Genomic DNA, 115,343 nt, shown 5'->3' with positions numbered 1-115,343 from the left:
GACCACGAGCAGCCGGTCGTCGCCCAGCTCGCGCGTGGCGGCGAGTGCCCCCTGGATCAGGTGGCCGAGGTTGTACAGCTCGTGCCCGCCGGCCAGGTCCGTCCACGGCGCGACCGTCGTGTCGGGGCCCTGGTGGAACGTCGACAGGTATCCGTCGTCGGCCTGGGCGCGCTCGATGAGGGAGACGGCCTCCTCGTAGAAGGCGCGGACGGCCGCGTCTTCGGGCGTCGCGTCGCGGGCCAGCTCGTACGCGGCCGCCTCCAGCGTCTTGTAGACGTCGGTGTCCATGAAGGGGTAGCCGCCGCGGAACGGCTCGCCGGTCTGCTCGGCGATGCGGTGGAAGTTGTCGAGGACGCCGGAGGCCCGTACCTGCTCGACGGCGTGGGGGAGCGTCGCAGTGGTGTTGCGCTGCTGCCACCGGCCCAGCAGGCCGTCGGTGAGCGCTACCCGGGCCGCGCGCTGCTGCGCCCCTGTCCTGGCGTCGTTCCGCATCATCCCCGCCCTTGGCTCGCCGATCTGCGATATGTGATGCGTGATATTCTACTGATCGACGGTGGCGGTGTCGATGGGGTGAATGTAAACGACGCGTTTCGGCTTCTCCTGGCCACTCTCGGCCGCTGGATCCCGCCCGGCCCGCACCGCCTCAGGTACCCTCAGGCGCCATTGACGACGGGGTCCGCATCCCGTGTAATATACTACTAGCGTTGCCTGACCACCCAGGAGTGCAGCATGAGCGCCACAACACCTACCCCGTCGGTCCGCCGTCTACCGCCCGTCGCGAGCCTGCGCGAGCAGGTCCACCGCGCCCTCGTGGCGGCGATCGTCGCCGGCGAGCTCGAACCCGGTGAGCTGGTCTCCGTGCCGACGCTCGCCGCGCGGTTCGACGTGTCGGCCACGCCGGTGCGCGAGGCGGTCCTAGACCTGGAGCGGCGCGGGTTCCTGGAGGCGGTGCGCAACAAGGGGTTCCGCGTCACCCGCGTGAGCGACCAGACGCTGCGGCACGTCGCCGCCGTCCGGCTGGTGATCGAGCCGGTCTGGATGGAACGGCTGGCCAAGTCGTTCCCCGTCGGGCAGCTGGCGGAGTTCCGCGCGCTGGCCGACGAGATCGTCGAGGGCGCCCGCACCGGCGACCTGGTCGCGTACCTGCAGGCGGACCAGACGTTCCACCTGCGGCTCATGGGCCTGCTGGGTAATCCAGTGGCCGGCGAGATCGTCGCCGACCTGCGCGACCGGGCGCGCCTGCTCGGGCTGTCGACGATGGTCGCGAGCGGCACGCTCGCCAGCTCGGCCCAGGAGCACCACGAGCTGCTCGACCTGCTCGCCGCCGGTGACGGCCCGGGCGCCAAGGCGCTCATGGAGCGGCACATCGGGCACTCGCTCGGCACGTGGGCGGGCAAGCCGGAGGACTGACGCCGTCGTTGGTCGAGCTCTGGACCGCCGAAAAGGAACTGATCGAGGGGGTGGATGTGGCAGCGGACGTGGTGATCGTCGGCGCCGGGATAGTCGGCGCGGCCTGTGCGCGAGCCCTCGCCCGGGCGGGCGCGCGGGTGACCGTGCTCGACCGCGGAGCGGCCGCAGCCGCGACCAGCGCTCACGGCGAGGGCAACCTGCTGGTCTCCGACAAGGGCTCCGGGCCCGAGCTGGAGCTCGCCAAGGTGTCGCTGCGCCGGTGGGTAGCGCTCGCTGACGAGCTGGCGGACGAGCTCGGGCCCCGGTTCCCCTCCGTCGAGCACGAGGCCAAGGGCGGCCTGGTCGTCGTCACGTCCGACGACGGCCTGGCCGGGCTGCGCCGGTTCGCGGAGACGCAGCGGGCGTCGGGCGTCGAGGCGGTCGAGGTGACCGCCGGGGAGGTGCGCGAGCTCGAACCCGACCTGGCGCCCGGCGTCGTGGGCGCCGTCCACTACCCGCAGGACGCCCAGGTGCAGCCCGTCGCGGCCGCAGAGGCGCTGCTCGCGTCCGCGCGTCGCGCCGGCGCGGAGGTCCGCACCGGCGTCGAGGTGACCGGCCCGCTGCTCGGGGCCGACGGCGGCCTCGCCGGCGTCGTCACGTCGCACGGGGAGGTAGCTGCGGACGCCGTCGTCGTGGCGGCCGGTCCCTGGTCGGCGGAGGTCGCCGAACGGCTCGGCTCCTGGATCCCCGTGCGACCCCGCCGCGGGATGGTGCTCGTGACCACCCCCATGTCCCAGCGGATCCGGCACAAGGTCTACGACGGCGACTACTTCGCCGCGACGCAGTCGGCGGGCGCCGAGCTGCAGACCTCCGCCGTCATCGAGTCCACCCGCGGCGGGACGGTGCTGATCGGGTCGAGCCGCGAGCAGGTCGGGTTCGACGAACGCTTCCGGGCCGAGGTGCCCGCGGAGATGGCGCGGCGGGCGGTAGCGGTGTTCCCGTTCCTCGCGCGCACCCAGGTTATGCGGTCCTACCTGGGGTTCCGCCCGTACATGCCCGACCACCTGCCGGTGATCGGCCCGGACCCTGTCCGCGCCGGGCTGTGGTTCGCGACGGGTCACGAGGGTGCCGGGGTCGGGCTTGCCCCCGCGACCGGCGACCTGCTCGCCGCGCAGCTGCTCGGGCTCGATCCGCCCGTGGACCCGGGCCCGTACGCCGCCGACCGGCGCACGCTCCTGGAGACCCGATCATGACCTCGTACCGCGTACCCGCCGAGCGCGATCCCGCCCGGCCGGGCGCCGACCGGCCGCTGACCGTCGTCGTGGACGGCGAGCCCGTCACCGGGACGGCCGGTCAGACGATCGCCGGGGTGCTGCTGGGTGCCGGACGGCGCGAGTGGCGCACCACCGCGACGGGCGGCGCACCGCGCGGCGTGTTCTGCGGGATCGGCGTGTGCTTCGACTGCCTCGTCGAGGTCAACGGCCTGCGGGACGTGCGCGCCTGCCTGCGGCGTGCGCAGGACGGCGACGTCGTGACCCGGCAGGGCGGGCCGGGGGAGGCTCCATGAACGCCGCGACGAGGCACGTGGTCGTCGTCGGCGCGGGCCCCGCCGGGCTCGCCGCCGCGCGTGCCGCCGCGACCGCTGGTGCTCGGGTCACGCTGCTCGACGCCGCCGACGGGCTCGGCGGCCAGTACTGGCGCCACCTGCCGGCCGAACGTCCGGCCGGCCGCGAGGGCCTGCTGCACCACCGGTGGGCGACCTTCGGCGAGCTCGACGCCGCCCTGCGGTCGGACCCGGCCGTGACGGTGCTGCCCGCGGCCCAGGTCTGGTCGCTCGAACGGCTCGACGCCGGCATCCGGCTCAACGTCCTGGTCGGGGAGCCCGACGGCGCGGGCCGCGAGGCCCTCGTGCTCGAACCGGACGCCCTGGTGCTCGCCACGGGTGCCCACGACCGCACCCTGCCGTTCCCCGGCTGGCAGCTGCCCGGCGTCTACTCAGCGGGTGCGGCGCAGGCGCTGGCGAAGGGGGAGCGGGTGGCGGTCGGACGGCGCGTCGTCGTCGCCGGGGCCGGGCCCTTCCTGCTGCCCGTCGCGTCGTCGCTGCTGCAGACTGGCGCGGACGTCGTCGGCGTGCACGAGGCGGCCTGGCTCGGGTCCCTCGCCCGCGGCTGGCTGAACCGCCCGTGGGAGCTGGCCGGGGCCGCGGGCAAGGCGGGCGAACTGGCCGGGTACGTCCGGGACCTGGTGCGTCACCGCGTGCCGTGGCGGCCCGGCGAGGCAGTGGTGGGCGCGCACGGCGCCGGACGGGTCGAGGAGGTGACCGTGGCGCGGCTCGACGAGCGCTGGTCACCCGTCGCCGGGACCGAGCGGCGTGTAGTGGCCGACGCGGTCTGCGTCAGCCACGGCTTCACGCCGCGCCTGGAGCTGGCGATCGCCGCCGGGTGCGACCTCACGCCGAGCCGGTTCGTGGTGGTCGACACCGCCCAGGCCACCTCCGTCCCCGGGGTGTGGGCCGCCGGTGAGGTCACGGGCATCGGCGGCGCCGACGCGGCCCTGGCCGAGGGCACGGTGGCCGGGACGGCCGCGGCGGGCGGCGACACCGGCACCGGAGCGGCCCGCGCGGCCGGCCGGGCACGCACCCGGGCGCGCGGCTTCGCGGCGCGTATCGAGGCGGCACACGGCATCCGCGGCGGGTGGACCGGCTGGCTGCGCGACGACACCGTCGTCTGCCGCTGCGAGGAGACCACCTACGGACGCGTGCGCGAGGTGGTCGAGCTGACCGGATCGCGCGAGCCGCGCTCCGTGAAGCTCACCAGTCGTGCCGGGCTCGGCCCGTGCCAGGCGCGGATGTGCGGCCGGACGCTCCAGGAGCTCCTGGCCGGCCCGGAGGCCACTGACGTCACGGCGTCGACCGTGGACCGCCGTCCGTTCGTCGTCCCCGTCCGGCTCGGTGACCTCGCGGCCCTGCCCTCGACCTCCCGACCGACAGCGTCACCACCTGCCTCACCAACAGCATCAGCATCCCAACCCGGAGGAGACCGGACATGAACCAGCGTTTTGACCTCGGCGGCGTGATCGTCGCTACCACCCTCGCCTTCAAGCCGGACGCCTCCGCCCCCGCCGGGCTCGCCGTCGATTACGAGCGGTTCGCCGCGCACTGCGAGTTCCTGATCGACAACGGCTGCCGCGGCGTCGGCCCGAACGGCTCGCTCGGCGAGTACTCGTCCCTCACCGACGACGAGCGCCGCAAGGTCGTGCAGACCGCCGTAGCGACGGTCGGCGACCGGGGGCTCGTCGTCGCCGGCGTGCACGGCGTCGGCTCGCACCAGGCCAAGCACTGGGCAGAGCTCGCCAAGGAGGACGGCGCGGACGCCGTCCTGCTGCTGCCGCCCACCATCTACCGCGCGAACCGGTCCGAGGTGATCGAGCACTACACCCGCGTCAACGAGGTGGGCATCCCGATCATGATCTACAACAACCCGTTCGACACGAAGGTGGACCTGACGCCCGACCTCCTCGCGGAGCTCGCCCAGCTGGAGAACGTGGTCGCCGTCAAGGAGTTCTCGGGCGACGTGCGGCGCGTGCTGGAGATCAAGGAGCTGGCCCCCGACCTCGACGTGATCGCGGGCGCCGACGACCTGCTCTTCGAGTCCCTGGTGGCGGGCGCCACCGGCTGGTTCGCCGGATACCCGAACGCGTTCCCGCGCGAGGCGGTCGAGATCTACACCCTGGTCACCGAGGGCAAGATCGCGGAGGCGCGCGAGCTGTACAGGCACCTCGTGCCTGCGTTCCGCTGGGACTCCCGCACCGAGTTCGTGCAGGCGATCAAGCTCTCGATCGACATGGCCGGGCAGAGCTACGGCGGGCCGACCCGCCCGCCGCGCGGCCCGCTGACGGCAGAACACGAAGCCCAGGTCCGCAAGGACACGGAGTCGGCGCTCACCTACATCGCCTCGCGCTGAGCGCTGGGTATCTGCGCCCTCGAAAAGGTTCGACAGCGCACATGGCCAGTACTCGACGGGGAAGGAGACAGCATGCGTTCGAGCAGGACGATCACCGCCGTGGACTCGCATACCGAGGGGATGCCCACGCGGGTCGTGACCGGGGGTGTCGGGGTCATACCTGGGGACACCATGAACGACCGGCGGCTGTACTTCATGGAGCACCTGGACGACCTGCGGCTGTTCCTCATGAACGAGCCGCGGGGGCACGCCGCGATGAGCGGCGCCATCCTCCAGCCGCCGACCCGGCCCGACTGCGACTGGGGCGTCGTCTACATCGAGGTGTCCGGCTGCCTGCCCATGTGCGGACACGGGACCATCGGCGTGGCGACGGTCCTGGTCGAGATGGGCATGGTCGACGTCGTCGAGCCGGTCACCGAGATCCGGCTCGACACGCCCGCCGGGCTCGTCGTCGCCAAGGTGGCCGTCAGCGACGGCCATGCCGACGCCGTGACCATCGAGAACGTGCCGAGCTTCGTGACGGCGCTCGACCAGGCGATCGAGGTACCCGGCTACGGGACGGTCCCGTACTCGATGGCCTTCGGCGGCAACTTCTACGCGCTCATCGACCTCGACGATCTCGGGCTGCCCTTCGACCGGGCCCGCCAGCAGGACCTGCTCACCGCGGGGCTCGCGATCATGGACGCGATCAACGAGACCGCCATGCCGAAGCACCCCTCGCTCGACGGCGTGGAGGGCTGCCACCACGTCGAGCTGATCGCGCCGGGCTCCGACGCACGGCACTCGCGCCACGCCATGGCGATCTGGCCCGGCTGGTTCGACCGGTCGCCCTGCGGCACCGGGACGTCGGCCCGCATGGCCGAGCTCTGGGCCCGCGGCGAGCTCGCGCTGGACACCGACTTCGTCAACGAGTCGTTCATCGGCAGCCGGTTCGTCGGCCGCCTGGTCGCGGAGACCGACGTCGCGGGCGTGCCCGCCGTCGTACCGACCATCACCGGGCGCGCCTGGGTGACCGGAACCGCCAACTATGTGCTCGACCCCAGCGACCCGTTCCCGACGGGCTTCGTCTTCTGACTCTGCTCGCTGGACCTGCTCGCTGGACCTGCCCGCTCGACCTGCCCGCCCGACCCGATCCGCCACCGCTGAGGAGCCGACCCATGACCGCCACCGCGGCACCCGACCTCGACCGCACCGTCGAGGCCGTCGCCCGCAGGGCCGCCGACGCCTTCGACGAGCTCTCCCGCACGGCGCCCGGCGTCCGCGCCGAGGGCCTGCGGGCCGCGGCCGCAGCCCTTGCCGACCACGCGGACGAGCTGGTCGCCATCGCCCAGGAGGAGACCGGCCTCGCCGAGGCCCGCCTGCGCGGCGAGCTCAAGCGCACCCAGGTGCAGCTGCGCCTGTTCGCGCACGTCGTCACCAACGGCGCCTACCTCGACGTCCGGCTCGACGAGGCAGACCCCGACTTCGTCCTCGGCCCCCGGCCCGACCTGCGCCGCAGCCTCTGGCCCGTCGGCCCCGTGCTGAACTTCGCGGCGAGCAACTTCCCGTTCGCGTTCTCCGTCGCCGGCGGGGACACCGCGGCGGCGCTCGCGGCGGGCTGCCCCGTGATCGTCAAGGCGCATCCCGGGCATCCGCTGCTGTCCGAGCGGGTGGCGGAGCTGGTCTCGGCCGCGCTGGCCGAGGCAGGGCTGCCCGAGGCGACGCTGCAGCTGGTCACCTCGCAGGACGCGGGGATCGCGCTCGTCGGGCACCCCGCGGTGCGGGCTGCCGCGTTCACCGGGTCGCAGCGCGTGGGGCAGCTGCTGGCCACCCGGGCCGCCGGGCGGCCCGACCCGATCCCGTTCTTCGGCGAGCTGGGCAGCGTCAACCCGGTGCTCGTCTCGCCGGAGGCGGTTCGCGAGCGGGCGGGTGACCTGCTCGCGGGGTACGTGGCGAGCGTGTCCGGTTCGGCAGGTCAGCTCTGCACCAAGCCCGGCTTCCTCCTCGTCCCCGAGGGCACCGGGTACGACGACGGGGTGGTCACCGCCGCGGCGCAGGTGCCGGAGCACCGGCTGCTCAACCCGTCCATCGCGGACGGGTACGAGCGGCGGGTCGCGGAGGCGCTGGGGGTGGACGGCGTGCGCGTCGTGCACGACGGCAGGTTCCGACGCGACGCGGACGGCCAGGCCTGGGTGACGCCGACGTTCGTCGCCGTCCCGCTCGACCTGCTGCGGCGGGCCGGGTCCGCGCTCCTCGACGAGGTGTTCGGGCCCTTCTCCGTGATCGTGGAGTATCCGGTGGGTGCTCGCGCGAGCGGTGAGCTGACGGCCGAGCTGGCCGCTGCGGTCGCCGAGCTGTTCCCCGGCAACCTCACGCTGACCCTGCACCTGGGGGAGGGTGAGGTCGCCGGGGAGTGGGCGAGTCTCGTGGCGCGGCTGGCGCGGCACGCCGGCCGGATCCTGCTCGGCGGCTGGCCGACGGGCGTGGCGGTCACTCCGGCGATGCAACACGGCGGCCCGTGGCCGGCGACGACGACCGACGGGACGTCTGTCGGCACGGCGGCGATCGGCCGCTTCCTGCGCGGGGTCGCCTTCCAGGACGCCCCGCAGGAGCTGCTGCCCCCGCCACTGCGCGACGACAACCCGTGGGACGTGCCCCGGACCGTCGCCGCGCGGGGTGAGTCGTCGCTCTGGTGACCGGCCCGCGGGCCTAGAGTCCCGTCATGCGGAGCATCGCCTCGGTGTAGCGCTCGCCGCTGACCTGGATCTTCTCGGCGCCGGCCGCGATCTCGGCCAGGTCCGCGGCGGTGAGCTCGACGTCGGTGGCGCCGATGTTCTCCTCGAGACGGCTCGTCCGGCGGGTCCCGGGGATCGGGACGATCCACGGCTTCTGGGCGAGCAGCCAGGCGAGCGCCACCTGCGCCGTCGTGCAGCCCTTGCGGGCCGCGACAGCGCCGAGCAGCTCGACGAACGCCTGGTTGGCGTCGCGGTTCTCTGCCTTGAAGCGCGGAAGGCCCGTGCGCATGTCGTCGTCCGAGAGCTGGGTGGCGGAGGTCAGCGCGCCCGTGAGGAACCCCCTGCCGAGCGGGCTGAACGGGACGAACCCGATCCCGAGCTCCTCGAGCGCCGGGAGGATCTCGGGCTCGGGGTCGCGGGTCCACAACGAGTACTCGCTCTGCAGCGCCGTGACGGGCTGGACCGCGTGCGCGCGTCGGATCGTGTCGGCCCCCGCCTCCGAGAGCCCGAACCGGCGCACCTTGCCGGCCTCGATCAGCTCGGCGACGGTGCCCGCGACGTCCTCGATCGGGACCTGCGGGTCGACGCGGTGCTGGTAGAAGAGGTCGATCACGTCCGTGCCGAGGCGGCGCAGCGCGGCGTCGGCCACCTCCCGGATGTGCTCGGGACGGCTGTCCGTCCCGACGCTCCGGCCGTCCTCGTCCAGCTTGAAACCGAACTTCGTGGCGATGACCACCTGGTCGCGCACGGGGGCGAGTGCTTCGCCGACCAGCTCCTCGTTGACGAACGGGCCGTACACCTCGGCCGTGTCGAAGAGGGTGATCCCACGGTCGACCGCACCACGCAGGACCGCGATCATCTCCTCGCGGGTGCCCGGGTTGGGACCGTAACCCTGGCTCATGCCCATGCAGCCGAGCCCGATGGCCGAGACCTCGAGGCTGCTCGTCCCGGATCCCAGTGTTCGTGTCTGCATCAGTGACTCCTCGGTCGTGGTGGTGGTGCTGGTGGTCGTCGTCAGCGTGTGCGCTGCCTGATCAGCGCCTCCACGCCGTCGAGGATGCGCTCGAGGCCGAAGGCGTAGTCGAGCCGCTGGTCCTCCACGGCGGTGCCCGCCGGATAGTCGTACGCACCCGCGTCGACGGCTCGGCGCAGGGCGGGGAACCGTTCGGCGTCGACCACGCTGCTGAGCAGGGCGCTGTAGGCGGCGACGGAATCCCCGGAGGTGGCCTCGCCAAGTCCCGCACCGAGGCGTGCGGTGCTGTGCAGGTAGGTGGCCATGAGCAGGACGACGCCGGCCTTCTCGCTCTCGCCGAGCCCGGTGTCGCGCAGCACGCCCAGCGCGCGGTCGGTCCAGGTGAGCTGGCTGGGGGTGGTGGGCGGCCCGCTGATCGGCACATGCACGATCCAGGCGTGGGCGCGGAGCATCGTCCACTGCGCGCGACACCATCGCTCCAGCCCGGTTCGCCAGTCCTCGCACGGCTCGTCCAGCTCGGCCGGCACGGCGGCCACCGAGTCCAGCATGAGCAGCAGGATCTCGTCCTTGCTCCGGACGTGGCGGTAGAGCGACATCGTCGTGAAGCCGAGCCGTTCTGCGATCTTCGCCATCGACACGGCGTCGAGGCCGCCCGCGTCGGCAAGCTCCACCGCTGCCTCGACGATTCGGGCGCGGGTCAGGCCGGGTCGTGACCCTGCGGCGGCGTGGCCGTGCTGCTCCCAGAGCAGGTCGACACCCTGGGGGGTCTTGGCGTCCACGGTCCGCACCTCCTTCCTGTCAAAGGGCTGGCTCACTGGCCAGTGTATGCCATACGCTCCCGTGTATGGCATACACAACGATAGTGATCGGTGGCGGCATCGCAGGCTTGACCTGTGCGCTGGCCCTACACAGGGCCGGCATCGAGGCGACCGTCTACGAGGCTTACGACCGGTCGGCGGACCGAGCGGGTGTCTACCTGACTCTCGCGGTGAACGCGCTCGACGCGCTGCGGGCGGCCGATGTCGACCTCCGTGGGCTCGGGTTCGACACGCCGCGGATCACCATGACCAGCGGCTCCGGCAGAACGCTCGGCGAGCTGCCGTACGGCACGGACGCGGGAACGGGCGCGGGCCCGTCAGGGTCGGGTACCGCTCTCACGAGCCGTACCGTGCGACGTGCTGACCTGTACCGCAGGCTTCGCGAGGAGGCCGTGCGCCGCGGCGTGCGGATCGAGCACGGGAAGCGCCTGGTCGACGCGACGTCGTCCGACGGCGTGGTGGCGGCCTCGTTCGCGGACGGCACCACGGCCCGGGGCGACCTGCTGATCGGTGCCGACGGGTTGCGGTCACGAGCTCGCGAGATCATCGCGCCGGGCACACCCGGTGCGCGGTACAACGGCCTGCTGAACACGGGCGGCTACGCCCGCGGGATCACCGTCGACAGCGAGCCGGGCATGATGAACGCGATCTTCGGCAGGCGGTGCTTCTTCGCCTTCACGCCGCACCCGAACGGCGAGGTGTGGTGGGTGGCGAACCCACCGAGCGCCGTCGAGCCGAGCCCGGCCGAGCTGGCGGCGATCAGCCCGCAGGAGTGGCGCCGTCGGCTGATCGATCTGTTCCGGGACGACCGGGGACCGGCCGCGGACATCGTCCGCGCCACCGAGCAGGTCTTCGCCGGCTGGAACACCTACGACCTCGCGCCGGTGGCGGCCTGGCACAACGACCGGATGATCATCATCGGGGACGCGGCGCACGCCACCGCACCGTCGATCGGGCAGGGGGCGGCGATGGCGATCGAGGACGCGGTGGTGCTGGCGAAGTGCCTGCGTGACCTGCCTGCCGTCGAGTCGGCGTTCGCCGCCTACGAGGGGCTGCGCCGGGAGCGGGTGGAGCGTGTCGTCGAGCAGGGGCGGCGTACCGGCGGCTGGAAGGCTGTCCACCCGGCGGCGTCGGCGCTGCGCGACCTGGTCATGCGGCTCGGGATGAGCCACCTGGCCCGGACGGGAAACGACCCGAGCCGCTGGATCTACGAGCACCACATCGACTGGGACGAGCGGGTCGGGGGCGTGCGGGTCTGACGTCAGGCAGAGACGCCGGCGCGCCGTGCCTGCCGGTACGGGCGGAAGAAGTCGCGCAGCTCCTGCGCGTACAGCTCGGGCTCCTCGAAGGGTGCGAAGTGCCCGCCCCGGTGGGGTTCCGTCACGCGCACCGCGTTGGCGGTGCGCTCGAGCCAGGCCCGCGGCGGGCGGACGACGTCGCCCCGGAACACCGAGAACCCGGACGGCACCTCGACCCGGCGGGTGAGCTGCTCGGCGGGGATGGTCGAGTTCGCGTTGTACATCCGCATGGACGACCCGATGGTGCCCGTGAGCCAGTAGATGGTGATGTTGGTGAGGATCTCGTCCCGGGTGTAGCTGCGCTCGACGCCGCCGTCGCTCCACGACTGCAGCTTCTCGACGATCCAGGCGGCCAGCCCGGCGGGGGAGTCGTTGAGCGCCGCGGCGACGGTCTGGGGCTTGGTGCGATGGATCGCGCCGTAGGCGCCCTCGGTCGCGCTCCACGTCGCGGCCTCGGCGAACCATGCCCGCTCCGCGGCGGTGAGGGTTGCAGGGTCGCCGGCGAAGATCGGCAGGCCCCCGTCCGTGCGGTGCACCGCGGCGACCCGGTCGGGGTGGTCGAGCGCGAGGTATCGGCTCACGTGGCTGCCCAGGTCCCCGCCCGCTGCGCCGAACCGCTCGTAGCCGAGCGTCCGCATGAGCTCGGCCCACAGCCCGGCGACGGCCACGGAGCTCAGCGGTGGCCCGGTCGGCCGGTCCGAGTACCCGAAGCCGGGCATGTCGGGGACGACGACGTCGAACGCGTCGGCTGGGTCGGCGCCGTGCGATCCCGGGTCGGTCAGGAGCGAGACGACCTTGGAGTACCGCCAGAACGAGTCCGGCCAGCCGTGGCAGAGGACCAGGGGAAGCGTCGGACCGGCCGGAGCGACGGCGCGGGCGTGCACGAAGTGGATCCCGTGTCCGCCGACCCGGACGCGGAACCGGGGGAGCCGCGCGAGCGCGGCTTCCTGCGCCAGCCAGTCGAACCCGTCGGCCCAGTACGCGACCAGCTCACGGAGGTAGTCGAGGTCGGTGCCGAGGGACCATCCGGCGTCCTCGGGGGCGTCGGGCCAGCGGGTCGCCCGCAGCCGCGCACGGAGGTCTTCGATGGCCTCGGGGGCCGTCCGCGAGACGAACGGCTCGGGGGCAGCAGGGGTGTCCGGCACGGACCTCACCATACGTGGGCGGCGGTTGTGAGGCGACGGTGACAGGGCTCCCGAGACGACGTCCCACCATGCAGACGCTTGCCCGATAATTGACGGCGCCAGGCCAGACCGTCACCGCTACCGAGGAGATCGGCCGATGAGCCTCATGAGCCACGTGCTGCAACGCCGGCAGAAGCTTCCCGAGCCGCAGACACGGCGGCTCCGGGTCGACCGGAACCTGCGCGTCCCGATGCGGGACGGCGTCGACCTGCTGGCCGACCGCTGGGCACCGCGGGACGGAGGCGACGGCCTGCCCACCGCACTGATCCGCAGCCCGTACGGCCGCTCCGGCCTGTTCGCCGCGCTGCTGGCCCGGCCGCTGGCCGAACGCGGCTACCAGGTGCTCGTCCAGAGCGTCCGCGGCAGCTTCGGCTCCGGCGGCGTCATGGACCCGCTGCGCCAGGAGCGTGAGGACGGCCTGGACACGCTGGACTGGGTGGTCAAGGAACCCTGGTTCGGTGAGGCGCTGGTGCTCATCGGGGCTAGCTACATGGGCATGGTGCAGTGGGCGGTGGCCGACAGCCTTCCGCCGCAGGTCAAGGCGATGATCCCTGTGGTGACGGAGTCGGCGCTGACCCGGGAGTTCCTGCGCGCCGACGGCCGGTCGCTGGAGATGCCGCTCGAATGGGGCGCCATGGTCGCCACCCAGGAGCGGCCTCTCGGACTGCTGCGGATGAACGCCCAGACCAAGAAGACCGCCCGCGCGCTGCGCACCCTGCCGCTGAGCGGGTTCGACGTCGCGGCGACGGGTGCGCGGTCGCAGTACGTCCAGGACGTCCTGGCGCACGACGCCGCCGACCCGCACTGGGACCGCCTCGACCACACCCACCGGGTCGCGGACACGAGCGTTCCGGTCAGCTCGGTCGCCGGCTGGTACGACATCTTCCTGCCGGGTCAGCTGCGGGACTTCAGGATCCTGCAGGACGCCGGCCGGACGGCCCGCCTCACCGTGGGCGCCTGGACCCATACGGAGCCGGTGGCCGCGACGTCCGAGGCCCTTGGCTTCGGCCTGGCGTACGCCCGCGGCGAGGAGCCGGCCGAACGCGCGCCGGTGCGGCTGTTCGTCATGGGTCAGGACGAGTGGCGCGACTTCGAGAGCTGGCCGCCCCCCGGCTACGAGCCGCGGCGGTTCCACCTCCAGGCCGACGGCGGGCTCGCCGCGGGCCTGCCGACGGAGTCCGCCCCCGACGAGTACCGGTACGACCCCGCTGACCCCACCCCCGCGGCCGGGGGCATCAGCATCAGCAGCGGCGGCCGCGTCGAGAACGGCGCCCTGGAGGCCCGGCCGGACGTCCTGACGTACACGACCGAGGTGCTCGAGGAGGACGTCGAGGTCGTCGGCGAGGTGAGCGCGGAGGTCTGGTTCCGCTCCAGCCTCGCCCACGCCGACGTGTTCGTGCGGCTGTGCGACGTCGACCCCGAGGGCCGGTCGTTCAACGTCTGCGACGGCCTGGTCAGCCTGACCAGCGCCGACGACCTGGCGCCGGCCACCGTGACCCTGTGGCCGACGGCGCACCGGTTCAGGCGCGGTCACCGCATCCGCGTGCAGGTCTCCAGCGGCGCCTTCCCGCGCTTCGCCCGCAACACCGGTACGGGCGAACCCCTCGCGTCCGCCACGACGCTCCTGGCCGCGGACCAGGCCGTCCACCACGACCCGGACCACCCCTCGGCGGTGATCCTGCCGGTCCGGTCGGCGCGCTGACCGGCCCCGCTGACTCCTGGTTCAGTCCCGGGGACGCAGGCGGAGCGTCTCGCCGACGGCGTGCGCGCCGGTGACGGTGCCCACGATGCCCTGGCCGTAGCGGTCGTACTTGGCGTGGTACGCGGCGTCGAGATCGGCGTGGACGTCGTCCTCCGGTTCCTCGAAGGTGACGTCCTTCTCGACGCCGCCGGCGTGGACGTGCCCGGTGCCCGAAGCCAGCGCACGCCGGAACCAGCCGTTGTCACGCCCGTACGCGGAGCGGACGTAGACGTGGTCCCCGACCCGCACCGACCAGATGGTGACGTGCGGGCGGCGGCTGCCGTCGGGCCGGTAGGAGGCGATGCGCAGCTCCTCGGCTCCGCCGATACGGGAGAGCTCTTCCTCGGTCCATGCGGTCATGCGCGGTTCCTTCCCGGTCGGCGCCCAGGTGCCCGGGCGGTGCTACGACCTTCCACACTAAGTCGCCGCACCCGCCCGAACCAGGCACTCTCAGTACCCCCGACCGAGAGGGGCTCCGTCAGCGCAGCACGTGCTGGACGCGCCGGACCACGAGCGCAGCCGCGGTCATGCCGAGTGCGGCACCGCCCACGGCGACGACGCTCGCGCCCGCCGGGCGGCCGGCTGCGTCCAGCACGATGCCCATGTGGTCGAACGCCGCGACGTCGTTGATCGCCATGTACCAGGCGATCAGGTAGAGCACCTGGAACACGCGCGGGGTGCGCGTGACCGTGCCGAGCAGCAGCGCGAGCGACGGGATGAACAGCGCACCGGCGACCCAGTGCGCGGCCCGCAGGGCGTCGCCGTCGAGCAGCATGCTCGCCAGCGGTCCGACGGCGGTCCCCGCCGTGAGCGCGACTCCGGCCAGCCACTGCGCGAGCGCCCGGTCCACGCTGCCCGGACAGGCGCCCAAGAGGGTGTCCGTGCCGTGCTCGAGGTGCTGCGTACCCAGCCGCGACCAGACGAGGACCGGCCAGATCCATGCCACCGCCAGCATCGCCGTCCCGGGTCCGGTCCAGGCCACTGCCACGACGTTCAGCCCGGCGGCGACGATCCACCACCATCGGGACAGGTCCGACGTCAGGATCCGCAGCTCCCCGGCGACCATCCGGGCCAGGGCCGGTCGCCGTCCGACTGGAGCGGCCGTCAGCGAACCGACGGTCGGCGAGCCGCTCGCCCGCGGCGCGGCGGACGCGCCCACCGGGAGCTCCGCGGCCGGTCCCGCATCGACCGCGACCCGCGGTGCGCCGGCCGCCCGGGCCACGTCGAACCGGTCGAACCACAGCGCCGGGAGCACCGCGACGAGGACCGCGACCAGGAGCACCCCGAAGCGGCCCGCCACGAGCTCACCGGTCGGCACGAGCCCGCCCCAGTCGAAGACCCGCAGCGGTTCGTCGATGCCGGTCAGGCCCAGGCTGAACCCGCCGGCCGGCGGCAGGCCCTGCTCGATGACCGACGCACGCATCGACTCGACCACGAGCCCGAGACCACCGAACGGCACGCCGCCGCTGCCGATCAGCAGGAACGTCCACACGAAGAACCAGACGATGTTGCCCAGGCCCGCGCGCAGCGGCCGGACCGTCTCGAACAGCACCGCCGCGGCCGACGTCACCGCCAGCACGGGCAGCGTGAACAGCGCGAAGGGCGCCAGCAGCGCCACCGGGTCCACCGTGTACGACTCGCCCCGCGCGATCTGGAGCGCGAGCGCCGTCCCGGCGAGCACGCCCGCCATCGACGCCAGGACCAGGAAGTTGCTGAGGAGCTTGCCCAGGAGATAGGTGGGACGGGACAGCGGGGTCGCGGCGAGCACCTGCCCCACACCGGTGAGCCGGTCGCGCGCGATCGTCCCGCGCACCACGTAGAACCCGCCGAGCATGAGCCACAGCCCGCCCGCCAGCGCCGTCACGGTGCCGACCCAGGCGCCGTCGTACAGGCCGCGGTAGCCCCCGGCGTCCATGATCACCCACGCCGAGTCGGCGGGCGGGATCGCCAGCCACCCCAGCCCGATCGCCGCGGCCAGCGTCACCAGGTAGGCGGGCCGACGGGTGCGCTCGCGGAAGTCCGCAATGGCGATCCCCAGCAGGGCGCTCATCGGACGACGTCCGCGCTCGCGGCGGAGCCGTGCACCACGGCGAGGTACGCGTCCTCGAGGTCCGGGGCGACCAGGACGGCGTCCGCGACCGGCGGGGAGGCGGCGAGCACGCGTACCCGCATCCCGGCGGGAGTGCGTACCTGCTTGCTGATCACGTGGCGCTCGCGGAGCACCCGGAGCGAGTCGGCGGGTACGGTCACCTCCCACACCTGCCCCTGGGCGAGGCGCAGCACGTCGTGCGGGGCGCCGCGCACGAGGAGCCGGCCGCCCGTCATGATCGCGATGTCGGAGGCGACGGACTCGATGTCGGACGCGATGTGGGTGGAGAGCACGACCACCCGGTCCGTGGCGAGGTCGCTCAGCAGGTTGCGCAGCACCACGCGCTGCTCGGGGTCCAGGCCCGCCGACGGCTCGTCGACGACGAGCACCCGCGGATCGGTGAGCAGCGCCTGCGCGATGCCGACCCGGCGGAGCATGCCGCCCGAGTAGGTGCCGAGCGGCCGCTTGCCCGCGCCGGCGAGGTCGAGGATCTCGAGCAGCTCGCTGATCCGGGCGCGTGCGGCACGAGCGCCGACGCCCTTGACCGCTGCCAGGTACGACAGGAACTCCGGGGCGCTCAGGTGCGGGTACACGCCGAAGTCCTGCGGGAGATACCCCAGTCGGCGGCGGAGCGCGTCGGGCCGGCGCACCACGTCGGCGCCGTCGAACAGCACCTGCCCGCTGCTGGGTCTGGTCACCGTGGCGGCGATCCGCATGAGGGACGACTTGCCGGCACCGTTCGGACCGAGCAGTCCGATCAGGCCGTTGCCGAGGCGCAGGGTGACGGCGTCGACGGCGCGCGGGCCGCCGCGGTACTGCTTCATGACGTCCACGAGCTCGAGTACGGATTGCATGTGCTGATGGGACCATCCGCGCTGGTGGGCGGTCATGACCACCAGGGACCGAACTGGAGGTAGGGCTAGCACTACCTCGCGCGCCGGGCCCCTGGCGGCCGCCTAGCATGACGGCGTGCAAGAGACAGGTCCGCGAACGGCGCTGGAGGCCGTCACCTGGCCCCGGCTGCTGTTGAGCCGGTGGCCGTGGCGGTCCCTGGCGTACCTGCTGAGCACTCTGCCGCTCGGCGCCGTCACCGGTGCTCTCCTGACGATCCCTGCGGTACTGCTTGCCACCGGCTCGGCCGCCGGCACGCTCGCCCCGCGCACGGCGGTGGCACTGATCGTGCTCGAGCTGCTGCTCGTGGTCGGGTTCGGGCCCTGGTTCGCGAGGCCGCTGGCGGCGACGGAGCGGCGTCGGCTGGCCTGGGTGGACGGACGCCCGGCGCCGGAGCGACGGCGCCCGATCGACGGCGCGTCCGGGAACCCGGTCCTCGCTCGCTATGCCGACCCGGCGACCTGGCGGGAGGTCGGCTGGCTGCTCGTGCTCGCCACGGCCGCGCCCGCCGTGTCGGCAGCGGCGCTCCTGCTCGGGCTGCTCGTCGGGCTCTACGCGGTCAGCCCGCTCGTGCTGCTGGCGCAGGGCCCGGGCGACGGACCGGTCGCCCTGGGACCCTGGTCGGTCTCCACGGTGGCCGAGTCGGTCCCGTTCGCGGCCGCCGGGATCGCGCTGCTGCCGGTGGTCGGATACGTCTGGACGGTGGTGGCCGGGGGACTGGCCGACGTCGCGCGCCGCCTGCTGGTCGGCGCCGAGAGCGAGATCCGGGCCGAGCTGGTCGAGGTGTCGCGGTCGCGCGCCCGCCTCGCCGACGCGTTCGACGCCGAACGCCGCCGGATCGAGCGGGACCTGCACGACGGCGCCCAGCAGCGCCTCGTCAGCCTGACGCTGCAGCTCGGCCTGGCGCGGCTGGACGTGCCGCCGGACTCGCCCGCCGGGCGGTCCCTCGCCAGCGCCCACGACCAGGCCAAGGAGCTGATGACCGAGCTGCGCGAGCTGATCCAGGGCATCCAGCCGCAGACGCTGACCGATCTGGGCCTGCCGGCCGCGCTCGGCGAGCTCGCCGACCGCTCGCCCGTGCCGGTGCACGTCGACGCCGCGCTCGGCTCCCGCCCCGATCCCAAGGTCGAGTACACCGCCTACTTCGTCGTCTCGGAGGCCCTGGCCAACGTCGCCAAGCACGTGGGCGCGGCGGGCAGCGCGCGGGTGACTGTCCGCGGTGCCGCCGGCACCCTGACGGTCGAGGTGACCGACGACGGCCCGGGGGGAGCTGACCCCGCGCGGGGCAGCGGGCTGGCCGGGCTCGCCGACCGGGTGGCGGTCATGGGCGGGAAGATGCTGCTGTCCAGCCCCTCCGGCGGGCCGACGACGGTGCGCGCCGAGCTGCCGTGCGGTCCGGACGGTGTGCTGTGAACGGCGCGATCAGCGTCGTCGTCGCCGAGGACGGCGTCCTGCTGCGCGCAGGGCTCGTCGGCCTGCTCGAGCGGTTCGGGTTCGAGGTGCGCGCGGCCGTCGAGGACGCCGACGCGCTGCGTGCGGCCGTAGCGGCCCACGATCCCGACCTGGTGATCACCGACATCCGGATGCCTCCGACGCACACGGACGAAGGGCTGCGGGCGGCGGTCGAGCTCCGTGGCGCGCACCCGGGGCTGGCCGTCGTCGTGCTGAGCCAGTACGTGCAGCACTCCTACGCCGCCGACCTCTTCGGCACGGGCGACGGCCGCGGGGTCGGCTACCTCCTCAAGGACCGGGTGGTCGACGTCGAGGAGTTCGTCGGCTCGCTGCGCCGCGTCTGCGCCGGCGGGACAGCCGTGGACCCGCAGGTGGTCGGACAGCTCGTGCGGCGACGGGACGACCCGTTGTCCGCGCTCACGGCGCGCGAACGTGACGTGCTGGGGCTGCTCGCGGAAGGGCACTCGAACGCGTCGATCGCCCGCCGGCTGTTCGTCACCGAGGCCACCGTGGGCAAGCACGTGGGCAACATCTTCGTGAAGCTCCGCCTGCCGCAGACCGACGACACCAACCGCCGGGTCCTGGCCGTGCTCGCGCACCTGGCGGGGCAGAGCGGCTAGCTCGTCAGCCGGCGGGCCGCCTCCAGCAGGGCGCCGGTGCCACGGACGAGCGCCCGCAGGTCCTCGACGTCGAGCAGGGCGAGCAGGTCGGGCGGCAGGTCCTCGTCGTGCGCGACGAGGCGGCGGATCGCCTCGGACCCCTTCTCGGTGCTGGTCACGCGGCGGACGCGTCCGTCGACGGGGTCCTGCGTGCGCACCGTCATGCCGGCGGCCGTGAGCCGGTCCAGGATCCCGGAGACCGTGCCGGCCGAGACACCGAGCGCCTCGGCGAGCCGCTGCGGCGTCGACTCACGGTCGACCTGGACGAGCGCCAGCGCCCGCAGCTGCTGCACGGTCAGGTCCGTCTCCAGCAGCGGGCGCAGCCGCGCGGCGAAGAACTCCTCGCCGAGCAGGCGGTGCAGGTCGGCGAGCTCGGCGACGAGCTGGTCGCGGGTCTGGTCGGTCACGGGGTGACTGTAGTCGGCAACTTCACCCGCTCGGAACGTCCGCCTGAACACCCGCTGAAACGGAGTTGCGAGGCGGGAACCCGGGTCGGATCCTTTGCGTTAGGCAAAATACTGCGCCGGAGGGGTAGTGGGCCCGGCGCGTCCCCAGATCTGGAGGCAGTGTGTTCCGTCTTGCCCGCATGTCCCTCGCGAACCGCGCCCTCGTCGCGCTCGCGACGATCGCCGTCTTCCTCGTCGGCATCTACAGCATGGGGCAGCTCCGGCAGGAACTCATCCCGTCGATGAACGTACCCATGGTGGCGGTCACCGCCGCCGACCCTGGCACGTCGCCGGAGATCGTCGCCGACCGGGTCACCGAACCGATCGAGACGGCCGTACGGACCATCGACGGCGTCACGGGCGTGACCTCCACGGTCTCGACGGGCGTCTCCATGACGACGGTCGAGCTGGAGTACGGCACCGACGTCGACGCCGTCGAGCAGGAGATCACCTCCGCGGTGGACGGCCTCAGAGACCTGCCGGAGGACGTCGAGCCCCAGGTCATGGCAGGCTCCCTCGACGACCTCCCCGTGGTGCAGCTCGCGGTCTCCGGCGACGGTACCGAGCAGGAGCTCACCGACGCCATCGAGTCCGTGCTGGTGCCCGAGCTGTCGGGGATCGCGGAGGTCCGCGACGTCACCGTGACCGGGACCACCGAGCGCCAGGTGGTGATCGAGGCGGACGAGGAGAAGCTCGCCGCGGCCGGGCTCACCTCCGCGCAGCTCTCGTCCCTGCTGCAGGAGAACGGCACGGTCATGCCGGTGGGCGAGGTGACAGCGGACGGCGAGACGAGCAGCGTCCAGGTGGGCACGTCCGTCAGCTCCGTCGAGGAGCTCGAGAAGCTGCCGATCGTTCCCGCCGCGGGCGTCACGGGTACCCCGGGCGGAGCCGCGGGAGCACCCCAGGCCCCCGGCGCCGCTCCGGAGGCCGGGCCGGCCCCCGCCGTCGTGCACCTGGGTGACGTCGCCGAGGTGAGCGTGCAGGACGTGCCACCCACCTCCTTCTCGCGCCTGGACGGCGAGCCGTCGCTCGCCATCGCCCTGACCAAGACGCCGGACGGCAACACGGTGGACGTGTCCCACGCCGTGCACGACGTGCTCGCCGACGCGCGCGAAGAGCTCGACGCCGACGGCGTCAGCACCGCCGTCACGTTCGACCAGGCGCCGTTCATCGAGGAGTCGATAGAGGGCCTGACGACGGAGGGCGGGCTCGGCCTGCTGTTCGCGGTGCTCGTGATCCTGGTGTTCCTGGCCTCCGTGCGCGCCACGCTGGTCTCGGCGATCTCGATCCCGCTGTCGCTGGCGGTGACGTTCGCGGCGATGAACCTGACCGGCTACACCCTGAACATCCTGACGCTCGCGGCGATGACCATCTCGATCGGGCGGATCGTCGACGACTCGATCGTCGTGATCGAGAACGTCAAACGGCACCTGTCCTACGGCGAGGACCGGGTGGACGCCATCGTCACGGCCGTGCGCGAGGTGGGTGCCGCCATCACCGCCTCGACGGTGTGCACGGTGGCGGTCTTCGCCCCGATCGCCCTGGTGGGCGGCATGGCCGGAGAGCTGTTCCAGCCGTTCGCGGTCACCGTGGCGATCGCGATGGGCGCGTCCCTGGTCGTCGCGCTCGTGGTCGTGCCGGTGCTGGCCTACTGGTTCATCAAGGTCCCCGCGTCGGCCGACGGCGGCGTCGCCATGCGCGAGGCGGCCGAGCTCAAGGAGCGCCGCGGCGCCTGGCAGCGCGCGTACGTGCCGTCCCTGTCTGCCGCGCTGCGCCACCCGGCCGTCACGCTGGGCGTCGCGGTGGCGCTCCTGGCCGGGACCGTTGCGCTGGTGCCGCGCATGGAGACCAACTTCATCGGCAACTCGGGCCAGGACACGCTCACGGTCACCCAGGAGTTCGAGCCGGGTACCTCCCTGGCGGCTCAGGACGAGGCAGCCAAGGAGGTCGAGGACGTCCTCGCCGGCGTCGACGACGTCGAGACCGTGCAGACCACCGTCGGGGCCGGGGACGGGATGGCCGCGGCGTTCGGCCAGGGCGGTGGCGCCGGCAGTGCGTCGTTCGCGCTCACGCTCCAGGACGACGCCGACGGCGAGGCCGTGCAGGACGACGTGAGCGAGGCGCTCGACGAGGCGGCCCCGACGGGCGAGGTCACCGTGTCCGCCGGCGACTCCGGGTTCGCCGGCAGCACCGTGGACCTGGTCGTCACCGCTGCCGACGCCGACGGGCTGGCGGACGCCGCGAGCACCGTCGAGGACGCCGTGACGGGCCTGGACGGCGTGGAGGACGTGTCGAACAACCTGGCCGCCGAGCAGTCCACGGTCCAGGTGACCGTCGACCGGGACGCGGCAGCGGAGGCCGGGCTCACCGAGGCCGCGGTCTCCGGGCTGCTGGCCGGTGCGATGAACGAGTCGAGCATCGGGACGGTCGACCTGCGCGGGTCGTCGCTCGACGTCGTGGTGGCCGGCGACCCGCCGGCGACGGCGGCCGAGATCGAGGAGATCGAGGTGCCGACGGCGGCCGGTGTGCTCCCGCTGAGCGACCTCGTGACGGTCGAGCAGGTGTCGGCCCCTGCGTCGGTCACCCGGGTCGACGGCGAGCGCAGCGCCACCGTGTCCGTGACCCCCTCGGGGGACGACCTGGGCGCGCTGTCCCGGACGCTGACCGCCGAGATCGAGGACCTCGACCTGCCGGACGGCGCCGAGGTGAGCGTCGGCGGCCTCGCGGCCGACCAGGCCGACGCGTTCGCGGACCTCGGCCTGGCGCTGATCGCGGCGATCCTCATCGTCTACCTGGTGATGGTGGCGACGTTCCGGAGCATCGGGCAGCCCCTGATCCTGCTGGTCTCGGTGCCGTTCGCGGCGACGGGCGCGCTGGGCGCGCTGCTGCTGACCGGCACGCCGCTCGACGTCGCCGCGCTGATCGGCGTGCTGATGCTGGTGGGCATCGTGGTGTCGAACGCGATAGTGCTGATCGACCTGATCAACCAGTACCGGACCGATGGCCGGCCGCTCGACGAGGCGGTCAAGGAGGGGGCGCGACAGCGGCTGCGGCCCATCGTGATGACCGCCGCCGCGACGATCCTCGCCCTGACCCCGATGGCGTTCGGCCTGACGGGCGGCGGGGCGTTCATCTCGCAGCCGCTGGCACTGGTGGTCATCGGCGGGCTCGTGTCCTCGACCCTGCTGACGCTGTACGTCGTGCCGGTGATCTACACGCTGTTCGAGCGGCGCACGGAGGACCGCGCCCCGAAGCGGGCCGCCAGAGCGGCCCGCCGGGCGGAGAAGGCGCAGGTCAAGGCCCGGCACGCGGCCCGCGTCGCGGAGGAGCTGGCGGCGGGCGCGCGGTAGGCCCGCCGGTCAGCGGATGCGGTCGTAGACCAGCACGAGCGTCCCGTGCTCGCCCGCCGTCTGGCTGACGAGGTCCCACTTCGCGGTGGGCAGGCCGTCGTCGAAGAGCAGCGGCCCGCCGCCGAGGAAGATCGGGAAGACGGTGACGGCCAGCCGGTCCACCTGGTCGGCGGCCAGGAGGTCCTTGATGACGCTCGCGCTGGAGAGCACGAGGATGTCGCCGCCCTCCGTCGCCCTCAGGTCCGCCACCGCCTCGGCGGTCGGCTTGTCGACGACGGTCGTGCGCTCCCACGGCGCCCGGTCGGGATCGAGGGTGGAGGAGAGCACCACCTTGTCGACGTCGACCAGCCAGCGTGCGAAGCCCACGTCGCGCGGGTCGGCGCCCTCCATGTCGATCACGCCGGGCCAGAACCCGAGGAAGCCCTCGGCGTTCACCCGTCCCAGCAGGGCGGTGGTCGCGGACTCCCAGAGGCTGGTCAGGTGGTCACGGGCGACGTCAGTGACCGCGTACGGCATCACCCAGCTCATGTCCAGCGGGTCGGGCCCGGCGTAGCGGCCGTCGAGGGAGATGCTCATGTTGGTGACGACCTTGCGGCCGGCGGTCTGCTCGTTCATCGGATGCTCCTCGTGGTGTCGGTGTCGGTGTCGGTGTCGGTGTCGGTGCTGTTGTCGTTGTCGGTACTGGTACCGGCATTGGTACGGGTCGCGAGGATCGCCGCGAGCTTGTCGAGGCTCTGGCCGAAGCCGATCTCGATGCCCGCGACGAAGTCCGCCGAGTCCACGGTGCTGTCCGTGATGCCGTAGCGGACGTCGAGCTCCGTTCCCGAGCCGTCGCCCGCACCCGCGGGCCGGAGGGCGAGGTCGACGTGCGAGGTGAAGGCGGCGCCGCGGTCGGGCAGCAGGGGAGCGGAGCGGTAGATGAGCCGCTCGGCGGGCCGCGCGACGTCGACCATGCCCTCCGCGCGTCCGACGACCGGGTCCGTGCCGCCGGTGTCCTCGAGGTCGCGGTACTCCAGGACCACCCGACCGCCCGGCCGGGCCTCGAAGACGAGCTCGGAGACGCGGAGGTCGTCGGGCGCCCACCACCGGGCGAGGAGGGATGGCTCCGTCAGGTGGCGCCAGACCTGCTCGGGGCTGCCGGCCAGCGACCGGTGGAACGTGAACGAGCGGTCGTCGGCCCACCCCGGCTGCTGTGCGGCATCGCGCTCCGCGTGGAGGCTCCGGCCGTAGCGGTCGAAGGTCTCGCGCGCGCCGCCGGCCTCCTGCGCGGTGTCGGCGAGCCGGTTGAGCTCGGCGGCCAGGTCGCGCAGCGGGCCGGGCTCCAGGGCGTAGACGCGGCGCTGGCCGCTGCGCTGCGAGGTGACGACGCCGGCGCGTTCGAGCGTCTGCAGGTGCTTGGTCGTCTGCGGCTGGCGCGCGCCGGCGAGCTCGGCGAGCACGCCGACCGGGCGCGGCCGCTCGGCCAGCAGGGTGACGAGCCGCCAGCGCGCCGGGTCGGCGAGCGCGGAGAGGAGTGCGTCCATGACCGCGAGTATTCCTCAGAAGGAATATTCGCGTCAAGGAATATAGAAACTTACCTCCGGCCCGCTACCACGCCCGCTACCACGCCCGGTCCTCGTAGGCCTTGCCGCCGATCACCACCCGGACCCGCTGGGTCTCCCCGTAGTAGCAGGAGAGCTGGACCCGTCCGTTCGCGGGCACCGACACGTTGGAGACCGTCCTGAACGAGGCCCAGGAGCCATCGTAGTCCTGGCAGCCGACGGTGTAGCGGCCCGCGTCGAAGTCCTGCGTGTTGACCATGAAGTACCAGCACTGGCCGGACGTGCAGTCGTCGGTCGGGTTGGGGATCTTGCTGCCACGCGTCACCCAGGCCCTGGGGTTGGGCCGCGGGTCCGCTGCGTCCTGGGCACAGGCCTGCCGCGACTTGCCCGTGGTGTCCGTCACGGTGACGCAGGCCCTCTTTGTCTCGCTGTAGGCCGCGGGCGTCCAGGCGGTGCCGCTCTTCGCCGAGCTCGAGATCGCGCCGGAGACCTGCACGCTGGTCTCGCGCCCGTTGGTGCCGCGCGCGTCCCAGGTGAAGGTGACCCTCCGGTCGCCTCCTGTGGCTTTGATGGTGGGCATGGGCGGTACGCCGTACGGCGTCTGCGCGTTCGAGGAGTCCGACCACTCCGAGCAGGTGTAGTCGTTGCAGGCCCTGGCCTGGAACGTGTAGGAGGTCCCGTTCGTGAGGCCGGTGTAGGTGAGCGACGACCTCGTGCCCGCGTCCCTGACGTTCGCGCCGTTGGCCTGCACCTCGTACCGGCCGCCCGTGCCGCGGAAGGTGTCGATGTCGTTCCAGTCGACGTCGACCTGCCCGTCCGTGGTGTCACCGAAAGCGGCCGTGGGGCGGTTCGGACGGGTCGGCTTGCCGAAGGGCACTATCTCGTTGGACTGCGGACTGACGAGGGAGTCGCCGGCCTTGTTGCGTGCGGTGACGGCGAACCGGTAGCTGGAGGTGGTGCTGAGGTCCTGGACTTCCTGGGTCGTCTTGATGGTGGTGACGGTGCGCACCTTCTTGCCGTCCCGGAACACGTCGAGGTCGTAGGCCTTGACCGCGTCACCGTTGTTCGCCGGAGCTGTCCAGGTCACCGTGATCCGGCCGCCGTCGGCCCAGTCGGAACGGGTGGCCTGCGGCGCGCCGGGCCGCGCCGGGGGAGCGGCGGGGACCTCCGGCGCGGACGGGCCCGACCACTCCGAGGGGTCGGGTGCGTCGTTCTTGGCCTGGACCCGCACCGTGTACGCGGTGCCGTTGTCCAGACCGGTCCAGACCACGGAGCTGGTCCGGACGCAGGTCTTCTGGGTCACGCCGTTGGCCGGGGCCGGGCTGATCTCCAGGTTCACGCAGTCGATGGGGGACCGGTCGGTGTAGGACCGGTTCTGCCAGGAGACCGTGAGCTCGCGGTCGCCGAACTTCAGCGTGGGCGGCGTGGGCCTGTCCGGCTTCTGGTCGGGTCGTGCCTCGCGGGAGGCGGGCGAGGGGTCGGACTCGTCCACCTCGTTGGTGGCCGTCACCCTGAAGGTGTACTTCACGTTGTTCTTCAGTCCGTCGAACGTGCAGGTCGTGGTGGCGCAGGTGTGCTTCTGGCCGTTGCTCGCCGTGACGGTGTAGCGGGTGATCTCGGCGCCGTTGTTGTCGGGCTGGTCCCAGCTCAGCACCACCGTCTCGGACCGCACCTCCTCCACCCGTGGCGCCCTGGGCGCGTCGGGCTTGCCGAGCACGGTCAGCTTGACAATGCCGTCGACCTCGCGGTCGGGGTCCTTCGTGACGTCCTGCACGCGGTAGCGCACCATCATCGTGCCGGTGAAGTCGGCGGAGGGCGTCACGACCAGCTGGTCACCGCTGTACGCTGCGGTGCCGTTGCCGACGTCCACCGTCGGCACACCCGACAGCGTCAGCGGCTTGCCCGGGAAGGGGTTGGTGTCGTTGGCCAGTACCGGGATGGTCGTCCGCCGGCCCTGATGGGCGTCCAGCACCTGGTCGGGCGCCGTCTTGACCAGTGGCCGGGTCGATGGCATCACCTGGACGGTCAGCTCCGCCTGCACCACCGGGTTCTTCCCGTCCGAGAGCGTCATGGGGAGCGCGACGAGCGTGCCCTTGGAGATCGACTCGTCGACCTCCCCGGTCACCGTCGCGCCGGTGACGGACACCTTGATGCCCTCCTTGCTCCTGACGGCGATGGTCAGCGGGTCCTCGTCCGGATCATCGACGTACCGTGACAGGTCGACCGACGCCTGCTCACCGGCCGCCACCTGCAGCACCGGCGTGCCGGTGATCGTCGGGGGCATGTTCTTGGCGGGCTTCACGTCGATCGGCAGCGTCAGCACCGACGTCAGGCCCTCCGGGTCGTCCGGCCCTTCGCCGTCGGTCACCTCGAAGCTGACCGACGCCGGACCCGCGTAGTCCTCGGTCGAGGTGTACACGATCGTGTCCTTGTCCTTGACCACGGACCTGCCCTCCAGGGCCTTGACCGCCTTGTCCTCGGTGATGAGCGGCTCACGTCCGTCGCGGACCACCACGTGCTCGGCGATGTCGATGGTGAGCGGCTCACCGCTCGTGGCCTTCAGGGCGCCCTGGCCCGGCTTGACGTGCGGGCGCATCTGGTTGCCCGGGACCCGCACGAACGCCTTGGCCTCCAGGTCGTCCATGTCGGTCACCGTGTACGTGATGACGCGGGCGTCCTGCGTGAGCTGCACCCGGACGGCGCCGTCGTCGGTCACCGTCACGCCTTCGAGCGCCGGGTCGACCGCGACCTCCAGGTCGGCGGCCACGCCGTCCGGGTCCACGTCGTTGGCCAGCACGTCCACCGTGACGTGGGTCGAGCCCTGCACGTCGTCGGCGGTGACCACGTCGTCGTGCGCGATCGGACGCAGCAGGGGCGCCTTCGGGTCCACGTTCAGGGTGATGGCCCCGCTGGCGCGTGCCTCGTAGGTGTCCTGGACGGCGTAGTAGAAGGAGTAGGCCTGCGGCGTCTCGGGCGTGGTGACCACGACCTGGTCGTCCACCGCCTCGGGCTTCAAATCCTCTGTTCCCTCGAACCCCTTGCTCACCAGGCCGATCCGGTCGCCGTCCGGGTCCGAGTCGTTCTCCAGAGCCCTGACGGCGACCGCGCGACCAGGACGCACCGTCGTCTCGTCGTCCGTCGCCTGGGGTTTCTGGTTGGCGGCCGGGGTCGCGGCGATGCCCACCTGGACGACGCCCTCCGCGGGCGCGCCGCGCGTGTCCAGCACCTGATAGGTGAAGGTGTCCAGGCCGCTGGAGCGCCGTGCCGCCTGGTAGTCGATGAATCCGTCGGCTATCCGCGCCTTGCCCTGGCTCGGCGCTCCCGAGATGGAGCTCAGCGTCACGTGGTCGCCGTCGGGGTCCGTCCCGTCCAGCGCGAGCGGGATGCGCACGATGCCGCCGCTGAGCACACGCGCCGTGATGTCGGGCAGCTGCGGTGCGGAGTTCGCCCGGCCGCCCACCACGTTGATGGTCAGCTGGGCCGAGTCCTTCTGCCCGTTGGCGTCCTCCACCTCGTACACGGCGTAGTGCGTCCCGGCCTTGGGCCCTGCCTTGAACCGCACGGTGTCCTCCGAGACGAACACCTCGCCGGCCGACGCAGGGGGTGACTCCTGCAGCTCGTCGATGAGGGTCAGCGCCAGGCCGTCGGGGTGGGTGTCGTTCTTCAGCACCGGGACGGTCACCACGTCGCCCACGTGCACGGTGGCCACGTCGGGACCCGCCTCCGGGGGCCGCAGCTGGTCCGGGGCCGGGATCGGGACCACGCGCACCTGACCCGTGACCGTGCCCGCGCCGTTGGCGACCGTGTAGGTCACGAGCGCCGGCTCGTCGAGGCGCTTGAGCTCGGACACCTTGAGGATCTGGTGGTTCAGCACCGAGACGCTCACCGGTGCGTCGGACGGTACGTCCACGCCCTGGACCACGAGCACACCGCCCGCGGGATCCGTGTCGTTGGCGAGCACGTCCACGAGGGCAGTGCCTCCGGTCGGCAGCAGCACCTGGTCCGACACGACCACCGGCGGACCGGCCTCCTTGGGCGGATCCACCACATCCACCCGCGCCAGGCCCAGCGTCGAGCTCGGCCCGTCCGAGATCTGGTACATCACGTCGTACGAGCCGGCCTTGTCACTCGCGAACCTGAAGGTCCCCGTCGTCTGGTTCTGGACGATGGTCGCCGGCTCGGGGCCCTCGACGTCGGTCAGCCGCAGCTGGTCCTCGTTGGCGTCGTGGTCGTTCTTCAGCGGGTGCACGGTGATCGGCTCGCCGGTCTGCACGGTCACGTGGTCCTGCACGGCGACGGGTGGCTTGTTGCTCGCCACGACGTCCACGAGCAGCTTGCCCTCGACCGGCACGCCCATCGAGTCCGACACCACCACGTCGACGATCTTGCGGCCGATGCTGGACCCGCCGTCGCGGAACTCGATCGTGCCGTCCGGACGGAACCGCACCTCGTCCCGGGGATCCACCGTGCTGGCGTTCGACAGGAACAGGTCGTCGCCGTCGGGGTCCTTGAAGTACGGCAGCACCTTGATGCTCGCCATCTTCTCCTGACCCACCACGAGCACCGGGTCACCCGGCTGCTCCGGCGGGTTGTTCTCCTCCAGCGGCACCACCCGCACGCTCACCGAGGCGTCAGCCGTGCCGTTCTCGCGGCCGTCGTTCACCTCGTACCTGAACGTCGTGGTCCCGGTGGCGTCGGCAGGCACGTCGGCCTGGAGGGCCGCGCCGTCGAGCACGCGGTCCACCCCGACATCGCCCTTCGGTGTCCCGATGACCGACGCGGTGAGCACGTCGCCGTCCTTGTCCGTGTCGTTGCCCAGCACGTTCAGCACGGTGGTGCGGCCGGGCCGCACCCCGAGGCTGTCGTCCTCCGGCTCGGGCGGGCGGTTCGGCTTGTCCCGTTCGGCCACGAAGTTGTCGACGAGCTCCGGCGTGGACTCCTCTGTCTCGGTCTTCTTGCCCTTGGCGTTGGTGGGCTGCTTGAGCTCCCAGTCGTCCACCAGCTCGAACTGGTCAGCGGCCATCCACAGGGTGCCGCTCATGGCGTCGTTCAGCACGATGACGTCGCGGTTGACGCGATAGACCAGCCGGGAGGAGGGATCCATGCCCGCGAGCACCTCGTCGAAGTCGCTGTCGGTGCCCGCGCAGTTCCGGACGACCTGGCCCGAGCCCCAGGCGCCGAACGTGCACCCGTTGAGCTGGACGGGAGCCGCGGGCGTGCTGGACGCCACGCCGTCGAAATCGCTGCGCAGCGCGTCCCCGCCGTCCAGCGGCTGGCTGACCAGGCCCTTCGTGGTCGCGACGACAACGACGTCGCCGTCCGCGGACGGCTGCTGCAGCATCCCCTGCGCACCGTCCTCCACCTTGACCAGATCGCCGGCCGGCAGCACCAGGTTCCCGGTCGACTGGTCCAGCACGACCGGCTCCTCACCGACGGCGGAGACCTGCACCTCGGCGTCGGCCGCCAGGGGCAGCGGAGACTCATCGACGCTCTGCGCGACGCCTTGCTTGCTGGTCGCGATCGTGTACAGCTGGGAGTCGGCCGGGACAGCGAGGAAGACCGTGCCGTCGTTGCTCACCGTGAGCTGCCCGGCCCTGCCGACCTTGACCGTCGGCTTGAGCCGCTTCTCGTCGAACGAGGCCGAGTCGAACGGGAGCACCCACGCCCGCCCGGTCTTCTTGTCGTAGATGGCGGTGGTCGCACCACCGGTGGCGACCTGCGACCCCGCCGGGAACTTCATGGACCCGTTGAGCACCAGCTGGGCGGGGTTCACGGCGCTCGCGGACGAGCTGGCGGTGCTGTCCAGGAGCACCCGCTGCGCGTCCTGCTCCACGTCGAAGCTTGCCGCGTTCGCGAGCAGGACGCCGTCGAGGGCTCGCGCGTCGTAGTTGAACCGTCCGAGCTTGCCCTCAGCGGTCTGGGTCACCCAGACGCCGGAGTCGTTCAGCTCGACGTCGGCCGTCGCCTCACCCTCGTAGAGGAGCGCGAAGCCGACCAGCCCGGCCGCGAAGAGGGCCACCGCACCGACCGACACAGCAGAACGGCGATTCTCGTACACGCGCGAGACCAGGCTCATGCGTCCTCCACTTGGTCATTCCCACCCCGGAACGCCCGCCCGATCACGACGCCGGCGGAGCGAGGGGAGTCTATCGACGCGACCGGTGACCTGTCGCCGAAAGCCGGGTGACAGTCGCCTTGACCGAAATACGCCCGGGGGGTATATGGTGGCGACATACGGTTACCCCCTAGGGGTAGCGGACGAGCGGAAGGGGACGACAGTGGCGACCAGTGTCAACGAGGCCGGGCACGGGGCGGAGCGTGCCTCATGAATGCCCCCCAGCGGCTCGGCGCCTACGGAGCCGGCCTGGCGGCGCTCTTCGTCGCCGCCTTCGTCGTCGCGGGGGCCGTGGTTCCGCAGGGCACCGTCGCGGCATGGTCCGGGGCGGCGCAGGTGGAGAAGCACGAGGAGCCTGAGATGGACATGAGCGCGACGGCCGAGGCGACGACGCCGGTCAGCGGGCTCGCCCTCGAGCAGGATGGCCTGCTCCTGAGCCCCGTGAGCGCACCCGGCGAGGTCGGCGAGGCGGACATCCTCTCGTTCTCGATCACCTCCGCGGACGGCACGGCAGTGACCGACTTCGAGACCGCGCACGACAAGAAGCTGCACCTCGTCGTCGTGCGCGCGGACGGATCGCAGTTCCGGCACGTCCACCCCACGATGTCGGCGGACGGCGTCTGGTCCATCCCGTGGACCTGGCACGAGGCGGGCACCTACCGCGTGTTCACCGACTTCGTCCCCGGGGCGACCGGCCAGAACCTGGTCCTCAGCCGCACGGTCGACGTCGCAGGGCCCCTCGCGCCCGAACCCGCCACGAAGGTCGCCGCGAGCGACACCGTCGACGGGTACACCGCGACCCTCACGGGAGACCTGAGCGCGAACGGCGGCTCCGTCCTCACCGCAACCGTCACGAAGGACGGCGAGCCGGTCACCACGCTGGAGCCGTACCTCGGCGCCTATGGGCACCTGGTCGCGCTGCGCGACGGCGACCTGGCCTACCTGCACGTGCACCCAGAGGGCGACGAGCCGGCGCCCGGATCGACGTCGGGCCCCGACGTCGAGTTCATGACCGAGGCACCCACCCCCGGCCGGTACCTGCTGTACCTCGACTTCAAGGTCGATGGGGAGGTGCGCACCGCGGAGCTCGTCCTCGACACGGGGGATGCGCCCGCTGCTGATGAACCCACTGACGCACCCGCCGAGGAGCCCACCGACGAGCCCGCCGCCGGGCACGGCGAGTCCGGCCACGACCACTGAGAGGAGCACCATGTCAGACGTCACGGCAACGACGGTCGACCTCGACATCGGCGGTATGACCTGCGCGTCCTGCGCCATGCGGATCGAGAAGAAGCTCAACCGCCTCGACGGCGTGAGCGCCACCGTCAACTACGCGACCGAGAAGGCCAAGGTCACGGCCCCCGCCGGGTACGACATCGGCGCCATCGTCGCCGAGGTCGAGAAGACCGGCTACACGGCGGCCCTCCCGGCGCCGAAGGACGCTCCGGAGCCCGGCGGCGACGCCGTCGGCGCACGGGACCTGGAGCTGGCGTCGCTGCGGGACCGGCTCGTCGCCTCCGTGGTGCTCGCCGTCCCGGTGATCGTGCTCGCCATGGTCCCGGCCTGGCAGTTCACCTACTGGCAGTGGGCGTCGCTGGCGCTCGCGGCACCGGTGATCCTGTGGGGGGCGTGGCCCTTCCACAAGGCCGCGTGGACCAACCTGCGGCACGGTGCGGCGACCATGGACACGCTCGTCTCGCTCGGTGTCCTGTCCGCGTTCCTCTGGTCCCTGTACGCGCTGTTCCTCGGTACGGCGGGGCAGCCGGGGATGACGCACGGCTTCGAGCTGACGATCGCGCCGTCCGACGGCGCGGCCAACATCTACCTCGAGGTCGCCGCGGGCGTCACCATGTTCGTGCTCGCCGGGCGCTACTTCGAGAAGCGGTCCAAGCGGCAGGCCGGCGCGGCGCTGCGGGCGCTGCTGGAGCTCGGCGCGAAGGAGGTCGCCGTGCTGCGCGGCGCCACCGAGACCCGCATCCCGGTCGGGGACCTGGCCGTGGGCGACGAGTTCGTCGTCCGGCCGGGCGAGAAGATCGCCACCGACGGCGTGGTGGTCGCCGGATCCTCCGCCGTCGACGCCTCGATGCTGACCGGCGAGTCCGTGCCCGTCGAGGTGGGGATCGGCGACACGGTCGCCGGAGCCACCGTCAACGCGGGCGGCAGGCTCGTGGTCCGCGCCACGCAGGTGGGCGCAGGCACGCAGCTCGCGCGCATCGCGCGCCTCGTCGAGGACGCGCAGTCCGGCAAGGCAGACGTCCAGCGGCTCGCCGACCGGGTCTCCGGGATCTTCGTCCCGGTGGTCATCGCGATCGCCGTCGCGACCCTCGGCGTCTGGCTCGGCGGCGGGTTCCCCGCCACCGCGGCGCTGACCGCCGCCGTCGCGGTGCTGATCATCGCCTGCCCCTGCGCGCTGGGTCTCGCGACGCCTACCGCGCTGCTCGTCGGCACGGGACGCGGGGCGCAGCTCGGCATCCTGATCAAGGGTCCGGAGGTCCTGGAGTCCACGCGCAAGGTCGACACCGTGGTGCTCGACAAGACGGGCACCGTGACGACCGGCCGCATGACGCTCCTCGACGTCGTCCCGGCCACCGGCACCAGCCGCGTCGAGCTGCTCCGCCTGGCCGGCGCCCTGGAGGACGCCTCCGAGCACCCCGTCGCGCAGGCCGTGGCCAAGGGGGCGGTGCAGGAGGTCGGCGACCTGCCCGCGCCGGAATCGTTCGAGAGCGTCCAGGGCCTGGGCGTGCAGGGCGTCGTCGACGGGCACGCCGTGGTCGTCGGCCGCGAGGCACTGCTCGCCAACTGGTCGCAACACCTGCCGTCGGACCTCGCCGGGGCCAAGGTTCAGGCTGAGGTTGAGGGTAAGACCGTCGTCGCGGTCGGCTGGGACGGTGAGGCGCGCGGCATCCTCGTGGTCGCCGACCAGGTCAGGCCGACCAGCGCGGCAGCCGTCGCGCAGCTCGTCGCGCTGGGCCTCACGCCGGTGCTCCTCACCGGCGACAACCGTGCGGTGGCCGAGCAGGTGGCGGCGGCGGTGGGCATCACGGAGGTCATCGCCGAGGTGCTGCCGCAGGACAAGGCCGACGTCGTGGCCCGGCTGCAGGCCGAGGGCAAGGTCGTCGCGATGGTCGGTGACGGCGTGAACGACGCCCCCGCCCTCGCGCAGGCCGACCTGGGCCTCGCGATGGGCACCGGTACCGACGCGGCGATCGAGGCGGCGGACATCACGCTGGTGCGCGGCGACCTCACCTCGGCGGCCGACGCCATCCGGCTCTCCCGCCGGACCCTCGGCACGATCAAGGCGAACCTGTTCTGGGCCTTCGGGTACAACGTCGCGGCGATCCCGCTGGCCGCGCTCGGTCTGCTCAACCCCATGCTCGCCGGCGCGGCGATGGCGTTCTCCAGCGTCTTCGTCGTCGGCAACAGCCTCCGGCTGCGCTCGTTCCACCCATCACCGACGAAAGGACCCCGCACATGGGACACGACCACTCGCACGACGATCACGCGCAGGCCGGAGGTGGCCACTGCGGAGGCCACGGAGGCTCGGCCGCGATGAGCCACCAGGGCAGCAACCTGCTCGGCCCGTCGGCCGAGGAGCTCGCGGAGTGCCCGGTGATGCGCGGCAGCACCGTCGTCAAGGCCGACGCCGAGGCGAAGGGCCTGTTCCGTGACTACGAGGGCCAGCGGTACTGGTTCTGCTGCGCGGCGTGCGAGGCCCCGTTCGACGCCGACCCCGCCAAGTACGTGACGGCCGCCTGACCGAAGGGCGGTCACGGTTCCGCGGCGCATCTCGTGCGGCGCGCCGCGGAACCGCCATTTCGCCCCGTCCCACCAGGGGCGCTTGACCAGATGGAGATGAGATCATGGGACCCATGACGGAATCAGGATCCCCTGCCGACCCGGTCATGGTCGGAGAGGGTGACGAGCCCACCGCCCACGGCTACATCACCGACAAGGACAGGTACCTCGCACGGCTCAAGCGCATCGAGGGCCAGGCACGCGGGATCCACCGGATGGTCGACGAGGAGCAGTACTGCATCGACATCCTGACCCAGGTGTCCGCCCTCACGAAGGCGCTGGAGAGCGTCGCGCTCGGTCTGCTCGACGACCACCTCAAGCACTGCGTGGTGGACGCCGCCCGGACGGGCGGGCCCGAGGCGGACGCCAAGGTCAAGGAAGCCTCGGACGCGATAGCGCGGCTCGTCCGCTCCTGACGGGCGAACCGTTCCACCGGGTAGTGGGGCTGGTGCGGCTCACCGCGGGCGAACGTCACCGTTTGGTGGAGCCTGTTGAGACCTGTCCTGCCTACGAGTCGACGACTGCCGTTGCGGACGGGGGCTCCGCGGGCGTCTCTCCGGGCACGGACGGCTTGGTGAACCAGCCGGCGTACGTCAGCAGCAGGCCGATCGCTCCCAGGACTGCGAAGAAGGCCCGCGCCAGCAGCGTCGCGGTGGGCGAGAGCATGGTTGCGTCAACGGTTGCCTCGACGGCTGTGGGGTCGGCGATCAGGAGGAAGCCGCGCAGGGCGACGAACCAGCCGAAGGCGGAGATCGTGATCGCGAGCGGCCCGCGCCAGCTGCGGTGACCGCCGATGATGACCAGGCCCGCGCCGAGCATCAGCGCGCCGAGCATGAAGACCAGGACCGGCTGCGAGAACAGGTCGTCGACGAGCCAGATCAGATCCGGCAGACGAATCGCGTAGAGGATCGTGAACGTGGCGACGTAGGGGCCGATGACGCGGGCGAATGCCCGCGTGCGCAGCTGTGCTTCGACCGAGCCTGAGGACGTGGTCGTGGACATGGTGTCTACTCCTTGGTTGGCCGGGGCGCGCGGTGCCGTCGGGTTGCGGGTGTGAAGCCCGCTTGGTGGAGGACGGCGCGCAGGTACTGCTCGACGTCGTCCGGAGTGCTGGTGTCGGGCCGGGTGACCAGGTGCTGCCACACCGCGCCGGTGAGCACGTCCAGGAGGATCCTCGGGTCGGTGTCCGGTGGCAGCTCGCCGTTGTCCCGGGCCTGCTCGAGCACCGCCCTGCGGGCATCGCTTCGCCGGCTGCCGAACTGCATCTCGTAGGCGTCAGCGATCTCGGGGTAGTCGTCGAACGCGCCGTAGAGCCGACGCAGGAGCCCTCGCTGGAGAGGGTCGGCGAGCGCTGCAGCCCAACCGGTCAGCAGATGTTCCAGATCACGGATCTCCGGCGTCGGCGGTGGGTTGCCGTAGGCGGACTCGACAGCGGCGATCAGGAGCTGCGTCTTGTCCGGAAAACGACGGTAGACGGTCGCTCGTGTCACCCCGGCGCGCCGGGCAACCTGCTCGATGCTGGCAGCGCCCGCGCCACGCTCGATCAGCAGCTCCAGTGCCGCGTCGAGGATGGCGGTATCGGCGTCGGCGTTCCGCGGACGGCCGGGCGGACGTGCCTCGATTTCCATGTTCATTACAATACAGTGCTGTTCTGAATTGTAAACGCGCCCTAGCGCGGCGGGTCGTCATTCGCTCCCGTTTCGCTGAACGATGTCGGAACACCGCGTTGGTAGCCTCCGCGGGTGCTCCGACAGTGGTGTGCCACCCTGGTCCTGACGCTGGTCGCCGTCCTGGCCGTGACCGCGTGCGCGTACTACGACCAGGACGCTCCCGTGCGCGGCGAGCCGGCGCCGGACCCTGAGCCCACCGGCGCGCTCTACAGCCGGGTCATGCACGCGGGCGGGGACTCCGCCCCGCGGTCGTCCGTCTCGGTGTACCTGTACGACACCGAGAACGACATCAAGGCCGTGACGGCGACCATGTCGCTCGGGTTCTTCTGCGTGCTCCCCGGGCCGTTCTGCCCGCGGGCGGTGTCCGCCGAGCCCGACGAGCGCGGCCTCTGGTCGCTGCCGGAGGACGAGGTGGGTGACGCCTCCGCCGGGCTGCAGGCCACCGCGACGCTCCACGTGGACGACGCCGTCTTCGGCCCGAGCACCGTGCTCACGCTCCCGGCGTCGGACCCTGCGTCGGGCACTGACGGGCCACGCCGCGTTCCGGACCTCGTGTACTGGGAACCCGAGCTCGCTGTGACCGGCAACGAGACCGGCAAGGAGGGCCTGCTGCAGGTGAGCTGGCCGGCGGCGACAGGCGTGCCAGCGGGTAAGAAGGTCACGTACACCGTGGTGTCCGCCAGCACCGTGGAGGGCACCACGGCCGAGCCGCGCCCGCTCTCCCGGCCGACGTCCGGCACGGCCGCCCGGGTGGACGCGCGGGTATACGCCGACGCGCCCTCCGAGCTGATGGTCGTCGCGCAGACCACCACGAGGATCGACGGCGAGCGGGTCGACGCCATCTATCGCAGCGCCGGCGTCCCCCCGCCCGCCGACCTGACGCCGCCGTCCAGGGGCGCGGAGTGCCTGGCCGAGGACAAGGCCTCAGGGCGGCTCGTGCAGGCCGTGTCGCCGTGCCCGATCACGGACGGCGATGTGGAGTGGGACACCAGCGGCGTCCGGCTCCCCACCGACTGCGTCCCCGAGGCGGCTGGAGCCTCGGTGGGGCCGCCCGACGACGCGTCGAGTCCCGAGCCGAGCGCCCGCTGCGCCGCACCGGAACGCCCACGGGTCTGCGTGGTCCTCCCGGAGCCTCGGGAGGTCAGCCTGGTCGTCCTGCGGACGCCGTTCAGCCCGAGCGAGCTGACCGTGGAGCTGCTCGACGCCGAGCGACGCGCCGTGCGCAGCGGCGCCGTGGACGGAGACGCGTTCGAGGAGGTCTATCCCGTCCGGTTCCAGAGACCGGCGGAGGCCGGCGTGGTCTGCGTCCGGGACGCGTACGGGAGCGTCAGCGGCCTGAGCGAGATCTCTGTCTGGTAGCGGGGCGTCAAGAAACCGTCAACGTCGCGCGGATCGGCCAGCTCCGCCCGTAGGTTCCACTGGTGACTATCGTTCGCCGGGCGACCACCGCTGTGTCGCGGCCCGCAGATGTACTCCGCCTCGCTGTTGTCGTCGGTGCCCTCGGTGTCGTCTTCGGCGACATCGGGACCAGCCCGATCTACACCATCCAGACGATCTTCAACCCCGCCGACCCGCACCCGGTGCCGGCCACGACGGAGAACGTCTACGGCGTCGTCTCGTTGATCTTCTGGTCGGTGATGCTCATCGTCACCGTCACCTACGTGCTCCTCGCGATGCGCGTGGACAACGACGGCGAGGGCGGGATCATGGCCCTGATCACCCTCCTGCGCCGGTGGGCGGCGACCGGGCGGACCCGGGTGACCATGACGCTGGCGGGCCTCGGGCTGTTCGGGGCCGCGCTGTTCCTCGGCGACAGCATGATCACGCCGGCGATCTCGGTGCTGTCCGCGGTGGAGGGCCTCAAGATCATCAACCCTGAGTTCGAGGGCTGGATCGTCCCCGTCACCGCGGTGATCATCGTGATCTTGTTCGCCGCTCAGAAGTTCGGGACCGCGGCGGTCGGGCGGCTGTTCGGGCCGGTGATGATCACGTGGTTCGTCGCGATCGCAGCCCTTGGCGTGTGGGGGATCACGGGCGAGCCCGGGATCCTGCGGGCGCTCTCGCCCACGTACGCGCTGGGCTTCCTCGCCGGGCACTTCGACCTGGCCTTCTTCGCGCTGGCCGCGATCGTGCTGTCGGTGACCGGCGCGGAGGCCCTGTACGCCGACATGGGGCACTTCGGCCGCAGACCGATCTCCGTCGGGTGGATCTTCCTGGTGTTCCCGGCCTGCACGCTGAGCTACCTGGGTCAGGGCGCGCTGATCCTCCAGGACCGGTCGAACATCTCGGCGCCGTTCTTCCTGCTCACGCCTGACTGGGCCCTGATCCCGATGGTCGTCCTCGCGACCGCTGCCACGGTGATCGCCTCCCAGGCCGTCATCACCGGCGCGTTCTCGGTGACCGCCCAGGCCGCGCAGCTCGGCTACCTGCCCCGACTGCGGATCCTGCACACGTCGCAGTCGGCGCACGGCCAGATCTACGTCCCGTGGATCAACTGGCTGCTGATGGTCTCGGTGCTCACCCTCGTCCTCGCGTTCCGGGACTCCGCCTCGCTGGCCTACGCCTTCGGCATGGCGGTCACGGGCACCATCACGATCGCGACGATCCTGTTCTTCTACGTCGCCTGGCGGACCTGGCAGACGCCCAAGTGGTTCCTGGCGACACTGGCGGTGCTGCTGCTGACGGTCGACCTGCTGTTCCTCGCCGCCAACCTGACCAAGCTCGTCCACGGTGCCTGGCTCCCGCTGGCCATCGCGGTCACCGCCTTCACGGTCATGACGACGTGGCAGCGCGGTCGGGCGGTCGTCACGGCGAAGCGGGAGGCCATGGAGGGTTCGCTGCGTGCGTTCGTGGACGGCCTCCAGGACCGTCCTGTCCCCGTGCAGGTCGTCAGCGGCACCGCGATCTTCCTGAACCGCGGGAGCGAGACCGCGCCGCTGGCGCTGCGTTCCAACGTCGAGCACAACCATGTGCGCCACGAGCGCGTGGCGGTGGTGGCCGTGGAGATCGCTATCGTCCCGCGCGTGCCCGACGACGAGCGGGTGACCGTCGAGCACCTCGGCGAGGGCGAGGACGGCATCACGCACCTGACCGTGCGGTTCGGGTACGGCGAGCGGCCGGACGTCCCCGCCGCGCTGGCCCAGCTCGGACCGGAGGACACCGAGGGAGACCTCGACCTCGAGAACGCCACCTACTTCCTGTCCCGGATCGAGCTGCGCCTCGGCGACGAGCCGGGAATGCCCGCCTGGCGTAGGCGCCTGTTCATCGCGACGTCGTACATCACCGCCGACGCCGCCGAGCACTTCGCCCTGCCGCGCGACCGGACGGTGCTGCTGGGGTCGCACGTGGACGTGTGACTGTCGGAACACTTGACGCTGGTACCCCCTAGGGGTATATCTGGTTCCATGAACGAGCCACACCAGCACCCCGACGGGTCCCACGTCGCGACGGGTGCGCCCGCGCCGCACGAGCACGGCTCGGCCGGTCACGAGATGCACGACCAGCATGCCGCCCACGCGATGCACGACGCTCACGCGGGCCATGGTGGTCACGACGCCCACGGTGGTCACGACGCTCACGCAGGTCACGCCGGTCATGGCGGGCACGGCGACCACGTGGGCCAGTTCCGGCGGCTGTTCTGGATCATGCTCGTCCTGGCCGTACCGGTGGTCGCGTTCTCGGACATGTTCGCGATGCTCCTCGGCTACACGCTGCCCGACACGACCCTGGTGAACGCGGTATCGCCGCTGCTGGGCACCGTCATGTATGCGTGGGGCGGGTGGCCGTTCCTCACGGGGGCGGTCGGCGAGCTCCGGTCCCGCAAGCCGGGCATGATGCTGCTGATCGGGCTCGCGATCACCGTCGCGTTCGTCGCCTCCCTCGGCGCCAGCCTCGGCCTGCTCGACCACCAGCTCGACTTCTGGTGGGAGCTCGCGCTCCTGATCGTGATCATGCTGCTCGGCCACTGGATCGAGATGCGCTCGCTCGCGCAGACGACGTCCGCCCTGGACTCCCTGGCAGCGCTGCTGCCCGACGAGGCGGAGCGCGTGGACGGCGACCAGATCGTCAAGGTCTCCCCGGCCGAGCTCGTGGTGGGCGACGTCGTGGTGGTCCGGCCGGGCGGCAGCGTCCCCGCCGACGGCCGCGTCGTCGACGGGCGCGCCGAGATGGACGAGTCCATGGTGACGGGGGAGTCGCGCACCGTCCCGCGCGGTCCGGGCGAGCCCGTGACCGCCGGAACCGTCGCCACGGACTCCGGTCTGCGCGTCGAGGTCACCGCCACCGGCGACGACACGGCGCTCGCGGGTATCCAGCGGCTCGTCACCGAGGCGCAGAGCTCGTCGTCACGCGCGCAGCGCCTGGCCGACGTCGCAGCGGGCTGGCTGTTCTGGTTCGCGCTGGCCGCAGCGGCGGTCACCGCGGTCGTCTGGTCGCTCGCCGGGATGCCCGACGACGCCGTCGTCCGCACCGTCACCGTCCTCGTGATCGCGTGCCCCCACGCGCTCGGTCTCGCCATCCCGCTCGTCGTCTCCATCGCCACCGAACGGGCCGCCCGCGGCGGCGTGCTCGTCAAGGACCGCCTCGCGCTGGAGAGCATGCGCACCGTTGACACGGTGCTGTTCGACAAGACCGGCACCCTCACCAAGGGCGAACCGACGGTCGCCGCCGTCGAGCCCGCCGGTGACATCGACGGCGACACCCTGCTGGCGCTCGCCGCTGCCGCCGAGTCGGACAGCGAGCACCCGCTGGCCAGGGCAGTGGTGCGCGCGGCGCGCGAGCGCGGGCTCGCCGTCCCGCGGGCGTCGGGCTTCGCGTCCTCGCCCGCCGTGGGCGTGACCGCGACGGTCGACGGCCACGAGATCCGGGTCGGCGGCCCGCGACTGCTCGAGGAGAGCGGCCGGGACGAGCTGCACGTCGCGGACTCCTGGCGTGCCGACGGCGCGATCATCCTGCACGTCCTGCGCGACGGCGCCGTCGTCGGCGGCATCAAGCTCGCGGACGAGGTGCGCGCCGAGTCCGCTGACGCCGTCCGTCGGTTGCACGACCTGGGGGTCCAGGTGGTCATGATCACCGGCGACGCCGAGGCGGTCGCGCGGTCCGTGGCCGAGGAGATCGGCGTCGACCGGTACTTCGCGGGTGTGCGCCCCGAGGACAAGTCCGCAAAGGTCCAGCAGCTCCAGGGCGAGGGCCGGAAGGTCGCGATGGTGGGCGACGGCGTCAACGACGCCCCGGCGCTGGCGCAGGCCGACGTCGGCATCGCCATCGGCGCGGGGACCGACGTGGCCATCGCGTCCGCGGGCGTCATCCTCGCGAGCGACGACCCCCGGTCGGTCCTGTCGGTGATCGAGCTGTCCCGGGCCAGCTACCGCAAGATGAAGCAGAACCTCTGGTGGGCGGCCGGGTACAACCTGATCTCGGTGCCGCTCGCCGCCGGTGTCCTGGCGCCGGTCGGTTTCGTGCTGCCGATGTCGGTGGGGGCGGTCCTCATGTCGCTCTCGACGATCGTTGTCGCGCTGAACGCCCAGCTCCTGCGCAGGCTGGATCTCCGGCCGGGCAAGTAGCGCGACGCCCCAGGCCAATATTGCCCATATTCCCTATAAGGGTATTGACCTGGTCTGGGGTGTTCCCTACCCTGGCGGACGGCGCACCGGGCGCCCGTCGGAGTCAAGGGAGACCTCGTGAAGCTGTTCGCTGCGTCCCGTCCTGCTCTTCTTGTGGTGACAGCGGTGTCGGCGGTCGCGCTGGCGGCGAGCGGGCTGGTCCTCGGCGGGTCGGCGAGCGCCGCCCCGGCCCGCGGCCCCGCCACCGCTGACACCACCGACCCGGCCGCCGCCACGGCGTCGAGCTGGCGGGTGAACGGCCCGCGCGGCTCGGCCCTGGACGGCGTCGTGCGTCTCGACGACGACGGCGAGGTGGCGCTGGACGTCGTCGCCGACGGTGACACGGTGCTCTCGGCGACGCGCCTGGGGCTGCGGGGCAGCGACGGGGACCTCACCACCGGCCTGACGTTCGTGGAGCGGCGCGACCGCAGGGTCGCCGACTCGTACACCATGACCACGGGCAAGAGCGTGCGGCGGTCCTACGTCCACACGGAGTCGGTGTTCACGTTCGCGGACGCCGCGGGCGCCCGCCTCGGGATCGCCGTGCGGGTGTCCCGCGACGGCGTCGCCTACCGCTACCTGCTCGACGGCACGGGCGAGCACCGGGTGGACGACGAGTCGGGCGCGTGGGAGCCGGCGTCGGACGGTCCGGCCTGGATGCAGCGCTCGTACGCCGTCAACTACGAGGCCGAGTGGACCACCACGACGGCCGTGGCGGGGAACGGGGGCGGCAGCGTCGGCTTCCCGGTGCTGTTCCAGCAGGGCGACCGGTACGCGCTGGTCACCGAGGCCGACCTGCACGGCGACTACTCGGGCGCGCACCTGACGCACACGGCGGGCACGCTGCGCTACGACGTCGACCTGTTCGAGGGGCGGCCCGTCACCTCGACGGGTGCCCTGTCGACGCCGTGGCGGGTGGCGATCGTCGGTGACCTGCCCGCCGTCGTCGGCTCGAACCTGGTCGACGACCTCGCCACACCCAGCGCCCTGGACCCGGGCACCGACTGGATCAAGCCCGGCCGCTCCAGCTGGAGCTGGCTCACCGACTGGGACAGCCCGCGCGACGAGGCCCGCCAGCGCGACTTCGTCGACCTCGCCGCGCGCAACGGCTGGGAGTACGTGCTGCTCGACGAGGGCTGGAACGCGAGCTGGGTGCCGCGCACCGTCCGCTACGCCCACACCCAGGGTGTCGACGTGATCGCCTGGTTCCACAGCCGCGACCTGCGCACGCAGGAGCAGCGCGACGAGTGGCTGCCGCGCCTGAAGTCGTGGGGCGTCAGCGGCATCAAGGTCGACTTCATGGACTCCGACTCCCAGGAGATCCACCGCTGGTACGACGACGTCGCCCGCGACACCGCGCGGTACGAGCTGATGATCAACTTCCACGGCTCCGCGCTGCCCACGGGCATGCAGCGCACGTGGCCGCACATCATGAGCTACGAGTCGGTGCGCGGCATGGAGAACGGCATCAGCCCGGAGCGCAGCCTGATCGTGCCGTTCACGCGCAACGTCGTGGGGTCGATGGACTTCACGCCGGTGGTCTTCTCGCGCGACAACGACAGGACGTCCAAGGCGCAGCAGGTCGCGATGAGCGTCGCGTACGAGTCGGGCTGGCAGCACATCTCGGACAAGCCCGAGGGCTACGCGGACGAGCCGAACGCCATGCCGTTCCTGCAGAACCTCCCCACGACCTGGGACGAGGTGCGGCTGCTGAGCGGCACGCCCGGCCGGGACGCCGTGCTGGCACGCCGGTCGGGGGACCGCTGGTTCGTGGGCGGCATGCGCGCCGGCTCCGGCGAACCGCTGGCGCTCCCGCTGGAGGGCCTGACCCGCGGCAAGCGGGTGCTGGTCGACCTGCTGACGGACGACGGCGCGAACGGCGCGGCGACCGTGCACACCACTGTCCGCGCCAGGGCGGGGGAGACGCTCCAGGTGCCGACCGCGAACAACGGCGGGTTCGTGGCGGTCGTGTGCGAGGCGACCCGGCACCGCGAGTCCTGCCTGGAGCCCGTCGTGGACCGGCCGGACGCGACGCTCGCGATCGACCCCGTGGAGGCCGACGTCGAGCCGGGCGCCACCGTCGAGATGAGCGCCACGTTCACGGTCGCCGACCGAGACGTCACGAGCGTGCGGCTGACGCCGGAGCTGCCCGCGGGCTGGACCGCGGACCAGGGCACGCAGACGGTCACGCGCCTCGCCGCAGGCGAGAGCGCGGAGGTGACCTGGTCCAGGTGCCCGCCGACGGCGCCGCCGGCACGTTCGAGGTGCCGGTCGCCGTCAGCTACCAGGCGGCTGCCGACGACGGAGGGCGGGACCGCTACGTCGCGGCGAGCCAGGCCACCTACTGGGTCACGCCGCCCGCGCTGACGGGTGACCACTACGTCTCCGACCTCGACTGGCTGGAGGAGTCCAACGGCTACGGCCCGATCGAGCGCGACCGGTCCAACGGCGAGGCCGCGGGCGACGACGGTCGGCCGATCACCATCGCCGGGGTCACCTACGCCAAGGGCGTCGGCATGCACGCCACCGGCTCGCTGACCACGTGGCTCGGCGGCACGTGCACGGCGTTCCGGGCGGTGGTCGGCATCGACGACGAGGTGCTGAACAAGCCGGGCGACACCGGCGTCGGCTCGGTGCGGTTCCGCGTCTACGGCGACGGCGTCCTGCTGACCGAGACGCCGGTGCTGTCCAACGACGACGGCGGCGTCCCGCTCGACGTCGACGTCACCGGCGTGCGCCGCCTGCGCCTGGTGGCCGACGAGGGCACCGACGGCAAGAACTTCGACCACGCCGACTGGGCGGACGCCCGTGTGACGTGCGAGGAGGGCTGACCCGCCGGACCGCATGCCCACTCATCGGCCTGAGTTGCATAGGCTGCGGGTCATGACGACACATCGCTCGGAGACGGGGGCGGCGCCGTGGGTGGCCTGATGGGACTGCTGGACGACATTGCCGCGCTGGCGAAGCTGGCGGCGGCCTCGATCGACGACGTCGGGGCCGCTGCCGGCCGCGCGACGGCCAAGGCGGCGGGCGTCGTCGTGGACGACACCGCCGTGACACCGCAGTACCTGCGCAGCGTCGCGGCGCAGCGCGAGCTGCCGATCGTCTGGAAGATCGCCAAGGGCTCGATCCGCAACAAGCTGATCTTCATCCTCCCCGCAGCGCTGCTGCTGAGCCAGTTCCTGCCGTGGCTGCTGCCGATCATCCTCATGATCGGCGGCACCTACCTGGCCTACGAGGGTGCGGAGAAGATCTGGCACAAGGTCTCCGGCCACCACGACGCCGAGGTCCCAGCCACCGAGGTGAGCCCCGAGGCCGAGAAGAAGATGATCGCCGGCGCCATCCGCACCGACCTCATCCTGTCGGCCGAGATCATGGTGATCGCGCTCGCCGAGGTGGCCGACGAGCCCTTCTGGTCCCGCCTCGCGATCCTCGTGGCGGTGGCGTTCGTCATCACCATCATCGTCTACGGGATCGTCGCGGCCATCGTGAAGATGGACGACGTCGGACTGCGCCTGGCCCAGAACGACTCAGGCTTCTCCAAGACGCTGGGCCGCGGGCTCGTCAAGGCCATGCCGAGAGTGCTCGCCGTGATCTCGGTGGTCGGCACCATCGCCATGCTCTGGGTCGGCGGGCACATCCTGCTCGTCAACCTCGGCGCGGACGGCACCGGCTGGATCCCGGCACCGTACGAGTGGGTGCACCACCTCGAGGTGGCGATCCACGACGGCACCGGCGCGCTCGGTGGCACCCTCGGCTGGCTCTTCAACACGCTGTGCTCGGCGATCGTCGGCCTGATCGTCGGCGCCGCCGTGGTGGCGGTGCTCCACCTCCTGCCCTCACGCAAGAAGGATCAGGAGAAGGAGGAGCCGGTCAGCCACTGACCGGTGCGCCGGCCGGGCCGACCGGCCCGGCCGGCGTCCGCACCGAGCCGAACGCCACGCGCCGGCGCAGCGCGAAGCCCAGGTGCTCGTAGAGCCCTATCGCGTGCGTGTTGCTCGCCGCGGCGTGCATCATGGCGCGCGCGCCGCGCTCGTGGATGTGGTGGACGACGTCCAGCACGAGGCGCGTGGCCAGGCCCTGCCCGCGGTACCGCTCGTCGGTGGCGACCGCACTGATCTCGGTCCAGCCGGCGGGCTGCAGGCGCTCGCCGGCCATGGCCGCGAGGCGTCCGTCGCGCCGGATCCCGACGTACCGGCCCAGCAGGTGGGTGCGCGGCAGGAACGGCCCGGGCTGGGCGCGCGCGACGAGGTCGAGCATCTCGGGGACGTCGGCGGCGCCCAGCAGCACCGCCTCGTCATCGGGACGGCCGTGCAGGCGGTCGGTCTCGACCAGCTGCACGCCCTGGAAGGGCTCGCCGCGTACCCAGCCGGGCGGCAGCGCGACCGACTCGGGCGGCCCGGGGAAGTCGGCGTCGTACCCGACCAGGTCGATCACCGCGTCCCAGACGCCCGGGTCGTCCCAGGTCCGGACGGCGGCGAAGGGCGAGACGTCGGCGGGGTACCGGCGGGCGAGGTCGTTGCCCTCCGCAAGGTGCGCGTGCGCGCCGACGAGGGCGGACCACGCGGGGTTGTCGAGCACCGCGTAGTCGGGTGTCGCGTAGTCGGGTGCCGCGTTGCCGGGCACTGCGTTCTCGGGTGCCGCGTCGATGACGCTCATACGAGGGTTCCGTACGTGAGGTTCACGTCCATCTCCAACGGGCGCCCGGCCGGTCGCATTCCGGCCGGGCCCCCGTCATGGTCGTCACCGCAGCGCCGGCTCCGGGGTGCGTGCGGGTGCCGGTGCCCGGAAGATCGCCACGATATTGACGACCAGGGCCACGACGAGCACCCCGATGACGGGCACGAGGAACTCTGCCGCGAGGGCCGGGCCGGTGCCCAGGAGGTCCCAGCGGCCGACGGCGACGGCCCCGGCGAGCGCGGCCCACAGCGCCGTCTCGAGCGCGGGCAGCCACTCGCCGGCCCGCACGTGGAACCCGCTCGCCATCAGGGTGACGACGGCGAGACCGGCCGCGGCGAGCGGCGTCGTCCACTCGAGGCGCCCGAGCAGCATCGGGAGGACGAGCGCGACGGGCGCGGCGACCTCCGCGATCCCGATCAGCACGGTGAGCGGGCGGGGGACGTCGTCGAACCCGGTCCAGCGGTCGATACCGCGGCCGACGATCTTGGGCAGGCCCGCGAACAGGAAGAACAGTGCGAGGACGGCCTGCGCCGCCCACAGGGTGGTGGTGAGCATGGTGCTCCTTCGGGAGTGGGTTCGGTCCGGTTCGGACGGCGGTAGCCGTCCGGTGCGGGACAGGACGAACGGGCGGGCGGGCGTGTGACGCCGTCACCCGGCGCCGTCACGCGGTCACACAGCAGGGCCGTGGATCGTCGTGTGTGCATGAACGAGATCGAACCCGGTGCGGCCCGGCGCGTCGCCGCCGCCTCGCGCGACGACCGCGCCTACCTGCTCGCCGTCGCGCACCGGATCCTCGCCGACCGCACCGAGGCAGAGGACGTGGTGCAGGACGCGTTCGCCCGCCTCGCGGCGCAGGACGTCGCCCAGATCCGGGATCTACGGGGCTGGCTGGTCGTGGTCGTGCGCCGGCTCGCTCTGGACCGGATCCGTTCGGCGCACGGACGTCTCTCCGCACCCCACGACCTGACGGCGCCGGGCCTCGACCTCGCGGCCGACACGCCCGACCCGGCCGACCGCGTCACCCTCGACGACGAGATCCGCCGTGCCCTGGCGGTGGTGCTCGACCGGCTCACCCCGGGCGAGCGAGCGGCCTTCCTGCTGCACGACGTGTTCGGCATCCCGTTCGAGAGCGTCGCCGAGCTGGTGGGTCGCAGCCCTGCCGCGTGCCGGCAGCTCGCCAGCAGGGCGCGGCGCGCGGTCCGGGACTCCGGTCCCGCGCCGGTCGCCCCGCCCGTCGACCCGGACCTCCAGGACGTCGTGGAGCGGTTCGTCGCCGCGTGCGCCGGGGGAGAACTCGACGCCCTGGCCCGGGTCCTGCACCCTGACGTCTCCGGCTGGGCGACCCTCGGCGGGGAACGGGTCGGGTCCGACACCGGCGTCGCGAGCGTGGCGGCCGGCTCCCTGCGCTACCTCGGCCCGCACTCCGGCTGGAAGCTCGCGCCGCTGGCCCTCGACGACGGCATGGCCGTCGTCGCCACGCGGGACGGCGATCCCGTGGCGCTGATCCGGCTCCTGGTCCTCGGCGGGCTGGTCGCCGAGATCCACACCCTGCTGCTACCCACGGTGCTGCTCCCGCCGCGCTAGCCCCGTCGCGGCGGAGCGCTCGACCGGCGCGCGCGGAGGGTCGCCTCGATCTGCGACTGCACGGCCTCGGTGCGGCCCGCCAGCCGTTCGAGGAGCAGGCGCGCTGCCTCGCGTCCCATCAGCACACCGCTCTGGTCGACGCTGCTCAGCGAGACCAGGGGGTGGCGGGCGATCGGGATGTTGTCGTAGCCGACCACCGACACGTCGCGTTCGTCGAGCCCGGCCTCCGCGATCGCGCTCAGCACGCCGATCGCCAGGGTGTCGTTGCCCGCGAAGATCGCCGTCGGCGGTTCGGGTAGGGCGAGGAGCGCGCGAGTCGCGTCGTGGGCCTCCGACCCGTCGAACATGGTGTGCACCACCGACTGCTCCAGGCCGAGGGCCGCCATGCGCTCGCGGTAGACGGCGGTACGGATGACGTGCGGCTCGTCGCCCGCCTGACCGGCCCACGGCGGCTCGGGCCGCGACGGGTGGATGGTCAGGTGGGTGATCCGCCGGTGGCCCTGCTCGACGAGGTGCGACATGACCTGCTCGGCGCCCGACCTGTCGTCGCCGGTGATCGTGTCGTAGCGGTCGGACCGGTCGTGGCGCCCGATCATCACCACGGGGGTGCGTTCGGCGATCCGTTCGAGCCAGGACGGGTCGACACGCGGCGAGATGGCCACGATGCCGTCGACCTGACGGTCCGCGAGGCTGTTGATCGCCACGTCGCTCTTCTGGTCCCGGCCCAGCGGGGCGATGATCATCTGGTACGGGGTCTCCGCGAGGGCTTCCGTGGCGCCGTCGACGATCATCGTGAGGAAGTCGTTGCCGACCTGCGGGATCTCGAACCCGAGCGTGAAGCTCGCTCCGCGCATGGCGCGCGCGGCGACGCGCGGCCGGTACCCGAGGCGTTCGATCGCCGCCTCCACCTGCGTACGCATCCGGTCGCTGACGCCGTACGCGTTGCGGATCACCTTGGACACCGCTGCCCTGGACACGCCGGCCTCGCGGGCTACGTCCTCGATGGTCGAGGGCCGCGGGCTGCCCGCCCGGGCGCCGTCCGGCCGGGGTTCTGCTGAGGTCACGACTCTGTTCCCGATTCTGTAGATCGGTTGACACTCTACAGGGGCCCTCGCTAGCGTGAAGGCGCTGAAAGGATTCATTCGTGGGGTGTGTAGATCGCTCTACGATCCTTTCGCTCTACAAGGAGGTAGAGAGATGTCCATCAGTCATCACGGTCCCCGCCGTCACGGCGCGGCACTGGCCGCCGCGGCCGTCCCGCTGCTCGCCCTCGCCGGATGTTCCTCGTCCGGCGCGGCCGACGGGACCACCGAGATCACCTTTCTCACGACCAACGACGCGCCGAACCCCGAGGTCGCCGACGCGCTGGTCGAGGCCTTCGAGGCCGAGAACCCCGACGTCTCGGTCACGGTGGAGATCCGCCCTGGTGGTACCGAGGGGGACAACCTGATCAAGACCAGGCTGTCGACGGGCGAGATGGCCGACGTGTTCTTCTACAACTCCGGCTCCCTGCTCCAGGCGCTCAACCCCGACTCGTCGCTCGTCGACCTGAGCGACGAGGAGTGGGTCGGCTCGCTCACCGAGGAGTTCGTCCCCGTCGTGAGCACGGAGAACGGCACCTACGGCGCACCGCTGGGTGCGTCCTTCGCCGGCGGCATCGTCTACAACAAGCCGCTCTACGAGGAGCTCGGGCTGACCGTCCCGACGACCTGGGACGAGTTCATGGCGAACAACGAGAAGATCGCCGCCGAGGGCGACGGCGTCGCGCCGGTCATCCAGACGTACGGCGAGACGTGGACGAGCCAGCTCTTCGTGCTGGGCGACTTCGCGAACGTGCTCGCCGTCGACCCCGAGTGGGCAGAGCAGTACACGGCGCACCAGCGCTCCTACGCCGAGGAGCCGGCGCTCCTGGGGTTCCAGCACCAGCAGGAGGTCGCGGAGGCGGGGTACTTCAACGAGGACTTCGCGTCCGCGACGTTCCCGGACGGCGCTCGGATGGTCGCGGAGGGCGAGGGCGCGCACTACCCGATGCTGTCGAACGTGATCCAGACGGTCATGCAGAACACGCCCGACGGCGTCGACGACCTCGGGTTCTTCGCACTGCCCGCCGAGGAGGCCGAGAACACCCAGGCGACCATCTGGCAGCCGAACGCGCTGTACGTCCCGCGGTCCACCGAGGGCGCCGAGCTCGAGGCGGCCAAGGCGTTCGTCGCGTTCGCCAACAGTGACGCCGGGTGCGAGATCCAGAACGAGATGCTGCCGCCCGCCGGCCCGTACGCGGGCACGTGCGAGGTGCTGGACTCCGCCCCGCCGCTGCTCGCCGACATCCAGGCGTACTTCGACGCGGGGAAGACCGCGAACGCGCTGGAGTTCCTCTCGCCGGTCAAGGGCCCGAACCTGGAGAAGGTGACGGTCGAGGTCGGGTCCGGCATCCGCAGCGCGGAGGACGCCGCGGCGTTCTACGACCAGGACGTCGAGAACCAGGCCAAGCAGCTCGGCCTCGAGGGTTGGTAGGCGAGGGATGGTAGCGGCTGTCACGACCGAGGTCCGGCCCGCCAGGCACCGCCGTCGGACGGCGGGTTCCACCTCGGCCACCCAGCGCAGCATCTACCCGTCGTGGTTCTACCTGCCGGCGGCGGCGCTCTACCTGGTGTTCTTCGCGGTGCCGACGTTCGCGTCGTTCTACTTCAGCCTCACGCGCTGGACCCTGTTCGACACGGAGTTCATCGGCCTGGAGAACTACGTCCAGTTCTTCTCGGAGCCGCAGCTCTCGCAGGGTTTCGTGAACACGCTGGTCTACGGCTTCGTGACGTCGGGCGCCAAGGTGGTGCTCGGGCTCGCGCTGGCCGTGCTGCTCACCTCGCAGCTCGTGGGTCGTGGGTACCTGCGGTCGGTCGTGTTCTTTCCCGTGCTGGTCTCCACCATCGGCGTCGGCATCACGTTCAAGGCGCTGCTCGACCCGTTCGACGGCGTCGTCAACACGATGCTCGCCGCGTTCGGCATCGAGGGGCCCGGGTGGTTCACCGACCCGAGCCAGGCGCTGCTCACGATCGCCGCCGTCGACGTCTGGAAGGGGCTCGGCATCGCGACGCTCATCTACATAGCGGGCATCGTCGCCATCCCGCAGGAGTACTACGAGGCCGCGCGGGTCGACGGCGCCAGCCGCTGGCAGCAGTTCCGCTCGATCACGCTGCCGCTGGTCCAGCCGGCCACGGCAACCGTCATCATCCTGTCGCTCATCGGCGGGCTGCGGTCGTTCGACCTGATCTGGGCGACGACGGGCGGCGGGCCGGGCTTCACCAGCGACGTCATCGGGTCGGTCATCTACAAGCAGTACCAGGCGGGCTTCTACGGGCTGTCCACGGCGGGCAACGTGATCCTCTTCCTGGTCGTGACGGCGGTCATGGTGCCGGTCTCGATGCTGCTGAACCGTAAGGAGGTCGACCGATGAGGCGCACCGGATCCTGGGTGGCAGGCGTTGTCGCCATCCTCGCGTCGGTCGTGGTCTTCCTCGTCCCGTTCGCGTTCATCTTTCTCACGGCGGCCAAGGATGCGTCGGACGCCTCGCGGCTGGAGTTCTCCTGGCCCAAGGACTGGGCGTTCGGCGAGAACCTCGCCGAGGTGCTCGCCACGCGCGACGGGGTGGTCGTGCGGGCCTTCGTGAACAGCACGGTGCTGACCGTCGTCAGCGTGGCGATCATGGTGATCCTCGCCGCGATGGTCGGGTACCTGCTGCAGCGGCGTCGTTCGCGGCTCAACCCGGTCGTGAACTTCTTCGTGCTGGCGGGTCTGATCGTGCCGCCCGCCGTCGTCCCGACGATCTGGGTGCTGCAGCGGCTGGGGCTGTTCAAGACGATGCCCGGCCTCATCCTCATCGAGGCGACGTTCGGGCTGTCGTTCTGCATCCTGCTGTTCCGCGCGTTCGTCGCGACCATCCCGCGCGAGCTCGACGAGGCGGCGATCATCGACGGCGCGGGGCCCCTGCGGCTCTTCTTCTCCGTGATCCTGCCGCTGCTGCGCCCGGTGATCATCACCGTCGTCGTGGTGCAGGCCGTGGCCGTCTTCAACGACTTCACCAACCCCCTGTACTTCCTGCCGGGGGACGAGAACGCCACCGTCCAGCTCACGCTCTACAACTTCCAGAGCCAGATGGTCAGCCAGTTCAACCTGCTGTTCATGGACATCCTGCTGATCACCGTCCCGCCCCTGGTCATGTACATCTTCTTCAACCGCCAGATCGTCGCCGGCATGACGTCCGGCGCGGTCAAGGGCTGAGAGGCTCACCTGTGAACAACGAATCCCCGACCTCGGTCAGCCGACTGCGTGTCGAACGCCGGACCGACGGCGACTTCGCCGACAACCCCACGCCACGTCTGAGCTGGACCGTGGAGTCCGCCGTGCCCGGCTGGTGGCAGGCCGACGCCGAGGTGCGGCTCGACGGCGGACGGGCCGGCGAGCGCGTGGCGCGCCTGGACACAGACGAGTCCCGGTTCGTCGCCTGGCCGTTCGACCCGCTGCTGCCGCACGCCCGGCACACGCTGGAGGTGCGGGTCACGGGCGTCGACGGCGCCGTGTCGCCCTGGAGCGACCCGGTCACCGTGCGCTCGGTCTTCCTGGCCGACGGCGAGTGGGTCGCGCCGTTCGTCGGGCTCGCGGACCCGGCGGAGCCCGCAGTGCCCGGTCTGCTCCGGACCGAGCTCGACCTCGGCGCCGAGATCGCCCACGCCACGCTCTACGCGTCCGCCCACGGCGTCTACCAGGTGGAGATCAACGGGCAGGACGTCGACGACGCTGTCCTGAAGCCGGGCTGGACCGCCTACCAGCACCGCCTCGTCCACGAGGCGACCGACGTCACGGCCCTCCTGCGTCCGGGTGCGAACGCCGTGGGCGTGCGGCTGGCCGGGGGCTGGTGGACCGAGCGGTTCGGGTTCCACGGCGCGGCCAAGCCGTTCTACGGGGAGCAGCCCGCCGTCGCCGTGCAGCTGCATGTCGTGCTGACCGACGGGACCACCCGGGTGCTCACCACCGGACCGGACTGGCGCGGCGCGGCGACCGGGCCCGTCGTGACGAGCGGCATCTACGCGGGCGAGCGGATCGATGCGCGCCGCGCCGTACCGGGCTGGAGCCTGCCCGGCTTCGACGACGCGGCGTGGCCTGCCGTCCAGGTGCACACCCGGCCGGGCGAACCGGGCGCGGTGCCCGAGCCCGCGATCGCCGAGCCCGTACGCCGGGTCGACGAGCTCGCGGTCCAGGACGTCATCACCACGCCGTCCGGGCGGACGGTGCTGGACTTCGGGCAGAACCTCGTGGGCAGGCTCCGCGTGCGGGTCGCGGGGGAGAGCGGCCACGTCGTCACCCTGCGCCACGCCGAGGTGCTGGAGCACGGGGAGCTCGGCGTCCGGCCGCTGCGGGCCGCCGCCGCCACGGACCAGCTGGTGCTCTCCGGCGGCGACGACGTCTTCGAGCCCGAGTTCACCTTCCACGGGTTCCGGTACGCCGAGGTCGACGGCTGGCCGGGCGAGCTGGACCTCCCGGCAGCGCGGGAGGCGGTCACCGCCGTCGTCATCAGCAGCGACATGCGCCGCACGGGCTGGTTCGAGTGCTCGGACGAGCGGGTCAACCGGCTGCACGAGAACGTGGTGTGGGGGATGCGCGGCAACTTCGTCTCGCTGCCGACGGACTGCCCGCAGCGCGACGAGCGCCTCGGCTGGACCGGTGACATCCAGGTCTTCGGCCCGACGGCGAGCTACCTGTTCGACAGCGACGCGTTCCTCGCCTCGTGGCTGCGCGACGTCGCCGTCGAGCAGGCCGCGCGTGACGGCGTCTGCCCGATCGTCGTGCCCATGGTGCTGCCCTTCGGGGCGAAGCCTGCCGCCGCGTGGGGCGACGCCGCGACGGTCGTGCCGACCACCCTGCTGGAACGGTTCGCCGACCGGCGTGCCCTGGCCGAGCAGTACCCGAGCATGCGGTCCTGGGCCGACGCGCTGCTGGCCGTGGCCGGCGAACGCCTGCTGTGGGAGGGCATGTTCCAGTTCGGGGACTGGCTCGACCCGGACGCGCCGCCGGACGACCCGGCGGGCGCGAAGGCCGACCCCGACATCGTCGCGAGCGCCTACCTGGTGCGCTCGCTCCAGCTCGTCACCGCCGCGGCACGCGAGCTCGGCGACTCCGATGCCGCCACGAGGTACGGCGACCTCACGGAGCGCGCCCGGCAGGCATGGGTCCGCGAGTACACGACGCCGGCCGGGCGGGTCGTCTCGGACGCGCAGACCGCGTACGCGCTGGCCATCACGTTCGACCTCGTGGACGAGGCGACACGGGCGGTGATGGGCGACCGGCTCGCCTGGCTGGTACGCCGGGCCGGGTACCGCATCGGCACCGGGTTCGTGGGCACGCCGATCATCCAGGACGCGCTCACATCGACCGGCCATGTCGACGTGGCCGCGCGCCTGCTGCTGCAGACGGGCGTGCCGTCCTGGCTGTACGCCGTGACGATGGGGGCAACGACGATCTGGGAGCGGTGGGACAGCATGCTGCCGGACGGCAGCATCAACCCGGGAGAGATGACGTCGTTCAACCACTACGCCTTCGGCGCCGTCGCCGACTGGCTGCACCGCACGGTCGCCGGGCTGGCCCCGGACACGCACGGCTACCGCAGGCTCCGGGTGGCGCCCGTGCCCATCGCGGGTCTGGACCACGCCCGCACCCGGTTCGAGACCGCCTACGGGCCGGCCGAGGCGGGCTGGGCGGCCCAGGACGGGCAGCTGGTCGTCCACGCGGTCGTGCCGCCGAACACGACTGCAGTGGTGGTGCTGCCCGGCGGGACCGAGACCGAGGTCGGCTCCGGCCACCACGAGTGGACGGTGCCCGACCCGCGTGAGCGCGTGGAGCCGCGGGCCGTCACGCTGGGCTCGACGCTCGGCGAGATCGCCGACGACCCGGAGGCCTACGAGGCGGTGCTGGCCGCCGTCGACGCGCTCGGTGCGGAGTGGGGCGGAACCCTGCGCTCCCTCAAGGAGTGGACCGACCAACGCACCCTGGACGACGAGCTGGTGCGGCTGTCACCGGCCGCGAAGGTACGCCTGCAGGACGCGCTCGACGAGCTCAGCTCCCGGCGGGTGGTGCCGGTGGTGAGGTAGCCGACCGCCCGGGTCAGTCGAGGCAGAACTCGTTGCCCTCGACGTCCTGCATGTTCTGGCAGGACTCGTTCTCCTCGTCGGCCAGCAGGAGCACGCCGCGCGTCGCACCGATCGCCTCCAGGCGCGCGGCGTGGGACTCCAGGACGGCCAGGCGTTCCTCGCCCACGAGGCCCCTGCCGACCTTGACGTCGAGGTGCACCCGGTTCTTGACGACCTTGCCCTCGGGCACGCGCTGGAAGAACAGCCGTGGGCCGGCGCCGGTGGGGTCGCTCGCGGCGAACCACGAGTCCCGCTCCGGCTCGGGCAGCGAGAGGCTGTACTCCTCCCACGTGGCGAACCCGTCCTCCGTCACGTCCGGGGGGACGTATCCAAGGGCCTCGCACCAGAACCGGCCCACGCGCTCGGGGCTGGCACAGTCGAAGGTGATCTGGATGGGCTGCACGGTCGTCATGGGCACACCATAGGACGGCGGCGGGCCACCGATCACACCGACTCCTTGGTGATGCTCCAGCCGCCGTCGACCGGCAGCTCGACGCCGGTGACGTACGACGCCCGGTCGGAGCAGAGATACGTGATGGCATCGGCCACCTCGGACGCCTGGCCCAGGCGTCCGAGGGCGGTCGCGCCCGCCGCGCTGGCCCGGTCCGCCTCGCTCGTGCCGTCCCAGTGGGGCGTGAGGACCGGGCCGGGCAGCACGCTGTTGACGCGCACGGCGGGGGCGTACTCGGCGGCGAGCTGCCGGGCGAGCCCGGTCATCCCCGCCTTCGCCGAGGCGTAGGCGGCCCGGCCCGGCAGGCCGAAGCGGGCGTGCACCGACGAGACCATGACGATCGCGCCCTGGCCCGACGCCGTCAGGTCGGGCAGCAGCGCACGGGTGCCGAGGTAGGCGCCCGTGAGCGAGACCCGGAGCTGGTGCTCCCAGCTGTCCAGCGGGGTGTCCTCGAGCGACGCGATGGTGGTGGCGTACGCGTTGTGCACCAGGATCTGCGGCCGGCCCAGCTCCGCCCGGCAGGTGGTGGCGGCGTCGGCCCAGGCCGCCTCGTCGGCGACGTCCATCACGGACGCCGCGGCGAGGTGGCCGGCGTCGCGCAGCTCGTTCCGGAGGTCGAGCACCGTGGGGGAGACGTCCAGGAGGAGGAGCCGGGCACCCTCCTCGGCGAGCCGGCGCGCGGTCGCGGCGCCGATGCCCCGGGCCGCGCCGGTGACGACGGCGGTGCGGCCCTCCAGGTCGCGCGTCATGGCTGGTCCTCTCGTCGAGCGGTGGTTCACCGGCAGGCTACCTGTGCTGCCTTCCGGCTATTACACCTATTGGAATACATTGACATGGAGGTAATCGTGCTCCTACGCTCCGCTACAAGGTCAGGCCAACGACGGCCGGACCGTGCGGACGACGGACGATGGGGTTCGGACCATGAGCTGGAAGAGCAGCTGGAAGAGCGAGGCCGGAAAGAAGAGGCAGCCGCGACGCGTGCGGTTCGGCAGGTTCACGGCGGCGCTGACGGCGGCCGCCCTCGTGCTCGGCGGCACCATCGGCGGTGCGGTCGGCGCAGCGGCCCCGGCGGGTGCCGCGACGCAGCGCGACGCGGACGCGGCGATGGACGCGTTCGTCGAGACGTTCTGGGACCCGTCCCGGAACTACTTCTTCACCTACAGCGACCGCCAGGTCCACGAGGAGCACGCGCACGGGCCGCAGGACGGCCTGTACACGGACTTCTGGTGGGAGGCGCAGCTCTGGGACCTGGTCATGGACGCCTACGAGCGCACCGGCGACGAGAGGTACCGCCGGATGCTCGACGACGTCTACGACGGTTTCGTCGCGTACTACCCGACCTTCGAGAACGACTTCAACGACGACCAGGGCTGGTGGGCCAAGGGGTGCGTCCGCGCCTACGAGATCACCGGTGAGGACCGCTACCTCGACTGCGCCGAGGACCTGTTCGCCACGATCTGGGCGGACCAGGACGACACCTACGGCGGCGGGATCTGGTGGCGCAAGTCGGTGCGCGACCAGAAGAACGTGGCGACCAACGCGACCGCTGCCTGGACGGCGGCGTGGCTCTACGACGCGACCGGTGACGCCGACTACCTCGCCGCCGCCCAGACCCTCTTCGGCTGGGTGGACACCCACCTGCACGAGGACGGCCACGTCTACGACCACTTCGAGGGCGACCCCGCGCGGCTCGTGAAGTGGGACTTCACCTACAACTTCGGCACCTACATCGGGGCCGCCGCGCAGCTGGCGGCGGTGACCGGTGACGACACTTACCTCGACAAGGCGACGGCCGCCGCCGACTGGTCGACCGAGCACCTGACGAACGGCGGCACCTTCGTCTCGGAGGGGATCAACGACGGTGGCGGGTTCAAGCCGATCCTCGTGCGCACCCTGATGACCCTGGTGAACGAGCACGGCCAGGACCAGTACCTGCCCATGCTCCAGGCGAACGTGACCCAGGCGTGGTCGCACCGTCGTCCGTCCGACGACCTGATGGGCCCGAACTGGTCCGCCCCGACCGGCACCGAGCCGCTGCAGAGCCTGACGGCGGCCGCCGCCGTGTCCGGTCTCCAGGTGGTCACGCCGAACCGGTGGTCGGGTCCCCAGCCGGGCACCGGCATCCACGACGCCGAGAACGGCCGCGCCGTGGGATTCGGCGCGGAGAGCAGCCAGCCGGGCTTCCTCGGCCGCGGCTACCTCGCCGGTTGGAACGCCGACGGACAGGCCGTGACGTTCGACGTCGTCGCGGCCTCCGGCGGGCCGCACCAGCTCAGGTTCCGCTACGCCGCGGCCGCCGGCGACGCCGTACGCCGCGTGCTGGTCGACGGCGTCCCGGTGGCGAACGCGCTGACCTTTGCCGGTACGGGCGCCTGGTCCAGCTGGTCCGAGGTGGTGCTCGACGGCGTCCGCCTCGGGGCGGGCCACAACACCGTGACCGTCGAGTACTCGTCGGCCGCGGGGAGCGCGAACTACCTGAACCTCGACCGGATGACCGTCTCCCGGCAGGTGGAGGCCGAGTCCGGGCGACTGAGCGGCGTCCGCGTCGAGACCAGCCGGCCCGGCTTCACGGGGACGGGTTACGTCGCGGGTCGCGACGCCCGCACGCAGCGGATCGACCTGCTCGTCAGCGTGACCAGGCCCGGTGCCTACGACCTCACCCTGCGGTACGCGGCGGGGGCCGGTGACGCGGCGCGGCACGTTGTGGTCAACGGGTCGCGCGTGGCGAACCAGTCCTTCCCGGCCACGGGTTCGTGGGGCACGTGGGCCACGGTCACCGTGCCGGGGGTCGAGCTGCGCGCCGGCCGCAACACCGTCTCCGTGGTCCTCACCGCTGGGCGGGGCGGCGCCACCCACCTCGACCTCGACCACGCGACGCTGCGGTACACGCTCGGCGACACCAGCCGCACGACGGGAACGGACTCATGACCGGAACATCAGCCCCGCTCGGCGCGCCCGCACCCGACGCCCTGTACGACCCGGACGTCCTCGCCGGCCTGGTCGCGGCAGTGCGCGACCGGCTCGGCGACCGGGTGGCGGACGCCGTCGAGCGCTGCATGGCGGACACGCTGGCCCGGACGATCACCCCGCACCCGGACGGCACGGCCTTCGTGATCACCGGCGACATCCCGGCGATGTGGCTGCGGGACTCCACGACGCAGCTCGCGCCGTTCCTGCACCTCGCGGGCGCCGACCCCCGGCTGGCCGACACGATCGCGGCCGTCTCGCGGCGGCAGCAGGACTCGATCCTGCACGACCCCTACGCCAACGCGTTCAACGACGGCCCGACCGCGGCCGGGCACAGGGACCGCACGGGGCAGCCCGGCACCGGCCAGTCACCGTGGGTGTGGGAGCGCAAGTACGAGATCGACTCCCTCGCCTACCCGGTGCAGCTCGCCCACGACCTGTGGCGGATCACCGGCCGGACCGACCACCTCGCGCGGTTCGGGGAGGTGGCCCGCACCGTCGTCGACCTGTGGCGCACCGAGCAGCGGCACGAGACGTCCCCGTACACGTTCGAGCGGACCGACTGCCCGCCGTCCGACACCCTGGTGCGCGACGGGCGCGGCCCCGAGGTCGCGTTCACGGGGATGACGTGGGCGGGCTTCCGGCCGAGCGACGACGCGTGCCGGTACGGCTACAACGTGCCGGGCAACGCGTTCGCGGTCGTGACGCTCGGCTACCTCGGCACGCTCGCGTCCGAGGTGCTGCACGACGACGTCCTGGCCGACGACGCCGCCGCGCTCCGGGCGGACCTCGAACGCGGCATCCGGGTGCACGGCGTCGTTCCCGGACCGGCGGGCGAGCCGGTGTACGCGTACGAGGTCGACGGGCGCGGGGGAGCGTTCCTGGCCGACGACGGCAACTCGCCGAGCCTGCTGTCCCTGCCGCTGCTGGGCTGGTGCGCCGCCGACGACCCGCTCTACACGGCGACCCGCGCGATGATCCTCAGCGACGCGAACCCGTACTACTACAGCGGTTCGGCGGCGTCCGGGATCGGCAGCCCGCACACGCCGGAGCGGCACGTCTGGCCCATCGCGCTCGCGATCCAGGGGCTCACCAGCACGGACCCGGACGAGCGCCGGGAGCTGCTGGACCTGATCCTGGCGACCGACGCGGGGACGGGCGCGGTCCACGAGTCCTTTCACGTGGACGACCCCGCGACCTTCACGCGCGAGTGGTTCTCCTGGGCGAACGCGATGTTCTGCGAGCTCGCGCTGGAGACCGCCGGGCTGCGCACGTACCGGCGTCCGGCACCGGAAGCCGCCGACGCCCCGGGGAGCGGGGCCGCGCGATGAGCGCCGCCGTCAGCGGCACCCGCCGTCAGCAGACCATCAGCGCGTGGATCTTCCTCGCCGTTCCGGTGGCGCTGTTCGCGGTCTTCCTGCTGCTGCCGGTCGTCATGGCGATCGGCCTGAGCCTCACCGACTACGCGGTGATCGGCGACTTCGAGTGGGTGGGCCTGGCCAACTACGCGCGCATCGTCGACGACCCGATCTTCTGGGTGGCGGTGCGCAACACTGCCTTCTACACCGTCCTGTACGTGCCGGCCGGGGTCCTGGTCGCGCTCGGCACCGCGCTGCTGCTCAACCGCAGCAGCCGCACCTCGCGTGTGTTCCGCACGCTGTTCTACATCCCGGTGGTCTCCTCGACGGTCGCCACGGCGGCCATCTGGTTCTGGCTGCTCAACCCGCAGTACGGCCTGCTCAACGTGGTGCTCGGCTGGTTCGGCATCGACGGACCGGCCTGGCTGTACGAGTCCCGCTGGGCCATGATCGCCATCGTCATGATGAGCGTCTGGGCCGGATTCGGCGCCAACATGATCATCTACCTCGGCGCGCTCCAGGGCGTGCCGGGCGAGCTGGTCGACGCCGCCCGCGTCGACGGCGCCGGGGCGTTCCGCGTCTTCTGGCACGTGACGCTGCCGTCCATCTCGCGGGCCACGTTCCTCATCCTCACGCTGCTGCTGATCGCCGCCTTCCAGGTGTTCGACCAGGCGTACGTGCTCACCAAGGGCGGCCCGGGCAACTCGACGCTGACCCTCGTCTACTACATCTACGACCGCGGGTTCGGCCGCCTGGAGATGGGTTACGCCTCAGCGCTCTCGTTCGTGCTGTTCCTCGTCATCCTCGTGTTCTCGGTCGCCAATGCCCGCGCCACCGGACGGGAGCGGGACCGATGAGCGCCGTCACCACCGAGCCGGCGAACGTGCCGGCCAACGCGCGGGTCGCCGTCCCGCCGGACCTCCAGAAGCGGCCCACGACCACCCGCGCGGTGCTCGGCAGGGTCGTGTGGACGCTCGCGGTGGTGCTGATCAGCCTCACCACGGTCATGCCGCTGGTCTGGACCCTGTCGACGTCGCTCAAGCCGGAGGGCGAGATCCTCTCGTCCTACCTGCAGCTCGCCCCCGAGAACCCCACGCTCGCCAACTACGTGACCCTGTTCACCGACGGACCCTTCGGGCAGTACCTGGCCAACTCGGCGATCATCGCGCTCGGCGGGGTCGCCACCAACCTGTTCTTCGGCGGCCTGGCCGGGTACGCCCTGGCCAAGCTGAGCTTCCGGGGCCGCGGCGTCGTCTTCTCGCTGTTCCTCGGCTCGATGATGGTGCCGGGCATCATCACCATGGTCCCCACCTTCCTGGTGCTGCGCCGGTTCCCCCTGGTCGGCGGGAACGACCTGTTCGGCGAGGGCGGCGCGGGCTTCATCAACAGCTACGGCGCCGTGCTCATCCCGTTCGCCGCCGGACCGTTCGCCGTCTTCTTCATGCGGCAGTTCTTCCAGGCGCTGCCCGACGAGCTCGGCGATGCCGCGCGTATCGACGGCGCGAGCGAGTTCCGCATCTTCTGGAACATCTACCTGCCGCTGGCCAAGGCAGGCCTCGCCGTGCTGGGCGTGCTCACGTTCCAGGCGGGCTGGAACAGCTTCCTGTGGCCGCTGATCGCCCTCAACGACCCGGAGATGCTCACCGTCCAGGTGGGGCTTGCCGGGTACGTCAACGAGTACCAGACGCAGTACGGGCCGCTGCTCGCCGGCACGATCCTGGCGAGCCTGCCGGTCCTCGTCGTCTTCATCTTCGCCCAGCGCTACATCATCGAGAACTTCGCCCACTCGGGGACGAAGTGAGCCACACCTGCAAGCAGGACATCTGCAAAGGAGCAGCGTCATGAAGCGTGCGACACGAATGGCCGGGGCCCTCGCCGCGGCGGCGGTACTGGCCGGAACCCTGAGCGCCTGCGGCAGCGCGTCCGACGGCGGCTCGGGCGGCGGCCCGGAGGAGGTCACCTTCTGGGGCTCCTGGTCAGGGGACCAGGCCAAGCAGCTCCAGCGGCAGGCGGACGCCTTCAACGAGTCCCAGGACGAGTACGAGGTCAAGTACGTGGGCCAGGAGCTCGTCGAGGAGAAGCTGCTCACGGCGCTCGCGTCCGGCAGCGTGCCCGACGTCGTCCTGTGGGACCGCTACAACACCCCGCTGTACGTGCCCAAGAACGCGCTGGCGCCGCTCGACGAGTACATCGAGGCCGACGGCGTCGACACCGCGCAGTTCTACGACCAGGCGATGGGCGAGCTCGTCGTCGACGGCGGCACGTACGGCCTGCCGCTGCTCGTCGACAACCGGTCCCTGTTCTACAACACCGACCTCCTTCAGGAGGCGGGGGTCGAGCCGCCGACCGACTGGGACGGGCTCAAGGCCGCCGCCGAGGCGGCCACCCAGCGCGACGGCGACAAGCTGAGCGTCGCCGGGTTCGCACTGGACGACCCGGGCCTGTTCAACATCTGGCTCAAGCAGGCGGGCGGCCAGATGTTCAGCGACGACGGCGCCACCACCGCGTTCAACAGCCCGGAAGGGCTGGAGGTGCTCGAGTTCTGGCAGAGCCTGCTCGACGCCGGCGTGTACGAGCCCGGCTTCGGCGAGGGCGTCGACTCGTTCGCGGAGGGCAAGCTGGCGATCAAGTACGACGGGCCGTGGGCGCTCACCGCGCTGGACGAGGCCGACGTCAGCTACGGCATCGTGCAGCCGCCGGTGGGCCCGGACGGCGACCAGGGCGCGGGCATGGGCGGGTTCGGCCTGGTCATCCCGGAGGGCGCCGAGAACCCCGACGGGGCCTGGGAGTTCATGAAGTGGTGGACCACCGAGCCGGCCAACGGCGTCGACTTCGCGAAGATCTCCGGCTGGATCCCCGCCACCATCGAGGCGGCGAACGACCCGTACTTCACGCAGGACGACAGGTACCAGGCCTTCATCGAGACCATGGAGTACGCCGAGGTGCGCTCCAACATCCCCGGCGCGTCCGACGTCGAGGGCAAGGCCCTCATCCCCGCGCTCGAGAAGTTCCTCGGCGGTGAGACCGACGCACAGACGGCGCTGGACGAGGCCCAGGAGCTCGGCGACCGCATCCTCGCCGACAACGCGCAGTGACACCACGCGCACTGACACCACGCGCACTGACACCGAACGGGCAGTGACCCAAGGAGCCACATGACGACCCCGAACCCCTGGCCGGACCGCGCCGACCTGGCGCAGCGCAGTCTCGACCACTTCTTCGGCACTGCCGAGCCGCAGCTGCTCGACAACACCTACCCGGTCGGGGACAACTCGACGTTCAACTACTGGTGGCTCGCCCACGTCATCGACGCGCGCCTCGACGCGTTCGAACGCACCGGGGACGAGGCGTGGCTGACGGCGGCGGAGGCGACGAGCGCCAACCTGCGCGCAAGGAACGACGGGTCGTTGTTCAACGACTACTTCGACGACATGCTCTGGTACGCGCTGGCCCTGGAGCGACTGGCGCGTGCCACGGGGCGCCAGGAGCCCCTTGACGACGCCCGCGCCCTCTGGGAGCACGTCGTCGAGCACGGGTGGAACGAGACGCTGGGTGCGAGCGTGGCGTGGCGCAAGCAGCAGCTCTACTACAAGAACACGCCGGCGAACGGTCCGTTCGTGATCCTGTCCGCCCGCCTGCACCAGCACGACCCCGATCCGCGGTACCTGGACCACGGCACCGCGGCGTTCGACTGGATCGCCGCCACGCTGGTGGGGCCCGACGGGTTCGTCGAGGACGGCATCAACCGCGAGGGCGACGGCCGGATCGACACGCAGTGGCGCTTCACCTACAACCAGGGCCTGTACGTCGGGGCGGCGGTAGCGCTCGATGCGGTGGTGCACGAACCGGAGCTCGTCGCCCGGGCGCTGCGCACCGCCACGACGGCGCTGCGCGAGCTCGCGCCCGACGGCGTCGTCGGCAGCGAGGGCGGCGGGGGAGACGAGGGCCTGTTCAAGGGCGTGCTCTACCGGTACCTGGGCACGCTCCTCGGCCGGCTCGGCACGACGTCGCCCGACGCCGCTGCGCTGGTCGAGTTCGTCCGCACCAGCACCGACCGGCTGTGGGAGACGAGCCAGCGGGACGGGTACCTCCTGGCGGGCGGCGACTGGCGCCGTCCGGCCGAGCTGCCGGTGTTCTACTCGACCCAGCTCAGTGCGGTCATGGCGCTCGAGCTGCGCGCGTCGCTCGAGGCGCGGTGATGACCCGCCGCATACGGTGGGCCGTGGCGGAGTCAGCCATGGCGGATTCATTGGTCATACTGATTGGCCACGTCCGATCGGTGAAGGGGCATCCGTGAGCCAGCCGCTCTACCTCGAGGTGTACGAGAAGCTCCGCGACGCCATCCATGCGGGCACCTATGGCGTCGGCGACCGGATGCCCGCGGAGTCGGAGCTGACCAAGCAGCTGGGGGTCAGTGCCATCACGCTCAAGCGGGCGATGGACCTCCTGCGTGCCGACGGCTACATCACCCGACGGCCCCGGCTGGGGACCGTGGTCGTCAGCGAGACCGCCACGAACGCCGTCAGCACCGGGAGCGGGCCCACCCCGCTGATCGGGTGCGTGCTGACCGACTTCGACGACACCTTCGGCACGCGGGTGCTGGCGGGGCTGCTCGACGCGTCGAGCACCGTCGCGAACCTCGTGGTCAAGCGCAGCCTCGGCAACCGCGAGGCGGAGGACGACATGGTCCGGGCCCTGGTGGCCGACGGCGTCCAGGGGCTGATCCTCGAGCCGAGCTCGTCGCAGTACGTGCCCCCTGCGGTGCTGGAGCTGATCACCCAGTCGTTCCCGGTCGCCATCCTGGACCGTGTGTTCGACGGCGTCCCGGTGTCGTCGGTCTGCTCCGACAACGTCTCTGCGGGCCGCCAGGCCGCCGACGTCCTCTTCGCCGCGGGATACGACCACGTCGGCCTGGTGTCGGCGTCGAGCACCGTCTCGACGGTGCAGGACCGGCTCGACGGCGTCGTCGCCGCGCACGCGACCAGGCACGTCCCGTTCGACCCGGCGCACCAGTACCGCCAGGTCCGTTCGACGGTCCCGGGGAGCGGTGTCGCGCCTGACGACGACATCGCCGAGCTCGAGAAGTTCCTCGCCACCAACCCCGGCCTGACGGGTCTGGTCGCCACCGAGTACAACATCGCCGTCCTGCTGCGGGAGGCCGCGCAGCGAGCCGGCCGGACCGTCCCGGGTGACCTCGGCATCGTCTGCTTCGACCACCCGGACGCGTTCTACGACAAGGCGCGCTACCGGTTCACCCACATCCGGCAGGACGAGTCGCGCATGGGCCACGAGGCGGTGGACCTCGTCCTCGCCCAGCTTCGCGAGGTAGGGCAGGTCACCAAGGTCACGCTGCCCACAGAGCTGGTGCCGGGCAGCTCGACGCGCTGAGGGCGCTGCTCTTCCCGTACCACGTCCAGTAGATGGGTGCATTTAACCCTTTCCTCCTATATGTTTGGTATGAATCCAGATGCAACGTTGCGCCTGGGGGAGGAGCTCATCGATGACGATGTCGCGTCGCATCCGCGTTTCCGTGATCCGCCTTGCCCTGATGGGCCTCGCCGTGGCCGTCGGTCTGCAGCCGGTGGTCGCGGTGCAGGCCGCACCACCTCCCGGACAGCCGGCGACCGCCGGCTCGACCGAGGTCGCCCGCGCCCGGGTCGCCACCGAGGTGCTGCTGGACTCCTACGACGAGCAGAAGGCGTGGTTCCCCTCGAGCTGGTGGAACTCCGCCGTCGCCCTGCAGACCATCGGCGACTACATGGAGCGCACCGGGGACCGTAGTTATCTGGACGAGCTGGACCACAGCTTCGAGACCAACAAGGGTCCGTTCCCGGCCGGCGAACGCTCCACCGACGAGATCTACGGCAACTTCACCAGCCGCGCCATCGACGACGCGGGCTGGTGGGCCCTGAACTGGGTGACCGCCTACGACCTGACCGGCGACCAGAAGTACCTCGACATGGCGGGCACGATCGCCGACTTCATGCACGGGTTCTGGGACCCGAGCACGTGCGGCGGCGGGATCTGGTGGAACGAGGAGCGTACCTACAAGAACGCCGTCACCAACGGCCAGTGGATCCGCCTGACGGCTGAGCTGCACAACCGCATCCCCGGCGACACCGCCTGGCTCGAGCGGTCTCAGGAGGCCTGGGACTGGTACGCCGCCAGCGGCCTGATCAACGCCGAGGGCCTGGTCAACGACGGGCTGACCGACGCCTGCGCCAACAACGGCGACACGGTGTGGAGCTACAACCAGGGCCTCGGCATCGGCGCGGCGCTGGAGCTGTACCGGGCGACAGGTGACGCCGAGCTGCTCGCCTCCGCGCGGCACCTGGCCGACGCGGCGCTCGGCTCCGCCGCGCTGACGACGGACGGGGTGCTCACCGAGTCCTGCGATCCGCTCGGTCGCACCTGCGACGACAACCAGAAGCAGTTCAAGGGCATCTTCATGCGCTACCTCACGGAGCTGGCCGACACCACCGGCGATGCGCGCTACGCGGAGTTCGTGGACCGGCAGGCGGAGACGATCTGGGCGAACGACCGCGACTCCGCCGAGCGGCTCGGCCTGCGCTGGTCGGGTGCGGGCACCACGGCTTCGCCGAACGTCTTCGACTGGCGCACCCAGGCCAGTGCGCTCAGCGCGCTGATCGCCGACGTTCCGCAGGGCGCGCCGACGCGGTCGCTGTCGGCGACGATGTCGCCGACGCAGCTGGTGGTGATGCCGAGCCCCGGCGCGACGTCGTCGGCACGGACCGAGGTGGAGGTGGCCGCGACGTCGGAGGGGCGCCGGCCCGTGCGCGCCGACGTGCGGGTGAGCGGTCCGGACGGCTGGACGGTGGATCCGGCCCGGAGCCGCGTCCGGCTGGTCCCGCCGGGTGGCGGCACGCCCGCGCGGGCGAGCATCCCGCTGGACGTCACGGTGCCCGCGAACACCGCGGACGGTAGCTACCCGCTGACCGTGAGGGTCACCGCGAAGCCCGGGCTCAGCTACACCACCCGGGTCACGATCCAGGTGGCGAGCACCATCGACTTCGACGCCGGGTCGACGCAGGAGCTCGCCTGGCTCTGGGACGCGGGCGGCTCCGGGCTGAGCCATGTCGGGAGCCGGTTCGCCGACGGCACCAGCCACTTCGTCTACCGGTTCCCGTTCCCCGCCGAGGCCACGTCGGCCGAGGCGACACTGACCATCGACAACCAGTACGTCGTCCAGGTCGGGCCCGACGGCGAGAGCTGGACCACCGTGCTGACCGAGGACGAGCCGATCAGGGACAGCTCGAACAAGGCCGACCACACCCTCGACCTGACGCCGTATCTGGGCCCGGACAAGGCCGTCTATATCAGGGTGACCGACGCCTTCCCCGAGGACGGCTGGGGCGGCGGGATCTACCACGTCGCGGCGGAGTTCGGTACGTCCTGACCGCTTGACACCTGCTTGATCCTGACGGGTCCGACGACGACGCCGTCCGGCCCGTCAGGCCGCCTGGTGGGCCGGAGGTCCGGTGGGCAGCGGCTTGCTCTGGTCGCTGCTCACCTCGCTGACCTGGCTGGTGACCGGGCTGGTGGTGACAGGGTTGGTGGTGACCGGGCTGGTGACCGGGTTGGTGATCTGGGCGCCGACCTGAGCGCTGCTCGGGTCGCGCTCGACGGGCCGTACGCAGTCGAGAGCCTGCACCAGCATGTCCTGCGTGATGCCGCCGTTGGGGTCGACGCCCTCCTCCAGCGCGGTCATCACCTGGTCCGCAGCGACGCGCACGGGAATGTGGGCCTTGTCGGCGGCCTCCAGCAGGATCTGGGCGGCCTGGTCCTCGTCGACGCGGCGGGCCACGATGACCACGGTCTTCGCCCGTTCGATCATCGTCTCACCCAGGAGGGCCGGGGACACAGGGAGGGCCGGGGGTACGGGCTCGTCCACCTGACCGGAGCGGTCAATCTCGAGGCCGAGACCAAGGTCACCCTCAATGCCGTCGGCAGAGGTGTCTCGATACTGGTTGACGGATGACATGTGAACTCCCAGATCCCCTGCGGACCTGGAGCCACTTCATGACTCCGGATTTCCAGTATAGAGCGCTTCGGACGTTTCGGACAGTCCCTCGTCTAGCGGTATGGCAAGACGGCGGCATTGGCAAGTCGACAGTATTGGCAGGATGGGGGCATGAGCGCATCAGATGTCACCTCAGCCATCTCCGAGGTCGAGGCCCAGGAGACCGAGCTTGTCCTGACCACGTTCACGCACGAGGAGGCCTGGCGCCTGGGTTCCCGGCTCGTCGAGCTGGCGACCGAGCGGGACCTGCCCGTCGTCGTCGACATCCGCAAGGGCACGCAGCAGGTGTTCCACGCGGCGCGGCCCGGCACGACGCCCGACAACGACTCCTGGATCAAGCGCAAGGTACGGGTCGTCTACCGGTTCGGGGCGTCCTCGTACCTGGTGGGCCTGCGGGCCAGGGCGAAGGGGACCGACTTCAACGCCGACCACGGCCTGCTGTTCCAGGAGTACGCCGCGCACGGCGGGGCCTTCCCGGTGCGGATCGCGGGAGTCGGCATCGTCGGCGTCGTCACCGTGTCCGGTCTGGCACAGCAGGACGACCACGCCCTTGTCGTCGAGGCGTTGCGGGAGCTCGCGGCGTCCCAGGTGTGACGTCGGCCGCCGTCTCGGGGTGGCGCGTCACCCCGGGTCACCCCGAGACGGACCACCGCTGGTTGTCGCCGGCATGGCAGTCGTGGACGATGACGGGCGTCGCGTTCTCCGTGCCCGCCCCTGAGACGTCCAGGCACAGACCCGTCGCGACGTTGCGCACTGTGCCGTCGGCCTGCGGTGCCCACTGCTGGTTCGCGCCGCCGTGGCAGGTCCAGACGGTGACGGTGGTGCCGGCCGCTCCGCCGCTCGGGTCGTCCAGGCACATCGATCCGAGGGCGCGCAGCTCCCCGGAGGCGGACGCGGTCCACTGCTGGGCCGCTGTGCCGTTGCAGTCGTAGATCTGCAGGGCGGCGCCGTCGACGGCGGTGCCCCCGGGCACGTCGAGACACCGGCCGGACGCGGTGCCGTGCACCGCGACGACCGTCGGCGCCGGCTCCAGGGGAGGGGTGCTCGGGGTGGGGGAAGGGTCGGGGCTGGTGGAGGCCTCGGACGGGCTCGGCCCGGCCGCGGGCGCCGTCGTGCCGTGGTCAGGGCTCTGCGTCGGTGCGCTTCGCGGATCGGACACGTCGCGCGTCAGCACCCACACCGTGCCGATCACCGCCGCGAGACCCAGCAGGACGGCGAGCGCCCACACGAGTACCGCCACCGGCATGCGCGGACGTGGTGTGACCTGGTCGTACACCCTGACGTTTCCTTTCGTGCCCGACGGCGTCCCCGCCCGCCGGCATGAGCATCGACGAGCCGCACCCTACTGGGTCGCCGACGCTGCCCGACCCGGCACGGTGTTGTCGGCGATTGTAGATTCGACGACCGGAAGCACTGGGGTACGCGTCGTCGGAGGTGAGTGACCGTGCGTTCGTTCGTGGTGACCGGCGGCAGCCAGGGTGTGGGGCGCGCCATCGTGGAGCGGCTCGCCGCGGAGGGACCTGTCGTGGTGCTCGACCTGGCCGCCGCGGCGACCTGGGCGGCCCGGGACGTCACGCTCGTCAGCGGCGACGCCGGGGATCCCGACGTCGCGCGCCGCGCCGCTGAGCTGGCGGAGGCCAGGGCCCCGCTCGCCGGCTGGGTCAACAACGCCGCCGTCTTCCGGGACGCGCCCATCACGGCGCCGCCGTCCGACGTCCTCGCAGCGATCACGGCGAACCTGTCGCTCGCGATCACCGGCTGCCACACCGCCGTCGGGCACTATCTGCGGTACGGGCGGGCGGGGGCGATCGTCAACGTCTCGTCCCACCAGGCGCAGCGTCCTGTGCGCGGCGCCCTGCCGTACGCCACCGCGAAGGGCGCGGTCGAGGCGTTGACGCGCGCTGTCGCCGTCGACCACGGGCCGGACGCGATCCGCACCAACGCCGTCGCCCTCGGGTCCATCGAGACCGCGCGCTACGAGGAGTACCGGCGGGAGCATCCCGAGGTCGACCGGCAGATGGCTGCCCTGCACCCGCTGGGCCGCGTCGGTACGGGCGGCGAGGTCGCCGAGGCCGTGGCGTTCCTGCTCTCCGACCAGGCGGCGTTCGTCAACGGCGCGGTCCTGCCGGTCGACGGCGGACGCGCGGCCCAGGGTGCGGATCCGGAGGCCACCTGAGTCGGTCGCCGACGAGGGCTTGTCCCATAGAACTGTGGATGAAGGTGCTCGTTGGTGTTGATGGCGTCGGATGATGTTCGTATGGAATCCCAAGAGACGACCGAATCCGCGTCGACCGAATCCGCCCTGAGGCACGCATCCGAGCTGTACGCGAGGCTGCTGGAGTACGCGACCAGCCCGCCGTTCGGCGAGCACACCGCCGCCAACGTCCGCCGTGTGATGACGATGGCCGAGCGGGATCATGGCCGTACGTTGTGCGGGCACCATGGCGAGGGTCGCACCCTGGCCCTCGCGGCGGCACAGATCGTCTTCGACGTACCACCGCTGGGGATGCGCCTGATCGACCGCTACGCCGACTGGTCGGCGGAGCTGACCGACCGGGACCGGAGACTGCTGGACGTGTGGCGCACCGGCGGCATCCACGCAGTCTTCGAGATCACGCGGCGCGCGGGTAGCGGGGTGCGGGTGCGCTGCCTCGGCGACGACCTGGAGTACACGCTGCACGTCGACCCGAGAGCCCCGCTGCCACGTGCGGACCTGCGGACCGGGCGGTTCCTGGCCGGGCACGCGCTGCCGGTCGGTGAGCTCTGGATGCTGGTGGGCGCCGTCGACCTGTACGCGCCGGGGGAGCGGACGGCGATGCTCGGCCTGATGGCCGAGCTCGTCCGGGGCGCTCCGGCACTGCCGTTCCGCAATCCCGTGATCGTCGAGCGAGCACGGATGGCCCTCACGGCGCAGCACCAGGAGTTCCTGCACCTGTTCGGCGGGCAGGGCGTGGCCAGGGTGGGCTCCCGGCTCGTCGAGGACCTCGACCAGTTATGGGAGTCGTCGGGCATGTGGCAGACGTGGTGGCCGAGCCACCCGCTGGAGCACGACCTCTGCGAGCTTCGCGAGGCTCTGGACCAGGGGCGGCGCGACGGCGGGACGTGGTACCCCGTGCACCACCCGGTCCACGGGCTCCGTGTGCTCGGGGCCCCCTACGGGATGCTCGCAGACCTGCACGGCTCGACGTCACCGATCAGCCCGGCGGCCGTGCGCCAGGTGTCCGAGGCCCTGGACGCGGGGCACGTCCCCGACTTCGCACTCCGGGACCTCGCGGAACGGCACCCCGTTCGCGCGGGCGAGATCTACCGCGCAGTTCTCGGCCGGCCCGGGTTCACCTGGGCGCAGGAGGGCGCAGCTTGGCTCCGGGATCGCGCCGGCGACGTGCCCGCGCACCCGGCGCTGGTGTGGATGCCGGGCGGTGCGAGGCCTGCTGGGGCCGGGAAACCCGACCGTTCGATCGCGGTGCCGCACCCCTTGGGAGTCACGTTCCCTCCGGTTCCGACACCGTCGGGAATGACACCGTCGGGAATGACATCGTCGGGAATGACACCGTCCGGAATGACACCGTCCGGAATGGCAACCGACGAGTACTGAGGTCAGCGCCCGCTCTCCACCACGACGTCCCGCACCCACGCCCCGCCGTCGGGGCCCTCCGGGCGGAAGCCCACGTTCCGCAGGTACGCGAGCTCACCGGGTCCGGCCTGCGGCACCATGACGCGCCGGAACCCCTTCGCCGCGAAGATCCCGCTGCGCCGGTACACGAACTCGCCGGGAGTGAAGTCGCGGAACCGCTTGGTCACCCAGTCGAGGTCGACGACGCCCGTGCCGTCCCCGGCGTCGCGCACCTCCACCACGCCCACGGTCTCGTCACCGCGCTGCACCAGGAACGCCGAACGCTCCTCACCAGGCCCGGGCAGCGCCACGAACCCCGGTGCGACGCTCGCGATGTCCGCGGCGTGGGTGCGGAGCACGTGCAGGAGGTACGCGTCGTCGGGTGCCACCTCGATCACCTCGTACACCGCGGCGTCGTGGCGCTCGCGGTTCAGGCGCCACAACCAGTAGATGTTGATGAAGCTGATGGCGGCGTTCATGGCGGCGAACGGCCAGATTCCCACTATCGCGTTGTAGGCGGTCGCGACGAGCGAGCCGATGAGGTTGAGCCAGCGGAAGCGGAGCACACGCGCTTGCGTGAGGGAGAGCACGACGAGGATGGAACCGGTCCACCCGGCGATCTCGAGCCAGGGAAACATTCCCTGACCTTACGGCGTGTTCGGAAGCCCTGAGGCTTGTGAGACACCGCCCTTCTCGGGCGTCCAGGTTCAGGCCGCGGGTGCGACCTGAGGGTTGGTTCCTACGTCGTCCAGTCCCTGCCCGCCACGTCCTGATGGGGTGTGGTGGGTGGGCACGGCCCAGGTCCCAGCCACCACCCGGCATGTGAACGCGTGTTCGATCGGTCTGTGTGACCCCGCTCAAATACTCATCGACTCATGACACGAGTTCACCAGGCGTCCTCACCAGGACCAGCCGCGCGAGCTGAGCTCCAGCTCCTCTCGCAGGCGCTCGTTGGCCCCGGCGCGCTCGTCCGCGCGCAGCGGTGCCGTCTCGGTGGGCAGGCCCGCGAGCCGGCACGCCTCGCGCAGCAGCGCGTCGTAGGCGCCTTGGACGGCGAACCAGTGGTGGGCGCGAGCGTAGACGTCGGGGTCCTCCTCGACGCGACGCAGCTCGGCCGCGAGCTCCCCGAGCCGGACCTGCAGGCGCAGCGTCACCAGCGGGTCGGGCGCGCGTGCCGGGCGCGGCAGGAAGTTCCAGGTCATGACGGGTCACCGCTACGTCGTCGTAGGACTGGGGACACGACCAGCGTAGGTCCGCCGGGCGGCTATGGCCATGGGATTGCCCCGGAGGTCTGCCGGTAGCCGGTCAGCGTTCCGGCAGCACGAGCCTCCCGTCGATCCGGACGGGCACGACCGGAGGACCGTCCCGCAGCTCGACCGGTAGTGCGTGCTCGGGGGCCTGCTGCCAGGCGAGCGGCCGCAGGAACCGCCGGATCGCCGTCGCACCGACCGAGGTGTGCAGCGTGTTGGTCGACGGCCACGGCCCGCCGTGGTGCTGTGCCCAGCTGACGGCGACGCCGGTCGGGTAGCCGTCGTACAGGACGCGCCCCGCGCGGGCCGCGAGCGCGGCCCGCGCGGCGGGCAGCTCCTGGTCGGACGCCCCGCCGGTGAGGACGGTCGCGGTCAGCGACCCCTCCACCTGTTCGACGACGGCGACCGCCTCTGCCTCGGAGCCGTACCGCACGACGACGGCGAGAGGACCGAAGCACTCCTCGACGAGCTGCGCGGTGAGCGATCCGGCCGTGACCTCGAGCAGGGCGGGCCGGGTGGCGCCCGGCTCCGCCTCATTCCCTCTGGCCCGGAGCGCCGCGGCGGCGGACCGGGCCGCCACGCCCTTCTCGTATGCGTCTGCCATCCCCGTCGTCAGCGCGGGCAGTGCCGGCGCCCGCTCGATCGCCTCGGCCAGCGCGGACACCACGCGGTCTCCGGCCTCGCCCGCCGGGACGAGCACGAGTCCGGGCTTGGTGCAGAACTGCCCACCACCCTGGAGCACCGAGGTGGCGAGCCCCGCGCCGTAGCCTTCGGCGTCGTGCAGCGCTCCACCTGGCGTGACGAGCACCGGGTTGATGCTGCTGAGCTCCCCGTAGAACGGGATGGGCGTTGGCCGGGCCGCGGCCGCGTCGGCGAGCGCCCGCCCGCCGGCCAGGGATCCCGTGAAGCCGGCGGCCCGGATCGCGGGGTGGGACACGAGCCGGCGTCCGGCGTCGAAGCCGTGCACGACGGCGAACGTGCCCGGCGGTGCGCCGGCTGCCGCGACGGCCGGCTCCGCGAGCCGGGCCACCCGATCCGACGTCGCGGGGTGCCCCGGGTGCGCCTTCACGACGACGGGGTTGCCCGCGGCGAGCGCCGAGGCCGTGTCGCCGCCCAGTACCGAGAACGCGAACGGGAAGTTGCTCGCGGCGTACACGGCGACCGGGCCGAGCGGCACGAGCATGCGGCGCAGGTCGGGGCGAGGCCCCATGGGGGTGGGACCCGCGTGGTCGACGGTCGCCTCGAGGTAGGCGCCCTCGCGGACCACCTCGGCGAAGAAGCGCAGCTGGTACGCCGTCCGGGTGATCTCGCCGCCGAGCCGTCCCGGGCCGAGGGCGGTCTCGCGGTCGGCCTCCGCGACGAGTGCGTCGCGGTCGCCCTCCAGGGCGTCGGCGAGCGCGTCCAGCAGGTGCGCCCGCCGCTCGCGTGGCCAGGCGGCGAGCGCCTGTGCCGCGCCGGATGCGCTGCCCACGACGGCGTCGAGCTCGTCCGGTGTGGTCTCCTGCGCCTCGCCGGTGCGTGTCACATCCATGCCGTCGATCCGTCCTTCCGTACGGGAACCTTGCGCTCCCAGTGCACCCAGTCGTCCTGTGCCAGTGCTGCCTCGTCGATCTCGATGCCCCAGCCGGGCCGGTCGGGCCGCAGCTCCAGGTGCCCGTCCGTGGGGACGTACGGGTCGTGGCACCACGACACGTCGTCGGGCTTGTACTCCAGGATCGAGAAGTTCCACGTGGCCGCCGCGAAGTGCACGTTCGCCGCGGTCGCGAGCGGGCCCAGCGGGTTGTGCGGCGCGACGGGGACGGCGTGCGCCTCGGCCAGGGTGGCGATCTTGCGCATCTGCGTCAGCCCGCCCACGACGCAGATGTCCGGCTGGATGATGTCGGCGCCCTGCACGCTCAGGAGGCCGAGGAACTCGTTCGGCGAGTACAGCGACTCCCCGGTCGCGAGCGGCACCGCCATCTCCGCGCGGATCCGCCCCCACGCCGGGAGGTACTCGGGACGGATCGGCTCCTCGAGGAACATCGGCTCGTTCGGTGCCAGCGCCGCGGCCAGGTCGACCGCCTGCCGCGGCTCCCACAGGCAGCCGTGCGCGTCGAACGCGAACTCCCACTCGTCGGGGTGCGCCTCGCGGATGTCCCCGAACCAGTCGGCGAGCTCCCGCGCGACGATCCCGAACCGCGACGTGTGCAGGTCGCGCCGGTACGGGCTGAGCTTGAAGGCGTCGACGCCGAGGGTCGCGTTCAGCTCGGCGGTGCGGTCGCGCAGCTCGGGGACGTCGGGCGCCGAGTAGAGCCCCGCGTAGACGCGGACCCGGTCCCGCACCCGGCCCCCGAGCAGCTGGTACACGGGCACCCCGGCGGCCTTGGCGGCGATGTCCCACAGCGCGTGGTCCACCGCGGCGATGGCGGCGAGGCCGAGCGCACCCTGCGGGAACCGGGCCGACTGGTGCAGTAGCTGGTTCACGAAGGTGACGCGAGACGCGTCGATCCCCGCGATCTGGTCTGCGATGAACTCGATGATCGCCGGATAGGCGAGATCGGGCCCGTGGTTGTAGATCTCCGCCCAGCCGTCGACGCCGTCGTCGGTCGTGATCCGCAGCAGGACGCGCGGCCGGTCGCCGACCCGCTGCAGGTACGTGGTGAGCTTGTCGATCTTCATGCCGCTGCCTTCCAGCCGTCGAGGATTCGCGCGATCTCTGCGCGGTCAGGGTCGGGCAGCACCGTGCTCGGCGGCCGCACCGACCGGTCGCACAGGCCCAGCTGGTGCATCGCCTCCTTCACCACCGAGACGTTGTCCGCCGACCGGTCCCTCGCGCGCAGCTGCTCGAACCGGCGGATGCGGCGCCACACGGCCGCCGCACGCTCCGTGTCGTCGTTCCGCAGCGCGTCGAGCAGCCCGAACGAGATCTCCGGCGCCACGTTGACCAGGCCCGACGTGAACGCACGCGCACCCGCCTGCCACGCCGACGGTGCATACGACTCCGCCAGGCCCGCGATCCAGAGCAGGTCTGCGTCGGTGTCCTGCACGGTCTCCGCGAAGGCGACCGGGTCCGGTACGGAGTACTTGACCCCTACGACGTTCGGCGCCCGCCGTGCCAGTGCCGCGACGTCCGCGCCACGGATGGCCGGCGAGCTGACATAGGGCAGGACGGCGAGACGCGGCACGGCGCTCGCGACCGCTGCCGTGTACTCGACCCAGCCGGCCCGGGACATGTACGGGAGCACGGGCTGGTGCACCATGACCGCGTGCGCCCCGAGCTCGCCGGCCTGCACGGCCTCGGCCCTCGCCGTCGCGGGATCGAGCCCCACGCCGACGACGACCACCGCACGGTCGCCGACGACGCCGGTGACCGTGCGCGCGACGTCCGCACGTTCCCGCGGGGAGAGCGCGTAGAACTCGCCGGTGTTGCCGTTGGGCGTGATCGCGCCGAGCCCTGAGCCGATGAGCCGGTCGGCGAGCTCGCCGGTCCGCGCGAGGTCGACGCCACCGTCGGGCGCATAGGGGACGACCGGGATGCCGACCACCGTCCCGAGCCGCGCTACGACGTCGGTGTGCCTGGTCATGATTCTCCGTTCTGCAGGGGGCCGACGGCGTCCTGCCTCTCGAGCTGCTCGACCGGCTTGATGCGCACCCAGAAGGCGTAGATCGCCGCGGAGACCAGGCAGCTGATCGCCGCGAGGACGAGGGGCCAGAGGTAGGAGCCGGCGGAGACGGTGAGGGCGAGGCCGATGGCGATGGGGCTCACGAGGTTGCCGACCTGCGACCCGAAGTTCTGGAAGCCGGCCAGGGAGCCGACGCGCTCAGGGCTGGGGGAGACCTCGGCGGGGAGGCTGAGGATCGCGGCGCCGGCGAAGGAGTGCGCGGCGCTCGAGACGGTGAGGACCACCATGAGGAGCGCGTTGCTCTCCACGAACGGGCTGAAGCCGATGCACGCGCTCAGCACGAGGCCCGAGATGATCGGCACCTTGCGCGCCACGTTCGGGGACAGGCCGGACGCGAGCATCCGGTCCGAGACGATCCCGCCCAGCACCGTGGACCCGATGGCGATGACCGCGGGCAGGGCCCCGACCATCCCGAACTCCGCCTCGGTGAACCCGCGCTCGTCGAGCAGGTAGGTGGGGTACCAGGTGAGGAAGAACGCCCCGGCGAGCGACCGGAAGACGTAGCCGAGCATGAGCGCCCACGTCTGGTTGTCGCGCAGGAGCGCGCTCCAGCGCACCGGCTCGGCGGTGGAACGCACCATCTCGGCCTGGTCGGAGCGGATGTGTGCGAGCTCCTCGGCGTTCACGCGCCGGTGCTTGTGCGGGGCGCGGTAGATCGCGAGCCAGCCGACGATCCAGAGGAGCCCTACCGCGCCGATGACGACGAACGTCCACCGCCAGCCGGCGAAGACCGCGATCCACGTGACCAGCGGGATGGAGAGCGCGGAGCCGATCTGCTGGCCCATGTCGAACAGGCTGGAGGCGAAGGCCCGCTCGCGGCGCGGGAACCAGGTGGAGACCACCTTGATGTTCGCGGGCTGCACGGGGGCCTCGCCGATGCCGAGCCCGAGCCGGAAGACGATCAGGCTCGTGACCCCTGTCGCGAACGCGGTGAGCGCGGTCCACAGCGACCACCAGCCGACAGCGATCGGGTAGATGACGCGCGGCCCGAACTTGTCCAGGAGCCAGCCGGACGGCACCTGGAACAGCGCGTACGTCCAGAAGAAGGACGAGAGCAGCACACCCTGCACGGCAGGGCTGATGTGGAAGTCCTCCGCGATGAAGGGCAGTGCGACGCTGAGCGCCGCCCTGTCGAGATAGGCGATGGTGAGCCCGAGTGCGGAGAACGCGACGATCGTCCACCGCATCTGGCTGCGCCGGGCGCGGACTGCGGTGGACGGGGGCTGCTGAGTACCATTGAGCATCGTTGCTCCTTGTTCTTCGGTTGGTTCTTCGATGGGATTGATCGAGTGGTTCATCGAGTGACGTGAGTGCTCCGGTTCGGAGCACCCGTTTCAGAGGTGCGGCCCGGGAACTTGGCGGTGAACGGGCCGTACCTCGCTGTCCTGACCAGCTGGTCGTGGCTATCTGCGGGTCAGGCGGTCCCACCTCCCTGACGCAGGCGGTCGAGGAAGCCGGCGATGTGCCGGCGGGTCAGGTCGGCGGCGCGGTCGGCGTCGGACGCCTCCGCTGCCGCCAGGATCTGCGCGTGCTCCTGCGCCTCGTCACGCCAGCTCGGCTGGCGGGCCCAGGTGGTGACGGCAGCCAGCGCCGCCTGGTCGCGCAGGCTCTCCAGGATGCCGACGAGGATCGGGTTGTCCGCCGCGGCCCACAGCGCCGCGTGGAACGCGCGGTTCGCGAGGCTGCGCTGTGCGGGAGCCGTCGCCTCGTCGGCACGCAGCAGCGCGGCCCGCGCCGCCACGATGTCCGCTCCGCGCAGCACGCTGCGGCGCGTCGCCTCGGGCTCCAGCAGGAGCCTGGTCTCGTAGATGGCCACCGCGTCCGCCTGGGTGAGCTCGCGCACCCGGACCCCGATGTAGGGCCGTACGACGACGAGCCCGCTCATCTCCAGCGTCTTGAGCGCCTCGCGTACCGGCGTCTTCGACATCGCGAGCTCCTGCGCGAGGTCCACCTCGACCAGCGGCTGCCCGGCGGCCAGGCGGCCGCTCAGGATGCCCTCCTTGATGGTGGCGAGAGCGTGCTCCGTGCGCGAGGGCAGGGCGGTCGGAGCAGATGGCGTCGTGGTCACGTCGTACATCATATATGACGTTCGGCGAGGGTCGGAGCGGCGATCGCCGCCCAGGCCGTACGGCGCCTACTCCGACGCGTGCAGCGCCGCCAGGATCCCCTCGCCGTAGCGCTCCAGCTTCGCCTGGCCGACGCCGCTGATCCCGCTCAGCGCGTCCAGGTCCGTCGGCCGCTCGGCGACCACCGCGCGCAGCGTCGCGTCGTGGAACACGACGTAGGCCGGCACGCCCTGCTCCTTGGCGGCAGCTGCCCGCCACGCCCGCAGGCGCTCGAAGACCGGCTGGTCGACGTCCGACAGCGGCGCTGCCTCCGGGCGTGCGCCGCCGGAGCGCGCGGGCTTGCGTGCGCTGCGTGCCGTCGGGGCCGGGTCACGGCGCATCCGCACCTCGCGCTTGCGGCCCAGGACCTCCGCGCTGGCCTCCGTGAGCACGAGCGTGCCGTGGTTCGAGTCCACCTCCAGCAGCCCTTGGGCCAGCAGCTGGCGAGCGACGGACCGCCACTCGCCGTCTGACAGGTCCTCGCCGACACCGAACACCGTGAGGCTGTCGTGCCCCCACTGCGTGATCTTGGGCGTCGACTTCCCGCGCAGGATGTCGACCACGTGCCCCACACCGAAACGCTGGTTGCGCTCGCGGTCCAGGCGAAACACCGCCGACAGCAGCTTCTGCGCCGGAACCGTGCCGTCCCAGGCCTCGGGCGGGTTCTGGCAGGTGTCGCAGGCGCCGCAGCTGCCCGGATGGCTCTGGCCGAAGTAGCGCAGCAGCTGGGCGCGGCGGCACTCGACCGTCTCGCACAGGGCGAGCATCGCGTCGAGGTGCGCCGAGAGCTTGCGGCGGTGCGCGAGGTCACCGTCGGACTCGGCGATCATCTTGCGCTGCTGGACGACGTCGGCCAGGCCGTACGCGAGCCATGCCGTGGACGGCAGGCCGTCGCGTCCGGCACGGCCGGTCTCCTGGTAGTAGCCCTCCACCGACTTGGGCAGGTCGAGGTGGGCGACGAACCGGACGTCGGGCTTGTCGATGCCCATGCCGAACGCGATGGTCGCGACCATGATGACGCCGTCCTCGCGCAGGAACGTCGACTGGTTGGCCGACCGCACGTGCGCGGGCAGGCCCGCGTGGTACGGCAGGGCGCGGATGCCCTGGTCGGTCAGCTGCTGGGCGGTCTTCTCCACCGAGGCGCGGGACAGGCAGTAGACGATCCCGGCATCGCCGGGGTGCTCGGTGCGCAGCAGGTCCAGCAGCTGCTTGCCCGGGTTGTCCTTCGGCGCGACGCGGTAGGTGATGTTGGGGCGGTCGAAGCTCGCGACGAAGTGCCTGGCCTCGGTCAGCCCGAGGCGGGTGGCGATCTCCTCGCGGGTCTGGTGCGTTGCGGTGGCGGTCAGCGCGATGCGGGGGACACCCGGCCAGCGTTCGGCCAGCTCGCTCAGGCGCAGGTAGTCCGGCCGGAAGTCGTGGCCCCACTGGGACACGCAGTGCGCCTCGTCGATCGCGAAGAGGGCGATGGTGCCCTGGTCGAGCAGCCGCGCGGTGGACTCGACACCGAGCCGTTCCGGGGCCAGGTACAGCAGGTCGAGCTCGCCCGAGCGGTAGGCCTGCTCCACCGCGCGGCGCTGGGCCGGGTCCTGCGTGGAGTTGAGGAAGCCCGCCCGGACGCCGAGCGCGTCCAGCGCGTCCACCTGGTCCTGCATGAGCGCGATCAGCGGCGAGATCACGACGCCGGTGCCCCGCCGGACGAGCGCCGGGATCTGGTAGCACAGCGACTTGCCGCCGCCCGTCGGCATGAGCACGAGGGCGTCGCCGCCGCCGGCGACGGTGTCGATGATGTCCTGCTGCTCGCCGCGGAAGGCGTCGTACCCGAAGACGTCACGCAGCACGTCGAGCGCGGTGGCGGTCGGGGTGGGGGCGACGTCCGGAAGGGTCATGGCCGCCAGTGTGCCAGGGACCACCGACACCGGCCGAACGGCCTGTGGACCGGCAGGCCGGGCCGGGCGGGCATGTCAGACCCCGCCCATAAGATCCCGATATGTACACATTCGACGAGGAAGTGGCCGGACTGGGCGATGGCACAGGGGGCGCGCCAGGGCTGGCGGACGCGGTGCGGGTGGCTCTCGCCCCGCTCAGGGTGGCGCAGGTCTTCGACCCCGCGGCCGACTACGTCCTGCGTGGCACCGGGCCGAGCGTCCTGGAGCTGCTGCGCGAGCGGCCGCCGGGTACGAAGATGGTCGCCGAGCCGGACGGCTACCACCCGGCCGAGCTGGCGGACGCCGTCGTCGAGCTGCACCCCGGGTGGACCCGGAGGGGCGCCGAAGCCGCGCGGCTCACGGTCTACAAGGACGCGCCGGTCGGTCTGCTCGCCCGGTTCGGGCAGGTGCTGCACGCGGCCTGGGGCCGGGGGGCGGAGGACGGCGAGCTGTCGTGGCTGCTCACGCTGGCCCACGACGTGGGGCGGGCGACCACCGCCACGGACGCCACCGACGCAGCCGACGTCCGGCTGCGATGGAACCCGGACCTCGTCGAGGAGATCGCCCGGGCCGGCGACGCACCCGGCCGGTCGGCAGCGCACGCCACCCTGACGGCACTGCTGTACGTGGACCGCCACCACTGGGCACGCAGCCGGCACCACATGCTGGAGAGCTCCGCCGGCGACGCATACCTCGCCCGGCACGCCGACGCGCTCGCGGAGGTCACCACCGGATCGGAGTTCCACGTCCGGAGCTATGTGGCGGCCCGGTGCGCGCGCAGCCCCGAAGCGCACACAGACCTGGTCGCCGAGCTGGCCGTCGATGCCGACGCCGGCGTTCGTTCCCAGGCGCTCGCCACGCTGTCCCTGATCGACGGCCCCAGGCAGGTCGACGTGCTGCGGCGGCACCTGCGGACCGCGCCGACGGACCGGCTGCCGGACGCCCTCGCCCGCCTGGGCGACCTCGACCCGGACGGTGGCGTCGTCGCGATCGAGGAGGCCCTGGCCGGCGGCGGCCGCGACACCGGGCCGCTGGACCCCGGCCGGGAACGGCTGCTGCGCCGGGTCGTCTTCCGCGCGCGGGTGCTGCGCTCGGCGGAGCCGGCGGTCCCCGTGCCTCCCGTCACGGCGCCCCAGGACGCGGCGCTCGCGGAGGAGCTGCGCGCCCTGCGCGGGCTGCGGCCGGGAAGCGGGAAGGAGGAGGACCGCGCCTGGCAGGTCGCCGAGAGCAAGCTCGCGCTGCTGCCCGACGTGCGCGCCCTGCGGGACGCGCGGCGCGCCGCCGGAGCGGCCGACGCCGACCGCTGGACCGCCGAGCTGCTCATCACCCGCGCGGACGGCTGGGGCCGGAAGATCGGCGCCGCCCTGACGCCCGAGGGCGCCGAACGCTGGTGGCCGCTGTTCGCCGAACGGCTCGACCTCGCGGACGAGTACCTCGACGGCGGCGACGGGAAGCGGCACCCGGACCACTACGCCGTCGACACGAGGACGATGATCCTGACGATCCTCGAACGGTTCCCCGCGGCCCCCGAGGCGCTGGTCCCGCGCCTCACCTCGTTCGCACTGGGCACGGACCGCCACCGGCTGCCCGCCCGCCGGGTGCTCGGTGACCACCCGGCTGCCCGGGCCGCCGCGCGGGCAGCGCTGTCCGACAGCGACTCGGGCACGCGCTCGTCCGCCGCTGAGTGGCTCGCGGAGCTGGGTGAACCGGGAGCGGTCGCACCGGAGCCCGGCTGGGAGTTCGGGGAGGGGGTGCTGCCCGCGTCTGTCCGTGACCTGCCCGCGTCGACGCTGTGGTGGCTCGACCGGTTCCGGGAGCAGGCGCGCGAGCGGGGTGTCCCGGCGGCCGACGTCGACCGGTGGCTCGGGCTCGCGCGCCCGGTACTGCGCACGGCGCCCGACGGCGGTGGCCCCGTCGTCGGCCGGCTCGGTAGCCCGCTGCTGCTCCCGCCGGACGTGCCCACCCCTGCCACGGTGTTCGAGCCCGACTACCGCAACGAGTACCAGCTCATCGTGACGCTCGACCTGGCGGCGATCCCGCCGGGTGCGACCGACCTGCCGCTGCCACCCGACGGTCAGGTGCTCCTGTTCGCGAACGTCGAGCTGGAGGACGAGCTCCTGGCGGGCGGCGCTGTATACGTCCCGGCGGGGACGCCGGTCGAGGAGCGGGAGACCTCGGTCGACTACGAGGCCTACGGTTACGGCTCGCCCGAGGACCTGGACGAGTCCCTGCGGCGCAGCCCTGATTTTCGCCTGGTCCCCGGTGTGTCCCTGCCGTCCTGCCCGCTCGACGCCGAGACCCGCGCGGCGCACCCTCACGCGGAGACGCTGCAGGCCGTCTGGTCCGAGCAGTCCGACGAGGGCGGCGAATGGCAGCTCGGCGGCCACGCCTACGACTTCGACGGCATGGGCGACCCGGCCTGGGAGTCGGCGGGCGAGGAATGCGGCAAGGAACCTGGCGAGAGGGACTCCCGCCCGGAGGACTGGGTGGTGCTCGCGCAGTGGGTAGGGGTGCCGATGGGGATCCTGTACTGGACCATCAACCGCCGCGACCTCGAGGTGCTGCGCTTCGACCGGGTCGTCGTGCAGATGTACGCGAATCCCTGACCGGTCGGCGGCAGGAAGGTGGCGCCGGACCCACGACATCGAACAGGTGTTCGACTAATATGGTGTCATGTCCGGGCCCGGCGCCACCATCCTGCATGCCGACCTCGACGCGTTCTACGCGTCGGTCGAGCAGCTGCTGGATCCCGCCCTGCGGGGCCGCCCGGTCGCCGTCGGCGGCGGGCCGCGCGGGGGAGTGGTCCTCGCGGCCTCGTACGAGGCCAAGGCGCACGGGGTGCAGGGCGGGATGCCCGGCTGGCGCGCGGCCCGGCTCTGTCCTGACCTCGTGTTCGTCAGAGGTCACTTCGGCGAGTACCAGCGGCTGGGTGACGCGGTGATGGCCGTCCTGGCCGACGTCACGCCGACGGTCGAACGGATCTCCATCGACGAGGCCTTTCTCGACGTGGCCGGCGCGACGCACCTGTTCGGCCCGCCCGCCGCGATCGGCGCGCGGATCCGCGCGCGCGTCCGGACCGAGGTGGGGCTCCCCATCTCGGTCGGCGCCGCGCGGACCAAGCACCTCGCGAAGATCGCCTCCCAGGTGGCCAAGCCGGACGGCCTGGTCGTCGTCGACCCGGGCGCCGAGCGGGCCTTCCTCGACCCCCTGCCGGTGGGCCTGATCTGGGGCGTGGGTCCCGTGAACGAGCAGCGCCTCGCCGACCTGGGCATCCGGACCATCGGTGAGCTGGCGCGTACCCCGTCGTCGGCGGTGGAACACATTCTCGGGCAGGCCGTCGGGCACAAGCTCAGCGCGATGGCGCACGACGAGGACCCCCGCCGCGTCGTCACCAGCCGCCGCGCACGCTCTGTCGGGGCGCAGTCCGCCCTGAGCCGCCGCCGTCCGGAACCCGACGACGTCCGGGCAGTCCTCGCGCACCTGTCCGACCGGGTGTCGCGGCGGCTGCGCGCGAAAGGACGCGCGGGCCGCACCGTGACGGTCGCGGTGCGGTTCGCGGGCATGACCCGGGCGACGCGGTCCCTCACGCTGCCCGTGCCGGTCGCGGCGACGCTCACGCTCACCGAGGTCGCCGAGCGGCTGGCCTGGTCCGCGATCGAGGACGCCGCACCGTGCGAGATCACGCTGCTCGGCGTCTCCGTCTCGAACCTCGCCGACCAGCGGGCGATCCAGCTCGAGCTCGACCTGGAGCCGCCGGACCCGTGGCGGCCGGGTTCCGCGCAGGGGGCGGCCCGGCGGGCCGTCGACGAGTCGATGGACGCGATCCGCACGCGGTTCGGCGGGGATGCTGTCGGCTACCTGCCTGTCGTGCTGCGCCGCGGTGGTGCCGTGCCCGACGAGTTCCGGGAGTTGGCCGAGCACGATCTGTGACCGGGCGGTCGACCCTTGACATATGACGTTCGACCCTTGACGTATGACGTTGTTAGCGCTCACAATCATGTCAAGCCTGACTTACCGGGCAGCCCCACGTCGAGTGTGGATGAGGCAGCCTGGCGCGTCGGAGAATGTCGCGCTCAGTTCTTCGGGTGCGGGCATGCGTCGCGGTGCGCTTTCTTCGGAAGAACCGTTCGGCCCTTGATCAAGGAGGATCATGTCTGCCCTTTCGAGTGCTCAATCGTTTTCTAGCTCTCAGGCATCGCGCCGCTGTCGCGGCCACATCGGCGGTTGACGCGGTCCGCCGTCGCAGTGACAGCACCTGCCGGTGCGACCGTCGCTCCTTTCACACCCCGACCGAACGAGGGGATCGAACAGTGACATTCACGCTTCAGCGGTCGTCAAGACGCGTCCTCGCCTTGGCGTTGAGCCTTCTGTGCATGACGGCATTTCTTTCGCCAGCAGCCCGGGCTGACAACCCGATCGTGCAACACATCTACACCGCCGACCCGTCACCGCTGGTCTACAACGGCCGGGTCTACCTCTACACCGGGCATGACGAGGACGGCTCGACGACTTTCACGATGCGCGACTGGCGGGTGTCGTCCTCGTCGGACATGGTGAACTGGACCGATCACGGCTCGCCGATGAGCCTGGAGACCTTTAGCTGGGCCAGCTCGGATGCCTGGGCGGGACAGGCCGTCCACCGCAACGGGAAGTTCTACTGGTACGTGCCGGTGCGCATGGCCAACGGATCGCAAGCCATCGGAGTCGGGGTCTCCGACAGCCCCACAGGGCCTTTCCGTGACGCGATCGGCAGACCACTGATCCAGAACGCGGAGATCGACCCCAACGTCTTCGTCGACGACGACGGCCAGGCCTACCTCTACTACGGCAACCCGAATCTCTGGTACGTGCGGCTCAACGCCGACATGATCTCGTACTCCGGCAGCCCGACACGGATACCGCTGACCACCGCGGGGTTCGGCACCCGCACGGGAGACGCGAACCGGCCCACCCTGTACGAGGAAGGCCCGTGGGTCTACAAGCGAGGCAGCCTGTACTACAACGTGTTCGCGGCGAAGTGCTGTTCCGAGTTCATCGCCTACTCCACCTCGCCCGGCCCGACCGGACCGTGGACGTATCGCGGCACCATCATGCCCACGCAGGGCAGCAGCTTCACCAACCACGCAGGCGTCATCGACTTCAAGGGTGGCTCGTACTTCTTCTACCACAACGGCGCTCTGCCGGGCGGCGGTGGCTACACCCGGTCGGTCGCGGTGGAGAAGTTCAGCTACAACGCCGACGGCACGATCCCGACGATCAACATGACGGCGGCCGGGGCACCGCAGGCCGGCACGCTCGATCCCTATGTCCGCCAGGAAGCCGAGACCATCGCGTGGGGCAGCGGTATCGAGACCGAACCCTCCAACGAGGGCGGGAGGAACATCGGCTGGATCGAGAACGGCGACCACGTCAAGGTCAAGGGCGTCGCCTTCGGCTCTGGTGCCGGCTCGTTCACCACCAGGGTGGCCTCGGGCACCAGCGGCGGCCGGGTCGAGCTGCACCTGGACAGTCCCACCGGGCCGACGGTCGGGACCTGCACCGTCTCGGGCACCGGAGGCTGGCAGACCTGGAGCACGGTCTCGTGCCCTGTCACCGGTGCGACCGGGACCCACGACCTGTACCTGCGCTTCGCCGGTGGCAGCGGGTACCTGTTCAACATGAACTGGTGGCAGTTCACCAGCGGCCAGCCCGCCGGACAGACAGCCTTCTCGTCCACCGCCGTTGCCCAGCACAGCGGGCACTGCCTGGACGATCCCGACCGGAGCACCGCCGACGGCACCCAGTACCGGCAGCACACCTGCGGCGCCGGTGCGGAACAGCGGTTCGACTTCCGGCCGGTGTCAGAGGTGGCGGACACCTTCTCCCTGGTGAACCAGCACAGCGGCAAGTGCCTCGACGTCGGTGGCGTCTCCACCGCCGACGGTGCGGCGGTCAACCAGTGGACCTGCCACGGCGGCACGAACCAGCAGTTCACGCTGCGGCAGGTCGCCGGAGGCGACTACCAGCTCGTCGCGGTGCACAGCGGCAAGTGCGTGGACGTCAGCGGGATCTCCACCGCTGCCGGAGCGCTGGTCCACCAGTGGACCTGTGACTCCGCCAGTGCCCTGGCCACCAAGAAGAACCAGGTCTGGCGCCTGGCCGGCAAGAGCTGAACTCAACACACAGGGTGCCCTGTGCAAGTGCCCCATCATCGACGAGGGAGTCAACGATGCCTTCCCGAAATACAGTTCGGTTGTCCCGTCGGGCCGCCGCGTTCGTCGCTGCTGCCGCCGTCGCGCTCGTCGGCGTGGCCCTGCCGCTGGCGCCGGCGCCCGCGGCGTCGGCTGCCGATGTGGATCCCACGGCGTGGTACGTGCTGGTCAACCGCAACAGCGGCAAGGCCCTGGACGTGTACAACCGCGCCACGAACGACGGTGCGCGCATCACCCAGTGGTCCCGCAACGACGGCGAGCAGCAGCAGTGGCAGTTCGTCGACTCCGGCAACGGCTACTACCGGCTCAAGTCACGTCTGTCCGGCAAGGTGCTGGACGTCTCCGAACGATCCACCGCCGACGGCGCCCCGATCGTCCAGTGGACCGACAACAACTCCACCAACCAGCAGTTCAGCCTCCAGGACGTAGACGGCCACGTGCAGCTGATCGCCCGCCACAGCGGCAAAGCCGTCGAGGTCCAAGGAGCATCCACTGCCGACGGCGGCAACATCGTCCAGTACGCCGACTGGAACGGCAGCAACCAGCAGTGGCAGCTCGTCAAGGTCGGTGGTGGGCCGAGCACCGGGACCTACACCAACCCCGTCGTCTGGCAGGACTTCGCCGACGGCGACATCATCCGGGTCGGCGACGCCTACTACTACTCCGCCTCCACGATGCACTACTCCCCGGGCGCACCGATCCTGCGCTCGTACGACCTGGTCAACTGGGAGTACGCCGGCCACTCGGTGCCGAACCTGGACTTCGGGTCGAGCAGGTACGACCTCTCCGGCGGCCGGGCCTATGTCAAGGGGATCTGGGCGTCCGCGTTCGGCTACCGGCCCAGCAACCAGACCTACTACTGGATCGGGTGCGTCGAGTTCAACCGCACGTACGTGTACACGGCCACCGCCGTCGACGGCACCTGGACCAAGCGCGCCCAGATCCCCGGGTGCTACTACGACGCCGGGCTGCTCGTCGACGACAACGACAAGATGTACGTCGCCTACGGCAACGGCACGATCCACGTGGCCGAGCTCTCGGCGGACGGCTTCAGCCAGATGCGCAGCCAGCAGGTGTTCACCACGCCGTCGAGCGTGGGCACCCTTGAGGGTGCCCGGTTCTACAAGCGGAACGGCTACTACTACATCTGGCTGACGCGGCCGGCCAACGGGCAGTACGTGCTGCGGTCCACCTCCCCGTTCGGGCCTTACGAGATGCGCCAGGTGCTGCTCGACCTGCCCAGCCCGATCTCGGGCGGCGGCGTGCCGCACCAGGGCGGTCTCGTGCAGACCCAGAACGGCGACTGGCACTACATGGCGTTCGTCGACGCGTACCCCGGCGGCCGGGTGCCTGCCCTCGCCCCGATCAGCTGGACCGCCGACGGCTGGCCCACCGTGCAGACCGTGAACGGCCGCTGGGGTACGACCTACCCCAAGCCGAACATCACGACGTCGCGCACCGTGGCATCGATGATCGGACCCGACACGTTCGCCGGTCCCGCGCTCGGCCCGCGCTGGGAGTGGAACCACAACCCCGACCCGAACAGGTTCACGGTGAGCAACGGGCTGCGGCTGCGCACCGCCACCGTCACGAACGACCTCTACAACGCCCGCAACACGCTCACCCACCGCATCCAGGGCCCGTCGTCGACCGCGACGATCGAGCTCGACCACAGCACCATGCGCGACGGCGACCGGGCCGGGCTCGCGATGCTGCGGGACTCCTCGGCGTGGATCGGGGTCAGGCGCGACAACGGCGTCACCCGGATCTCGATGACAAACGGCCTGTCGATGGACGGCAGCTGGAACACCACAGGCACCGGCACCGAGGCCGCGAGCGCGGCCGTCAGCGGCGGCCGGATCTGGTTGCGGGCCACCGCCGACATCCGGCCCGGCTCCGGACGGCAGGCCACGTTCTCCTACAGCACCGACGGCGTGACGTTCACCCGGCTCGGCCCCGGCTTCACGCTCGGCAACTCGTGGCAGTTCTTCATGGGCTACCGCTTCGGGATCTTCAACTACGCCACCAGCTCCCTCGGCGGCGAGGTCACCGTGCGGCGGTTCGACCTGACCGCCCCGTAGAGCACCACTCACCGCCCACATCACCACTGCACGAAGGAGTGCTCGTGAAAGATCTGTCTCGTCGCCGCCTGCTCTCGTTGCTCGCCGCGACCGCACTGACCACGTCCATGCTCGCCGTCGTGCCGGCGGCCGGTGCCGCTGCTCCGGCCACCACTGAGGTGGCCACTGCTGCGGCCGCTGCTGCGCCCGACCCGACCGTTGAGGAGCCGGCGCCGTTGCCTCCGCTGGGCTGGAACAGCTGGAACACCTTCTACTGCAACATCAACGAGCAGATGGTGCGCGAGACGGCGGACGCCATGGTGAGTTCAGGCATGGCGGCCGCCGGGTACCAGTACGTCGTCGTCGACGACTGCTGGATGCAGGACACCCGTGACGGACAAGGCAACCTGCGTGCCCGGACGGACCGCTTCCCGTCGGGGATGAAGGCGCTGGGCGACTACATCCATGCCCGTGGGCTGAAGTTCGGGATCTACCACGCCCCGCGGGAGAAGACCTGCAACCAGTACTTCGCGAACCTTCCAGGGACGTCGTCGTACGGGAACGAGACCCGGGACGCGAACCTGTTCGCGTCGTGGGGCGTCGACTACGTCAAGCACGACTGGTGCGACCCGCGCGGCACGGCGGCCGAGCAGGCCGCGGTGTTCAAGAAGTTCGGTGACGCGCTGAAGGCCACCGGGCGCCCCATCGTCTACTCGATCAACCCGAACAGCGCCCACTCGAACACCGCCCCGACCTACTCCGGCTGGGGCGAGTTCTCGGACATGTGGCGCACCTCCGAGGACCTGGACGACGCCTGGTCGACGGGCTGCTCGCCGTCGGCCGACTGCTTCGTCGGGATCACGGAAGCCCTCGACATCATCGAGCCGATGCGCGAGTGGACCCGGCCCGGGCGGTACAACGACCCCGACATGCTCATGGTCGGCGTGCGGAACACGCTGACACCCACGGAGAACCGCGCGCACCAGAGCATGTGGGCGATGCTCAGCGCCCCGCTCATCGCGGGCAATGACCTGAGGAACATGAGCGCCGACGTGCGTGCGGTCCTCACCAACCGCGACGTCCTCGCGATCGACCAGGACCCGCTGGTGCGGCAGGCGGACCGGGTGCGTGACGACGGTGACGCCGAGGTCTGGGCCAAGCCGCTCGCCGACGGCTCCGTGGCGGTCGCCCTGCTCAACCGTGGCTCGGGCAGCCGGCAGATCTCGACCACGCTCGGCCAGGTCGGGCTCGGCTCCGGCACGCACTCGTACCGCGAGCTGTGGACCGGCGCCACGGGCACGACCACCGGTCAGCTCACCGCGCAGGTCGCCGGGCACGGCGTCGCGCTGTTCAAGGTGAGCCCTGGTGGCACGCCCCAGCCGCCGACGGGCACGCTGGTCAGCTCCGCATCGGGCCGCTGCCTCGACGTGCCCGGGAGCGCCACGGCGAACGGCACCGGCCTGGCGATCTGGGACTGCCACTCGGGAGCGAACCAGACGTGGACCCCGACGGACGGCACGCTGCGGTCGCTGGGCAAGTGCCTCGACGCCCCGACCAACGCGACGGCGGGTACCCGGGTACAGCTCTGGGACTGCAACGGCGGGAACAACCAGCAGTGGACGTTCCAGGGCGACGGCACGATCCGCGGCGTGCGGTCCGGCCTGTGCCTGGACGTCGACCGCAACCTCACCGCCAACAACACCGCGGTGCTGCTCTGGACGTGCACGGGCGCGGCGAACCAGCTCTGGACGCGCCGGTAGCCGGGTAGCGCTCCCTCCTCCCGGAGAATCCGCGAGTTCTTCGGGAGGAGCCCGTGCTGACAACACAGAAGGCCCCCGACGTGGAGGTCGGGGGCCTTCTGAGTCGCTGTCTCAACGAGTGTCCGGAGGGGGACTTGAACCCCCACGCCCGATAAAGGGCACTAGCACCTCAAGCTAGCGCGTCTGCCATTCCGCCACCCGGACAGGTGGACCGTTCCCGGCGTTTCCGCCTTCTCGGTGCGTGGAAAAACATAGCACGCAGGTCGGGTGGGTTCCGAATCGAAAAGCGTGTGACCTGGGTCGCGTGGGAAGTGGACCGTGCGTGCGAGTACCCGCCACCGGCTGGCAGACTCGCAAAACGTGACTACCCCGCACTGGCCCCTGACCACCGAACGGCTCGAGCTGCGCCCTGTCACCCCCGCGGACGCCGACGCCTTCTACGCGTGGCGCTCGCTGCCTCAGGTGGCGCGCTACATGTTCCAGCCCCCGTGGACGCCCGAGCTCGCCGCACGCAAGCTCGTCGACTGGTCGGGCGCCCCGTTCACCATGTCGGGTGACGTGCTGGTGATGGCGGTGACCCTCCGCGCGAGCCGGGACGTCATCGGCGAGGTGCTCCTGAAGTGGGCGCCCGGCACCGGACAGGCGGAGGTGGGCTACGGGTTCCGCCCGGACGTGGCGGGATCCGGTTATGCCACCGAGTCCGTCCGCGCGGCGCTCGGCCTCGCGTTCGAGGTCTACGGCTTCCACCGGGTCTTCGCGCGCATCGACGAGGAGAACACGCCGTCGGCACGGGTGTGCGAGCGCCTCGGCATGCGGCTGGAGGCCCGCCTGGTGGAGAGCGACATCCGGCCCGACGACGGCGCGTGGGCCACCGAGCTCAATTACGCGATGCTCGCGAGCGAGCACGCGTCCGGAGCGGCCGTGTCGCGCCGGGACCCATAGCCCGGTTCGTGGCCGTATGCTCCGCTCGCGTGCAGGTGTCGCGCCGACGGCCGAGCCAGTTGTCGGCAGATGCGACCTGCCGCTAACGTCCGCTTGGACAATTCGCCCAAAAACAATAGTGGGAGCATGGCGATGACGGTTGACGCGCCGACGGTAGCGCCGACGACAGCGGCGGAGTCGCCGACCACCCCGCAGCCCGTGCCAGGGCAGCCTCTGGCAGGGCCCTCTCCGGCGGGGGCAGGGTTCGGAGCACCCTGGATCCGCTCCACCGGCGACCTGGCGTGGAAGCTGATCGGCATCGGGCTCGCCGTGGCCCTGGTGTTCTACGTGGTGAGCCTGGTCCAGCTCGTGTTCGTCGCGCTGTTCCTCGCCCTGGTCTTCACCTCGGTGCTGCTCCCGCTCGGGGACCTGTACGACCGCGTGATGCCCCGCGGGCTGGCGATGGCCGCTTCCCTGCTGACCGCGGTGCTCGCCGTCGGCGGGCTCGTGACGTACGTGGTCTCCTCCGTCGTGAGCCGCTGGGAGGAGCTGGCCGCGGAGTTCGGCACAGGTCTCACGGACCTCGCGGCGCTGGTCACCGACATCCCGCTCGTAGCGAGCCTTGGCACGCCCGGCCAGTGGCTGAAGGACGGCGGCGCCTGGCTCCAGGACAACGCCGGCTCGTACGCGGGCACCGCCGCCCAGAGCGCCGGGATCATCGGCGAGGGCGCGACCGCCGTCGTGCTCGCGATCTTCTGCACGGTGTTCTTCCTGACCCAGGGCAGCCGCATGTGGCGCTGGGTGCTGTCCCTGGTCCCCGCCGACCGGCACGACCGCTGGGAGAGCGCCGCGGGCGCGGGCTGGACGGCGTTCTCCGGGTTCACGCGCGGCATGTTCTTCGTCGCCCTGGCCGACGGCGTGCTGGCCGGCGTCTTCCTGACGGTCGTGGGCGTGCCGCTGGCGCTCCCGCTGTCCGTGGTGGTGTTCCTCGGGGCGTTCGTGCCCATGATCGGCCCGGTCGCCGCCATCGTCGTCGCCGCGCTCGTCGCCCTCGCTGCGAAGGGCCCCGTGCTGGCGCTCGTCGTGCTCATCGGCATGGTGGTCGTGGCACAGATCGACGCCAACGTCCTGCAGCCGCTGATCACCGGCAAGCAGGTCTCGCTGCACCCCGTGGTGATGGCGCTCGTCGTGGCCGGGGGCTCGGTGCTCGGTGGCCTGCTCGGCGCCGTCGTCGCCGTGCCGCTCACCGCGGTGACGTGGGCGGTGATCAGTACGCTGCGCAAGACTCCGGCGCCGGTCGTGGCGTCGGGCGCGGCGCCCGGCGATGAGGCAGACTGACTCGGTGCCTGACCCCGCACCACCCCGGAAGACCACGCCCCGCGCCACCACCAGCGACCCGGCGTCAGCCGGGAGCGCGCCACCACCCTGGCTGCGCACCTCCGCCGGCTGGTCGTGGCGCCTGATGGTGCTCGTCGCGGGCATCGCCCTGGTCTTCTGGGCAGTCACGCAGGTCCTGATCGTCTTCGTCGCCGTGTTCCTGGCGCTCGTCATCACCGCGGTGCTCAACCCGCTGACCGACCTCTACGACCGGGTGATGCCCCGCCCCCTGGCCACGGCCGCCGCCATCCTGTCCGGCGTGCTGGTCATCGGCGGTCTCCTCACCTACGTCATCGTGTCGGTTGCCGGCCAGTGGGAACGACTCGCGGGGGAGTTCAACACCGGCATCGACCAGATCGTCGACCTGATCGAGAACAACTCGTTCCCGGTCAACGTCGAGGTCGATACGCGCGACCAGTGGATCGATGACGCCGCCAGCTGGATCCAGGAGAACGCCCAGACCCTCGTGGGCACGGCCGCCGAGAGCGCCGGATCGATCGTCGAGGGCGTCGCCGTCCTCGTGCTCGCGATCTTCTGCACCATCTTCTTCCTCGCGTCCGGCGCCACGATGTGGCGCTGGTTCATGTCCCAGGTGCCTGCCCGCACCCGGACCGTCTGGCACGCCGTCGCGGGCGCCGGCTGGTACACGTTCTCCGGCTACACTCGCGGCATCGTGCTCGTCGCGATCACCAACGGCATCCTGGCCGGGATCTTCCTGTCGATCCTCGGGGTGCCCCTCGCGGCGCCCCTGGCCGTGCTGGTCTTCATCGGTACCTTCATCCCGCTCATCGGCGCCCCGCTGGCCATGATCATCGCGGCGGTCGTGGCGCTCGCGGCCGACGGGCTCCTGACGGCGCTCATCGTCACCCTCGGCATCGCGGGCATCGGCCAGCTCGAGGGGCACGTGCTGCAGCCGCTCATCATGGGCAAGCAGGTCTCGTTGCACCCGGTGGTGGTCGCGCTGGGCGTGACCTGCGGGACCGTGGTGGGCGGCATCCTCGGCGCGATCGTCGCCGTCCCGCTCATCGCCGTCGCCTGGTCCGTGTACGGCACGCTCCGCAAGGATCCCGAGGACGGCGCTCCCGATGACGGGGCCGACCTGCCCGGCGACGTCGACCCGCCCCACGAGAAGCCGGTGGACGGCGCCGGCTGAACCGGGCGCGACGGGCGGCGTGACAGGCGGCGTGACGCGCGGCACCTCCGCGCGGACCGGTATGTCGGTGAGCGTCCGTAGGCTGGGGGCATGGTCGATCTCTTCGATGCCGCGACTACCGACACGGCCGGCACCCCGGCCGCTCGGGCGTCGTCACCCCTCGCCGTGCGCATGCGCCCGGCCACCGTCGACGAGATCGCCGGGCAGCAGCACCTGCTGGAGCCAGGGTCCCCGCTGCGCCGGCTCATCGAACCCGCGGCGGGCGGCCGTGCGGCGCCGTCGTCCGTGATCCTGTGGGGTCCGCCCGGTACCGGAAAGACCACGCTCGCCTACCTCGTCGCCACCGTGTCCGGGCGCCGCTTCGTCGAGCTGAGCGCCGTCACCGCGGGCGTCAAGGACGTACGCCAGGTGGTGGAGGACGCCCGGCGCCGCCTCGCCACGGGCGGCGACGAGACCGTGCTGTTCGTCGACGAGGTGCACCGCTTCTCCAAGTCGCAGCAGGACGCCCTGCTGCCCAGCGTCGAGAACCGGTGGGTCACGCTCGTCGCCGCGACCACAGAGAACCCCAGCTTCTCCGTGAACTCGCCCCTGCTGTCCCGCTCGCTGCTGCTCACGCTCCGTCCCCTGGAGACCGAGCACGTCCGTGAGCTGATCCTGCGCGCCGTGACCGACGAACGTGGCCTCGGCGGGTCGGTCGAGCTCGACGACGAAGCGACCGATCACCTCCTGCGGCTCTCCGGCGGCGACGCCCGCAAGGCGCTCACCATCCTGGAGGCCGCGGCGGGCGCCGTGCTGTCGGACGACGTCCAGGCGACCGGGGACGGCGGCGACACCGTGCCGCGCATCGGCCTGCCCGACGTCGAGCGCGCCGTCGACGTCGCCGCCGTCCGCTACGACCGCGACGGCGACCAGCACTACGACGTCATCTCCGCCTTCATCAAGTCCATCCGCGGATCCGACGTCGACGCCGCCCTGCACTACCTCGCCCGCATGGTCGCCGCAGGGGAGGACCCACGCTTCATCGCCCGGCGCCTGGTCATCTCCGCCGCAGAGGACGTCGGCATGGCGGACCCCTCCGCCCTGCAGACCGCCGTCGCCGCCGCGCAGGCGGTACAGCTCATCGGGATGCCAGAGGGGCAGCTCGTCCTGGCCGAGGCCGTCGTGCACCTCGCCACCGCACCGAAGTCGAACGCCGCCTACGCGGGCATCAACGCGGCACTCGCGGACGTACGCGCCGGGCGGATCGGCACCGTACCGCCGCACCTGCGCGACGCGCACTACTCGGGCGCGAAGCAGATGGGGCACGGCGACGGCTACCGCTACGCGCACGACTGGCCGCACGGCGTCGCGCCGCAGCAGTACCTGCCCGACGTCCTGGCCGGCTCGCGCTACTACGACCCGAGCGACCGCGGCTACGAGCGGCAGGTGTCGGAGCGGCTGGAGCGCATCAGGGGGATCCTCGGCAGCGAGGGGAAGTGACCGGCCCCACGGCAGGCTGATCTCCTCACGTGCGTTACGATGTACAGGTTGCCCATGGCGACTCCCTGGGACCTCGGCCCCGCGAACGGGATGGTCGGATCACTGATCCAGCCGCCCGTTCCATCGGCTGGTCCCGCACCCGGTGTGGTCCTCCCTTCGCGGGAGAGCTGTGCGCGGGTGTGACCTTCATTCACTACAGGACAGGAATTCACAGTGACTTCTGTGACCCGTGCGCGCCGTCAGGTGCGCCTGAGCCGCAAGCTGGGCCTCGCGCTCACGCCCAAGGCCGTCAAGCACTTCGAGAAGCGCCCCTACCCGCCCGGTGAGCACGGCCGCGCCCGTCGCCGCACCGAGTCGGACTACGCGGTGCGTCTCCGCGAGAAGCAGCGTCTGCGTGCGCAGTACATGCTCCGCGAGAAGCAGCTGCTCAAGGTGTACGAGAACGCCCGCAAGCAGGCCGGCCTGACCGGTGAGGTCATGGTCGAGGACCTCGAGACCCGTCTGGACGCCGTCGTGCTGCGTGCCGGCTTCGGCCGCACGATCCTGCAGGCGCGTCAGCACGTGACGCACCGCCACATCCTCGTGGACGGCAAGATCGTGGACCGTCCCTCGTTCCGCGTGAAGCCGGGCCAGACCATCCAGGTCAAGCCGAAGAGCCAGGCCACCGTGCCGTTCCAGGTCGCAGCCGCCGGCGCGCACCGCGACGTGCTGCCGGCCCTGCCGGGTTACCTGGACGTGCAGCTCGAGAAGCTGTCGGCCACGATGACCCGCAAGCCGAAGCGTGTCGAGGTCCCCGTGACCTGCGACGTGCAGATGGTCGTCGAGTTCTACGCTCGCTGATCCGGCCTGCACAGCAGTAGTGCAGCAAGTACAGGACGCCCCGTCCGCGCTTCGGCGCAGACGGGGCGTCTTGTTGTCTTTCTCGCGGCTTGTCTTTCTCGCGGCGCGCTGACGTCGCGGGGCGCGGGCGGCGGCGTCCGGGATAGGGTGACAAACGGTTCCGGCAGACAGCTCAGGCAGAGCGTCCGGCCGGGTACCGGCTGACCTCCAGCGGACCTTCAGGTAGGAGTTTGCGCATGACCTTCGGCGACCTCGGAGACGTGGCGGGACTGATCGCGGCCATCGCGTTCGTGCTCCTCGTGGGCTTTCTCGCCGTTCCCCTGTGGAAGCTGGGCAAGCTCCTCGACGAGGCGCGCTCCAGCGTCCGTGACGTCACGGAACACTCCGTGCCGATCCTCGACGAGGCAGCGGCCACCGTCGCGTCCGCGAACACCCAGCTCGTCAAGGTCGACACGATCACGACCTCGGCGGCGTCGGTCAGCGAGAACGTGTCCGCGCTGACCGGGCTGTACGCGGCGACGCTCGGCAAGCCGCTCGTCAAGGTCGCCGCGTTCTCCTACGGCGTGCGCCAGGCGTTCGGCCAGGCCAAGGGCCGGTCCGGCAAGCACACCGAGGCCGGAGCATGATCCGCCGGCTGTTCTGGGTGGGTGTCGGGGTGGCCGTCACGGTCGTCGTCATCCGCAAGGGCCGCCAGGTGGTCGCGCGCTACACGCCCGAAGCGGTGAGCGAGCGCGCCGCGGCCGCCGTGGACGAGGCGGGCGTCCGGCTGAACCGGATGGCGCGCGGCTTCCGGTCGGACTTCGCCACGGCGCGCGCCGAGCGCGAGGCCGAGCTCATGGCTTCCCTCCGGGGCGAGCTGCCGGGCCACCAGCGCTAGCCCGTTCCCAGCTCGTCGGCCGTACAGCAGCATTCAGTTTCCGTCCGCGGCACTACCAGCGGCAGAATAGAGTCGCGTCCGGATCCGGACGCGACTCGCGCGTCCCACCCGCGATTCACCGCACTTCCGCACGACCAGTTCCCGTACGACCAATTCCGCACGACCGAGAAGAAGGATCACTGACCTCATGCGCACCGCCGAGATCCGCAAGCGTTGGCTCGACTACTTCGAAGCTCAGGGTCACGCGGTGGTGCCGTCTGCGTCGTTGATCTCGCCGGACCCGTCGACGCTGTTCACGATCGCGGGCATGGTGCCGTTCATCCCGTACATGACGGCGCAGCAGACGCCGCCGTGGAAGCGCGCCACGAGCGTGCAGAAGTGCGTGCGCACCCTCGACATCGAGGACGTAGGCAAGACGACGCGCCACGGCACGTTCTTCCAGATGAACGGCAACTTCTCGTTCGGTGACTACTTCAAGGCCGACGCCATCCGCATGGCCTGGGACTTCCTGACCGGCTCGCTGGACGACGGCAAGCTGGGCATCGACCCCGACAAGCTGTGGGTCACCGTCTACTACGAGGACGACGAGGCCCGCCAGCTCTGGAAGGACATCGTCGGCCTGCCCGACGAGCGCATCCAGGGGCTCGGCAAGAAGGACAACTACTGGTCCACCGGCCAGCCCGGCCCGGCCGGCCCATGCTCGGAGATCTTCTACGACCGCGGCGCCGCCTACGGCCCCGACGGCGGCCCCCTGATCGACGAGGGCGGTGACCGCTTCGTCGAGATCTGGAACCTCGTGTTCATGCAGTACGAGATCGACGAGGTGAGGTCCAAGGAGGAGTTCCGCATCCTCGGGGAGCTCGCCAACAAGAACATCGACACCGGCATGGGTCTCGAGCGTGTTGCCTTCCTGCTGCAGGGCAAGGACAACATGTACGAGATCGACGAGGTCTTCCCCGTCATCGAGGCCGCCCAGAAGCTCAGCGGCAGGATCTACGGCGAGAACCGTGACGACGACGTCCGCATGCGCGTCGTGGCCGACCACGTCCGCTCGGCCCTGATGATCATCGGCGACGGCGTGCGCCCCTCCAACGAGGGCCGCGGCTACGTGCTGCGCCGTCTGCTGCGCCGCTCCGTGCGCGCCATGCGCCTGCTCGGCGTCGACGGCCTCGCCCTGCCCTCGCTGCTGCCCGTCTCCAAGGACGCCATGGCTGCCTCCTACCCGGAGCTCGCAGAGAACTTCGACCAGATCTCCGCCGTGGCCTACGCCGAGGAGGAGGCCTTCCGGCGCACGCTGGCCTCCGGCACCACGATCCTGGACACGGCAGTGGCGAACCTGAAGAAGAGCTCGGGCGGCGAGGGTGGCGTGCTGCCGGGCGAGGCCGCCTTCCAGCTGCACGACACCTACGGCTTCCCGATCGACCTGACCCTCGAGATGGCCGCCGAGCAGGGCGTCCAGGTCGACGAGCAGGCCTTCCGCTCCCTCATGCAGGAGCAGCGCACACGTGCCCGCGCCGACGCGCTGGCCAAGCGCACGGGCGGGGCCGACGTCGCCGCGTACGAGGCCCTGGAGAAGGAGCTGTCGGCCCCGGTCGAGTTCCTCGGATACACGCAGACGGACGCCTCCGTGCGTGTGACCGGCCTGCTGTCCGGCGGCGTGCCCGCCCCTGCCGTCACCGCCCCTGCCGAGGTCGAGGTCATCCTTGACCGCACCCCGTTCTACGCCGAGGCCGGTGGCCAGCTCGCCGACCACGGCACCATCGTGCTCGACGCCGGCGCCACCATCGAGGTCGACGACGTGCAGCGCCCCATCAAGGGCCTGAGCGTGCACCGCGGGCGCCTCATCGAGGGCACCGTGGCGCTGGGCGACCCCGGCACCGCGCAGATCGACACGGAGCGCCGCAAGGCCATCAGCCGTGCCCACTCGGCCACGCACATGATCCACAAGGCGCTGCACGAGCTCGTGGGCCAGGACCGCACGCAGGCCGGTTCCGAGAACGCCCCGAGCCGCATCCGGTTCGACTTCCGCTCGCCGTCGGCCGTGCCGGCCTCGGCGCTGTCGGAGATCGAAGAGCGAGTCAACGTGCGCCTCGCCGACAACCTCGAGGTGACCGACCAGCTCATGCCGATCGCCCAGGCCCGCGAGGCCGGCGCCATGGCGCTGTTCGGCGAGAAGTACGGCGACGTCGTGCGCGTGGTCTCCATCGGTGACGACTGGTCGCGCGAGCTGTGCGCCGGTACGCACGTCAAGCAGACGGGCCAGCTGGGCCGCGTGACGCTGCTGGGCGAGTCGTCCATCGGCTCGGGCGTGCGCCGGGTCGACGCCCTCGTGGGCGACGGTGCGTACGGGTTCCAGGCCAAGGAGCATGCCCTGGTGGGCCAGCTCACGGGGCTGCTCAACACGCGCGCCGAGGAGCTTCCCGACCGCGTGAACTCGCTCGTGTCCCGCCTCAAGGAGGCCGAGAAGGAGCTCGCCGGGCTGCGGCAGGGTCAGCTCCTGGCCACGGCCGGCAAGCTCGCCGCCGAGGCACCTCGGGTGGGCGACGTCCGCGTCATCGCGCACGACGCCGGCGAGGCCCAGGCCGACGACCTGCGCGCCCTCGTGCTCGACGTGCGCGGACGGCTCGGCGAGGCCGAGCCCGTCGTGGCCGCCGCCGGTGGCGTCTCGGGCGGCCGGCCGGTCGTGGTGGTCGTGACCAACGCCGCCGCTCGCGAGGCCGGCTACAAGGCCGGCGACCTGGTCCGCACGGCGGCCCAGACGCTCGGTGGCGGTGGCGGTGGCAAGCCGGACATGGCCCAGGGCGGCGGCACGGACCCGGCCAAGCTGGGCGAGGCGCTGGCGGGTATCGCCGAGAGCGTCCGCCTGGCCGCCGTCGGCGCCTGACGCCTGTGCCTGTCGAGCCCTTGCCTTCGGCGGCCGAGCCTGTCGAGACCTCCGAGCCCGGCCTCCCTCGCGGGGCCCGGCTCGGGGTCGACGTCGGCATGGCCCGGATCGGGCTCGCCGCGAGCGACCCCGACGGCCTCGTCGCCACCCCGGTGGAGACGGTGCCGCGGGTGCTGGCGCCCGGGGGCAAGGGCGGCGGCGGTAAGGGCGGCAGCGGCAAGAGCGCCCGTGGCACCACCGCCGACGTCGCCCGGATCGTCGCCGAGGCGGAGGAACGCTTCGCCGTCGTCGTCTATGTCGGGCTGCCCAGGCATCTGTCGGGCAAGGAGGGCGCCGCGACGGCCGACGCGCGGGCCTTCGCGGCCCGCCTGGTCGTCGCGCTCGCCGCGGCCGGGGAGGCCGCTGAGGTCCGGCTCGTGGACGAACGGATGACCACGGTCTCGGCGCACCAGGCGCTCCACGCGGCCGGTCGAAAGACCAAGCGGCACAGGTCTGTGATCGATCAGGCCGCAGCCGTTATCATTCTGCAATCTGCACTCGACGCGGAGCGGGCGAAGGGGGAGCGCGCCGGCGAGCTCGTCGAGGCGCGGACCGTGCCAGACACGCACGAATGACCACGCACGAATGACCTAGTCGCCCCCCAACGAAGGACAGTGAGTCTCCGGTGACGGATCTCTTCACGGCGCCCCCGCGTAACCAGGAAGACCCCTCGTTCCCTGAACCGAGATCGAGCAGAAGGGCCCAGCGCCGCCGACGGCGGAACCGGCACGGCCGTTCCCTCGTCGTCCTCCTGATCGCCCTCGTCCTGGTCGGCGGGTCCGGCTACGCCGTCTGGCTGAACCTCGGGTCCCTGACCGGCCTGTCCAACCCGCTGGAGTCCAAGGACTTCCCCGGACCCGGCGGCGACCAGGTCGACGTCGAGATCCCCGAGGGTGCCTCCGGCACCGCCATGGGCGAGGTGCTCTACGACGCAGGTGTCGTGGCGAGCGTCGCCGCGTTCACCGCCGCGTTCGAGGCGAACCCGGACTCGGTGCTGATCCGCCCGGGCACCCACACCATGCTCGAGGAGATGCCCGCGAGCGACGCGGTGGCGCTGCTCGTCAAGAACGACACGGTCAACCTGCAGCTCACGATCCCGGAGGGCTACACGGCCGACCAGGTGGTCGAGCGCGCCGTGCAGGTCAGCGGGCTGCCCGCCAAGGACTTCCAGGCAGCGCTGAAGGACCCGGCGGAGATCGGCCTGCCCGAGGAGGCCCGCGGCAAGGTCGAGGGCTGGCTGTACCCGGACACCTACACGCTGGAGCCGGACGACTCGGCCGCGGGGCTGCTCTCGCAGATGGTCGAGCGCACCAAGAGCTTGCTGCAGGAGAAGGGCGTCCCCGCCAGGCAGTGGCAGACGGTGCTGACCAAGGCGTCGCTCGTCGAGCGCGAGGGCCTGCACAGCGACGACAAGCCAAAGATCGCGCGCGCCATCGAGAACCGGCTGGACGACGACACGTTCCTCCAGATCGACGCCGCCGTCGCGTACGGGGCCGGCAAGCCGGGCACCGAGCTGACGCGAGCCGACCTCAACAACGCGAAGAACCGGTACAACACCTACGAGCACACCGGCCTGCCGCCGGGCCCGATCGCCAACCCCGGCGAGGTGTCCGTCGACGCGGTCCTCAACCCGACGCCCGGGGACTGGAAGTTCTGGGTGACGGTCAACCTCGACACCGGCGAGACGAAGTTCGCCGAGGACTTCGAGGAGCACCAGCGAAACGTCCAGGAACTGCGTGAGTGGGAGGCCGCGAACGGGTGAATTCCCAGGTAGCGGGCCTTCTCGAGGGTCCGGTGCGGGGAATTCGGGAGTTGGCCGCGGACGTGCCGATCGGGGTAGCGTTCGCGGCACCCGGGCTGTGATGCGATCGTGACATGCGATCGCGATGTCGCGCGCCCGGGCGTGACCAGGCATGGATCAACACCGATCCAGGCAGCGCAGAGGATGGAGCGAGCGTGACCGAGGCCCTTCCCGGAGTGAGTTATCAGGGGCCACCGCGGCACGCCAGCGGCTCTCGCGGCCGACGAGGGGATCGGGACACGTCCGGAGGCAGGCGCGACAGGGCCGCCGGGGGTGACCGGCGCGGAGGCAGGCGGGACAGGCGGCAGAAGCGGTCCAGGCGACCGCTGGTCGTCGCAGTGGTCGCCGTCCTGCTCGTGGTCGGCGGCCTGGGCGCGTGGACGGTGATGAACGACGGCTACCTCTTCGGTATCCGCACCCCGCTGGCCGCGCCGGACTACGAGGGCGCGGGCGGCGAGGCGGTAGTGGTCGAGGTGCCCCAGGGCAACGGCTATACGATCGGCGCGGAGCTCGCGGCGCAGGACGTGGTCGCCAGCGCCGAGGCGTTCGTGCGGGCGTTCAACGCGAACCCGGACGCCGCGTCGATCCAGCCAGGCACCCGGGAGATGAAGCTGCGGATGAGCGCGGCGTCCGCCGTGGCGCTGCTGGCGCAGAACAACGTGGACCGGACCGGCCTGACCGTCATCGAGGGCAGCACGGTCGCGCAGATCGAGCAGATGATGATCCAGACGGGCTGGCCCGAGGCGGACGTCAAGGCGGCGCTGGCCGACCCGGCGGCCCTGGGCCTGCCCGCAGAGGCGGGCGGGCACCTGGAGGGCTGGCTGGCGGCCAACACCTACGAGGTCAAGCCGGACAGCACGAGCGCGGCGGACGTGCTGGGGCAGATGGTGGCCCTGACCGTGCAGGAGCTGAACGAGCTGAACGTGCCGGCCGACCAGCGCAACGACCTGATCATCAAGGCGTCGCTGGTCGAGCGGGAAGCGCCGGACGACTACCGGGGCCAGGTCGCCCGGGTGATCGAGAACCGGCTTGCGGCGGACGAGGCGCTCGGTCTGGACGCCATCGACTCCTACGGCCGCAAGAAGCCGTCGCACGAGATCACGTCGGCGGAGTTCCAGGACAAGTCGTTCCCCTACGCCTCGCGCGTGGTCAAGGGACTGCCGCCGACCGCCATCGGCGCACCGAGCAAGGCGTCGATCGAAGCGGTCCTGAAGGCGCCCGAGGGGCCATGGCGGTGGTACGTGACGGTGAACCTGGACACGCAGGAGACGAAGTTCACCGACGACTACAACGAGTTCCTGGCCTTCAAGGACGAGTACCAGGTCTGGGCAGCGGAGAACGGGTACTGAGCATGAGCACCACGACCACCCGCCGGGCCGCCGTACTCGGCCACCCCGTCGCGCACTCCCTGTCCCCGGTGCTGCACGGTGCGGCCTACCGGGCCCTGGGCCTGGACGGCTGGCAGTACGGCGTGCACGACGTCACGGAGGGTGCCCTGGAGGGCTTCCTGCGCGACGTCGACGCCGGCTGGGCAGGCCTGAGCCTGACCATGCCGCTCAAGCAGGTGGTGATCCCGCTCCTGGATCACGTGGACCCGCTCGCCGAGGCGGTGGGCGCCGTCAACACGGTGCTGTTCTCCGCGGCCGGGGGATCTGCGGCGGGACGCTCCGGCAGGGGCGCCGTCACCACCACCGGCACGAACACCGACGTCCATGGCATCGTCGCGGCGCTGCGCGAGGGCCTCGGCGCCCGCGGCGTCGCCGACGCGGTGATCCTCGGCGGCGGGGCGACGGCGGCGTCGGCCCTCGCGGCGGTGGCGGAGCTCGGCTGCGTCTCGCCGCGGGTCTTCGTACGCTCCCTCGACCGGATCGGCCCGCTGCGCGCGGCCGTCGCGCGGATGGGCGTGAGCCCGTCATTCGAGGTGTTCGACGAGCGGGCGACGACGTCGGCCCTCGCGGTCGCGGACGCCGTCGTCTCGACGACGCCGAAGTACGCTGCCGACCAGTGGGCGCCACTGCTGACCGGTCTGCTGACCGGCGCAGGGGAGAAGCCCCGCGGCGTGCTCCTCGACGTCGTCTACGACCCCCGCCCCACCGCCCTGCAGTCCGCCTGGGCCGCGCTGGGGGCCGACACCGTGGGCGGCGAGCGCATGCTCCTGCACCAGGCCGCCGAGCAGGTACGCCTGATGACCGGCCGCCCCGCGCCGCTCGCCGCGATGGACGAGGCTCTGCGGAGGGCGCTGGCCTGACGGCCTGTGGACAGCGGGCGCCGCCTGCGTCACGCGCGTGAAACAATCGCGCCATGCTGCGTTGGTTGACATCGGGTGAGTCGCACGGTCCTGCCCTCGTGGGCGTGATGGAGGGTCTGCCCGCCGGGGTGGAGCTGACAACGGAGGACATTCAGAGCGCGCTCGCGCGCCGCCGCCTCGGTTATGGCCGGGGCGCGCGCATGAAGTTCGAGCAGGACGAGGTGCGGGTGCTCGGCGGGCTGCGCCACGGGATCACGCAGGGCGGTCCGCTCGCCATCGAGATCGCCAACACCGAGTGGCCCAAGTGGACCGACGTCATGTCGGCCGACCCGGTGCCGCCGGAGGCGCTCATGGTCGACGCCGGGACGGGCGACGAGCGCGAGGTGGCCCGCAACCGGCCGCTGACGCGCCCGCGCCCGGGCCACGCCGACCTCATCGGCATGCGCAAGTACGGCTTCGAGGACGCCCGCCCGGTGCTGGAGCGTGCGTCGGCCCGCGAGACGGCGGCCCGCGTGGCGCTCGGCGTCGCGGCCGCGAAGTTCCTGGAGCAGGGTCTCGGCATCCGCCTGGTCTCGCACGTGGTTGCCATCGGGGGTGCCGCGGTGCCCGACGACTCCGCGCTGCCGACTCCTGACGACCTCGCCGCGCTCGACGCCGACCCGGTGCGCTGCCTCGACGCCTCCTCCTCGAAGCTCATGGTCGAGGAGATCGACCTGGCCAAGAAGGACGGTGACACGCTCGGCGGCGTCGTCGAGGTGCTCGCCTACGGCGTGCCGTCCGGTCTGGGTACCTACGTGCAGGGCGACCGTCGGCTGGACGCCCGCCTCGCCGCCGCCCTCATGGGGATCCAGGCGATCAAGGGCGTCGAGGTCGGCGACGGCTTCCGCACCGCACGCCGCCGCGGCACCGAGGCCCACGACGAGATCGTGCGCGAGTCCGTGGCCGGGCCGGACGGAGCGACGCCGGGCCGGATCCGCCGCACGACCAACCGCGCGGGCGGCATCGAGGGCGGCATGTCGAACGGTGAGGTCGTGCGCGTCCGTGCGGCGATGAAGCCCATCTCGACGGTGCCGCGTGCGCTGCCGACCGTGGACACCGCCACCGGTGAGCCCGTCACGGCGCACCACCAGCGGTCCGACGTGTGCGCGGTGCCGCCCGCCGCCGTCGTCGCCGAGGCGATGGTCGCGCTCACCCTGGCCGAGGCCGCGGTCGAGAAGTTCGGCGGCGACTCCGTGGCCGAGGTGCGCCGCAACATGGAGTCCTACGTCGCCGCCATCCCGGAGCTGCTGCAGTGAGCGGCCCGGTCGCCGTGATGATCGGCCCGCCCGGCTCCGGCAAGTCCAAGGTCGGGCGCATCCTCGCCGCGGGCCTCGGTGTCACGGTCCGCGACACCGACACGGACATCGAGGCGAGCGCGGGCAAGCCCGTCAGCGAGATCTTCGTGGACGACGGCGAGCCCCGCTTCCGCGAGCTGGAGCGCGCGGCGGTGCTCACCGCCCTCGCGGAGCACGACGGCGTCCTGTCCCTCGGTGGTGGAGCGGTCATGAACCCCGCCACCCAGGAGGCACTCGAGAAGTACACGGCCGACGGCGGGCAGGTCGTCTTCCTGGACGTGCCGCTGGCGATCGCCGCCCAGCGGGTAGGCATGAACCAGGCCCGGCCGCTGCTGCTGGGCAACCCGCGCGCGCAGTGGCAGAAGCTGATGACCGAGCGGCGGCCCACGTACGAGCGGCTCGCGACGCTGACGATCGTCTCGAGCGAACGGCCCGGCGAGCAGGTGGCCGCCGAGATCATCGAGGCGCTGGGCCTTGAGGTCACGGCAGGCGAGCTGATGGACCCCAAGAAGAACGAGGAGAGCACCACGTGAGCACCGAGAGCGTCCCCACGCGGGTCACCGTGCGGGGAGACGCCCCCTACGACGTCGTCATCGGCCGCCACCTGCTGGGTGAGCTGCCCGCGCTGGTCGGCCCGGCCCGCAAGGTGATGGTGGTCCACCCGGCCGCGCTGTCCGCGACCGCCGACGCGATCGCGGAGGACCTGAAGGCCGGCGGGTACGAGGCGTTCGTCGCGGAGGTGCCCGACGCCGAGGAGGCCAAGACGCCTCAGGTCGCGGCGTTCCTGTGGGGGCTGCTGGGCCAGCTGGACTTCACGCGGTCGGACGCGATCATCGGGGTCGGCGGCGGAGCCACCACGGACCTCGCGGGCTTCGTGGCCGCCACCTGGCTGCGCGGGATCCGCGTGGTGCACGTTCCGACCACGCTGCTCGCGATGGTCGACGCCGCGGTGGGCGGCAAGACGGGCATCAACACGTCGGAGGGCAAGAACCTCGTCGGTGCGTTCCACCCGCCGGCGGGCGTGCTGTGCGACCTGGCGGCCCTCGGCTCGCTCGACAAGTGGGACCTGGTCGCGGGCCTTGCGGAGGTCGTCAAGACCGGCTTCATCGCCGACCCGGTCATCCTGGAGCTGGTCGAGGCGCACGTCGACGAGCTGCGGAACTGGGCGGGCACCGAAGCCACCGACGAGACCTGGGCGGTCGTCGCCGAGCTCGTCGAGCGTTCGGTCCGGGTCAAGGCGCAGGTCGTCGGCGAGGACCTCAAGGAGGCGGGCCTGCGGGAGATCCTGAACTACGGGCACACCCTGGGCCACGCGATCGAGCTGGCCGAGCGGTACCAGTGGCGCCACGGCGCCGCGGTGAGTGTCGGCATGGTCTTCGCCGCCGAGCTCGCGCGCATGGCAGGCAAGCTGCCCGACGACGTCGCCGACCGGCACCGCGCCATCCTGTCCTCGCTCGGGCTCCCCGTGCACTACCGGGGCGACCGTTGGGACCAGCTGCTGGCCGCCATGCGGCGCGACAAGAAGACCCGCGGCGACCTGCTGCGGTTCGTGGTGCTGGACGACGTCGCGAAGCCCGTCCGCCTGGAAGGCCCCGACCCGACGCTGCTGGCCGCCGCCTACGCGGAGGTCTCGAAGGAGCCGCCGACGCAGGGACCGGGCACGCCGGTCACGCTGACGCTGGGCTGAGCCCTGCTGGACTGGGCTGAACTGGTTGCGCTGAGCCGGGCCGGGTGTCGGGCTGTACACCGATGGCACGGTGACCTCGGCGGGCGGGTGCCAGGTGGGCTGAAATTCGTTCGGCCTGGACCCGCCTGATCCGCCCAGCCTGAACTGTTCGGCAGAGCCCGCAAACCCGGGCTCCAGCCGAACGAGCGTCAGCCCACCCCGCACCTGCCACCAGGGTGATGATCGGTCGGCCAGGTTCGAGGAGGAGACGCCGCGGGCGGGCTCACTCCCAGAGACCCCGCTCGATCAGGAGGTCCTTGAGCAGGTCCGCGCGGTCCGTCACCAGGCCGTCGACGCCCAGGTCGATCAGCTGGCCCATCTCGTCGCGGTCGTTGATGGTCCAGACGTGCACCTTCTTGCCGAGGGCGTGCGCCACCTCGATGGATGCGGCGTCGACCACCGTGACGGACTTCTCGCGCACGGGGACCTGCAGCGCGTCGACGTCGCGCAGGGAGCGGCGGGCCAGCGGGCGGGTGCGCAGGCGCACGCCGGTGAGGAATCCCCTGATCTCGTTGCGTCCGGCGGACGTGGCCACCGGGCGGGACAGCTTGGCGAGCGTGGCCCGGCGCCGCGCGGCGTCGAAGGAGGTGACGCACACGCGGTCCCAGGACGACGTCTTCTCGACGGCGCGGGCCACTGGGCCCACGCCGGAGGCGTGCTTGACGTCGATGTTCACGCGCAGCTCCGGCCAGCCGCCCAGGACGTCCTCGAGCATCGGCACCGGTTCGACGCCGCCGATGCGGGCCTCGCTGACGTCGGACCACGGCAGCTCGGCCACGAGGCCGGCGCCGTCGGTGGTGCGGTCGAGGGACTCGTCGTGCAGCGCGACCGCTACGCCGTCGGCGGTGCCGTGCGCGTCCGTCTCCACGTACCGGAAGCCGAGGTCGACGGCGGCGCCGAACGCCGCCAGCGAGTTCTCCAGGCCCTCGGTACCGACCGAGGCGTGTGCGAATCCGCGATGGGCGAGGGCTTGGAACGGCCCCTCGAAATAGGTCACTGGCTGTCCCTCGTGTCTCGGTGCTGAGTGGTCGTGCGGATGGTGGTGCAGGTGGTCGTGCGTGCGGTCCTGCGTGCCGGCCTCAGGTCGCGTCCCGGGCGCCGACGACGGCGCCCACCCGGCTGTTCGTCCATTCCAACATGCCGTCGAGGTATGCCTCGCGCGGCCCCCTGGCCGACAGCGTCAGGTCGTGCACCGCGCCGGGGACGACCAGCTCCGTGACGTCGTGTCCCAGGGACGGGACGAGCGTGGCCATCTGCTCGACGTCGAGCACCGTGTCCTGTGCGTCGAGGAGCGGGTTGTCGAGCGCGTCCGGGCCGGAGGAGTCGGACCGTGCCAGCAGCACCGGGCACGCGATCTCCAGCCCTGCGGCGACGCGCGCCTGGCCGCGCCGGACCGCGACGAACCAGCCGACCCGGCTGGGCAGCCCCTGGGGCCGTTTCAGGGTCGTGTCGAACTCCCAGCGCCCGCCGTTGGCGGCCAGGAGATGCTCCGCGTACCGCGAGGGGCTGTCCTTCACGATCGCGGTGGCAGCGAGGCGGCCGACGGTGTCCAGCAGTCGCGTGCCGACGCCGCGCTGGAACTCGGACGCCCAGAGGTCGAGGAACGGCGAGTCGAGCACCAGCACGTCGGGCCCGGCGTCGGTGCCCACGGCGTTGCGGTGCGCATGCGCCCACAGCGCCCCGGTGAGCCCGCCGGTGGAGTGGGCGTGCAGCACGAGCGGCAGGCCCGGCTCCAGTGCGCGCACGGTCCGGGCGGCGGCCGAGATGTCGGTGGCCTGCTCGCGCAGGTCCATCACGAAGTGGGGGATCTGGTCGGGCTGCAGGGACCGCCCGGCCGCGCGCAGGTCGACGGCGTAGAACGCGTAGCCCGCCGCGGCGAAGGCGCGGGCCAGGTGCTCCTGGAAGAAGTAGTCGTTGTAGCCGTGCACGTGGACCACGGCCGCATGCGGCGGGGGAGCGTCGTCCGGGTGCGGGTAGCGCACCAGCGTGGCCGGCCCGAGCGGGGCCTCCTGGAACGGTTCGCCGAGCAGGTGGTCGGTCCGCCAGTCGAGCACTACCTGCTGCGGGTCGGGCAGGGGCGGTACGGGCACGAGGGGGATCCTAGCCCGGCGCGCCGCCGCCGTCGGGTCATGCCGCGCGGTTGCTGCGCACTTACTGCGCGGGCACCGGGGTGACAGGATGTCCGGCATGCGCAATATCGGCCGGACGGTGCAGTCGTCGATCTACCGCGACGGGGTGTTCGGCCGTCGGCCGGTCGTCCCCACCGACCCGGACGCGCTCGCCGGGAGCGCCCGACGCCGGATGACCCGCACCGGCTGGTCCTACGTCGCCGGAGGAGCCGGGGCGCAGCGCACCGTGGACGCGAACCGGGAGGCGTTCGGCAGGTACCGGATCGTGCCCCGCCAGATGGTCGACGTCGGCGAGCGGTCGCTGGCCACCACCCTCCTCGGGCGCGATCTGCCCGCACCCCTGCTGTTCGCGCCCGTGGGGGCGCTGGAACTCGCCGTGCAGCACCAGCTCGGCCGGGGAGGCAGGTGGGCCGCACCCCGCAACGCCGAGCCCGCGCTCGCCCGGGCCGCCCGCGACCTCGGCCTGCCCGTCGTCATCTCCACGCAGGCGTCCACGCCCATGGAGGACACCGCCGCGGCGCTCGGCGACAGCCCGCGCTGGTTCCAGCTCTACTGGTCGTCGGACGACGCCCTGGTCGAGTCCTTCGTCAGCCGGGCCGAGGCCAGCGGCTGCGAGGCGATCGTCGTCACGCTCGACACCCACGTGCTCGGCTGGCGCACGCGCGACCTCGACCTCGGCTACCTCCCGTTCGCCCGCGCCGAGGGCATCGCCCAGTACCTGAGAGACCCCGTGTTCCAGGAGCTGGTCGAGGCCCGCGTCCGCGGTGCGGGTTCCGCCGGCTCGGAGACGACGGCGCCCCGGCCCACCGTCGCCGCCGTCCGCTCCCTGCTGTCCATGGCCCGCCACCACCCAGGACCCACCTGGCGCAACCTCACCCAGCCCTCCGCACGCGCCGCCGTCGAGACCTTCCTCGACGTGTTCTCCCGCTCGACCCTGACCTGGACCGACCTCGCCTGGCTCCGCGAACGCACCACGCTCCCGATCCTCGTCAAGGGCATCCAGCACCCCGACGACGCCCGCGCAGCCCTCGACCACGGCGCGAACGGCATCATCGTGTCCAACCACGGCGGACGGCAGATCGACAACGCCGTCGCCTCGCTCGACGCCCTGGCTCCGGTGGTCGACGCCGTGCGCGCCCACGCGGGCACGGGCGCGGCGACAGGGACATCAGGGGTCCCCGTCCTGTTCGACTCCGGGATCCGCACCGGCGCCGACGTCTTCACCGCACTCGCCCTCGGCGCGGACGCGGTCCTCCTGGGCAGGCCCTGGGTCTACGGGCTCGCCCTCGCGGGAGCCGACGGCGTCCGTGCCGTCACCGAGCACGTCCTGGCCGAGCTCGACCTCACCATGGCGCTCGCGGGCGTATCGGCCACCGGGCAGATCGGGCGGCACAACCTGGCGCTGTGACGTGCGCCGTGACCTGCGGCTCCGGTCCGGCGTCGGTATCAGATCGTGACCGCCTTCGGCACCCGCCGTTCACCGGATCCGGGCAGACTGCCGCCATGACCGACGCCACCCGCGGACCGGAGACACCGGATCCCACCACTGACGCCCCTCCGCCTCCGAGAACGGGCCTGGAGCTGCAGGAGGGTGTGCGGGTCCCGCGCCGTCAGGTGTTCTCGTGGGCGCTGTGGGACTGGGGTACGCAGCCGTTCAACACGGTGATCCTGACGTTCGTGTTCACGGCGCTGTACCTGACCACCGACGCCTTCCTCGACCCTGCCGTAGCGGCACTGGGCGAGGGCGACCCTGCCTACGAACGCGGACTCGCCGAGCTCACCAGCGGCGTGGGCCTGTGGAACACGCTCGCGGGCCTGCTCATCCTGGTGCTCGCCCCCGTGCTCGGACAGCGCGCCGACGCCACCGGCCGCCGCAAGGTGTGGCTGGCCGGAGGTACGGCCGGCATGGTCCTGTGCATGCTCGCGCTGTGGTTCGTCGAGGCCGACCCGGTGTACTTCGTGCTCGGCGCCGCCCTGATCGGCCTGGGTAGCGTGCTCAACGAGATCGCGGGCGTGAACTACAACGCCATGATGGTCTCCGTCGCCACGCCCAGGACCGTCGGCAAGGTGTCAGGCCTCGGCTGGGGGCTCGGTTACGTCGGTGGCATCCTCGTGCTCCTGTTCGTGGTCATCGCCGACAGCGCCGCCTGGTGGGGCATGCCCACCGACAACGGTCTCGCGTTCCGGGTGATCGCCGTCGGCTGCGCCCTCTGGACGCTCGCCTTCGCCTGGCCGGTCCTGGCCTTCGTGCCGGAGCTGCCGCCCACCAAGGGCCGCGCCAAGGTCGGGTTCTTCGCCAGCTACGCGGTCCTGTTCCGCGACGTGCAGGGCCTGTGGCGCACCTCGCGCCGCACGTTCTGGTTCCTCCTGGCCAGCGCCGTGTTCCGGGACGGCCTGAGCGGCGTCTTCGCGTTCGGCGCGATCATCGGCAAGGTGTCGTTCGGCTTCAGCACCAGCGAGGTGATCATCTTCGGTATCGCCGCCAACCTCGTGGCCGGCATCAGCACCGTCATCCTCGGCCGCGCCGACGACCGCTTCGGGCCCCGTTCCGTCATCCTCAGCACGCTCAGCATCATCGTGGTGGCCGGGCTCGCCGTCGTGTTCCTGCGCGACCTCGGCCCCGTCGTCTACTGGGTCGGCGGCCTGATCCTGTCGGCCTGCGTCGGGCCCGCGCAGGCCGCGTCACGGTCCTACCTCGCCCGGGTCACACCAGTGGGCAAGGAGTCGGAGATCTTCGGCCTGTACGCGACCACCGGCCGCGCCGCGTCCTGGATGTCGAGCGCCCTGTGGACCATCACCATCGCCGTCACCGGCGCGACGATCTGGGGCACCCTCGGGATCGTCGCGGTCGTGCTCGTCGGCCTGGTGCTCATGTGGTTCGTGCAGGACGCACCGGTGGCCGGGAGCCGGTCCGAAGCGCGGCCCGGGACGCACACCGGCGCGTGAGGGTGCAGGTGCGTGCGCGGGCGACGCGCACGCACCTGGGAGACCTGCCTGGGAGGACTAGCGAGCGCCCCTGCGCTGCCGGTCGTTCGTCAGCCACTCCCGGAGCCGCTCCAGGTCCGCCTGCGGCCCCACGTGTCGCAGCTTCTCCGGGTTGATCACACCCCGGATACCCGCGACCTGCCCCTCGACCACCTCGAACGCCCAGGTACCGATCAGACCGCCGCCGATGACGTCGTCCGCCACGATGAGCAGGCCAGGCTCCCCACCCACCAGAGCACGCTCGAAGTGGACAGGCGCCCCGCGGCGCATGAAGACCGCCAGGAGACGCGCCACCGTGTCCCGCCCCGAGACCGGCCGGGCGATCGAGAAGCCCGGCGGCACCTTCCCGCCGCCGTCGCCGGTGAACACGACGTCCTCGGCGAGCAGCTCGAGGAATGGGTCCACCGCGCCCTCCTCGCACGCGGCCAGGAACCGCGTGACGAGCTCCTCCGCGCGCACCCGGTCGGCGCGGCCGGACGCTGAACGCGCGGGTGCTGTACGCGCGGGTGCTGTACGCGCGGGTGCTGTACGCGCGGGTGCTGTACGGGCGGCGTCGTCGCGCTCCCGTGCGATCCGCCGCCGGGCACGCGAAGCCAGCTGACGCGCAGCCACCTCGCTCGTGCCGATGACGCCGGCCGCCTCACCGTGCGAGAAGCCCAGCACGTCATGCAGCAGGAACGCCGCACGCTCCGTAGGGGTGAGCCTCTCCAGCAGCAGGAGGAACGCCGTCGAGAGGTCGTCGGCCAGCTCGGCGTGCGCTGCGGCGTCCGGCGGAGCGGAGGCCATGGCGACCGGCAGGTTCGACTGCACAGGACCCACCAGAGGCTCCGGTAGCCACTCACCCACGTAGGACTCACGCCGCACCCGCGCAGAACGCAGCACGTCGATGGCGATCCGCGTCGTCACCGTGGTTACGAACGCGTCCGGGTTACGCACCCCCTCGGCCTGCGACAGACGCAGCAACGCCTCCTGGACCACGTCCTCCGCCTCCGCCACGCTGCCGAGCATCCGGTAGGCCACGCTGAACGCCAGGGGGCGCAGCCGGTCCAGGGCGGCGCCGTCGAGCCGCGTACCGGGCGGCTCTGCGGCGTCCTGCGTGTCGCTGTCTCTTGTAGGGCCGTCCTGGGCGGTCTCCGGGTCCGTCATGAGCACATGCTCTCGCGTCATACCCCCTACGACGAGAGACGAGCGCCAGACGTGACAGCGCCGCCCGACCGGGCTCCACGAGCGTGACACGGGACCTCGCGTAGCCTCACGGACCGCCTCTGTTCCACGGACTGATCGCGCCAGGCACCATGCGATGGGCCGCACCCACCGGACCCCATACTCTGCGCCGATGAGAACAACCGCTCTCCTCGTCCGCCTCGTCCTCGAGTTCGCTCTGTTCGCCGGCGCAGCCTCTGCGGGCTGGACCCTGTCCGACGGCGGATGGCGAATCCTCTTCGTCATCCTCGCTCCGGCCATCGTGATCGCGATCTGGGGCATGTTCCTCTCGCCCAAGGCCCGGGTCACCATCCCGCCGTCTGCCCGCATCACGCTCGAAGCACTCCTCTTCGGCGGCGTCAGCTACCTGCTCTGGCAGGCAGGGGCACCAGCGATCGGGACGGCGCTCGCGGTCGTATGGGTGCTTCACCGCGTGGTGCTGACGCTGACCGCGGGCACGCCGAGCGTCCTGGAGACGGGCGGGACGCCGCGCTGAACGGTGGGGTGGCCGGCACCCTGAGCGGCATGCTGACCGGTGGGGTGCGAGGTGCCTCGCCGGCCACCGCGGCGGGGCCGGTCGTCAGCGTGAGTGCATCGCGTCTATCTCGTCGCGGCGGAACAGGATCAGCCGGTCCAGGACGTCGTCGGGCAACGGACGGTCGGACGTGAACCGGATGGTCCCCTTCGACGTCGAGAAGCCGGTCAGGTCAGTCTCCAGCGCCTCGATGGCGGGAGGGCTGAACGGGTACAGCCCGATGTGCTTCGCCGTTGCCCGGGCCGACACGAGCGGGCTGCCCCGATAGCGCAGCGCGGCCATGCCGTAGCTCATGCCCTCCTCGGCGTCGGGCACGAGCTCCAGCGCCCTCGCCCGCACGCGCTCGACGGCGTCCCGGACGGAGCCGTCGAGGCCCGCGATGTAGTCGGTGAACTCGTCCATGACCACAGCCTCGCCGGAAGGACGGCGGCGCGCGAGGGGCGCCGGGGGTGCGTGGCTGTAGGGGCCTTGGCGGGGGCGGTCGAGGTCTGTCGTGACCTTCAAAGGGTTATCCACAGATTTGAAATCCGCCCGGCAGACCGCACGAATGTTCGAGATAATAGGTGCAGCAAGGGAGTGACGACTAGAGGCGAGCGTCGGGATGGGCGGGGGTGGGCATGGTGGAGCAGACGACGGACAGTGGACCCGCCGCCGGTCTGCCTGCTGCGGTCTCGATCGAGGAGACCCTGGCCCGGATCGAGAACGAGATCGACCACCTCACCGCCCTCACGGACCTTGAGACGCTGACCGGCTGGGACGCGCCGAGCATCAGCCGCCTGGTCGAGGCGCATACCCGTATCCGTCGGCTGACCGGACGCCTGGACGGGGTGCGGTACACCCTGCTGCCCCGGATCGAGAACGAGGGTTCGTGGCGCTCGGGTGGCACGGCCCGCACGTTCACGACCTGGCTGCGTCTGCGTGAAGGGATCTCTGCGTCCACGGCGGGTAAGGACATGAGGATCGCGCGCCGCCTCACGACCGCCCTCCCGGTCACGCGGGAACGGCTGGTCGCCGGGACGCTGGGTGTGGACCACGCGAGGGTGATGACGGAGGTCGCGCCCACCAGCGAGACGCGGACCGACGCGCTGGCCTGGTTGATCGATACTCGCACGGGTCACACCACGACACCGGAACAGTTCGTGCAGACCGTTGCGGTCGACTTCCCCGACCCCGCAGACGACCCCGACGGGACCGCCACCCGCGAGCTGGTCACGCAGGTGCTGGAGGGTGCGGTCGCGGACGGGACCTTGGTCACGGGTGAGGGCCTGGTCCTCCGCGAAGCGAATGTGTTGAACGCGGA

At 71.7% G+C, this 115,343-nt stretch carries 94 protein-coding genes and 1 tRNA gene (1 of these 95 running past the window's edge); 62 read left to right on the top strand and 33 right to left on the bottom strand.

The features are described from left to right. Nucleotides 1-495, bottom strand: the start of a protein-coding gene (locus tag AB0I32_RS12185; protein ID WP_357506187.1) for a beta-L-arabinofuranosidase domain-containing protein. Its footprint begins 1,416 nt before the window's first position; only the first 495 of its 1,911 coding nucleotides appear in the window; it begins with the start codon at nucleotides 493-495; the stop codon falls past the left edge of the window. Between the two features lie 234 nt (nucleotides 496-729). Here AB0I32_RS12185 and AB0I32_RS12180 point away from each other — a divergent pair, with 234 nt between their 5' ends. The 7 genes from AB0I32_RS12180 to AB0I32_RS12150 all read left to right on the top strand — a co-directional run bounded on the left by AB0I32_RS12180 (nucleotide 730) and on the right by AB0I32_RS12150 (nucleotide 8,026). Then, a complete protein-coding gene (locus tag AB0I32_RS12180) occupies nucleotides 730-1,410 on the top strand; it encodes a GntR family transcriptional regulator (RefSeq protein ID WP_357506185.1) in 681 nt (226 codons plus the stop codon). Nucleotides 1,411-1,466: 56 nt separating this feature from the next. Beyond that, the gene (locus tag AB0I32_RS12175) at nucleotides 1,467-2,642 is read left to right on the top strand and encodes an FAD-dependent oxidoreductase (RefSeq protein WP_357506183.1); all 1,176 of its coding nucleotides are present in this window, start codon (nucleotides 1,467-1,469) and stop codon (nucleotides 2,640-2,642) included. Continuing rightward, complete coding sequence (locus tag AB0I32_RS12170; RefSeq protein ID WP_357506181.1) at nucleotides 2,639-2,956, top strand: (2Fe-2S)-binding protein; 318 nt, start codon at nucleotides 2,639-2,641, stop codon at nucleotides 2,954-2,956. The genes AB0I32_RS12175 and AB0I32_RS12170 overlap by 4 nt, the downstream gene beginning before the upstream one ends. Then, on the top strand, nucleotides 2,953-4,437 hold the full coding sequence (locus AB0I32_RS12165) for an NAD(P)/FAD-dependent oxidoreductase (protein ID WP_357506179.1): 1,485 nt from the start codon (nucleotides 2,953-2,955) through the stop codon (nucleotides 4,435-4,437). The genes AB0I32_RS12170 and AB0I32_RS12165 overlap by 4 nt, the downstream gene beginning before the upstream one ends. Next, nucleotides 4,434-5,351: a dihydrodipicolinate synthase family protein gene (locus AB0I32_RS12160; protein ID WP_357506178.1), complete on the top strand. Its 918-nt coding sequence runs from the start codon at nucleotides 4,434-4,436 to the stop codon at nucleotides 5,349-5,351. The genes AB0I32_RS12165 and AB0I32_RS12160 overlap by 4 nt, the downstream gene beginning before the upstream one ends. A gap of 72 nt (nucleotides 5,352-5,423) precedes the next feature. Next, nucleotides 5,424-6,425: a proline racemase family protein gene (locus AB0I32_RS12155; protein ID WP_357506176.1), complete on the top strand. Its 1,002-nt coding sequence runs from the start codon at nucleotides 5,424-5,426 to the stop codon at nucleotides 6,423-6,425. 83 nt (nucleotides 6,426-6,508) lie between these two features. Further along, the gene (locus AB0I32_RS12150; RefSeq protein WP_357506174.1) at nucleotides 6,509-8,026 is read left to right on the top strand and encodes an aldehyde dehydrogenase (NADP(+)); all 1,518 of its coding nucleotides are present in this window, start codon (nucleotides 6,509-6,511) and stop codon (nucleotides 8,024-8,026) included. 13 nt (nucleotides 8,027-8,039) lie between these two features. On the opposite strand, the gene AB0I32_RS12145 is transcribed toward AB0I32_RS12150, so the two are convergent. Together AB0I32_RS12145 and AB0I32_RS12140 are read right to left on the bottom strand one after the other, a co-directional pair. Continuing rightward, the gene (locus AB0I32_RS12145; protein WP_357506172.1) at nucleotides 8,040-9,038 is read right to left on the bottom strand and encodes an aldo/keto reductase; all 999 of its coding nucleotides are present in this window, start codon (nucleotides 9,036-9,038) and stop codon (nucleotides 8,040-8,042) included. A 41-nt stretch (nucleotides 9,039-9,079) separates the two neighbouring features. Beyond that, nucleotides 9,080-9,817, bottom strand: coding sequence for a TetR/AcrR family transcriptional regulator (locus AB0I32_RS12140; protein ID WP_357506170.1), 738 nt, complete (start codon nucleotides 9,815-9,817; stop codon nucleotides 9,080-9,082). Nucleotides 9,818-9,882: 65 nt separating this feature from the next. Between AB0I32_RS12140 and AB0I32_RS12135 the strand changes: the two genes are divergently transcribed. Continuing rightward, complete coding sequence (locus AB0I32_RS12135; RefSeq protein ID WP_357506168.1) at nucleotides 9,883-11,115, top strand: FAD-dependent monooxygenase; 1,233 nt, start codon at nucleotides 9,883-9,885, stop codon at nucleotides 11,113-11,115. Nucleotides 11,116-11,117: 2 nt separating this feature from the next. On the opposite strand, the gene AB0I32_RS12130 is transcribed toward AB0I32_RS12135, so the two are convergent. Then, nucleotides 11,118-12,299: an epoxide hydrolase gene (locus tag AB0I32_RS12130; RefSeq protein WP_357506166.1), complete on the bottom strand. Its 1,182-nt coding sequence runs from the start codon at nucleotides 12,297-12,299 to the stop codon at nucleotides 11,118-11,120. Nucleotides 12,300-12,435: 136 nt separating this feature from the next. Here AB0I32_RS12130 and AB0I32_RS12125 point away from each other — a divergent pair, with 136 nt between their 5' ends. Beyond that, the gene (locus AB0I32_RS12125; RefSeq protein WP_357506164.1) at nucleotides 12,436-14,040 is read left to right on the top strand and encodes a CocE/NonD family hydrolase; all 1,605 of its coding nucleotides are present in this window, start codon (nucleotides 12,436-12,438) and stop codon (nucleotides 14,038-14,040) included. Between the two features lie 21 nt (nucleotides 14,041-14,061). Here the strand turns inward: AB0I32_RS12125 and AB0I32_RS12120 are convergent, their stop codons facing one another. The 3 genes from AB0I32_RS12120 to AB0I32_RS12110 all read right to left on the bottom strand — a co-directional run bounded on the left by AB0I32_RS12120 (nucleotide 14,062) and on the right by AB0I32_RS12110 (nucleotide 17,022). Then, on the bottom strand, nucleotides 14,062-14,439 hold the full coding sequence (locus AB0I32_RS12120) for a DUF2255 family protein (protein WP_357506162.1): 378 nt from the start codon (nucleotides 14,437-14,439) through the stop codon (nucleotides 14,062-14,064). A gap of 118 nt (nucleotides 14,440-14,557) precedes the next feature. Further along, nucleotides 14,558-16,129: a hypothetical protein gene (locus tag AB0I32_RS12115; protein ID WP_357506160.1), complete on the bottom strand. Its 1,572-nt coding sequence runs from the start codon at nucleotides 16,127-16,129 to the stop codon at nucleotides 14,558-14,560. Beyond that, nucleotides 16,126-17,022 carry an ATP-binding cassette domain-containing protein gene (locus tag AB0I32_RS12110; protein WP_357506158.1) on the bottom strand — a complete coding sequence of 299 codons (897 nt, stop codon included), beginning with the start codon at nucleotides 17,020-17,022 and terminating at the stop codon, nucleotides 16,126-16,128. The genes AB0I32_RS12115 and AB0I32_RS12110 overlap by 4 nt, the downstream gene beginning before the upstream one ends. A gap of 115 nt (nucleotides 17,023-17,137) precedes the next feature. On the opposite strand from AB0I32_RS12110, the gene AB0I32_RS12105 reads away from it, so the two are divergent. Together AB0I32_RS12105 and AB0I32_RS12100 are read left to right on the top strand one after the other, a co-directional pair. Continuing rightward, nucleotides 17,138-18,472: a sensor domain-containing protein gene (locus tag AB0I32_RS12105; protein WP_357506156.1), complete on the top strand. Its 1,335-nt coding sequence runs from the start codon at nucleotides 17,138-17,140 to the stop codon at nucleotides 18,470-18,472. Between the two features lie 8 nt (nucleotides 18,473-18,480). Then, on the top strand, nucleotides 18,481-19,131 hold the full coding sequence (locus tag AB0I32_RS12100) for a response regulator transcription factor (RefSeq protein ID WP_357506297.1): 651 nt from the start codon (nucleotides 18,481-18,483) through the stop codon (nucleotides 19,129-19,131). On the opposite strand, the gene AB0I32_RS12095 is transcribed toward AB0I32_RS12100, so the two are convergent. Then, nucleotides 19,128-19,577 carry a MarR family transcriptional regulator gene (locus AB0I32_RS12095; protein ID WP_357506154.1) on the bottom strand — a complete coding sequence of 150 codons (450 nt, stop codon included), beginning with the start codon at nucleotides 19,575-19,577 and terminating at the stop codon, nucleotides 19,128-19,130. The genes AB0I32_RS12100 and AB0I32_RS12095 overlap by 4 nt on opposite strands. A 179-nt stretch (nucleotides 19,578-19,756) precedes the next feature. Here AB0I32_RS12095 and AB0I32_RS12090 point away from each other — a divergent pair, with 179 nt between their 5' ends. Continuing rightward, nucleotides 19,757-22,966: an efflux RND transporter permease subunit gene (locus tag AB0I32_RS12090; protein WP_357506152.1), complete on the top strand. Its 3,210-nt coding sequence runs from the start codon at nucleotides 19,757-19,759 to the stop codon at nucleotides 22,964-22,966. A gap of 9 nt (nucleotides 22,967-22,975) precedes the next feature. On the opposite strand, the gene AB0I32_RS12085 is transcribed toward AB0I32_RS12090, so the two are convergent. The 3 genes from AB0I32_RS12085 to AB0I32_RS12075 all read right to left on the bottom strand — a co-directional run bounded on the left by AB0I32_RS12085 (nucleotide 22,976) and on the right by AB0I32_RS12075 (nucleotide 30,583). Continuing rightward, complete coding sequence (locus AB0I32_RS12085) at nucleotides 22,976-23,581, bottom strand: dihydrofolate reductase family protein (RefSeq protein WP_357506150.1); 606 nt, start codon at nucleotides 23,579-23,581, stop codon at nucleotides 22,976-22,978. Then, entirely contained in the window at nucleotides 23,578-24,489 is a 912-nt protein-coding gene (locus AB0I32_RS12080) for a metalloregulator ArsR/SmtB family transcription factor (protein ID WP_357506148.1), read from the bottom strand. The genes AB0I32_RS12085 and AB0I32_RS12080 overlap by 4 nt, the downstream gene beginning before the upstream one ends. A 76-nt stretch (nucleotides 24,490-24,565) precedes the next feature. Then, complete coding sequence (locus AB0I32_RS12075) at nucleotides 24,566-30,583, bottom strand: Ig-like domain-containing protein (RefSeq protein WP_357506146.1); 6,018 nt, start codon at nucleotides 30,581-30,583, stop codon at nucleotides 24,566-24,568. A gap of 249 nt (nucleotides 30,584-30,832) precedes the next feature. Here AB0I32_RS12075 and AB0I32_RS12070 point away from each other — a divergent pair, with 249 nt between their 5' ends. From AB0I32_RS12070 to AB0I32_RS12055, 4 genes are all read left to right on the top strand, one after another. Then, nucleotides 30,833-31,822 carry a heavy-metal-associated domain-containing protein gene (locus AB0I32_RS12070; RefSeq protein WP_357506144.1) on the top strand — a complete coding sequence of 330 codons (990 nt, stop codon included), beginning with the start codon at nucleotides 30,833-30,835 and terminating at the stop codon, nucleotides 31,820-31,822. 10 nt (nucleotides 31,823-31,832) lie between these two features. Next, nucleotides 31,833-34,175, top strand: a complete 2,343-nt coding sequence (locus AB0I32_RS12065) for a heavy metal translocating P-type ATPase (RefSeq protein ID WP_357506142.1) — start codon at nucleotides 31,833-31,835, stop codon at nucleotides 34,173-34,175. After that, nucleotides 34,172-34,378, top strand: a complete 207-nt coding sequence (locus AB0I32_RS12060) for a YHS domain-containing protein (RefSeq protein ID WP_357506140.1) — start codon at nucleotides 34,172-34,174, stop codon at nucleotides 34,376-34,378. Before AB0I32_RS12065 ends, AB0I32_RS12060 begins: the two co-directional genes overlap by 4 nt. A 146-nt stretch (nucleotides 34,379-34,524) precedes the next feature. Next, nucleotides 34,525-34,833 carry a metal-sensitive transcriptional regulator gene (locus AB0I32_RS12055; RefSeq protein ID WP_357506296.1) on the top strand — a complete coding sequence of 103 codons (309 nt, stop codon included), beginning with the start codon at nucleotides 34,525-34,527 and terminating at the stop codon, nucleotides 34,831-34,833. Nucleotides 34,834-34,924: 91 nt separating this feature from the next. On the opposite strand, the gene AB0I32_RS12050 is transcribed toward AB0I32_RS12055, so the two are convergent. After that, complete coding sequence (locus AB0I32_RS12050) at nucleotides 34,925-35,419, bottom strand: hypothetical protein (RefSeq protein WP_357506138.1); 495 nt, start codon at nucleotides 35,417-35,419, stop codon at nucleotides 34,925-34,927. A gap of 5 nt (nucleotides 35,420-35,424) precedes the next feature. Then, a complete protein-coding gene (locus AB0I32_RS12045) occupies nucleotides 35,425-36,045 on the bottom strand; it encodes a TetR/AcrR family transcriptional regulator (protein ID WP_357506136.1) in 621 nt (206 codons plus the stop codon). Between the two features lie 114 nt (nucleotides 36,046-36,159). Between AB0I32_RS12045 and AB0I32_RS12040 the strand changes: the two genes are divergently transcribed. From AB0I32_RS12040 to AB0I32_RS12015, 6 genes are all read left to right on the top strand, one after another. Next, a complete protein-coding gene (locus AB0I32_RS12040; protein ID WP_357506134.1) occupies nucleotides 36,160-37,446 on the top strand; it encodes a hypothetical protein in 1,287 nt (428 codons plus the stop codon). Nucleotides 37,447-37,508: 62 nt separating this feature from the next. After that, a complete protein-coding gene (locus AB0I32_RS12035; protein WP_357506132.1) occupies nucleotides 37,509-39,443 on the top strand; it encodes a potassium transporter Kup in 1,935 nt (644 codons plus the stop codon). Nucleotides 39,444-39,605: 162 nt separating this feature from the next. After that, entirely contained in the window at nucleotides 39,606-41,648 is a 2,043-nt protein-coding gene (locus AB0I32_RS12030) for a heavy metal translocating P-type ATPase (protein ID WP_357506295.1), read from the top strand. A 117-nt stretch (nucleotides 41,649-41,765) separates the two neighbouring features. After that, nucleotides 41,766-44,054, top strand: a complete 2,289-nt coding sequence (locus AB0I32_RS12025; RefSeq protein ID WP_357506130.1) for a glycoside hydrolase family 97 catalytic domain-containing protein — start codon at nucleotides 41,766-41,768, stop codon at nucleotides 44,052-44,054. Next, entirely contained in the window at nucleotides 43,952-44,518 is a 567-nt protein-coding gene (locus AB0I32_RS12020; protein WP_357506294.1) for an NPCBM/NEW2 domain-containing protein, read from the top strand. The genes AB0I32_RS12025 and AB0I32_RS12020 overlap by 103 nt, the downstream gene beginning before the upstream one ends. A gap of 99 nt (nucleotides 44,519-44,617) precedes the next feature. Beyond that, complete coding sequence (locus AB0I32_RS12015; RefSeq protein ID WP_357506128.1) at nucleotides 44,618-45,571, top strand: DUF808 domain-containing protein; 954 nt, start codon at nucleotides 44,618-44,620, stop codon at nucleotides 45,569-45,571. On the opposite strand, the gene AB0I32_RS12010 is transcribed toward AB0I32_RS12015, so the two are convergent. Continuing rightward, nucleotides 45,561-46,346 carry a GNAT family N-acetyltransferase gene (locus AB0I32_RS12010; RefSeq protein ID WP_357506126.1) on the bottom strand — a complete coding sequence of 262 codons (786 nt, stop codon included), beginning with the start codon at nucleotides 46,344-46,346 and terminating at the stop codon, nucleotides 45,561-45,563. The two genes, AB0I32_RS12015 and AB0I32_RS12010, sit on opposite strands and share 11 nt — an antisense overlap. Nucleotides 46,347-46,430: 84 nt before the next feature. Then, nucleotides 46,431-46,922 carry a DoxX family protein gene (locus AB0I32_RS12005; protein ID WP_357506124.1) on the bottom strand — a complete coding sequence of 164 codons (492 nt, stop codon included), beginning with the start codon at nucleotides 46,920-46,922 and terminating at the stop codon, nucleotides 46,431-46,433. Nucleotides 46,923-47,069: 147 nt separating this feature from the next. Between AB0I32_RS12005 and AB0I32_RS12000 the strand changes: the two genes are divergently transcribed. Further along, entirely contained in the window at nucleotides 47,070-47,951 is an 882-nt protein-coding gene (locus AB0I32_RS12000; protein ID WP_357506122.1) for a sigma-70 family RNA polymerase sigma factor, read from the top strand. Here AB0I32_RS12000 and AB0I32_RS11995 read toward each other — a convergent pair. After that, entirely contained in the window at nucleotides 47,948-49,015 is a 1,068-nt protein-coding gene (locus AB0I32_RS11995; protein WP_357506120.1) for a LacI family DNA-binding transcriptional regulator, read from the bottom strand. The two genes, AB0I32_RS12000 and AB0I32_RS11995, sit on opposite strands and share 4 nt — an antisense overlap. A 133-nt stretch (nucleotides 49,016-49,148) precedes the next feature. Here AB0I32_RS11995 and AB0I32_RS11990 point away from each other — a divergent pair, with 133 nt between their 5' ends. From AB0I32_RS11990 to AB0I32_RS11975, 4 genes are read left to right on the top strand one after another with little or no spacing between them, the layout of a single operon-like run. Continuing rightward, nucleotides 49,149-50,465: an ABC transporter substrate-binding protein gene (locus tag AB0I32_RS11990; RefSeq protein ID WP_357506118.1), complete on the top strand. Its 1,317-nt coding sequence runs from the start codon at nucleotides 49,149-49,151 to the stop codon at nucleotides 50,463-50,465. A 7-nt stretch (nucleotides 50,466-50,472) separates the two neighbouring features. Further along, nucleotides 50,473-51,402 carry a sugar ABC transporter permease gene (locus AB0I32_RS11985; protein WP_357506116.1) on the top strand — a complete coding sequence of 310 codons (930 nt, stop codon included), beginning with the start codon at nucleotides 50,473-50,475 and terminating at the stop codon, nucleotides 51,400-51,402. Continuing rightward, a complete protein-coding gene (locus AB0I32_RS11980) occupies nucleotides 51,399-52,226 on the top strand; it encodes a carbohydrate ABC transporter permease (protein ID WP_357506114.1) in 828 nt (275 codons plus the stop codon). The genes AB0I32_RS11985 and AB0I32_RS11980 overlap by 4 nt, the downstream gene beginning before the upstream one ends. Before the next feature lie 11 nt (nucleotides 52,227-52,237). Next, the gene (locus AB0I32_RS11975) at nucleotides 52,238-55,090 is read left to right on the top strand and encodes a family 78 glycoside hydrolase catalytic domain (RefSeq protein WP_357506112.1); all 2,853 of its coding nucleotides are present in this window, start codon (nucleotides 52,238-52,240) and stop codon (nucleotides 55,088-55,090) included. 13 nt (nucleotides 55,091-55,103) lie between these two features. Here AB0I32_RS11975 and AB0I32_RS11970 read toward each other — a convergent pair whose 3' ends face one another. Both AB0I32_RS11970 and AB0I32_RS11965 read right to left on the bottom strand, forming a co-directional pair. Further along, nucleotides 55,104-55,541, bottom strand: coding sequence for a VOC family protein (locus AB0I32_RS11970; RefSeq protein WP_357506110.1), 438 nt, complete (start codon nucleotides 55,539-55,541; stop codon nucleotides 55,104-55,106). A gap of 32 nt (nucleotides 55,542-55,573) precedes the next feature. Further along, entirely contained in the window at nucleotides 55,574-56,329 is a 756-nt protein-coding gene (locus tag AB0I32_RS11965; RefSeq protein WP_357506108.1) for an SDR family NAD(P)-dependent oxidoreductase, read from the bottom strand. A gap of 172 nt (nucleotides 56,330-56,501) precedes the next feature. On the opposite strand from AB0I32_RS11965, the gene AB0I32_RS11960 reads away from it, so the two are divergent. The 8 genes from AB0I32_RS11960 (at nucleotide 56,502) to AB0I32_RS11925 (ending at nucleotide 67,322) form a co-directional block, all read left to right on the top strand. Then, nucleotides 56,502-58,508, top strand: a complete 2,007-nt coding sequence (locus tag AB0I32_RS11960) for a glycoside hydrolase family 76 protein (protein ID WP_357506106.1) — start codon at nucleotides 56,502-56,504, stop codon at nucleotides 58,506-58,508. Continuing rightward, nucleotides 58,505-59,878, top strand: a complete 1,374-nt coding sequence (locus AB0I32_RS11955; protein WP_357506104.1) for a glycoside hydrolase family 125 protein — start codon at nucleotides 58,505-58,507, stop codon at nucleotides 59,876-59,878. Before AB0I32_RS11960 ends, AB0I32_RS11955 begins: the two co-directional genes overlap by 4 nt. Beyond that, nucleotides 59,875-60,762 (top strand): sugar ABC transporter permease, encoded by an 888-nt coding sequence (locus AB0I32_RS11950; protein WP_357506101.1) that lies wholly within the window; start codon nucleotides 59,875-59,877, stop codon nucleotides 60,760-60,762. The genes AB0I32_RS11955 and AB0I32_RS11950 overlap by 4 nt, the downstream gene beginning before the upstream one ends. Further along, nucleotides 60,759-61,706 (top strand): carbohydrate ABC transporter permease, encoded by a 948-nt coding sequence (locus tag AB0I32_RS11945; RefSeq protein ID WP_357506099.1) that lies wholly within the window; start codon nucleotides 60,759-60,761, stop codon nucleotides 61,704-61,706. The genes AB0I32_RS11950 and AB0I32_RS11945 overlap by 4 nt, the downstream gene beginning before the upstream one ends. A gap of 40 nt (nucleotides 61,707-61,746) precedes the next feature. Then, complete coding sequence (locus tag AB0I32_RS11940; RefSeq protein ID WP_357506098.1) at nucleotides 61,747-63,000, top strand: ABC transporter substrate-binding protein; 1,254 nt, start codon at nucleotides 61,747-61,749, stop codon at nucleotides 62,998-63,000. A gap of 60 nt (nucleotides 63,001-63,060) precedes the next feature. After that, nucleotides 63,061-64,104, top strand: a complete 1,044-nt coding sequence (locus AB0I32_RS11935; RefSeq protein WP_357506096.1) for a glycoside hydrolase family 76 protein — start codon at nucleotides 63,061-63,063, stop codon at nucleotides 64,102-64,104. A gap of 94 nt (nucleotides 64,105-64,198) precedes the next feature. Next, a complete protein-coding gene (locus AB0I32_RS11930; protein ID WP_357506094.1) occupies nucleotides 64,199-65,293 on the top strand; it encodes a GntR family transcriptional regulator in 1,095 nt (364 codons plus the stop codon). Nucleotides 65,294-65,405: 112 nt separating this feature from the next. Further along, on the top strand, nucleotides 65,406-67,322 hold the full coding sequence (locus AB0I32_RS11925; protein ID WP_357506092.1) for a glycoside hydrolase family 76 protein: 1,917 nt from the start codon (nucleotides 65,406-65,408) through the stop codon (nucleotides 67,320-67,322). A 54-nt stretch (nucleotides 67,323-67,376) separates the two neighbouring features. Here the strand turns inward: AB0I32_RS11925 and AB0I32_RS11920 are convergent, their stop codons facing one another. After that, nucleotides 67,377-67,907: an ANTAR domain-containing protein gene (locus AB0I32_RS11920; protein ID WP_357506090.1), complete on the bottom strand. Its 531-nt coding sequence runs from the start codon at nucleotides 67,905-67,907 to the stop codon at nucleotides 67,377-67,379. A 150-nt stretch (nucleotides 67,908-68,057) separates the two neighbouring features. Between AB0I32_RS11920 and AB0I32_RS11915 the strand changes: the two genes are divergently transcribed. Further along, nucleotides 68,058-68,540: a heme-degrading domain-containing protein gene (locus AB0I32_RS11915; protein WP_357506088.1), complete on the top strand. Its 483-nt coding sequence runs from the start codon at nucleotides 68,058-68,060 to the stop codon at nucleotides 68,538-68,540. A 37-nt stretch (nucleotides 68,541-68,577) separates the two neighbouring features. On the opposite strand, the gene AB0I32_RS11910 is transcribed toward AB0I32_RS11915, so the two are convergent. Continuing rightward, nucleotides 68,578-69,222: an RICIN domain-containing protein gene (locus AB0I32_RS11910; protein ID WP_357506086.1), complete on the bottom strand. Its 645-nt coding sequence runs from the start codon at nucleotides 69,220-69,222 to the stop codon at nucleotides 68,578-68,580. A 168-nt stretch (nucleotides 69,223-69,390) separates the two neighbouring features. Here AB0I32_RS11910 and AB0I32_RS11905 point away from each other — a divergent pair, with 168 nt between their 5' ends. Beyond that, nucleotides 69,391-70,122 carry an SDR family oxidoreductase gene (locus AB0I32_RS11905; protein WP_357506084.1) on the top strand — a complete coding sequence of 244 codons (732 nt, stop codon included), beginning with the start codon at nucleotides 69,391-69,393 and terminating at the stop codon, nucleotides 70,120-70,122. A gap of 81 nt (nucleotides 70,123-70,203) precedes the next feature. Beyond that, nucleotides 70,204-71,541 carry a hypothetical protein gene (locus AB0I32_RS11900; protein ID WP_357506082.1) on the top strand — a complete coding sequence of 446 codons (1,338 nt, stop codon included), beginning with the start codon at nucleotides 70,204-70,206 and terminating at the stop codon, nucleotides 71,539-71,541. Nucleotides 71,542-71,543: 2 nt separating this feature from the next. Here the strand turns inward: AB0I32_RS11900 and AB0I32_RS11895 are convergent, their stop codons facing one another. The 8 genes from AB0I32_RS11895 to recQ form a co-directional block, all read right to left on the bottom strand. After that, nucleotides 71,544-72,197 carry a hypothetical protein gene (locus AB0I32_RS11895; RefSeq protein ID WP_357506080.1) on the bottom strand — a complete coding sequence of 218 codons (654 nt, stop codon included), beginning with the start codon at nucleotides 72,195-72,197 and terminating at the stop codon, nucleotides 71,544-71,546. Nucleotides 72,198-72,458: 261 nt separating this feature from the next. Further along, on the bottom strand, nucleotides 72,459-72,761 hold the full coding sequence (locus AB0I32_RS11890) for a hypothetical protein (protein WP_357506078.1): 303 nt from the start codon (nucleotides 72,759-72,761) through the stop codon (nucleotides 72,459-72,461). Nucleotides 72,762-72,864: 103 nt separating this feature from the next. After that, nucleotides 72,865-74,340 carry an aldehyde dehydrogenase family protein gene (locus AB0I32_RS11885; RefSeq protein WP_357506076.1) on the bottom strand — a complete coding sequence of 492 codons (1,476 nt, stop codon included), beginning with the start codon at nucleotides 74,338-74,340 and terminating at the stop codon, nucleotides 72,865-72,867. Next, entirely contained in the window at nucleotides 74,331-75,467 is a 1,137-nt protein-coding gene (locus AB0I32_RS11880) for a mandelate racemase/muconate lactonizing enzyme family protein (protein ID WP_357506074.1), read from the bottom strand. Before AB0I32_RS11880 ends, AB0I32_RS11885 begins: the two co-directional genes overlap by 10 nt. Then, on the bottom strand, nucleotides 75,464-76,372 hold the full coding sequence (locus AB0I32_RS11875; RefSeq protein WP_357506072.1) for a dihydrodipicolinate synthase family protein: 909 nt from the start codon (nucleotides 76,370-76,372) through the stop codon (nucleotides 75,464-75,466). Before AB0I32_RS11875 ends, AB0I32_RS11880 begins: the two co-directional genes overlap by 4 nt. Continuing rightward, nucleotides 76,369-77,715, bottom strand: a complete 1,347-nt coding sequence (locus AB0I32_RS11870; protein ID WP_357506070.1) for an MFS transporter — start codon at nucleotides 77,713-77,715, stop codon at nucleotides 76,369-76,371. Before AB0I32_RS11870 ends, AB0I32_RS11875 begins: the two co-directional genes overlap by 4 nt. 170 nt (nucleotides 77,716-77,885) lie before the next feature. Further along, a complete protein-coding gene (locus AB0I32_RS11865) occupies nucleotides 77,886-78,548 on the bottom strand; it encodes a GntR family transcriptional regulator (protein WP_357506068.1) in 663 nt (220 codons plus the stop codon). A 57-nt stretch (nucleotides 78,549-78,605) separates the two neighbouring features. Continuing rightward, entirely contained in the window at nucleotides 78,606-80,462 is a 1,857-nt protein-coding gene (gene recQ / locus AB0I32_RS11860; RefSeq protein ID WP_357506066.1) for a DNA helicase RecQ, read from the bottom strand. A gap of 101 nt (nucleotides 80,463-80,563) precedes the next feature. Between recQ and AB0I32_RS11855 the strand changes: the two genes are divergently transcribed. The 5 genes from AB0I32_RS11855 (at nucleotide 80,564) to AB0I32_RS11835 (ending at nucleotide 90,512) form a co-directional block, all read left to right on the top strand. After that, nucleotides 80,564-83,107 (top strand): hypothetical protein, encoded by a 2,544-nt coding sequence (locus AB0I32_RS11855; RefSeq protein WP_357506064.1) that lies wholly within the window; start codon nucleotides 80,564-80,566, stop codon nucleotides 83,105-83,107. Nucleotides 83,108-83,174: 67 nt separating this feature from the next. Further along, entirely contained in the window at nucleotides 83,175-84,431 is a 1,257-nt protein-coding gene (gene dinB, locus AB0I32_RS11850; protein WP_357506062.1) for a DNA polymerase IV, read from the top strand. 488 nt (nucleotides 84,432-84,919) lie between these two features. Beyond that, entirely contained in the window at nucleotides 84,920-86,653 is a 1,734-nt protein-coding gene (locus tag AB0I32_RS11845; RefSeq protein WP_357506060.1) for an RICIN domain-containing protein, read from the top strand. A 56-nt stretch (nucleotides 86,654-86,709) separates the two neighbouring features. After that, on the top strand, nucleotides 86,710-88,773 hold the full coding sequence (locus AB0I32_RS11840; RefSeq protein WP_357506058.1) for a family 43 glycosylhydrolase: 2,064 nt from the start codon (nucleotides 86,710-86,712) through the stop codon (nucleotides 88,771-88,773). Between the two features lie 44 nt (nucleotides 88,774-88,817). After that, complete coding sequence (locus AB0I32_RS11835; protein ID WP_357506056.1) at nucleotides 88,818-90,512, top strand: ricin-type beta-trefoil lectin domain protein; 1,695 nt, start codon at nucleotides 88,818-88,820, stop codon at nucleotides 90,510-90,512. Nucleotides 90,513-90,631: 119 nt separating this feature from the next. Here the strand turns inward: AB0I32_RS11835 and AB0I32_RS11830 are convergent. Then, nucleotides 90,632-90,716, bottom strand: a tRNA-Leu gene (locus tag AB0I32_RS11830). Nucleotides 90,717-90,872: 156 nt separating this feature from the next. Between AB0I32_RS11830 and AB0I32_RS11825 the strand changes: the two genes are divergently transcribed. The 15 genes from AB0I32_RS11825 to aroB all read left to right on the top strand — a co-directional run bounded on the left by AB0I32_RS11825 (nucleotide 90,873) and on the right by aroB (nucleotide 107,152). Beyond that, nucleotides 90,873-91,454 carry a GNAT family N-acetyltransferase gene (locus AB0I32_RS11825; protein WP_357506054.1) on the top strand — a complete coding sequence of 194 codons (582 nt, stop codon included), beginning with the start codon at nucleotides 90,873-90,875 and terminating at the stop codon, nucleotides 91,452-91,454. A 126-nt stretch (nucleotides 91,455-91,580) separates the two neighbouring features. Beyond that, on the top strand, nucleotides 91,581-92,771 hold the full coding sequence (locus tag AB0I32_RS11820) for an AI-2E family transporter (RefSeq protein WP_357506052.1): 1,191 nt from the start codon (nucleotides 91,581-91,583) through the stop codon (nucleotides 92,769-92,771). Nucleotides 92,772-92,895: 124 nt separating this feature from the next. Beyond that, nucleotides 92,896-93,963 carry an AI-2E family transporter gene (locus AB0I32_RS11815; protein ID WP_357506293.1) on the top strand — a complete coding sequence of 356 codons (1,068 nt, stop codon included), beginning with the start codon at nucleotides 92,896-92,898 and terminating at the stop codon, nucleotides 93,961-93,963. A 90-nt stretch (nucleotides 93,964-94,053) separates the two neighbouring features. Beyond that, nucleotides 94,054-95,442, top strand: coding sequence for a replication-associated recombination protein A (locus tag AB0I32_RS11810; RefSeq protein WP_357506050.1), 1,389 nt, complete (start codon nucleotides 94,054-94,056; stop codon nucleotides 95,440-95,442). A 213-nt stretch (nucleotides 95,443-95,655) separates the two neighbouring features. After that, a complete protein-coding gene (gene rpsD, locus AB0I32_RS11805; protein WP_357506048.1) occupies nucleotides 95,656-96,282 on the top strand; it encodes a 30S ribosomal protein S4 in 627 nt (208 codons plus the stop codon). A gap of 236 nt (nucleotides 96,283-96,518) precedes the next feature. Next, on the top strand, nucleotides 96,519-96,908 hold the full coding sequence (locus tag AB0I32_RS11800; RefSeq protein ID WP_357506046.1) for a DUF948 domain-containing protein: 390 nt from the start codon (nucleotides 96,519-96,521) through the stop codon (nucleotides 96,906-96,908). Then, nucleotides 96,905-97,159 carry a hypothetical protein gene (locus AB0I32_RS11795; RefSeq protein WP_357506044.1) on the top strand — a complete coding sequence of 85 codons (255 nt, stop codon included), beginning with the start codon at nucleotides 96,905-96,907 and terminating at the stop codon, nucleotides 97,157-97,159. The genes AB0I32_RS11800 and AB0I32_RS11795 overlap by 4 nt, the downstream gene beginning before the upstream one ends. A gap of 187 nt (nucleotides 97,160-97,346) precedes the next feature. Then, nucleotides 97,347-100,043: an alanine--tRNA ligase gene (gene alaS / locus AB0I32_RS11790; protein WP_357506042.1), complete on the top strand. Its 2,697-nt coding sequence runs from the start codon at nucleotides 97,347-97,349 to the stop codon at nucleotides 100,041-100,043. Between the two features lie 98 nt (nucleotides 100,044-100,141). Next, on the top strand, nucleotides 100,142-100,657 hold the full coding sequence (ruvX, locus tag AB0I32_RS11785) for a Holliday junction resolvase RuvX (RefSeq protein WP_357506292.1): 516 nt from the start codon (nucleotides 100,142-100,144) through the stop codon (nucleotides 100,655-100,657). Between the two features lie 50 nt (nucleotides 100,658-100,707). After that, nucleotides 100,708-101,844: an endolytic transglycosylase MltG gene (mltG, locus tag AB0I32_RS11780; protein ID WP_357506040.1), complete on the top strand. Its 1,137-nt coding sequence runs from the start codon at nucleotides 100,708-100,710 to the stop codon at nucleotides 101,842-101,844. A gap of 377 nt (nucleotides 101,845-102,221) precedes the next feature. Then, nucleotides 102,222-103,232 carry an endolytic transglycosylase MltG gene (locus AB0I32_RS11775; RefSeq protein WP_357506038.1) on the top strand — a complete coding sequence of 337 codons (1,011 nt, stop codon included), beginning with the start codon at nucleotides 102,222-102,224 and terminating at the stop codon, nucleotides 103,230-103,232. 2 nt (nucleotides 103,233-103,234) lie between these two features. Beyond that, nucleotides 103,235-104,131 carry a shikimate dehydrogenase gene (locus tag AB0I32_RS11770; protein WP_357506037.1) on the top strand — a complete coding sequence of 299 codons (897 nt, stop codon included), beginning with the start codon at nucleotides 103,235-103,237 and terminating at the stop codon, nucleotides 104,129-104,131. A gap of 53 nt (nucleotides 104,132-104,184) precedes the next feature. Continuing rightward, a complete protein-coding gene (gene aroC, locus AB0I32_RS11765; RefSeq protein ID WP_357506035.1) occupies nucleotides 104,185-105,426 on the top strand; it encodes a chorismate synthase in 1,242 nt (413 codons plus the stop codon). A gap of 17 nt (nucleotides 105,427-105,443) precedes the next feature. Beyond that, entirely contained in the window at nucleotides 105,444-105,998 is a 555-nt protein-coding gene (locus tag AB0I32_RS11760; RefSeq protein WP_357506291.1) for a shikimate kinase, read from the top strand. Continuing rightward, complete coding sequence (aroB, locus tag AB0I32_RS11755; RefSeq protein ID WP_357506033.1) at nucleotides 105,995-107,152, top strand: 3-dehydroquinate synthase; 1,158 nt, start codon at nucleotides 105,995-105,997, stop codon at nucleotides 107,150-107,152. The genes AB0I32_RS11760 and aroB overlap by 4 nt, the downstream gene beginning before the upstream one ends. 262 nt (nucleotides 107,153-107,414) lie before the next feature. Here aroB and AB0I32_RS11750 read toward each other — a convergent pair whose 3' ends face one another. Together AB0I32_RS11750 and AB0I32_RS11745 are read right to left on the bottom strand one after the other, a co-directional pair. Further along, nucleotides 107,415-108,188, bottom strand: coding sequence for a glycerophosphodiester phosphodiesterase (locus AB0I32_RS11750; RefSeq protein ID WP_357506031.1), 774 nt, complete (start codon nucleotides 108,186-108,188; stop codon nucleotides 107,415-107,417). Nucleotides 108,189-108,270: 82 nt separating this feature from the next. Further along, complete coding sequence (locus AB0I32_RS11745) at nucleotides 108,271-109,281, bottom strand: alpha/beta fold hydrolase (protein ID WP_357506029.1); 1,011 nt, start codon at nucleotides 109,279-109,281, stop codon at nucleotides 108,271-108,273. Nucleotides 109,282-109,378: 97 nt separating this feature from the next. Between AB0I32_RS11745 and AB0I32_RS11740 the strand changes: the two genes are divergently transcribed. Then, complete coding sequence (locus tag AB0I32_RS11740; RefSeq protein WP_357506027.1) at nucleotides 109,379-110,728, top strand: alpha-hydroxy-acid oxidizing protein; 1,350 nt, start codon at nucleotides 109,379-109,381, stop codon at nucleotides 110,726-110,728. A 95-nt stretch (nucleotides 110,729-110,823) separates the two neighbouring features. Then, on the top strand, nucleotides 110,824-112,266 hold the full coding sequence (locus AB0I32_RS11735; RefSeq protein WP_357506025.1) for an MFS transporter: 1,443 nt from the start codon (nucleotides 110,824-110,826) through the stop codon (nucleotides 112,264-112,266). A gap of 57 nt (nucleotides 112,267-112,323) precedes the next feature. Here the strand turns inward: AB0I32_RS11735 and AB0I32_RS11730 are convergent, their stop codons facing one another. Further along, complete coding sequence (locus tag AB0I32_RS11730; RefSeq protein ID WP_357506023.1) at nucleotides 112,324-113,451, bottom strand: sigma-70 family RNA polymerase sigma factor; 1,128 nt, start codon at nucleotides 113,449-113,451, stop codon at nucleotides 112,324-112,326. Between the two features lie 190 nt (nucleotides 113,452-113,641). On the opposite strand from AB0I32_RS11730, the gene AB0I32_RS11725 reads away from it, so the two are divergent. Beyond that, a complete protein-coding gene (locus tag AB0I32_RS11725; RefSeq protein ID WP_357506021.1) occupies nucleotides 113,642-114,004 on the top strand; it encodes a YrdB family protein in 363 nt (120 codons plus the stop codon). An 84-nt stretch (nucleotides 114,005-114,088) separates the two neighbouring features. Here the strand turns inward: AB0I32_RS11725 and AB0I32_RS11720 are convergent, their stop codons facing one another. Continuing rightward, a complete protein-coding gene (locus tag AB0I32_RS11720) occupies nucleotides 114,089-114,445 on the bottom strand; it encodes a DUF1801 domain-containing protein (protein WP_357506019.1) in 357 nt (118 codons plus the stop codon). Between the two features lie 215 nt (nucleotides 114,446-114,660). Here AB0I32_RS11720 and AB0I32_RS11715 point away from each other — a divergent pair. Next, nucleotides 114,661-115,343, top strand: a 683-nt coding sequence (locus tag AB0I32_RS11715) for a DUF222 domain-containing protein (protein WP_357506017.1), incomplete at its 3' end; no start/stop codon positions are given.

Source organism: Promicromonospora sp. NPDC050249, from assembly GCF_040656015.1.
In the GTDB taxonomy this organism is placed as follows: domain Bacteria; phylum Actinomycetota; class Actinomycetes; order Actinomycetales; family Cellulomonadaceae; genus Promicromonospora.
The sequence above is the reverse complement of the archived record's forward strand: the minus strand, read 5'-3'. Positions and strand labels throughout refer to the sequence as shown.

Coding starts and splice junctions, on each gene's coding strand:
- AB0I32_RS12180 (WP_357506185.1), top strand. CDS start 730: ATGAGCGCCACAACACCTACCCCGTCGGTCCGCCGTCTACCGCCCGTC.
- AB0I32_RS12170 (WP_357506181.1), top strand. CDS start 2,639: ATGACCTCGTACCGCGTACCCGCCGAGCGCGATCCCGCCCGGCCGGGC.
- AB0I32_RS12165 (WP_357506179.1), top strand. CDS start 2,953: ATGAACGCCGCGACGAGGCACGTGGTCGTCGTCGGCGCGGGCCCCGCC.
- AB0I32_RS12160 (WP_357506178.1), top strand. CDS start 4,434: ATGAACCAGCGTTTTGACCTCGGCGGCGTGATCGTCGCTACCACCCTC.
- AB0I32_RS12155 (WP_357506176.1), top strand. CDS start 5,424: ATGCGTTCGAGCAGGACGATCACCGCCGTGGACTCGCATACCGAGGGG.
- AB0I32_RS12150 (WP_357506174.1), top strand. CDS start 6,509: ATGACCGCCACCGCGGCACCCGACCTCGACCGCACCGTCGAGGCCGTC.
- AB0I32_RS12145 (WP_357506172.1), bottom strand. CDS start 9,038: ATGCAGACACGAACACTGGGATCCGGGACGAGCAGCCTCGAGGTCTCG.
- AB0I32_RS12135 (WP_357506168.1), top strand. CDS start 9,883: ATGGCATACACAACGATAGTGATCGGTGGCGGCATCGCAGGCTTGACC.
- AB0I32_RS12125 (WP_357506164.1), top strand. CDS start 12,436: ATGAGCCTCATGAGCCACGTGCTGCAACGCCGGCAGAAGCTTCCCGAG.
- AB0I32_RS12120 (WP_357506162.1), bottom strand. CDS start 14,439: ATGACCGCATGGACCGAGGAAGAGCTCTCCCGTATCGGCGGAGCCGAG.
- AB0I32_RS12115 (WP_357506160.1), bottom strand. CDS start 16,129: ATGAGCGCCCTGCTGGGGATCGCCATTGCGGACTTCCGCGAGCGCACC.
- AB0I32_RS12110 (WP_357506158.1), bottom strand. CDS start 17,022: ATGCAATCCGTACTCGAGCTCGTGGACGTCATGAAGCAGTACCGCGGC.
- AB0I32_RS12090 (WP_357506152.1), top strand. CDS start 19,757: ATGTCCCTCGCGAACCGCGCCCTCGTCGCGCTCGCGACGATCGCCGTC.
- AB0I32_RS12085 (WP_357506150.1), bottom strand. CDS start 23,581: ATGAACGAGCAGACCGCCGGCCGCAAGGTCGTCACCAACATGAGCATC.
- AB0I32_RS12080 (WP_357506148.1), bottom strand. CDS start 24,489: ATGGACGCACTCCTCTCCGCGCTCGCCGACCCGGCGCGCTGGCGGCTC.
- AB0I32_RS12075 (WP_357506146.1), bottom strand. CDS start 30,583: ATGAGCCTGGTCTCGCGCGTGTACGAGAATCGCCGTTCTGCTGTGTCG.
- AB0I32_RS12070 (WP_357506144.1), top strand. CDS start 30,833: ATGAATGCCCCCCAGCGGCTCGGCGCCTACGGAGCCGGCCTGGCGGCG.
- AB0I32_RS12065 (WP_357506142.1), top strand. CDS start 31,833: ATGTCAGACGTCACGGCAACGACGGTCGACCTCGACATCGGCGGTATG.
- AB0I32_RS12060 (WP_357506140.1), top strand. CDS start 34,172: ATGAGCCACCAGGGCAGCAACCTGCTCGGCCCGTCGGCCGAGGAGCTC.
- AB0I32_RS12055 (WP_357506296.1), top strand. CDS start 34,525: ATGGTCGGAGAGGGTGACGAGCCCACCGCCCACGGCTACATCACCGAC.
- AB0I32_RS12050 (WP_357506138.1), bottom strand. CDS start 35,419: ATGTCCACGACCACGTCCTCAGGCTCGGTCGAAGCACAGCTGCGCACG.
- AB0I32_RS12045 (WP_357506136.1), bottom strand. CDS start 36,045: ATGGAAATCGAGGCACGTCCGCCCGGCCGTCCGCGGAACGCCGACGCC.
- AB0I32_RS12030 (WP_357506295.1), top strand. CDS start 39,606: ATGCACGACGCTCACGCGGGCCATGGTGGTCACGACGCCCACGGTGGT.
- AB0I32_RS12015 (WP_357506128.1), top strand. CDS start 44,618: ATGGGACTGCTGGACGACATTGCCGCGCTGGCGAAGCTGGCGGCGGCC.
- AB0I32_RS12010 (WP_357506126.1), bottom strand. CDS start 46,346: ATGAGCGTCATCGACGCGGCACCCGAGAACGCAGTGCCCGGCAACGCG.
- AB0I32_RS12005 (WP_357506124.1), bottom strand. CDS start 46,922: ATGCTCACCACCACCCTGTGGGCGGCGCAGGCCGTCCTCGCACTGTTC.
- AB0I32_RS12000 (WP_357506122.1), top strand. CDS start 47,070: ATGAACGAGATCGAACCCGGTGCGGCCCGGCGCGTCGCCGCCGCCTCG.
- AB0I32_RS11990 (WP_357506118.1), top strand. CDS start 49,149: ATGTCCATCAGTCATCACGGTCCCCGCCGTCACGGCGCGGCACTGGCC.
- AB0I32_RS11985 (WP_357506116.1), top strand. CDS start 50,473: ATGGTAGCGGCTGTCACGACCGAGGTCCGGCCCGCCAGGCACCGCCGT.
- AB0I32_RS11980 (WP_357506114.1), top strand. CDS start 51,399: ATGAGGCGCACCGGATCCTGGGTGGCAGGCGTTGTCGCCATCCTCGCG.
- AB0I32_RS11970 (WP_357506110.1), bottom strand. CDS start 55,541: ATGACGACCGTGCAGCCCATCCAGATCACCTTCGACTGTGCCAGCCCC.
- AB0I32_RS11965 (WP_357506108.1), bottom strand. CDS start 56,329: ATGACGCGCGACCTGGAGGGCCGCACCGCCGTCGTCACCGGCGCGGCC.
- AB0I32_RS11960 (WP_357506106.1), top strand. CDS start 56,502: ATGAGCTGGAAGAGCAGCTGGAAGAGCGAGGCCGGAAAGAAGAGGCAG.
- AB0I32_RS11955 (WP_357506104.1), top strand. CDS start 58,505: ATGACCGGAACATCAGCCCCGCTCGGCGCGCCCGCACCCGACGCCCTG.
- AB0I32_RS11950 (WP_357506101.1), top strand. CDS start 59,875: ATGAGCGCCGCCGTCAGCGGCACCCGCCGTCAGCAGACCATCAGCGCG.
- AB0I32_RS11945 (WP_357506099.1), top strand. CDS start 60,759: ATGAGCGCCGTCACCACCGAGCCGGCGAACGTGCCGGCCAACGCGCGG.
- AB0I32_RS11940 (WP_357506098.1), top strand. CDS start 61,747: ATGAAGCGTGCGACACGAATGGCCGGGGCCCTCGCCGCGGCGGCGGTA.
- AB0I32_RS11935 (WP_357506096.1), top strand. CDS start 63,061: ATGACGACCCCGAACCCCTGGCCGGACCGCGCCGACCTGGCGCAGCGC.
- AB0I32_RS11925 (WP_357506092.1), top strand. CDS start 65,406: ATGACGATGTCGCGTCGCATCCGCGTTTCCGTGATCCGCCTTGCCCTG.
- AB0I32_RS11920 (WP_357506090.1), bottom strand. CDS start 67,907: ATGTCATCCGTCAACCAGTATCGAGACACCTCTGCCGACGGCATTGAG.
- AB0I32_RS11915 (WP_357506088.1), top strand. CDS start 68,058: ATGAGCGCATCAGATGTCACCTCAGCCATCTCCGAGGTCGAGGCCCAG.
- AB0I32_RS11900 (WP_357506082.1), top strand. CDS start 70,204: ATGGAATCCCAAGAGACGACCGAATCCGCGTCGACCGAATCCGCCCTG.
- AB0I32_RS11895 (WP_357506080.1), bottom strand. CDS start 72,197: ATGTTTCCCTGGCTCGAGATCGCCGGGTGGACCGGTTCCATCCTCGTC.
- AB0I32_RS11890 (WP_357506078.1), bottom strand. CDS start 72,761: ATGACCTGGAACTTCCTGCCGCGCCCGGCACGCGCGCCCGACCCGCTG.
- AB0I32_RS11885 (WP_357506076.1), bottom strand. CDS start 74,340: ATGGATGTGACACGCACCGGCGAGGCGCAGGAGACCACACCGGACGAG.
- AB0I32_RS11880 (WP_357506074.1), bottom strand. CDS start 75,467: ATGAAGATCGACAAGCTCACCACGTACCTGCAGCGGGTCGGCGACCGG.
- AB0I32_RS11875 (WP_357506072.1), bottom strand. CDS start 76,372: ATGACCAGGCACACCGACGTCGTAGCGCGGCTCGGGACGGTGGTCGGC.
- AB0I32_RS11870 (WP_357506070.1), bottom strand. CDS start 77,715: ATGCTCAATGGTACTCAGCAGCCCCCGTCCACCGCAGTCCGCGCCCGG.
- AB0I32_RS11865 (WP_357506068.1), bottom strand. CDS start 78,548: ATGTACGACGTGACCACGACGCCATCTGCTCCGACCGCCCTGCCCTCG.
- recQ (WP_357506066.1), bottom strand. CDS start 80,462: ATGACCCTTCCGGACGTCGCCCCCACCCCGACCGCCACCGCGCTCGAC.
- AB0I32_RS11855 (WP_357506064.1), top strand. CDS start 80,564: ATGTACACATTCGACGAGGAAGTGGCCGGACTGGGCGATGGCACAGGG.
- dinB (WP_357506062.1), top strand. CDS start 83,175: ATGTCCGGGCCCGGCGCCACCATCCTGCATGCCGACCTCGACGCGTTC.
- AB0I32_RS11840 (WP_357506058.1), top strand. CDS start 86,710: ATGCCTTCCCGAAATACAGTTCGGTTGTCCCGTCGGGCCGCCGCGTTC.
- AB0I32_RS11820 (WP_357506052.1), top strand. CDS start 91,581: ATGGCGATGACGGTTGACGCGCCGACGGTAGCGCCGACGACAGCGGCG.
- AB0I32_RS11815 (WP_357506293.1), top strand. CDS start 92,896: ATGGTGCTCGTCGCGGGCATCGCCCTGGTCTTCTGGGCAGTCACGCAG.
- AB0I32_RS11810 (WP_357506050.1), top strand. CDS start 94,054: ATGGTCGATCTCTTCGATGCCGCGACTACCGACACGGCCGGCACCCCG.
- AB0I32_RS11800 (WP_357506046.1), top strand. CDS start 96,519: ATGACCTTCGGCGACCTCGGAGACGTGGCGGGACTGATCGCGGCCATC.
- AB0I32_RS11795 (WP_357506044.1), top strand. CDS start 96,905: ATGATCCGCCGGCTGTTCTGGGTGGGTGTCGGGGTGGCCGTCACGGTC.
- alaS (WP_357506042.1), top strand. CDS start 97,347: ATGCGCACCGCCGAGATCCGCAAGCGTTGGCTCGACTACTTCGAAGCT.
- ruvX (WP_357506292.1), top strand. CDS start 100,142: ATGGCCCGGATCGGGCTCGCCGCGAGCGACCCCGACGGCCTCGTCGCC.
- AB0I32_RS11770 (WP_357506037.1), top strand. CDS start 103,235: ATGAGCACCACGACCACCCGCCGGGCCGCCGTACTCGGCCACCCCGTC.
- aroC (WP_357506035.1), top strand. CDS start 104,185: ATGCTGCGTTGGTTGACATCGGGTGAGTCGCACGGTCCTGCCCTCGTG.
- AB0I32_RS11760 (WP_357506291.1), top strand. CDS start 105,444: ATGATCGGCCCGCCCGGCTCCGGCAAGTCCAAGGTCGGGCGCATCCTC.
- AB0I32_RS11740 (WP_357506027.1), top strand. CDS start 109,379: ATGCGCAATATCGGCCGGACGGTGCAGTCGTCGATCTACCGCGACGGG.
- AB0I32_RS11735 (WP_357506025.1), top strand. CDS start 110,824: ATGACCGACGCCACCCGCGGACCGGAGACACCGGATCCCACCACTGAC.
- AB0I32_RS11730 (WP_357506023.1), bottom strand. CDS start 113,451: ATGACGGACCCGGAGACCGCCCAGGACGGCCCTACAAGAGACAGCGAC.
- AB0I32_RS11725 (WP_357506021.1), top strand. CDS start 113,642: ATGAGAACAACCGCTCTCCTCGTCCGCCTCGTCCTCGAGTTCGCTCTG.
- AB0I32_RS11720 (WP_357506019.1), bottom strand. CDS start 114,445: ATGGACGAGTTCACCGACTACATCGCGGGCCTCGACGGCTCCGTCCGG.